General features: G+C 68.9%; 108 protein-coding genes and 2 pseudogenes (2 of these 110 only partly in view). 61 read left to right on the top strand and 49 right to left on the bottom strand.

Going from position 1 to position 110,217, the window contains the following annotated elements; translation table 11 throughout:
- The 4 genes from mrcB to tsaB all read left to right on the top strand — a co-directional run.
- On the top strand, positions 1-1,222 hold the 3' portion of the coding sequence (gene mrcB, locus VGN58_RS03785; protein ID WP_327481773.1) for a penicillin-binding protein 1B. 1,190 nt of this gene lie to the left of the window's left edge; 1,222 of the gene's 2,412 nt are visible here — the last part of the coding sequence; its start codon lies beyond the left edge, outside the window; it ends in the stop codon at positions 1,220-1,222.
- Positions 1,219-1,806 (top strand): hypothetical protein, encoded by a 588-nt coding sequence (locus VGN58_RS03790; RefSeq protein WP_327481775.1) that lies wholly within the window; start codon positions 1,219-1,221, stop codon positions 1,804-1,806. The genes mrcB and VGN58_RS03790 overlap by 4 nt, the downstream gene beginning before the upstream one ends.
- Before the next feature lie 64 nt (positions 1,807-1,870).
- On the top strand, positions 1,871-3,919 hold the full coding sequence (locus VGN58_RS03795; RefSeq protein WP_327481777.1) for an ATP-dependent DNA helicase: 2,049 nt from the start codon (positions 1,871-1,873) through the stop codon (positions 3,917-3,919).
- Positions 3,920-3,961: 42 nt separating this feature from the next.
- Positions 3,962-4,702, top strand: coding sequence for a tRNA (adenosine(37)-N6)-threonylcarbamoyltransferase complex dimerization subunit type 1 TsaB (tsaB, locus tag VGN58_RS03800; protein ID WP_327481779.1), 741 nt, complete (start codon positions 3,962-3,964; stop codon positions 4,700-4,702).
- Between the two features lie 12 nt (positions 4,703-4,714).
- On the opposite strand, the gene VGN58_RS03805 is transcribed toward tsaB, so the two are convergent.
- On the bottom strand, positions 4,715-5,590 hold the full coding sequence (locus VGN58_RS03805; RefSeq protein ID WP_327481781.1) for a TonB family protein: 876 nt from the start codon (positions 5,588-5,590) through the stop codon (positions 4,715-4,717).
- A 1-nt stretch (position 5,591) separates the two neighbouring features.
- Positions 5,592-6,539 carry a glutathione synthase gene (gene gshB / locus VGN58_RS03810; protein WP_327481783.1) on the bottom strand — a complete coding sequence of 316 codons (948 nt, stop codon included), beginning with the start codon at positions 6,537-6,539 and terminating at the stop codon, positions 5,592-5,594.
- Positions 6,540-6,782: 243 nt separating this feature from the next.
- Between gshB and VGN58_RS03815 the strand changes: the two genes are divergently transcribed.
- The 6 genes from VGN58_RS03815 (at position 6,783) to VGN58_RS03840 (ending at position 17,791) form a co-directional block, all read left to right on the top strand.
- The gene (locus VGN58_RS03815; protein WP_055940451.1) at positions 6,783-7,184 is read left to right on the top strand and encodes a response regulator; all 402 of its coding nucleotides are present in this window, start codon (positions 6,783-6,785) and stop codon (positions 7,182-7,184) included.
- A 53-nt stretch (positions 7,185-7,237) separates the two neighbouring features.
- A complete protein-coding gene (locus VGN58_RS03820; RefSeq protein WP_327482072.1) occupies positions 7,238-7,768 on the top strand; it encodes a chemotaxis protein CheW in 531 nt (176 codons plus the stop codon).
- Positions 7,769-7,802: 34 nt separating this feature from the next.
- Positions 7,803-9,839, top strand: a complete 2,037-nt coding sequence (locus VGN58_RS03825; protein ID WP_327481785.1) for a methyl-accepting chemotaxis protein — start codon at positions 7,803-7,805, stop codon at positions 9,837-9,839.
- 90 nt (positions 9,840-9,929) lie between these two features.
- Complete coding sequence (locus VGN58_RS03830) at positions 9,930-16,085, top strand: Hpt domain-containing protein (protein ID WP_327481787.1); 6,156 nt, start codon at positions 9,930-9,932, stop codon at positions 16,083-16,085.
- Positions 16,078-17,310, top strand: coding sequence for a chemotaxis protein CheB (locus VGN58_RS03835; protein WP_327481789.1), 1,233 nt, complete (start codon positions 16,078-16,080; stop codon positions 17,308-17,310). Before VGN58_RS03830 ends, VGN58_RS03835 begins: the two co-directional genes overlap by 8 nt.
- A gap of 10 nt (positions 17,311-17,320) precedes the next feature.
- Complete coding sequence (locus VGN58_RS03840) at positions 17,321-17,791, top strand: chemotaxis protein CheW (protein WP_327481791.1); 471 nt, start codon at positions 17,321-17,323, stop codon at positions 17,789-17,791.
- A 454-nt stretch (positions 17,792-18,245) separates the two neighbouring features.
- On the opposite strand, the gene VGN58_RS03845 is transcribed toward VGN58_RS03840, so the two are convergent.
- Positions 18,246-18,977, bottom strand: a complete 732-nt coding sequence (locus VGN58_RS03845; RefSeq protein ID WP_327481793.1) for a 16S rRNA (uracil(1498)-N(3))-methyltransferase — start codon at positions 18,975-18,977, stop codon at positions 18,246-18,248.
- Positions 18,968-20,341 carry an adenosylmethionine--8-amino-7-oxononanoate transaminase gene (bioA, locus tag VGN58_RS03850; protein ID WP_414710736.1) on the bottom strand — a complete coding sequence of 458 codons (1,374 nt, stop codon included), beginning with the start codon at positions 20,339-20,341 and terminating at the stop codon, positions 18,968-18,970. The genes VGN58_RS03845 and bioA overlap by 10 nt, the downstream gene beginning before the upstream one ends.
- A 101-nt stretch (positions 20,342-20,442) precedes the next feature.
- Here bioA and nudE point away from each other — a divergent pair, with 101 nt between their 5' ends.
- From nudE to VGN58_RS03875, 5 genes are all read left to right on the top strand, one after another.
- Positions 20,443-20,991, top strand: coding sequence for an ADP compounds hydrolase NudE (gene nudE / locus VGN58_RS03855; RefSeq protein ID WP_327481797.1), 549 nt, complete (start codon positions 20,443-20,445; stop codon positions 20,989-20,991).
- Positions 20,988-21,824, top strand: a complete 837-nt coding sequence (cysQ, locus tag VGN58_RS03860) for a 3'(2'),5'-bisphosphate nucleotidase CysQ (RefSeq protein WP_327481799.1) — start codon at positions 20,988-20,990, stop codon at positions 21,822-21,824. The genes nudE and cysQ overlap by 4 nt, the downstream gene beginning before the upstream one ends.
- Entirely contained in the window at positions 21,802-22,644 is an 843-nt protein-coding gene (gene mazG / locus VGN58_RS03865) for a nucleoside triphosphate pyrophosphohydrolase (RefSeq protein WP_327482074.1), read from the top strand. The genes cysQ and mazG overlap by 23 nt, the downstream gene beginning before the upstream one ends.
- Before the next feature lie 273 nt (positions 22,645-22,917).
- Entirely contained in the window at positions 22,918-23,241 is a 324-nt protein-coding gene (locus tag VGN58_RS03870; RefSeq protein ID WP_327481801.1) for a YnfA family protein, read from the top strand.
- 16 nt (positions 23,242-23,257) lie between these two features.
- Positions 23,258-23,560, top strand: a complete 303-nt coding sequence (locus VGN58_RS03875; RefSeq protein ID WP_327481802.1) for a DUF962 domain-containing protein — start codon at positions 23,258-23,260, stop codon at positions 23,558-23,560.
- A gap of 60 nt (positions 23,561-23,620) precedes the next feature.
- Here the strand turns inward: VGN58_RS03875 and VGN58_RS03880 are convergent, their stop codons facing one another.
- On the bottom strand, positions 23,621-23,962 hold the full coding sequence (locus VGN58_RS03880; protein ID WP_327481804.1) for a DMT family protein: 342 nt from the start codon (positions 23,960-23,962) through the stop codon (positions 23,621-23,623).
- Positions 23,963-24,090: 128 nt separating this feature from the next.
- Between VGN58_RS03880 and VGN58_RS03885 the strand changes: the two genes are divergently transcribed.
- From VGN58_RS03885 to VGN58_RS03920, 8 genes are all read left to right on the top strand, one after another.
- On the top strand, positions 24,091-24,792 hold the full coding sequence (locus VGN58_RS03885) for a response regulator transcription factor (RefSeq protein WP_055940490.1): 702 nt from the start codon (positions 24,091-24,093) through the stop codon (positions 24,790-24,792).
- Between the two features lie 49 nt (positions 24,793-24,841).
- The gene (locus tag VGN58_RS03890) at positions 24,842-26,113 is read left to right on the top strand and encodes a HAMP domain-containing sensor histidine kinase (RefSeq protein WP_327481807.1); all 1,272 of its coding nucleotides are present in this window, start codon (positions 24,842-24,844) and stop codon (positions 26,111-26,113) included.
- Between the two features lie 97 nt (positions 26,114-26,210).
- Positions 26,211-27,740, top strand: a complete 1,530-nt coding sequence (locus VGN58_RS03895; protein WP_327481809.1) for an efflux RND transporter periplasmic adaptor subunit — start codon at positions 26,211-26,213, stop codon at positions 27,738-27,740.
- Positions 27,737-28,489 carry an ABC transporter ATP-binding protein gene (locus VGN58_RS03900; protein ID WP_327481811.1) on the top strand — a complete coding sequence of 251 codons (753 nt, stop codon included), beginning with the start codon at positions 27,737-27,739 and terminating at the stop codon, positions 28,487-28,489. The genes VGN58_RS03895 and VGN58_RS03900 overlap by 4 nt, the downstream gene beginning before the upstream one ends.
- Positions 28,490-28,586: 97 nt before the next feature.
- Positions 28,587-29,822, top strand: a complete 1,236-nt coding sequence (locus VGN58_RS03905) for an ABC transporter permease (RefSeq protein WP_327481813.1) — start codon at positions 28,587-28,589, stop codon at positions 29,820-29,822.
- A 75-nt stretch (positions 29,823-29,897) separates the two neighbouring features.
- Entirely contained in the window at positions 29,898-30,854 is a 957-nt protein-coding gene (locus tag VGN58_RS03910; protein ID WP_327481815.1) for an isoaspartyl peptidase/L-asparaginase, read from the top strand.
- On the top strand, positions 30,855-31,571 hold the full coding sequence (locus VGN58_RS03915) for a hypothetical protein (RefSeq protein WP_327481817.1): 717 nt from the start codon (positions 30,855-30,857) through the stop codon (positions 31,569-31,571).
- Positions 31,550-31,927: a VOC family protein gene (locus tag VGN58_RS03920; RefSeq protein WP_327481819.1), complete on the top strand. Its 378-nt coding sequence runs from the start codon at positions 31,550-31,552 to the stop codon at positions 31,925-31,927. The genes VGN58_RS03915 and VGN58_RS03920 overlap by 22 nt, the downstream gene beginning before the upstream one ends.
- A 21-nt stretch (positions 31,928-31,948) precedes the next feature.
- On the opposite strand, the gene VGN58_RS03925 is transcribed toward VGN58_RS03920, so the two are convergent.
- Complete coding sequence (locus tag VGN58_RS03925; protein WP_327481821.1) at positions 31,949-32,683, bottom strand: SGNH/GDSL hydrolase family protein; 735 nt, start codon at positions 32,681-32,683, stop codon at positions 31,949-31,951.
- A 216-nt stretch (positions 32,684-32,899) separates the two neighbouring features.
- Here VGN58_RS03925 and VGN58_RS03930 point away from each other — a divergent pair, with 216 nt between their 5' ends.
- The 9 genes from VGN58_RS03930 to VGN58_RS03970 all read left to right on the top strand — a co-directional run bounded on the left by VGN58_RS03930 (position 32,900) and on the right by VGN58_RS03970 (position 39,115).
- The gene (locus VGN58_RS03930; RefSeq protein WP_327481823.1) at positions 32,900-33,280 is read left to right on the top strand and encodes a diacylglycerol kinase; all 381 of its coding nucleotides are present in this window, start codon (positions 32,900-32,902) and stop codon (positions 33,278-33,280) included.
- A gap of 28 nt (positions 33,281-33,308) precedes the next feature.
- Positions 33,309-34,043 (top strand): TerC family protein, encoded by a 735-nt coding sequence (locus VGN58_RS03935; RefSeq protein WP_327481825.1) that lies wholly within the window; start codon positions 33,309-33,311, stop codon positions 34,041-34,043.
- A 151-nt stretch (positions 34,044-34,194) separates the two neighbouring features.
- Positions 34,195-34,842 carry a LemA family protein gene (locus VGN58_RS03940; RefSeq protein ID WP_327481827.1) on the top strand — a complete coding sequence of 216 codons (648 nt, stop codon included), beginning with the start codon at positions 34,195-34,197 and terminating at the stop codon, positions 34,840-34,842.
- Positions 34,843-34,861: 19 nt separating this feature from the next.
- A complete protein-coding gene (locus VGN58_RS03945; protein ID WP_327481829.1) occupies positions 34,862-35,749 on the top strand; it encodes a TPM domain-containing protein in 888 nt (295 codons plus the stop codon).
- Positions 35,749-36,240 (top strand): TPM domain-containing protein, encoded by a 492-nt coding sequence (locus tag VGN58_RS03950; RefSeq protein ID WP_327481831.1) that lies wholly within the window; start codon positions 35,749-35,751, stop codon positions 36,238-36,240. The genes VGN58_RS03945 and VGN58_RS03950 overlap by 1 nt, the downstream gene beginning before the upstream one ends.
- 150 nt (positions 36,241-36,390) lie before the next feature.
- On the top strand, positions 36,391-37,281 hold the full coding sequence (gene lgt / locus VGN58_RS03955) for a prolipoprotein diacylglyceryl transferase (protein WP_327481833.1): 891 nt from the start codon (positions 36,391-36,393) through the stop codon (positions 37,279-37,281).
- The gene (locus VGN58_RS03960; RefSeq protein WP_327481835.1) at positions 37,278-38,072 is read left to right on the top strand and encodes a thymidylate synthase; all 795 of its coding nucleotides are present in this window, start codon (positions 37,278-37,280) and stop codon (positions 38,070-38,072) included. The genes lgt and VGN58_RS03960 overlap by 4 nt, the downstream gene beginning before the upstream one ends.
- Complete coding sequence (locus VGN58_RS03965; protein ID WP_327481837.1) at positions 38,073-38,621, top strand: hypothetical protein; 549 nt, start codon at positions 38,073-38,075, stop codon at positions 38,619-38,621.
- Positions 38,621-39,115, top strand: coding sequence for a dihydrofolate reductase (locus VGN58_RS03970; protein WP_327481839.1), 495 nt, complete (start codon positions 38,621-38,623; stop codon positions 39,113-39,115). The genes VGN58_RS03965 and VGN58_RS03970 overlap by 1 nt, the downstream gene beginning before the upstream one ends.
- Positions 39,116-39,199: 84 nt before the next feature.
- On the opposite strand, the pseudogene VGN58_RS03975 reads toward VGN58_RS03970, so the two are convergent.
- The 9 genes and pseudogenes from VGN58_RS03975 to VGN58_RS04015 form a co-directional block, all read right to left on the bottom strand.
- Positions 39,200-40,045: pseudogene (locus tag VGN58_RS03975) on the bottom strand (symmetrical bis(5'-nucleosyl)-tetraphosphatase); the annotation flags it as partial.
- A 10-nt stretch (positions 40,046-40,055) separates the two neighbouring features.
- The gene (gene apaG / locus VGN58_RS03980; RefSeq protein WP_327481844.1) at positions 40,056-40,436 is read right to left on the bottom strand and encodes a Co2+/Mg2+ efflux protein ApaG; all 381 of its coding nucleotides are present in this window, start codon (positions 40,434-40,436) and stop codon (positions 40,056-40,058) included.
- A 58-nt stretch (positions 40,437-40,494) separates the two neighbouring features.
- Complete coding sequence (gene rsmA / locus VGN58_RS03985; RefSeq protein ID WP_327481846.1) at positions 40,495-41,280, bottom strand: 16S rRNA (adenine(1518)-N(6)/adenine(1519)-N(6))-dimethyltransferase RsmA; 786 nt, start codon at positions 41,278-41,280, stop codon at positions 40,495-40,497.
- Positions 41,281-41,377: 97 nt separating this feature from the next.
- Positions 41,378-42,364 carry a 4-hydroxythreonine-4-phosphate dehydrogenase PdxA gene (pdxA, locus tag VGN58_RS03990; RefSeq protein ID WP_327481848.1) on the bottom strand — a complete coding sequence of 329 codons (987 nt, stop codon included), beginning with the start codon at positions 42,362-42,364 and terminating at the stop codon, positions 41,378-41,380.
- Positions 42,365-42,383: 19 nt separating this feature from the next.
- Positions 42,384-43,694 (bottom strand): annotated as a pseudogene (locus tag VGN58_RS03995) (peptidylprolyl isomerase); the annotation flags it as partial.
- Positions 43,691-46,171 (bottom strand): LPS assembly protein LptD, encoded by a 2,481-nt coding sequence (gene lptD / locus VGN58_RS04000; protein WP_327481850.1) that lies wholly within the window; start codon positions 46,169-46,171, stop codon positions 43,691-43,693. The pseudogene VGN58_RS03995 and the gene lptD, both read right to left, overlap by 4 nt.
- Positions 46,172-46,297: 126 nt before the next feature.
- Positions 46,298-47,206: a histone deacetylase family protein gene (locus tag VGN58_RS04005; protein ID WP_327481852.1), complete on the bottom strand. Its 909-nt coding sequence runs from the start codon at positions 47,204-47,206 to the stop codon at positions 46,298-46,300.
- A gap of 211 nt (positions 47,207-47,417) precedes the next feature.
- Positions 47,418-47,975, bottom strand: coding sequence for a cob(I)yrinic acid a,c-diamide adenosyltransferase (locus tag VGN58_RS04010; protein ID WP_327481854.1), 558 nt, complete (start codon positions 47,973-47,975; stop codon positions 47,418-47,420).
- 16 nt (positions 47,976-47,991) lie between these two features.
- Positions 47,992-48,594 (bottom strand): hypothetical protein, encoded by a 603-nt coding sequence (locus VGN58_RS04015; RefSeq protein ID WP_327481856.1) that lies wholly within the window; start codon positions 48,592-48,594, stop codon positions 47,992-47,994.
- 97 nt (positions 48,595-48,691) lie between these two features.
- On the opposite strand from VGN58_RS04015, the gene ubiH reads away from it, so the two are divergent.
- The 3 genes from ubiH to VGN58_RS04030 are packed head-to-tail and all read left to right on the top strand — an operon-like array spanning position 48,692 to position 52,265.
- Positions 48,692-49,900 (top strand): 2-octaprenyl-6-methoxyphenyl hydroxylase, encoded by a 1,209-nt coding sequence (gene ubiH, locus VGN58_RS04020; protein WP_327481858.1) that lies wholly within the window; start codon positions 48,692-48,694, stop codon positions 49,898-49,900.
- The gene (locus VGN58_RS04025) at positions 49,897-51,084 is read left to right on the top strand and encodes a UbiH/UbiF family hydroxylase (RefSeq protein WP_327481860.1); all 1,188 of its coding nucleotides are present in this window, start codon (positions 49,897-49,899) and stop codon (positions 51,082-51,084) included. The genes ubiH and VGN58_RS04025 overlap by 4 nt, the downstream gene beginning before the upstream one ends.
- Positions 51,085-51,140: 56 nt before the next feature.
- Positions 51,141-52,265 carry a Gfo/Idh/MocA family oxidoreductase gene (locus tag VGN58_RS04030; protein ID WP_327481862.1) on the top strand — a complete coding sequence of 375 codons (1,125 nt, stop codon included), beginning with the start codon at positions 51,141-51,143 and terminating at the stop codon, positions 52,263-52,265.
- Positions 52,266-52,271: 6 nt separating this feature from the next.
- Here the strand turns inward: VGN58_RS04030 and VGN58_RS04035 are convergent, their stop codons facing one another.
- The 6 genes from VGN58_RS04035 to VGN58_RS04060 all read right to left on the bottom strand — a co-directional run bounded on the left by VGN58_RS04035 (position 52,272) and on the right by VGN58_RS04060 (position 57,987).
- The gene (locus VGN58_RS04035; RefSeq protein WP_327481864.1) at positions 52,272-52,994 is read right to left on the bottom strand and encodes a hypothetical protein; all 723 of its coding nucleotides are present in this window, start codon (positions 52,992-52,994) and stop codon (positions 52,272-52,274) included.
- Positions 52,995-53,066: 72 nt separating this feature from the next.
- Positions 53,067-53,975, bottom strand: a complete 909-nt coding sequence (locus VGN58_RS04040; RefSeq protein WP_414710745.1) for an SMP-30/gluconolactonase/LRE family protein — start codon at positions 53,973-53,975, stop codon at positions 53,067-53,069.
- 61 nt (positions 53,976-54,036) lie between these two features.
- The gene (gene rlmM / locus VGN58_RS04045; RefSeq protein WP_327481868.1) at positions 54,037-55,089 is read right to left on the bottom strand and encodes a 23S rRNA (cytidine(2498)-2'-O)-methyltransferase RlmM; all 1,053 of its coding nucleotides are present in this window, start codon (positions 55,087-55,089) and stop codon (positions 54,037-54,039) included.
- Positions 55,090-55,179: 90 nt separating this feature from the next.
- Positions 55,180-55,740: a nucleoside deaminase gene (locus VGN58_RS04050; protein ID WP_327481870.1), complete on the bottom strand. Its 561-nt coding sequence runs from the start codon at positions 55,738-55,740 to the stop codon at positions 55,180-55,182.
- Entirely contained in the window at positions 55,740-56,153 is a 414-nt protein-coding gene (locus VGN58_RS04055) for a hypothetical protein (protein WP_327481872.1), read from the bottom strand. The genes VGN58_RS04050 and VGN58_RS04055 overlap by 1 nt, the downstream gene beginning before the upstream one ends.
- A gap of 76 nt (positions 56,154-56,229) precedes the next feature.
- Positions 56,230-57,987, bottom strand: a complete 1,758-nt coding sequence (locus VGN58_RS04060; RefSeq protein WP_327481874.1) for a glutamine--tRNA ligase/YqeY domain fusion protein — start codon at positions 57,985-57,987, stop codon at positions 56,230-56,232.
- A gap of 92 nt (positions 57,988-58,079) precedes the next feature.
- On the opposite strand from VGN58_RS04060, the gene VGN58_RS04065 reads away from it, so the two are divergent.
- The 3 genes from VGN58_RS04065 to msrA are packed head-to-tail and all read left to right on the top strand — an operon-like array spanning position 58,080 to position 59,737.
- Entirely contained in the window at positions 58,080-58,763 is a 684-nt protein-coding gene (locus VGN58_RS04065; protein ID WP_327481876.1) for a glutathione S-transferase family protein, read from the top strand.
- A gap of 22 nt (positions 58,764-58,785) precedes the next feature.
- The gene (locus VGN58_RS04070) at positions 58,786-59,055 is read left to right on the top strand and encodes a DUF2007 domain-containing protein (RefSeq protein ID WP_327481878.1); all 270 of its coding nucleotides are present in this window, start codon (positions 58,786-58,788) and stop codon (positions 59,053-59,055) included.
- A 31-nt stretch (positions 59,056-59,086) separates the two neighbouring features.
- A complete protein-coding gene (gene msrA / locus VGN58_RS04075; RefSeq protein WP_327481880.1) occupies positions 59,087-59,737 on the top strand; it encodes a peptide-methionine (S)-S-oxide reductase MsrA in 651 nt (216 codons plus the stop codon).
- A 211-nt stretch (positions 59,738-59,948) separates the two neighbouring features.
- Here msrA and VGN58_RS04080 read toward each other — a convergent pair whose 3' ends face one another.
- The 5 genes from VGN58_RS04080 to ahpC form a co-directional block, all read right to left on the bottom strand.
- Positions 59,949-60,914: a transaldolase gene (locus VGN58_RS04080; protein WP_327481882.1), complete on the bottom strand. Its 966-nt coding sequence runs from the start codon at positions 60,912-60,914 to the stop codon at positions 59,949-59,951.
- Positions 60,915-61,861: 947 nt separating this feature from the next.
- Positions 61,862-62,302: a nucleoside diphosphate kinase regulator gene (gene rnk / locus VGN58_RS04085; RefSeq protein ID WP_327481884.1), complete on the bottom strand. Its 441-nt coding sequence runs from the start codon at positions 62,300-62,302 to the stop codon at positions 61,862-61,864.
- 112 nt (positions 62,303-62,414) lie between these two features.
- Positions 62,415-63,374 carry a DNA-binding transcriptional regulator OxyR gene (gene oxyR / locus VGN58_RS04090; protein WP_327481886.1) on the bottom strand — a complete coding sequence of 320 codons (960 nt, stop codon included), beginning with the start codon at positions 63,372-63,374 and terminating at the stop codon, positions 62,415-62,417.
- Between the two features lie 70 nt (positions 63,375-63,444).
- The gene (gene ahpF / locus VGN58_RS04095; RefSeq protein ID WP_327481888.1) at positions 63,445-65,031 is read right to left on the bottom strand and encodes an alkyl hydroperoxide reductase subunit F; all 1,587 of its coding nucleotides are present in this window, start codon (positions 65,029-65,031) and stop codon (positions 63,445-63,447) included.
- Positions 65,032-65,275: 244 nt separating this feature from the next.
- A complete protein-coding gene (gene ahpC, locus VGN58_RS04100; RefSeq protein WP_327481890.1) occupies positions 65,276-65,839 on the bottom strand; it encodes an alkyl hydroperoxide reductase subunit C in 564 nt (187 codons plus the stop codon).
- A gap of 367 nt (positions 65,840-66,206) precedes the next feature.
- Between ahpC and prmC the strand changes: the two genes are divergently transcribed.
- From prmC to VGN58_RS04120, 4 genes are all read left to right on the top strand, one after another.
- Positions 66,207-67,079 (top strand): peptide chain release factor N(5)-glutamine methyltransferase, encoded by an 873-nt coding sequence (prmC, locus tag VGN58_RS04105; protein ID WP_327481892.1) that lies wholly within the window; start codon positions 66,207-66,209, stop codon positions 67,077-67,079.
- 30 nt (positions 67,080-67,109) lie between these two features.
- Entirely contained in the window at positions 67,110-68,051 is a 942-nt protein-coding gene (gene pip, locus VGN58_RS04110; RefSeq protein WP_327481894.1) for a prolyl aminopeptidase, read from the top strand.
- Positions 68,052-68,084: 33 nt separating this feature from the next.
- The gene (locus VGN58_RS04115; RefSeq protein ID WP_327481896.1) at positions 68,085-68,978 is read left to right on the top strand and encodes a dienelactone hydrolase family protein; all 894 of its coding nucleotides are present in this window, start codon (positions 68,085-68,087) and stop codon (positions 68,976-68,978) included.
- A 106-nt stretch (positions 68,979-69,084) separates the two neighbouring features.
- The gene (locus VGN58_RS04120) at positions 69,085-69,495 is read left to right on the top strand and encodes a DUF4019 domain-containing protein (RefSeq protein ID WP_327481898.1); all 411 of its coding nucleotides are present in this window, start codon (positions 69,085-69,087) and stop codon (positions 69,493-69,495) included.
- A 5-nt stretch (positions 69,496-69,500) separates the two neighbouring features.
- Here VGN58_RS04120 and VGN58_RS04125 read toward each other — a convergent pair whose 3' ends face one another.
- Genes VGN58_RS04125 through VGN58_RS04135 form a run of 3 tightly spaced genes read right to left on the bottom strand, consistent with a single transcriptional unit; the run spans position 69,501 to position 71,602 of the window.
- Complete coding sequence (locus VGN58_RS04125; protein ID WP_327481900.1) at positions 69,501-70,067, bottom strand: NUDIX hydrolase; 567 nt, start codon at positions 70,065-70,067, stop codon at positions 69,501-69,503.
- A gap of 40 nt (positions 70,068-70,107) precedes the next feature.
- Positions 70,108-71,028 (bottom strand): 5'-3' exonuclease, encoded by a 921-nt coding sequence (locus VGN58_RS04130; RefSeq protein WP_327481902.1) that lies wholly within the window; start codon positions 71,026-71,028, stop codon positions 70,108-70,110.
- Positions 71,021-71,602 (bottom strand): nitroreductase, encoded by a 582-nt coding sequence (locus VGN58_RS04135; RefSeq protein ID WP_327481904.1) that lies wholly within the window; start codon positions 71,600-71,602, stop codon positions 71,021-71,023. Before VGN58_RS04135 ends, VGN58_RS04130 begins: the two co-directional genes overlap by 8 nt.
- A 141-nt stretch (positions 71,603-71,743) precedes the next feature.
- On the opposite strand from VGN58_RS04135, the gene VGN58_RS04140 reads away from it, so the two are divergent.
- The 3 genes from VGN58_RS04140 (at position 71,744) to VGN58_RS04150 (ending at position 77,591) form a co-directional block, all read left to right on the top strand.
- On the top strand, positions 71,744-73,921 hold the full coding sequence (locus VGN58_RS04140; protein ID WP_327481906.1) for a DUF1631 family protein: 2,178 nt from the start codon (positions 71,744-71,746) through the stop codon (positions 73,919-73,921).
- Between the two features lie 173 nt (positions 73,922-74,094).
- On the top strand, positions 74,095-76,407 hold the full coding sequence (locus tag VGN58_RS04145) for a DUF1631 domain-containing protein (RefSeq protein WP_327481908.1): 2,313 nt from the start codon (positions 74,095-74,097) through the stop codon (positions 76,405-76,407).
- Between the two features lie 74 nt (positions 76,408-76,481).
- The gene (locus VGN58_RS04150) at positions 76,482-77,591 is read left to right on the top strand and encodes an NAD(P) transhydrogenase subunit alpha (protein ID WP_327481910.1); all 1,110 of its coding nucleotides are present in this window, start codon (positions 76,482-76,484) and stop codon (positions 77,589-77,591) included.
- A gap of 3 nt (positions 77,592-77,594) precedes the next feature.
- Here VGN58_RS04150 and VGN58_RS04155 read toward each other — a convergent pair whose 3' ends face one another.
- From VGN58_RS04155 to VGN58_RS04170, 4 genes are read right to left on the bottom strand one after another with little or no spacing between them, the layout of a single operon-like run.
- Positions 77,595-78,041: a DUF3106 domain-containing protein gene (locus VGN58_RS04155; RefSeq protein WP_327481912.1), complete on the bottom strand. Its 447-nt coding sequence runs from the start codon at positions 78,039-78,041 to the stop codon at positions 77,595-77,597.
- On the bottom strand, positions 78,038-78,430 hold the full coding sequence (locus VGN58_RS04160; protein ID WP_327481914.1) for a hypothetical protein: 393 nt from the start codon (positions 78,428-78,430) through the stop codon (positions 78,038-78,040). Before VGN58_RS04160 ends, VGN58_RS04155 begins: the two co-directional genes overlap by 4 nt.
- On the bottom strand, positions 78,427-78,996 hold the full coding sequence (locus VGN58_RS04165) for an RNA polymerase sigma factor (protein WP_327481916.1): 570 nt from the start codon (positions 78,994-78,996) through the stop codon (positions 78,427-78,429). The genes VGN58_RS04160 and VGN58_RS04165 overlap by 4 nt, the downstream gene beginning before the upstream one ends.
- A 23-nt stretch (positions 78,997-79,019) precedes the next feature.
- The gene (locus VGN58_RS04170) at positions 79,020-79,355 is read right to left on the bottom strand and encodes a hypothetical protein (RefSeq protein WP_327481919.1); all 336 of its coding nucleotides are present in this window, start codon (positions 79,353-79,355) and stop codon (positions 79,020-79,022) included.
- Positions 79,356-79,522: 167 nt separating this feature from the next.
- On the opposite strand from VGN58_RS04170, the gene VGN58_RS04175 reads away from it, so the two are divergent.
- Together VGN58_RS04175 and VGN58_RS04180 are read left to right on the top strand one after the other, a co-directional pair.
- The gene (locus tag VGN58_RS04175) at positions 79,523-79,837 is read left to right on the top strand and encodes an NAD(P) transhydrogenase subunit alpha (protein WP_327481921.1); all 315 of its coding nucleotides are present in this window, start codon (positions 79,523-79,525) and stop codon (positions 79,835-79,837) included.
- Positions 79,834-81,225, top strand: coding sequence for an NAD(P)(+) transhydrogenase (Re/Si-specific) subunit beta (locus VGN58_RS04180; RefSeq protein ID WP_327481923.1), 1,392 nt, complete (start codon positions 79,834-79,836; stop codon positions 81,223-81,225). Before VGN58_RS04175 ends, VGN58_RS04180 begins: the two co-directional genes overlap by 4 nt.
- 15 nt (positions 81,226-81,240) lie before the next feature.
- On the opposite strand, the gene VGN58_RS04185 is transcribed toward VGN58_RS04180, so the two are convergent.
- Entirely contained in the window at positions 81,241-81,654 is a 414-nt protein-coding gene (locus VGN58_RS04185) for a hypothetical protein (protein ID WP_327481925.1), read from the bottom strand.
- Positions 81,655-81,764: 110 nt separating this feature from the next.
- On the opposite strand from VGN58_RS04185, the gene sufT reads away from it, so the two are divergent.
- From sufT to VGN58_RS04205, 4 genes are all read left to right on the top strand, one after another.
- Positions 81,765-82,316 carry a putative Fe-S cluster assembly protein SufT gene (sufT, locus tag VGN58_RS04190; RefSeq protein WP_327482076.1) on the top strand — a complete coding sequence of 184 codons (552 nt, stop codon included), beginning with the start codon at positions 81,765-81,767 and terminating at the stop codon, positions 82,314-82,316.
- A gap of 51 nt (positions 82,317-82,367) precedes the next feature.
- Positions 82,368-83,465: a branched-chain amino acid aminotransferase gene (locus VGN58_RS04195; RefSeq protein WP_327482078.1), complete on the top strand. Its 1,098-nt coding sequence runs from the start codon at positions 82,368-82,370 to the stop codon at positions 83,463-83,465.
- Between the two features lie 378 nt (positions 83,466-83,843).
- Entirely contained in the window at positions 83,844-85,634 is a 1,791-nt protein-coding gene (locus VGN58_RS04200; RefSeq protein WP_327481927.1) for a S8 family peptidase, read from the top strand.
- 145 nt (positions 85,635-85,779) lie between these two features.
- Positions 85,780-86,106, top strand: a complete 327-nt coding sequence (locus tag VGN58_RS04205; RefSeq protein WP_327481929.1) for a YbaY family lipoprotein — start codon at positions 85,780-85,782, stop codon at positions 86,104-86,106.
- Here the strand turns inward: VGN58_RS04205 and VGN58_RS04210 are convergent.
- Both VGN58_RS04210 and legP read right to left on the bottom strand, forming a co-directional pair.
- Positions 86,033-87,052, bottom strand: a complete 1,020-nt coding sequence (locus VGN58_RS04210; RefSeq protein WP_327481931.1) for an MvdC/MvdD family ATP grasp protein — start codon at positions 87,050-87,052, stop codon at positions 86,033-86,035. The two genes, VGN58_RS04205 and VGN58_RS04210, sit on opposite strands and share 74 nt — an antisense overlap.
- Before the next feature lie 11 nt (positions 87,053-87,063).
- Positions 87,064-88,377, bottom strand: a complete 1,314-nt coding sequence (gene legP / locus VGN58_RS04215; protein ID WP_327481933.1) for a Dot/Icm T4SS effector Zinc-dependent metalloprotease LegP — start codon at positions 88,375-88,377, stop codon at positions 87,064-87,066.
- Between the two features lie 601 nt (positions 88,378-88,978).
- Between legP and VGN58_RS04220 the strand changes: the two genes are divergently transcribed.
- The 6 genes from VGN58_RS04220 to VGN58_RS04245 all read left to right on the top strand — a co-directional run bounded on the left by VGN58_RS04220 (position 88,979) and on the right by VGN58_RS04245 (position 94,619).
- Positions 88,979-89,869, top strand: a complete 891-nt coding sequence (locus VGN58_RS04220; RefSeq protein ID WP_327481935.1) for an XAC2610-related protein — start codon at positions 88,979-88,981, stop codon at positions 89,867-89,869.
- Positions 89,866-91,314, top strand: coding sequence for a peptidoglycan-binding protein (locus VGN58_RS04225; protein WP_327481937.1), 1,449 nt, complete (start codon positions 89,866-89,868; stop codon positions 91,312-91,314). Before VGN58_RS04220 ends, VGN58_RS04225 begins: the two co-directional genes overlap by 4 nt.
- A 52-nt stretch (positions 91,315-91,366) precedes the next feature.
- A complete protein-coding gene (locus VGN58_RS04230; RefSeq protein WP_327481939.1) occupies positions 91,367-91,924 on the top strand; it encodes a hypothetical protein in 558 nt (185 codons plus the stop codon).
- A 215-nt stretch (positions 91,925-92,139) separates the two neighbouring features.
- Positions 92,140-93,093: a L,D-transpeptidase family protein gene (locus VGN58_RS04235; protein WP_414710737.1), complete on the top strand. Its 954-nt coding sequence runs from the start codon at positions 92,140-92,142 to the stop codon at positions 93,091-93,093.
- 1 nt (position 93,094) lies between these two features.
- Positions 93,095-93,769 carry a M23 family metallopeptidase gene (locus VGN58_RS04240; protein WP_327481941.1) on the top strand — a complete coding sequence of 225 codons (675 nt, stop codon included), beginning with the start codon at positions 93,095-93,097 and terminating at the stop codon, positions 93,767-93,769.
- A gap of 484 nt (positions 93,770-94,253) precedes the next feature.
- A complete protein-coding gene (locus VGN58_RS04245) occupies positions 94,254-94,619 on the top strand; it encodes a GNAT family N-acetyltransferase (RefSeq protein WP_327481943.1) in 366 nt (121 codons plus the stop codon).
- 141 nt (positions 94,620-94,760) lie between these two features.
- Here VGN58_RS04245 and VGN58_RS04250 read toward each other — a convergent pair whose 3' ends face one another.
- Genes VGN58_RS04250 through wrbA form a run of 4 tightly spaced genes read right to left on the bottom strand, consistent with a single transcriptional unit; the run spans position 94,761 to position 96,908 of the window.
- Entirely contained in the window at positions 94,761-95,246 is a 486-nt protein-coding gene (locus VGN58_RS04250; RefSeq protein ID WP_327481945.1) for an asparaginase domain-containing protein, read from the bottom strand.
- A 20-nt stretch (positions 95,247-95,266) separates the two neighbouring features.
- Positions 95,267-95,980, bottom strand: coding sequence for a hypothetical protein (locus tag VGN58_RS04255; protein ID WP_327481947.1), 714 nt, complete (start codon positions 95,978-95,980; stop codon positions 95,267-95,269).
- Positions 95,980-96,312 (bottom strand): DUF2069 domain-containing protein, encoded by a 333-nt coding sequence (locus tag VGN58_RS04260; RefSeq protein ID WP_327481949.1) that lies wholly within the window; start codon positions 96,310-96,312, stop codon positions 95,980-95,982. The genes VGN58_RS04255 and VGN58_RS04260 overlap by 1 nt, the downstream gene beginning before the upstream one ends.
- Positions 96,312-96,908, bottom strand: coding sequence for an NAD(P)H:quinone oxidoreductase (wrbA, locus tag VGN58_RS04265; RefSeq protein ID WP_327481952.1), 597 nt, complete (start codon positions 96,906-96,908; stop codon positions 96,312-96,314). The genes VGN58_RS04260 and wrbA overlap by 1 nt, the downstream gene beginning before the upstream one ends.
- 78 nt (positions 96,909-96,986) lie before the next feature.
- Between wrbA and VGN58_RS04270 the strand changes: the two genes are divergently transcribed.
- Genes VGN58_RS04270 through VGN58_RS04280 form a run of 3 tightly spaced genes read left to right on the top strand, consistent with a single transcriptional unit; the run spans position 96,987 to position 99,099 of the window.
- The gene (locus tag VGN58_RS04270; RefSeq protein ID WP_327481954.1) at positions 96,987-98,264 is read left to right on the top strand and encodes a YihY family inner membrane protein; all 1,278 of its coding nucleotides are present in this window, start codon (positions 96,987-96,989) and stop codon (positions 98,262-98,264) included.
- Positions 98,261-98,833 (top strand): TlpA disulfide reductase family protein, encoded by a 573-nt coding sequence (locus VGN58_RS04275; RefSeq protein WP_327481956.1) that lies wholly within the window; start codon positions 98,261-98,263, stop codon positions 98,831-98,833. The genes VGN58_RS04270 and VGN58_RS04275 overlap by 4 nt, the downstream gene beginning before the upstream one ends.
- Positions 98,833-99,099, top strand: coding sequence for an acylphosphatase (locus VGN58_RS04280; RefSeq protein ID WP_327481958.1), 267 nt, complete (start codon positions 98,833-98,835; stop codon positions 99,097-99,099). The genes VGN58_RS04275 and VGN58_RS04280 overlap by 1 nt, the downstream gene beginning before the upstream one ends.
- A 66-nt stretch (positions 99,100-99,165) precedes the next feature.
- Here VGN58_RS04280 and VGN58_RS04285 read toward each other — a convergent pair whose 3' ends face one another.
- The 9 genes from VGN58_RS04285 to hemA form a co-directional block, all read right to left on the bottom strand.
- Positions 99,166-101,499 (bottom strand): glycosyl hydrolase family 18 protein, encoded by a 2,334-nt coding sequence (locus VGN58_RS04285; RefSeq protein ID WP_327481960.1) that lies wholly within the window; start codon positions 101,497-101,499, stop codon positions 99,166-99,168.
- A gap of 573 nt (positions 101,500-102,072) precedes the next feature.
- A complete protein-coding gene (locus VGN58_RS04290) occupies positions 102,073-102,477 on the bottom strand; it encodes a hypothetical protein (RefSeq protein ID WP_327481962.1) in 405 nt (134 codons plus the stop codon).
- A gap of 3 nt (positions 102,478-102,480) precedes the next feature.
- Positions 102,481-103,260: a polyphosphate kinase 2 gene (gene ppk2, locus VGN58_RS04295; protein ID WP_327481964.1), complete on the bottom strand. Its 780-nt coding sequence runs from the start codon at positions 103,258-103,260 to the stop codon at positions 102,481-102,483.
- 24 nt (positions 103,261-103,284) lie between these two features.
- On the bottom strand, positions 103,285-103,623 hold the full coding sequence (locus VGN58_RS04300) for a helix-turn-helix domain-containing protein (protein WP_327481966.1): 339 nt from the start codon (positions 103,621-103,623) through the stop codon (positions 103,285-103,287).
- Between the two features lie 17 nt (positions 103,624-103,640).
- Positions 103,641-104,159: a molybdenum cofactor biosynthesis protein B gene (gene moaB, locus VGN58_RS04305; protein ID WP_327481968.1), complete on the bottom strand. Its 519-nt coding sequence runs from the start codon at positions 104,157-104,159 to the stop codon at positions 103,641-103,643.
- A 25-nt stretch (positions 104,160-104,184) separates the two neighbouring features.
- The gene (locus tag VGN58_RS04310) at positions 104,185-105,909 is read right to left on the bottom strand and encodes a tetratricopeptide repeat protein (RefSeq protein WP_327481970.1); all 1,725 of its coding nucleotides are present in this window, start codon (positions 105,907-105,909) and stop codon (positions 104,185-104,187) included.
- Between the two features lie 208 nt (positions 105,910-106,117).
- Positions 106,118-106,564: a GNAT family N-acetyltransferase gene (locus VGN58_RS04315; protein ID WP_327481972.1), complete on the bottom strand. Its 447-nt coding sequence runs from the start codon at positions 106,562-106,564 to the stop codon at positions 106,118-106,120.
- Between the two features lie 153 nt (positions 106,565-106,717).
- The gene (gene prfA / locus VGN58_RS04320; RefSeq protein WP_327481974.1) at positions 106,718-107,803 is read right to left on the bottom strand and encodes a peptide chain release factor 1; all 1,086 of its coding nucleotides are present in this window, start codon (positions 107,801-107,803) and stop codon (positions 106,718-106,720) included.
- Positions 107,781-109,061: a glutamyl-tRNA reductase gene (gene hemA / locus VGN58_RS04325; protein WP_327481976.1), complete on the bottom strand. Its 1,281-nt coding sequence runs from the start codon at positions 109,059-109,061 to the stop codon at positions 107,781-107,783. Before hemA ends, prfA begins: the two co-directional genes overlap by 23 nt.
- A gap of 68 nt (positions 109,062-109,129) precedes the next feature.
- Here hemA and VGN58_RS04330 point away from each other — a divergent pair, with 68 nt between their 5' ends.
- Positions 109,130-110,217: the 5' portion of a tetratricopeptide repeat protein gene (locus tag VGN58_RS04330; RefSeq protein ID WP_327481978.1), read on the top strand. The gene runs 598 nt beyond the window's last position; only the first 1,088 of its 1,686 coding nucleotides appear in the window; it begins with the start codon at positions 109,130-109,132; its stop codon lies beyond the right edge, outside the window.

Here is a 110,217-nt window from a genome sequence, read left to right on the forward strand (position 1 = left end):
AAGCGCGCTGCAGGGCGCCGGCCTGAGCGTGCTCACCGGCATGTCGCCGTCGGCGCAGGCCTACGCGGAAGCGTCGGTGACGCGCACGATCAAGGCGCTGGAGAACAAGCGCCGGCCGCCGCTGCAGGCCGGCATGGTGGTGACCGACGTGCACGACGGCGACGTGCTGGCCGTTGTCGGCAGCCGCAACGTGTCCGAAGTCGGCTTCAACCGCGCGGTCGAGGCGCAGCGGCCGGTCGGTTCGCTGCTCAAGCCGTTCGTCTACCTGCTGGCGCTGGCGCAGCCGGACCAGTACTCGCTGGCGACGTGGGTCGACGATTCGCCGGTGACCGTGCAACTGGGCAAGAACCGGCGCTGGACGCCATTGAACTCGGACCGTCGCAGTCACGGCACCGTGCGGCTGGTCGATGCGCTGGCGCGTTCGTACAACCAGGCCACCGTGCGCGTGGGCATGAAGGTCGAACCGGACCGCCTGGCGCAGCTGATCCGCGTGCTGGCCGGAATCCAGGCCGAACCGAATCCGGCGTTGATCCTCGGGGCGACCGACCAGAGCCCGTACGCGATGGCGCAGCTGTACCAGTTCCTCGCCTCGGGCGGCGAGATCCAGCCGCTGCACGCGGTGCGCGGCGTGCTCGATCCCGACGGCAAGCTGCTCAAGCGTTACGACAAGACCCCGGCGCCGGCGCAGGAGGGCGATTCGATCGCCGCCAACCTCATCACCGTGGCCCTGCAGCAGGTGGTGTCGAACGGCACCGGACGCCAGCTGATCGGCGACGGCCTGGGCCGGCTGCAATCGGCCGGCAAGACCGGCACCAGCAACGACGGCCGCGACAGCTGGTATGCCGGCTATACCGGCGATCACCTGGCCGTGGTGTGGATGGGCAACGACCAGAACGAGCAGACCGGCCTGTACGGCGGCACCGGCGCGATGCGCGTGTGGTCGGGTCTGTTCGCCCGCCTGCCGAGCGCGCCGCTGAAGGTGTCGGGCAAGGGCCTGGACTGGCAGTGGGTGGTCGGCTCCAACACCACCGATGCCGGCTGTCCGGAGGCGCGCCAGCTGCCGTTCGTGGCCGGCTTCGCCCCGCCGTATGCCGCCTGCGTGATCGAGCAGCCACCCATCGAAGGCGAGGAACAGGAAGGCGGCGGCTGGCGCAGCTGGTTCGGCCTGGACCGCAAGGAAGAACCCGCCCCGCCGCCGGAACCCGCCCCGCAACAGCGATGAACACCAAGCACGTTTTCCCCGTTTTCCTGGTCCTGCTCGGCGGCTGCGTGTCCGCGCCGGCGCCCGATGCGCCGGTCGCGCGCGATCCGCTGACACCGGAACAGCGTGTCGCCGCCATCCAGGTCGCCGCCGGCGCCGACGACCGCGAGCTGGCCGTGCAACCGCTGCGCGACCCGCAGGTCGAGGATCTGCGCGAGACCGCGCAGCGGGCGCGCGCGTCACGCAATGTCGCGGTCGCTGCGGAGGCGCTGAACCAGGCGCTGCTGCTGGTGCCGGACGATCCGGCCGTGCTGCAGGAGCGGGCCGAAGTCGCGTTGCTGCAGGGCGACTACGCCCGTGCCGACACGCTGGCGCAGCGCGCGTTCCAGCTGGGTTCGCAGGTGGGGCCGCTGTGCCGCCAGCACTGGGAAACCGTGCGCCAGGTGCGTCAGCACGAACTCGCCGTGCAACCACCGCTGCCCGCGCGTCACTCACCGGAGGACGCCGCGCAGCACGCGGCGCGGGCAGCGACGGCGCAGGCCGCCATCGCCGAGGCCGAACGCCGGCGCGATGCCTGCACCGTGCCGATCATCGAGCGCATGTGAGACGCATGCCGCGTCCGTCGCGACGCGGTACCCTTGCCGCTGCACGCCGCTCTCCGTTTCCCCGATGTCCCAGCTAGCCCAGGCCAGCCGCGACGCCCTCAGCGAGGGCGGTGCGCTGGCGGAACGCCTCGATGCCTTCGCCCCCCGCGACGCCCAGCAACGCCTGACGGCGGCGATCGCCGATGCGTTCGACGGGCGCGACGTGCTGCTCGCCGAGGCCGGCACCGGCACCGGCAAGACCTTCGCCTACCTGGTGCCGGCGCTGCTGTCGGGATTGAAGACCATCGTCTCCACCGGCACGCGCGCGCTGCAGGACCAGTTGTACCACCGCGACCTGCCGCGCGTGCGCGACGCGCTCGGCGTGGCCGGTCTGAAATCCGCGCTGCTGAAGGGGCGCAGCAATTACCTGTGCCGCTACCGCCTGAACCAGGCCAAGGGCGATCCGCAGGCGTTGCGCACCACCTTCACCAGCCGCGAGCAGGTCGACCAGTTCCAGCGCATCGTCGCCTGGGGCGGGCGCACCAAGCTCGGCGACATGGCCGAACTGGCGGCGCTGCCGGACGATTCGCCGCTGCTGCCGCTGGTCACCTCGACGATCGACAACTGCCTGGGCAGCGAATGCCCGTTCTGGGAGGACTGCTTCGTGGTGCAGGCGCGCCAGCGCGCGCAGTCCGCGGACATCGTGGTGGTCAACCACCATCTGCTGCTCGCCGACCTGGCGCTGAAGCAGGAGGGTTTCGGCGAAATCCTGCCGGGCGCGCAGGCGTTCGTCATCGACGAGGCGCACCAGCTGCCCGAACTGGCCGCCAATTTCTTCGGCGAAGGCTTCGGCATGCGCCCGCTGCAGGAACTGGCGCGCGACTGCCTGGCCGAATCCAAGGAAGCGGCCGGCGCGCTCTCTGCGTTGCAGCCGCCCGTGCGTGCGCTGGAACAGGCCCTGCGCGAGCTGCGTGCGGCGATGGAAGGCCTGCCGTCGCGCGGCACGCGTGAGCGGCTGCTGGCCAAGCCGGGGGTATCGGCGGGCTTCGATGGACTGGTGGACGCGCTGGGCGACCTGGCGGCGGCGCTGGCGCCGCTGGCGGAAGCCTCACTGGGACTGGAGGCCTGTTCGGCACGGGCGAAGGAATTCGGCACGCGGCTGTCGCGCTGGTACGAGGCGCCGTCCGGTGTCGATGCATCCGACGCGGACGCGTCGACCGCCGCCGGGTCCCGCGACGTGCTGTGGTACGAACTGACGCCACGTGCGTTCCGCTGCCAGCGCACTCCGCTCGATGTTTCCGGGCCGCTGCGCCAGCATCGGGAGCAGTCGCGCGCGGCGTGGGTGTTCACCTCGGCCACGCTTGCCGTCGGTGGCCGCTTCGACCATCTGGCCGAGCGCCTAGGTCTGGACGATCCGCCGACGCTGCTGCAGCCCAGTCCGTTCGACTGGCCGCAGCAGGCGCTGTGCTACCTGCCCACCGGCCTGCCCGATCCGAATGCACCCGGTTACGGGGCCTCGCTGATCGCCACGTTGCGGCCCGTGCTGGAAGCCTCGCGTGGGCGCGCCTTCCTGCTGTTTGCGTCGCATCGCGCCTTGCGCGAAGCCGCCGATGCCTTGCGTGGCGGGCCGTGGCCGCTGTTCGTGCAGGGCGAGGCGCCGCGCGGCACGCTGCTGGAGCGCTTCCGCGAATCCGGCAACGGCGTGCTGCTGGGCGCGGCGAGTTTCCGCGAAGGCGTCGACGTGGTCGGCGACGCGCTGAGCGTGGTGGTGGTGGACAAGCTGCCGTTCGCCGCACCGGACGATCCGGTGTTCGAAGCACGGTTGGAAGCCGTGCGCCGCGCCGGCGGCAACCCGTTCCGCGACGAGCAGCTGCCGCAGGCGGTGATCGCGCTGAAGCAGGCCGTCGGCCGGCTGATCCGCAGCGAAACCGACCGTGGCGTGCTGGTGTTGTGCGATCCGCGCCTGACCGGCAAGCCGTACGGTCGCGTGTTCCTCGATTCGCTGCCGCCATTCCGCCGCACCCAACGCGTGCAGGACGTGCAGCGTTTCTTCGGTGCCGAGATCGAGGACGCGCCGGCGGTACCCGTGCGTGCCGGCGATGCGGACGACTGGTTCGCGGATGCGCGCTTCTGACGGCCTCGCTAAGCTAGCCGCCTTCCTTCGTAAGCCATCGCCATGAAGCTGCTCGCCTTCGAGACCGCCACCGAAGCCTGTTCCATCGCCGTCTACGTCGATGGCGAGGTGCGCGAGCGCTTCGAGATCGCGCCGCGGCGGCATGCGGAACTTGCGTTGCCGTGGGCGGAACAACTGCTTGCCGAGGCGGGCATCGCGAGGGCGCAGCTCGATGCCGTCGCGCTGAGTCGCGGCCCCGGCGCGTTCACCGGCGTACGCTTGGCCATCGCGCTGGCGCAGGGCATCGCGCTGGCGCTCGACCGCCCGCTGGTGCCCGTGTCCACGCTCGCCGTGCTGGCCGCGCAGGTGCCGCCGCCGCCGGTGACGGCGGGCGAGGGCGGCTGCGACATCGGCCTGCCACGCCCCATTCTTGCGGCCATCGACGCGCGCATGGGCGAGATCTACACCGGTACGTTCGTGCATCGCGGCGACCGCCTCGAGGCGACGTCGGGCGAAGCGGTCGTCGCGCCCGCCGACTATGCGCTCGTCGGCGACGACGGTGGCTGGATCGGCGTGGGGACCGGCTTCGCCGCCGCCGAGGGCGTGCTCGCTGCGCGCCTGCAGTCCCGTTTCACCCGCATCGATGCGCAGGCATTGCCGCATGCGGCGGATCTCGCGCGGCTGGCAGCGGCTGCGTTCGCGCGCGGCGAGACCGTTGCGCCCGAACACGTCGAGCCGGCCTACCTGCGCAACAACGTCGCCCTGACCCTGGAAGAACAGAAAGCGCTGCGCGCTTCGCGCTGAGCCGTTCGACCGCTACTCGTCGCGCACTTCGCCGCCCGGCAGGAAACGCCAGGTGCGGGTGACATGCAGGACGTCGACGTTCTCCGCCGTTTCCGGCAGGGGCGGAAACGGCGAGGACAGCTGCACGATGCGCTGCGCGGTGGAATCCAGCAGCGGGATGCCGCTGGACTGGATGATGCGCGTCTGCTCGACGCTGCCGTCGCGGCGCACGGCCACGCTGATCACCAGCGTGCCGGCCAGGCGCCGGCGGCGCGCTTCGTCGGGGTAGTTGAGGTTGCCCACGCGCTCGGCGCGGTCCACCCAGGCGCGCAGGTAGTTGGCGTAGACGTACTCCTTGGTGCTGGCCGAGACGAACTTGCGCTTAGGCCGCTTGGCGTACAGCTCCGAGCGCAGGTGGTATTCGGCCGCCAGCCGTGCCATTTCCGCATCGCGCTGCACTTTCTGCTGTCCCAGCGGCAGGTCGGGCTGGTCCGGCTGCGGGCGTGCTTCCGGTGTGGGCGTGCGTATCTCGCTTTCGCGCGTGGTCACGACGCGACTTTCCGGCGGCGGTACCGGTGCCGTGGTCTGCGCGCGCAGCGGCTGCGGCGCCAGGCCGGTGTCGGGTTGCGGGATCCAGCCCGCCTGGCTGTCGCGCGGGCGCTTGGCCACGTCGCTTTCGCCGCCGCCTTCCTGGTTGGCCGCGGCCAGGAAGTCGGCTTCCTTCGGAGTCAGTGGGGTGCTGGTCTGGCTGAGGATCACGTCCAGCGTCGGCATCACCGGCGCGGCGTCGTCCAGGGCGAAGCCCACGCCCAGCACCAGCAGCCCATGCACGATCAGCGACAGCGCCAGCGTGGCGCCGAGGCGTTCGTTGGCGCCGATCTTCGGCGGTGGTACCGGGACCGCGGACATCTCAGACCGCCAGCTTCTTCTCGATCACGTCGAACAGCTGGCCGGCGATGTTCAGGCCGAACTGCGCATCCAGTTCGCGCACGCAGGTGGGGCTGGTGACGTTGACCTCGGTCAGGTAGTCGCCGATCACGTCCAGGCCGACGAACAGCATGCCGCGCCGCTTCATCTCCGGGCCGACCTGCGCGGCGATCCAGCGGTCGCGCTCGCTCAGCGGGCGACCCTCGCCGCGACCGCCGGCGGCCAGGTTGCCGCGGAACTCGTCGCCCTGCGGGATGCGGGCCAGCGCGTAGTCGACCGGCTCGCCGTCGACCAGCAGCACGCGCTTGTCGCCGTCCCTGATGCCGGGAATGAAACGCTGCGCGAGGGTGAGGCTGCCGGCGCCGATCAGGGTTTCCAGGATGACGTTGGTATTGGGGTCGCCGGCCTTCACGCGGAAGATCGAGCGCCCGCCCATGCCGTCCAGCGGCTTCAGCACCGCTTCGCCGTGCTCGGCGACGAAGGCCTTCAGTGCCGCCGCATCGCGGCTCACCAGCGTCGGGGGGCAGCATTGCGGGAAGAGCAGGGCGGCCAGCTTCTCGTTGTAGTCGCGCAGGCCCTGCGGGTCGTTGACGATCAGTGCGCCCGCCTGCTGCGCGATGCCCAGCACGTGGGTGTCGTAGAGATACTGGTCGTCGACCGGCGGGTCCTTGCGCATCAGCACGACCTGGCCGGGACCGAACGCGAGTTCGCGAGCCTCGCCCAGCGTGAACCAGTCCGCCTTGTCGTCGCGGACCGTCAGCGGCGCCACCTGGGCGTGCGCCACGCCGTCGCGCAGCGACAGCCGGCCGGGGGTGACGTAGTGCAGGCGGTGGCCGCGCCGCTGGGCTTCCAGCAGCATGGCGAACGTGGTGTCCTTGGCGATCTTGATGGACCCGATGGGGTCCATGACGACGATGACGTCCAGCGGCATGGGAGAGGTTCGGCGGGAGACGCCGCGATGGTAGCAGGGCGCGCGACATCGCCGCCCCGGCCGGCGGTGGAACGCTTCTTGCCTCCCGTCACGACAAACTGCGACGCAGTTCGCATCATCCCGTTCATCGGGTCGGCCGTCGACGCTGTCGCTTGACAGTGCGCGCCGGGATAGGGGATATAGGCAGCAACGCAGCGTGGCCGGTTCGTCAATGAAGCCACGCGCGCATGGGGAAATCAGGTAATGACGCAGAACGAAGGCCAGGCCGGTGGACTCCACGGCCTACGGGTCATGGTGATCGATGACTCGAAAACCATCCGCCGCACCGCGGAAACCCTGCTCAAGCGCGAGGGTTGCGAGGTCGTGACCGCGACGGACGGGTTCGAGGCCTTGGCCAAGATCGCCGACCAGCAGCCGCAGATCATCTTCGTGGACATCATGATGCCGCGCCTGGACGGGTACCAGACCTGTGCGCTGATCAAGAACAACCAGGTGTTCAAGTCCACGCCGGTCATCATGCTGTCGTCCAAGGACAGCCTGTTCGACAAGGCGCGCGGGCGCATCGTCGGCTCGGAGCAGTACCTGACCAAGCCGTTCACGCGCGAGGAACTCCTCGACGCCATCCGCGCCCACGTCAGCACCTGAGGGGCTGGCGCCATGACGATCATTCGCACTGAAGTCACAGGGGGCGGGCGATGATCCGCACACCGTTCGATACGCTGGCCGAATACGAGCGCCGCAGCCTGGCGCACGCCGTGCTGCAGCCGGCCCGCGAGATCGCGCAGGACCAGTACCGCGGCGTCGGCTACCGGGTCGGCAAGCGCCGGCTGATCTCCAACTTCGGGGAAGTCGTGGAAATCGTGCCGATGCCGCCGGTCACGCCGGTGCCGGGCGCGCAGCCGTGGCTGCTGGGCATCGGCAACCTGCGCGGCAACCTGTTTCCGGTCGTGGACCTGAAGCAGTTCCTCGAAGGCGACCGCACCGTGCTGCACGAGGGCCAGCGCGTGCTGGTCATGCGCCAGGCCGGCGGCGACGTCGCGCTGACCATCGACGAACTGTACGGCCAGCGCAGCTTCCACCAGTCGCAGCAGGTCGAGCCGGGGGATCTGGCGGACGGCCGCTACGGGCATTTCATCGATCGCGCCTTCGCCAGCGACGATCAGCGGTGGGGCGTCTTTGCGCTGGGGTTGCTCGCGCGCACGCCCGAATTCCGCCAGACCGCGCTCTGAGCGCGAACGACAAGCACTATCCAGGGGTTGAACGATGAGCACTGCGACGGATTCTCCTAGCGCCGGCAAGGTCGGCAGTTTCGGCAACAACTTCTGGTTGTTGCTGCTCGCACTGTCGGTCATCGTCTTCGGTGCCAACACCGGCGTGGCCACCTACCAGGGCAGCCGCCTGTCCGGCGCCGGCACCGGCGCATCCGACATGCGCGTGCTGTCGCAGCAGCTGGCCAACCAGGGCCGCGAGGCCGTGGCCGGCAACGCCGAGGCGTTCAAGGCCTTCAGGGAGACCAAGCAGTCGGTGGAGTCCACCATCGAGGAACTGCAGAAGGACTTCGGCGACGAGGGCGCCATTTCCGGATCGCTGGCCAAGCTGACCGCCACCTGGGCGCCGCTGGGCAAGAACGCCGACCAGATCGTCGCGTCCGAGGCCGCCGTGCTGGCGCTGGCCGGCAACGCCGACCGCTTCGCCACCCAGGTGCCCAACCTGCAGGCGCAGCTCAACGAAGTGGTGCGCGCCATGTCCGCCAGCGGCGCGCCCTCCTCGCAGATCTACAGCGCGCTGCAGCAGGTCGTGCTGGCCGGCACCATGGCCCGCCGTGTGACCGAAATCCGCGCCGGTGGCGCCGGTGCCGCCACCGCCGGCGACGCGCTGGGCCGCGACGCCGTGCTGTTCGGCCAGGTGCTGGACGGTCTGCGCGACGGCAACCCGGACCTGGGCATCGCCCCGGTCCGCAACGCCGCCGCCCTGGCCGCGCTGCAGAATTCGCAGACCCTGTGGACCGCGATGAAGAAGGACCTGGACGCCATCCTGGCCAGCTCGCGCAACCTGTTCGCGGCGCAGTCGGCCGCCGCCGCGCTGACCAACGGCTCCGGCCAGATGCTCCAGGACAGCACCAACCTGTTCCAGGCGTTCTCGGCCTTCGGTTCGGTGCGCGACACGCGCCTGTTCCCGAACTTCTGGCTCGGCATCGCCTCGGGCATCGCGGCGCTGGTCTCCATCATCGGTCTGTTGTGGTCGCTGTACCGCACCCGCCAGCGCGAGCAGGAAATGCGCTACCAGACGCAGGTGGAATACAACAGCCGCAACCAGCAGGCGATCATGCGGCTGCTGGACGAAATCAGCTCGCTGGGTGAAGGCGACCTGACGGTGAAGGCCTCGGTGACCGAGGACATGACCGGCGCCATCGCGGACGCCATCAACTACGCCGTGGACGAACTGCGCAACCTGGTGACCACGATCAACGACACCTCGGTGCAGGTGGCGGCGTCGACCCAGGAAACCCAGGCCACCGCGCTGCAGCTGGCCGAAGCCGCCGGCCACCAGGCCGACCAGATCACCACCGCGTCCGACCGCATCAGCGAGATCGCGACCAGCATCGACCAGGTGTCGAAGAACTCCACCGAGTCGGCCGAAGTGGCGCAGCGCTCGGTGCAGATCGCCACCGAGGGTGCCGGCGTGGTGCGCGAGACGATCCGCGGCATGGACCAGATCCGCGACCAGATCCAGGAAACCTCCAAGCGCATCAAGCGCCTGGGTGAGTCCTCGCAGGAAATCGGCTCGGTGGTGGAACTGATCAACGACATTTCCGAACAGACCAACATCCTGGCGCTCAACGCGGCCGTGCAGGCGGCCTCGGCCGGCGAAGCGGGCCGCGGTTTCGCGGTCGTGGCCGACGAAGTGCAGCGCCTCGCAGAACGCACCTCCAGCGCGACGCGCCGCATCGAATCGCTGGTGCAGACCATCCAGGCCGATACCAACGAAGCGGTCAGCTCGATGGAGCAGACCACCGCCGAAGTGGTGTCCGGTGCGCGCCTGGCCGAGGATGCGGGTACCGCGCTGGGCGAGATCGAGCGCGTGTCGAACGACCTGAACAACCTCATCAAGGGCATCTCGACCGCCGCCCAGCAGCAGTCGTCGGCCGCGCTGGACATCACCCAGACGATGGGCGTGATCCGCCAGATCACCTCGCAGACCTCGCTGGGCGCCGGACAGACCGCCGAGTCCATCGGCCATCTGGCGCAGCTGGCCGCGGACCTGCGCCGCTCGGTCGCCGACTTCAAGCTGCCGGGCTGAGGACGGGACGCACTGCATGAACTTCCTACGCCATCCCGCCCGCCAGCAGCGCGAGGCTGACGGCTCCGCCGTCGCTGCGGGAGCACGCCCATGAGTGCGCTGCGCGAAGCCATGAGCCACGCCGTGCTCGGCTGGGTGAAGCCCGAACTGGACGAGACGCTGCGCCTGGTCCGCCAGGAGATCGAAGCCTTCGTCGAAGCGCCCGCCGACACCAGCCGCATGCGGTTCTGCGCCGGTTACCTGCACCAGGTGCAGGGCACGCTGCGCATGGTCGAACTGTATGCGCCGGCGATGGTCGCCGAAGAGCTCGAACTGCTCGCCAAGGCGTTGCAGGACGGCGGCGCGGGCGACCGCGACGAAGCCTGCGCCACGCTCATGCGCGGCGCGGTGCTGTTGCCGGACTACCTGGAGCGCCTGCAGGAAGGCCATCGCGACATCCCGATCGTGCTGCTGCCGCTGCTCAACGAGATCCGTGCCGCGCGCGGTGCGCCGGGCCTCAACGAAAGCATGCTGTTCCCGCCGGGCAGTTGCGACGACGCGGCGCCGAGCGAAGCCGAGATCGACCACGCGCGCAGCAGCCTCAGCGGGCGCAACCGTGAACTGCTCGACACCGTCGGCAATGCGGTCAAGGAAGAACTGCTGCGGGTGAAGGATGCGCTGGACCTGCACCTGCGCACGGGCAGCGATTCGGCCGAACTGGAGTCGCAGGTCACCGAACTGGGCAACGTCGCCGATACCCTCGGCATGATGGGCCTGGGCGTGGCGCGCGACGTGGTGATGCAGCAGCGCGACACGCTGCGCGAGGTGGTCGCCGGCACGCGGCCGGCGGACGAGGGCACGCTGCTGGACGTGGCCGGCGCGCTGCTGTACGTCGATGCATCGCTCGACGACCAGGTCGCACGCCTGGGCAGCGGCGGCGACGCCGCGCCGGATCCGAGCGCCGCCGAGTCGCAGCGCACGGTCGAGATCCTTGCGCAGGAAGCCATCATCAACTTCGCCGGCGCGCGCGAGCGCTTCGTCGCCTTCATCGAGACCAACTGGGATCACGCCGAACTGGCGGACGTGCCGCGCCTGCTGGACGAAGTGGCCGGCGCCCTGCGCATGCTCGAGCTCGGCCAGGCCGGCGACTACGTGGTCGGCGTGAAGCGCTACGTCAGCGGCGAACTGATCGGCAAGAAGCGCGTGCCGGGCGGACAGCAGCTCGACACCCTGGCCGACGCGATGGCCAGCCTGGAGTACTACCTGGAAGCGCTGCGCGAGCGGCGCCCCAATCGCGAGGACATCCTCGAGATCACCCGCGGCAGCCTGGAGACGCTGCGCTACTGGCCGCTGCCGGCGGAGGCCGTCGCGCCCGTGGCCGTGCCCGTCGTCGAGGCGCCGGTTGCCGCGCCGACACCGGTCGCCGAAGCGCCGATCGCACAGGCACCTGCCGCCGACGCGCCGGTTGCCGACGCGTCGGGCGCCCCGTCTGTCGAGCCCGTGGCCGAGGCGCCCGCACCCGTGTCGTTCGGCGCGCTGTCGCTGGAGCCGCTCGACGCGGCCCCGGCGCCGCCCAGCGCGGCCGCGAACCCGTTCGATCCGGTCGGCTTCGAAGAAGACGGCCTCGACACGCCGGCGGCCGCCGTGGCCCCGCCGCCCGCGTTCGAGTTCCCGGCCGACGTGGACGATCACGCGATCGATGCGCCGGCCGACGACAACGCCGCGATCGATGTGCCGGAGACGGTCCCGACGCCGGCGCCCGTGGTCGAATCCGACGTGCTGCCCGACCTCCGTCACGAGATCGCCGCCGCAGCAGCGGCCGTGCCGTCCGCCGTCGTCGGCGGCTTCGATGGCGACAGCACCGACATCGACGACGACATCCGCGAGGTGTTCCTCGAGGAGTTCGACGAGGAGATCGTCAACCTGCGCCAGCTGCTGCCGGCCTGGCGCAGCAACACCGAAGACCTGGAGCGCCTGCGGCCGATCCGCCGCGTGTTCCACACGCTGAAGGGCAGTGGCCGCCTGGTCGGCGCCAAGACCCTCGGCGAGTTCAGCTGGAAGGTCGAGAACATGCTCAACCGCGTGCTCGACCGCACGCGCGCGCCCAGCCATGCCGTCGAAGTCCTGCTGGAGCAGGCCTGCGAGACGCTGCCGCAGCTCAACGCCGCGCTGCGCGGGCAGGGCAGCGTCACCGCCGACCTGCCCGGCCTGCAGGACATCGCCGACCGCCTGGCGGCGGGCGAGGACGCGTACTACAGCGCCGAACCGGTCGTGCTGGACGAGGAGGCCGATGTCGTCGCGCCCGTGTCCGCCGCACCGGTGTCGTTCGTCGACGACGCCCCGGCCGTGTTCGAGCCGGAAGCCGAAGGCACGCCGGCGTCCGTCGATGCGGTGCTGCGCGAGATCCTGGAAGCCGAGGTCGACAACCACCTCGACACCGTCGACCACTGGCTGCAGAAGGCCCAGGTCGACGCCACGCCGGTCACCGAAGAACTGCTGCGCGCGATCCACACGATGAACGGCGCGCTGGCGATGGCCGACGTGCCGGAGATCACCCACGTCACCTCGCCGGCCGAGCAGTACGTCAAGCGCCTGCTCGCCGCGGGCGAGACGCCCACGCCGGAAGGCGTCGCCGCCCTGGCCGACACCGCGCAGGCGATCCGTCGCAGCGTGGCGGCCCTGCAGGCCCCGTCGCCGCGCATTCCCGTGTTTGCCGCACTCGCGGGCCAACTGCGCGCGCTGGGCGACAGTCTGCCCGACGTGCGCCATGGCGCGCAGATCGTCGACGACACCCGCCAGGGCACCTATGTCGGCCAGACGCCGATCGCCCCGCCGGTCGGTCCGTCCGACGTCGAGCTGTTGGCGATGGATCTGTCGGCCTACCTCGATGCCGAGGCGGCCAACGGCGCCGGCGGGTTCGACGCCATCACGCCCGTTGCGGAGACCGGCCCGGCCGAGGCCGCGACGTCGCCGGTCGACGAGACCGCCAGCGCCTCGGACGCCACCGTCGGCCCGGCCGACGCGCCCGTCGTACCGGAAACTCCGGCATCGGTGGATCGCAGCGTCACCTTCTACGACATCGATTACCGCATCACGCCGCGCACCTCGGCACCCGAGGCGGGCGTTGCCGCTTCGTCAGGCGAAGAAGCGCGCGATGCCGATTCGCCGGTTCCCGTGGAAGAGGTCGCCGCTGAAGACATCGCCACCGTCCACATCGATGTCGACGCCGGTGCCGATGCCGATGCCGGCATGGCCGATCAGGACGACGCCCTTTCGACGGCCGCCGAAGAGACGGCCGAGCCTGTCGAGGCGGACGTTTCCGTCCAGGCCACCGACGACACGGTCTCCGTCGCCGAAGACGACGCGCTGCTGGTCGATGGCGACCTGCCCGCGTTCCTCGTCGAAGCCGATGCCGCGACGCCGGCCGACACCGACGGGACGGTCGTCGAAGAAGGCGTGTCCGTGGTCGACGACATCGCCGCTGCGGACGAGCCGGTAGCCGTGGACGCAACCGACACCACTGCGGAAGAAGCGCAGGCGGACGCCGCCGACGAGATCGAAGCGATCGCCTTCGAGGGCGATGTCGCCGGCCGCGATGCCGCGGCCACCCTCGAGACGCCGACGGAAACCGTGGAAGACGAAGCGCCTGCCGACGAGGCCACGACGTTCGCCGTCGCGGACGACGCATCGCAGGCCGACGCCGGATCCGACAATACCGTTGACGCCACCGCCGACGTTTCCCCGTCCGATGACGAGATCGTCGTCGAAGCGGCTGCGCCGGACGCGTCCGTCCTCGACGCCGCGGACACTACCGGCGCCGTGGATGCCGCGGATGCGGAAGAAACCGCGTCGCAGGACGTCGAAGCCGTTGCCTCCGTCGAAGTCGAGGAGTCTGCCGTGACCAGTGCACCCGCCGACATGCCGGAGCCGGAAGACGCGCTCGACGTCACCGGGCTGGACCTGGACCTGGTCGAGATCTTCATCGAGGAAGGCAACGACCTGCTCGACCACTCGGACGACCTGATCGCCAAGCTGCGTGAAACGCCGGAAGACCGCGCACTGATCACCAGCCTGCAGCGCGACCTGCACACGCTGAAGGGCGGCGCGCGCATGGCGGGTATCCACGCCGTCGGCGACCTCGGCCACGCGATCGAATCGATGCTGGAGTCGATCGCCGGCCAGCGTACCGAGCTCGACCGTCGCGCGATCCAGCTGCTGGAGCGGGGCTTCGATGCGCTGCACGCGCAGCTGGCCCGCGTCACCGCGCGCCGCGCCGTCGTCATTCCGGATGGCATGATCGCCGAGTTCAACGCGCACGCCCGTGGTATCGAGCTGCCTGCCGCGCCCGCCGCCAGCGACGCGCCCGCCGCACCGGTCGAACTCGCGCCGCTGTCGGCGCCGATCGACACCGACGCGGCGACCGCGCCTGTCGAAGAGGAGTTCTTCCCGGTCGGCCAGCAGGAACAGGTGCGCGTCCGCGCCGACCTGCTCGACCGCCTGGTCAACAACGCCGGCGAAGTCGCGATCTACCGCGCCCGCCTCGAACAGCAGCTGGGCGCGTTCCGCGGCGCGATGGCGGAACTCGACCGCACCAACATCCGTATGCACGACCAGCTGCGTCGTCTCGACCTGGAAACGGAGGCGCAGATCGTCGCCCGTTACCAGCGCGAGCACGACAAGCAGGATCCGACCTTCGATCCGCTGGAACTGGACCGCTTCTCCACGCTGCAGCAGCTCAGCCGCGCACTGGCCGAGTCGGCCGCCGACATCAGCGGCCTGCAGGGTGTGCTGGACGACCTCGCACGCCAGTACGACAGCCTGCTGCAGCAGCAGTCGCGCGTCAGCTCGGAGCTTCAGGACGGCCTGATGCGTGCGCGCATGCTGCCGTTCGAGGGCATCGTGCCGCGCCTGCGCCGCGTGCTGCGCCAGGCCGCCACCGAGACCCACAAGCAGGTGAGCCTGCAGTTCTCCGGTACGCACGGCGAAATGGACCGCAACGTGCTGGACCGCATGACCGCGCCGCTGGAGCACCTGCTGCGCAACTCGGTCGCGCACGGTCTGGAAACGCCGAAGGAACGCCGCAAGGCCGGCAAACCGGAAGAGGGCACCGTGCACGTCGCGTTGCGCCGCGAAGGCTCGGAAATGGTGCTGGAGGTGACCGACGACGGCGCCGGCCTGAACCGGGACGCCATCCGCAGGCGTGCCGAACAGCGCGGCCTGCTGCAGCCCGGCGCCGTGCTGCCGGACAGCGCGCTGGACCGCCTGATCCTGGAGCCCGGCTTCAGCACCGCCGACAAGGTCAGCCAGCTGGCCGGCCGCGGCGTGGGCATGGACGTGGTCTACAACGAAGTGCGCCAGTTGGGTGGTTCCCTGGAGATCAACTCCGTCCCGGGCAAGGGCGCGACCTTCACCCTGCGCCTGCCGCAGACGCTGGCGGTCAGCCAGGCGGTGTTCGTGCAGATCGGCGAGACGCAGTTCGCGGTGCCGGTGGCGGCGGTCAGCGGCATCGGCCGCATCAGCCACGCCCGCTTCAGCGCCGGCGCGGGCAGCTATCACTACGCCGGCGAAGACTATCCGCTGTACAACCTCGGTCACCTGGTCGGCCAGGGTGCCGCCAAGGCCGAAGGCCAGCCGCAGGTGCCGCTGTTGCTGGTGCGCTCGGGCGACCTGCGCGCCGCGGTGGCGGTGGATCAGGTGCTCGGCAACCGCGAGATCGTGGTCAAGCCGGTCGGTCCGCAGATTTCCTCGATCCCCGGCATCTACGGCGCCACCATCACCGGCGACGGCAGCGTCGTGGTGATCCTGGACGCCGCGCCGCTGGTGCGCCGCCACCTGGCGCAGCCGCAGGAACCGACCCAGCAGGCCCCGGCGGTGGAACAGCGCCGCGTGCCGCTGGTGATGGTGGTCGACGACTCGCTGACCATGCGCAAGGTGACCAGCCGCGTGCTGGAACGCCACAACTTCGAGGTCAGCGCCGCGCGCGACGGCGTCGAGGCGCTGGAGAAACTGGAAGAGCGCGTGCCCGACCTGATGCTGCTCGACATCGAGATGCCGCGCATGGACGGTTACGAGCTGGCCACGGCGATGAAGGCCGATCCGCGCTTCAAGGATGTGCCGATCGTGATGATCACCTCGCGTACCGGCGACAAGCACCGCCAGCGCGCCTTCGACATCGGCGTGCAGCGTTACCTGGGCAAGCCGTACCAGGAGCTGGACCTGATGCGCAACGTGTACGACCTGCTGGGAATCGCCCGTGTCCGTGAGTGAAGCCAAACGCGTTGCCCTGCTGGCGCGCCCGGGCCAGGCGCGCGAGCGCCTGCGCGTGGCGCTGCATGAGGCCGGCGCCGAGATCGTGCTGGAAGACGACCCGAACACGCTCGATGCCGACACCCTCGGCCACAGCGCGCCGCAGGTGGTGCTGGTGGCGCTGGAGCCGGCCATCGAGGACAGCCTGGAGCGCTTCGACCGCGTGCTGCACGATCCCGCGGTGGCGGTGATCTTCGACGAGGCCGACCTGGCCGCGCGCCGCGAAGGGTGGGATGCCCAGCGCTGGGCGCGCCACCTGGCCGCCAAGCTGCACGGCCATCGCGACGTGCTGCCGCCGGGCCGCGAAGAGGATGTGGGCCTGCAGCTGGAACCCGGCCTGCCGGTGACGCCGGCGCAGCTGCACGAAGGCGAACAGGTCTCCGACTACCTGCAATCGGTGGCCGGCATGGCGCTGGAACTGCCCAGCGACGACTTCGCCTATACCGGCGGTTTCCAGCCGCGCGCGGCGGAAGACCAGGTGATCGATGCCGATGCGTGGCTGCGCTCGGCGTCGGCGCCGGCCGAATCGATCCCGCCGCCGCTCCCCGCCGCCCCGGCGGTCGCCGAGCCGCCGCCGCTGCCCGCTGCGGCCAAGGCGAGCTTCGATCTTTCCTCGCTGTCGCTGGAGCCGCTGGAAGGCGGTGGCGTGGCGGCGTCGGCGCGCCCGCAGGGTGCCGTGCTGGTGTTCGCGGGCATCGGCGGTCCGGATGCCGTGCGCAAGCTGCTGGCCGATCTGCCGACCGGCTTTCCCAAGCCGGTGATGGTGCACCTGCGCCTGGATGGCGGCCGTTACGATAACCTGGTCCGACAGATGGAGCGCGTGGCGCACATGCCGGTACTGCTGGCCGAAGCCGGCAAGGGTGCCGATCCCGGACACGTCTACGTGCTGCCCGGCGACGTGGTGCCGTTCGTCGATGACGGTACCGTCGGCTTCCGCCCCGGCGCGGTGATCCACACGGTCATTCCGCAGCTGCCACCGGCCGATAGCGCCGTGTTGCTGCTGAGCGGCAGCGACAGCGCACTGGTCGATGCCACGGCTGCGCTCGGCGATGCCGGCGCGCTGGTCATGGGCCAGTCGCAGGAAGGCTGCTACGACCCCGCCGCACCCAAGGCGCTCGCCGCGCGTGGCGCCGAACTCGGCTCGCCCGCGCAGATCGCGCAGCGCCTGACCGACCGCTGGTTCTGAGGAACACACGATGGCCCATTCCAACGACGAAATCCGCGGCGTCCTGATCCAGGCCGGCGAATACCGCCTGCTGCTGCCCAACGCCACCGTCGCCGAAGTGCTGACGCGCGCACCGGTCGAGCCGGTCGCGGACATGCCCGACTGGCTGCCCGGCCGGATCGACTGGCACGGCTGGCCGGTGCCGCTGGTCGCGTTCGGCCGCCTGACCGGCAACGCCAACGACCCGGTCGCGCTGAACAGCAAGATCGTGGTGCTGAAGGCGCTGAGCGGCGACAAGGATCGCCCGTACTTCGCCCTGCTCACACCGTCCTTCCCGCGCCTGGTTTCGGTGCCGCGCGACGGCCTGCTCGCCGACGCGACCGAGGAGGATCTCCCCGTCGGCGTGAAAGTCCGCGTGCTGCTGGGCGACGAAGCTGCCGTGCTCCCCGACCTGGAAGTGGTCGAAACGATGATCGACGAGGCGCTGGCCCGCGCGGCCTGACGCTTCATGAGGTGGGCCTGCGCCCACCTCCGCAGATCATGCAGATGCCTCGGTCCGCGGCGCCGCAGACCCGTGCCGTGCGCTGGCGGGCTTGAGCCCGCCCTACGGTCTGGGACGCGCCGGACGACGATGGGCGACGCGATGATCGACGCGGCATGACCTTTCGTAGGGTGGGCCTTGGCCCACCTTTTCGCGATCTGCGATTGGCGCTGTCGACATGCGAACGGCACGCCTGACGCCTTGAGATGGCGGATTCGAACGGCATCGCGCGTACGGGTGGAAACGCGCCCCTCATCCGCCTTCGGCACCGTCTCTCGTAGCACGCGGAGAAGGGAAGCGCGCCGACAAAATGGTGTCGGGCGGGCGAACGCCTGTCGACCTTCGTAGGGTGGGCCTTGGCCCACCTTCTCGCGATCTGCGTCTGACGCCTTGCGATGGCGGACGTGAGCCTGCCCTACAGGTCGCCGAATCTCGACTGCAGCGCGGCGATGGCCGCGAGTCCGGCGGTTTCGGTACGCAGGATGCGCGGGCCCAGCCGGAGGCCGGTGAACCCGACGGCAGACAACGCTTCGCGGTCGCGCGGCGACCAGCCGCCCTCGGGTCCGATCGCCACCACCACCTTGCCCGCGGCGACGTTCACCGTGGCCAGCGATACCTCGCCGACCGGATCGAGCGTCAGCTTCGTCGCGTCGGCATCCACGATGCGCGCGGCATCGGCCAGCGCAGCGGGCGCCGACAGCACAGGCAGGCGCGCGCGCCCGCTCTGTTCGCAGGCCGACGCGATGACGCTGCACCAGTGCGCCACGCGCTTTGCCGTGCGCTCGGCATCCAGCTTCACTTCGGTGCGCTCGGCCATCACCGGGACGATCGCGGCGACGCCCAGTTCGGTCGCCTTCTGCAGGATCAGGTCCATCTTCTCGCCGCGTGCCACACCCTGCAGCAGGGTGACATGCAGGGGCGATTCGTTGTCGACGCTGCGCGCCGCCATGATCTCGGCCTGCACGCCGCGCTTGCCGACGGCGGTGATGCGCGCGTCGTAGTCGTGGCCATCGCCGTTGAACAACACGCAGGCATCGCCTTCACGCAGCCGCAGCACACGGGCGAGGTGATTGGCGGCGGTCTCGGGCAGGGCGAGCGATGCGCCTACGGTCAGAGAGGTGTCGACATGGCAGCGAGTCAGGCGCATGCGGTGGCCTCGTCGATGGCGTGGCGGGTGACGTCGGCGAGCAACTGCAACGCGTCGTCGTCCACGCAGTAGGGCGGCATCCAGTACAGCACGTCGCCAAGCGGGCGCAGCACCACGCCGCGGGCCAGCGCCGCGCGGTAGGCCTTCAGGCCGATGCGCGCGGTCGCGGGGAAGGGCGTGGCCTTGTCGCCATCGCGGGTCAGTTCGAATGCCAGCATCATGCCGGCCTGGCGAACGTCGGCGACGTGGCGATGCGCGGCCAGCGGTTCCGCCAATGCCGCCATCGTGCGCGCGGTCGCACGGTTGCGCGCCAGCACATCGCCGTCGCGGAAGAGGTCCAGCGATGCCAGCGCGGCCGCGCAGGCCAGCGGATTGCCGGTATAGCTGTGCGAATGCAGGAAGGCGCGTTCGCGCGAATCGTCGAGGAAGCCATCATAGATCGCCTGCGTCGCCAGCACCGCCGCCAGCGGCAGGAAGCCGCCCGTCAGGCCCTTCGACAGGCACAGCAGGTCCGGCATCACGCCGCTCTGCTCACTGGCGAACAGCGTGCCGGTGCGACCGAAGCCGACCGCGATCTCGTCGGCGATCAGGAACGCGCCGCTGGCGTCGCACAGCTCGCGCACGCGGGTGAGGTAGTCGGCGTGGTGCATGCGCATGCCGCCGGCGCATTGCACGCGCGGCTCGACGATCACCGCGCAGATTTCCCCCGCATGCTCGTCCAGCATCGCGGCCAGTGCATCGGCGGCGCGATGCGCGCATTCGGACGGCGATTCGCCGTCCCGGGCCAGATAGGCGTCCGGCGAGGGCGCGAACAGCGCTTCGGTCAGCAGCGGCGCATACACCCGCCGGTACAGCGGGATGTCGCCGACGGCCAGCGCCCCCAGCGTTTCGCCGTGGTAGCCGTTCTCCAGCGCGATGAATTTCGTCCGCGTGTGCTCGCCGCGGTTGTGGAACCAGTGGAACGCCATCTTCAGCGCCACCTCCACGCCCGCCGAGCCGTTGTCCGCGTAGAACACCTTGGCCAGCGGCGCGCGCCCCGCCTGCCGCGGCGCCACCGCCAGCAGCCGCTCGGCCAGTTCCACCGCCGGCGCATGGGTGAAGCCGGCCAGCATCACCTGCTCCAGCGACTGCGCCTGCGCGGCGATGGCCGCGCCGATGCGTGGTTCCGCATGGCCGAACAGGTTGGTCCACCAGCTGCTGACGGCGTCGAGATACCGTGTGCCATCGTGACCGACCAGCCACGCACCCTCGCCACGGGCGATCGGCACCAGCGGCAAGGTGTGCGGGTGCTCACGCATCTGCGTGCAGGGATGCCACAGCACGGACAGATCGCGGGCACGCCAGTCGTCCGCCTCTGCTAGCATTCCCTTCTGATGATCCTGTTGTCGCATCCCTCCATGATATCGGGCGCCGCCCCTTGCCGTCGCCACGCCCCGCGTGGCGCGCGCGGACGCCGCTCCGCCGCATGAGCCGCCTGCCCACCATCCACGGGATCACCCAGCGCGCCGACGGGCCGGACCGCCACGTCGAGGAGCTCGACCTTGAATTCAGCAACGGCGAGCGTCGCCGCTACCATCGCCTGCGCTCTCAGGGCCATGGCGCGGTGGTCGTGGTGCCGATGCAGGACGAGGACACCGTACTGCTGGTGCGCGAGTACGCCGCCGGCATGCACCGCTACGAACTGGGCCTGGTGAAGGGCCGCATCGACGCCGGCGAGACGCCCGAGCAGGCCGCCGACCGCGAACTGAAGGAAGAAGCCGGCTTCGGCGCGCGCCGCCTGGACGTGCTTCGCGCCCTGACCCTGGCGCCCACCTACATGAGCCACCAGTCCTGGCTGGTGGTGGCAAGAGACCTGTACCCCGAGCGCCTGCCGGGGGATGAACCCGAGGAGTTGGAAGTAGTGCCCTGGAAGTTGCAAGACCTCGACCAGCTGATGCTGCGCGAGGATTTTTCGGAAGGCCGTTCGCTGGCGGCGCTGTTCATCGCCCGCGAATGGTTGAACGCGCGGACATGAGTCGAATGACCGCGGACCTGCACGAAGCCGTCATCGTCATCGCCCGCGAAGCGGGCCTCGCCATCATGGCGGTGTACGAGAACGCCTTCGACGTGCAACGCAAGAGCGACGACAGTCCGCTCACCGCCGCCGACATGGCGGCCCACCGGGTCATCGCCGACGGCCTGCGCCGGCTGACCCCGCAGTGGCCTGTGCTGTCGGAGGAAGCCGCCGACATCCCGTGGTCCGAACGCAGCCAGTGGCCGACCTACTGGCTGGTGGACCCGCTGGACGGCACGCGCGAGTTCATCAAGCGCAACGGCGAGTTCACCGTCAACATCGCGCTGATCGAGCAGAACGAGCCCATCTTCGGCGTGGTCCACGCGCCGGTGACCGGCGAGACCTGGCACGCGCGCCAGGGCCGCAACGCCTACCGCCGCGTCGGCGAGGTGGATGCGCAGATCCGTACGCGCGCGCCGGCCACCGGCACGCTGAAGGTCGCGGCCAGCCGCTCGCATCGCGATGTGCGCACGCAGGCCTTCCTCGATGGCATGGGCGATATCGAAGAGGTGTCGCTCGGTTCCTCGCTGAAGTTCTGCCGCATCGCCGAAGGCGCGCTCGATGTCTATCCGCGCTTCGGCCCCACCAGCGAGTGGGATACCGCCGCCGCGCAGTGCGTGCTGGAAGCCGCCGGCGGCGCGCTGCTGGCGCCGGACGGTCGCGCGTTCCGCTACAACCGTCGCGAGACGCTGCTCAACGGCGATTTCGTGGCGCTGGGCGACATGACGCTGCCGTGGCGTACGTGGCTGGCGCGCGCGCATGACGACGACCATGGACGCGCCCGCATCGCCTGACGGCGGCATCGCGCGGCTGCTGGCCATCATGGCCCGCCTGCGCGATCCCGACGGCGGCTGCCCGTGGGACCTGGAGCAGGACTTCTCCACCATCGCACCCTATACGGTGGAGGAAGCCTACGAGGTCGCCGACGCGATCGACCGTGGCGACCTGCCGGCGTTGAAGGATGAGCTGGGCGACCTGCTGCTGCAGGTCGTCTTCCATGCACAGATGGCGCAGGAGCAGGGCGCCTTCGCGTTCGGCGACGTCGTCGAGGCGATCTGCGACAAGATGGTGCGGCGTCACCCGCATGTGTTCGGTCCTTCGACGGGCTCGGGACCGGTTGCCTCGTTCGCCGATGCGCAGGCGCAGACCGCCAACTGGGACGCGATCAAGGCCGCCGAACGCAAGGCCGCGGGCGAAGACGATACGTCCGCACTCGCCGGCATCTCGCGCGGCCTGCCGGAGTGGCAGCGCGCGGTGAAACTGCAGTCGCGCGCGGCGCGGGTCGGCTTCGACTGGCCCGACACCGGACCGGTGATCGACAAGCTGCACGAGGAGATCGACGAGGTGCGCGTGGAACTCGCCGCCGCTCCTTCGCCCGAGCGCGATGCGCGGCTGGAGGACGAGATCGGCGACCTGCTGTTCGTCGCCGCCAACCTGGCGCGGCACGCCAAAGTCGACGTGGGTGGCGCGCTGCGCCGGGCCAACCTGAAGTTCGAGCGTCGCTTCCGCGCGATGGAGGCGCTTGCCACCGCCGACGGCACCACGATGTCCGCGCTGACGCTGGCGCAGCAGGAAGCGCTGTGGATGCGGGTGAAGCAAGGCGAAGGCACGTAGCGACAGCCTTCTCGGCCTCGCCGTCGCGGCGATCCTGGCAGGGAGGGCGCACGCAGCGGAGCAAGCTCCGCTCTACGGGGGTTGGCGGTTGTCCTGCCCGACCACCGTTGGACCGTCATTCCCGCGAAGGCGGGAACCCAGCGACTTGCCACATCGAACCGAACCGTCGCGGTGATTCGCGTGCGAAGACGGCAGCGGTCGCATCGGCGGACGTGTTGCGTTGCCGGAACCCCAGGGCTGGCGGCGGGCCGAGGCCCGCCCTACGCTGTCGGCATGAAGACCCTGCTGCTGTTCCTCGTCACCGCGCTGGCCGAGATCGTCGGCTGCTATCTGCCCTACCTGTGGCTGCGCAAGGGCGGCAGCGTGTGGCTGCTGCTGCCGGCGGCCGCCAGCCTGGCGCTGTTCGCGTGGTTGCTGACGCTGCATCCCACTGCGTCCGGCCGCGTGTACGCCGCGTACGGCGGCGTCTACGTCACCATGGCGATTTTCTGGCTGTGGGCCGTGGACGCGGTGAAGCCGACGCGCTGGGACCTGCTGGGTGCCGGCTTGTGCCTGGCCGGCATGGCGGTGATCATGTTCGCGCCACGCGCCGCCTGACCCGGTGGGAGGGGACATGAGCCGCTTCGCCAGCTTCCGCGAGTTCTACCCGTTCTACCTCGCCGAACACAGCAACCGCATCTCGCGCCGCCTGCATTTCGTCGGCAGCTGCGGCGTGCTCGCGCTGCTGGTGCTGGCCATCGTCGAGCGCAACGCCTGGTGGCTGCTGGCCGCGCTGTTCTGCGGCTACGGCTTCGCCTGGGTGGGCCACTTCTTCTTCGAGAAGAACCGGCCCGCCACCTTCAAGCACCCGTTCTATTCCTTCGCCGGCGACTGGGTGATGTTCAAGGACATCCTGACCGGAAAGATCCGGTTCTAGGTAGCGTGCGCCATGCGCACGACCACGATATGTCGGAACCCGCCGTGCGCACGGCGCAGGCTACGGCTCGTAGAACATCAGGAACGCCGCGCCCACGATCAGCGCGAAGGCCGCATAGTGGTTCCATTTCAGCGGCTGGCCCAGGTACCAGGTACTGAAGCCGGCGAAGACCAGCAGGGTCAGGATTTCCTGGATGGTCTTGAGCTGCACCACCGAGTAGACCGCGCTGCCCATGCGGTTGGCCGGCACCATCAGCATGTACTCGAAAAAGGCGATGCCCCAGCTGGTCAGGATCACCGTGAGCAGCGGCGCCGATTTGTACTTCAGATGGCCGTACCAGGCGAACGTCATGAAGACGTTGGAGGCCAGCAGCAGGAACAGGGGCAGGACGCGGTCGATCATGGCGGGGTCGTCGGGGGAGGAGGGCGAAGCGTAATGCCAACTGCCGGCTGAATGGAAAGGCCATCTTCACGCGGTGTCTACCGGTGCCCCGGTAGTTTCACAAACCTGAAGCCTCTCAAGGAGTTGTCATGCGACACAGTCAGGAAACCGCGGGTCTGGTGCTGGTGGTGGAAGACAACCGCAACATTTCCGAGATGATCGGGGAATATCTGGAAGGCCGCGGCTTCGAAGTCGACTACGCCACCGACGGCCTGGACGGTTACCGGCTGGCGGTGGAGAACAGCTACGACGTGCTGGTGCTCGACCTGATGCTGCCGCGCCTGGACGGCATGGAAGTCTGCAAGCGGCTGCGGACCGAGGCCCGCAAGTCGACGCCCGTGCTGATGCTGACCGCACGCGACACGCTGGACGACAAGCTGACCGGCCTGAGCTCCGGCGCCGACGATTACCTGACCAAGCCTTTCGCGATCCAGGAACTGGAGGCCCGCCTGCGTGCATTGATCCGCCGCGAGCGCCGCCAGGTCGGTGCCGAAGTGCTGAAGGTCGCGGACCTGGTGCTGGACCCGGTCAGCATGCGCGCCACCCGCGGCGGTACCGAACTGATGCTGTCGCCGATCGGCCTTCGGCTGCTGACCATCCTGATGCGCGAGTCGCCGCGCGTGGTGACCCGGCAGGAGATCGAGCGCGAGATCTGGGGCAACGGCCTGCCGGATTCGGACACCCTGCGCAGCCACCTGTACAACCTGCGCAAGGTGATCGACAAGCCGTTCGACAAGCCACTGCTGCACACCGTGCAGAGCGCCGGCTACCGCATCGCCGACATCGGCTGACCCGGCGGTCGGCGCGCGGCAGACCTCCGCCGTCGCCCGACGACTCCGCATGCGCCAGGGCCTCCCCCGAAAACTCAGGATCGCCTTCATCCTGCAGGCCGTGATGGTCAGCCTGGCCATCGTGCTGGGCGTGTACCTGATCTCGGCGGTCATCAAGCACAGCCTGATGAACACCGCGCTGCAGGAAGAAGCCGCGCATTTCTGGGAGCTCTACAGCGCCAGTACCGCGCAGCCGCCGCCGAACACGCACAACCTGCGCGGCTACCTGGTGGTCAAGGGGCATTCCAACCTGGTGCTGCCGGAGAACCTGCGCGCGCTCGGGCCGGGGTTCCACGAACTGAAGGACGACGATCTGCTGGTGCTGGTGGACGAACAGCCCGAAGGCCGTCTTTACCTGGTGTTCCTGCGCTCGCAGGCCGAGCGGCTGGCGTTCTACTTCGGCACGGTGCCGATCATCATGACCCTGGTGGCCATCTACCTGGTGTCCTGGCTGACCTATCGCGCATCGAAGCGGCTGGTGTCGCCGGTCAGCTGGCTGGCGCGGCAGGTGTCCGAATGGGACCCGCGCCACCCCGACGTCAGTGGACTGGCCGCCGACCGGCTGCCGAGCGAGGTGCAGGGCGAGGCGCGCCAGCTGGCCGCGGCACTGCACGGACTGGCCCAGCGCGTCACCGCGCACGTGGCGCGCGAACGCGACTTCACCCGCGACGCCAGCCACGAACTGCGCACGCCGCTGACCGTCATCCGCGTGGCCACCGACATGGGCATGGCCGAAGATTCGCCACCGCGCGTGGCGCGTGCGCTGCAGCGCATCCAGCGCGCCGGGCGCGACATGGAGGCAGTGATCGATGCTTTCCTGATCCTGGCGCGCGAAGCCGAAGTGGAGCCGCAGAGCGAGGACTTCGACGTCGCCGACATCGTCATGGACGAGGCCGAGAACGCGCGCACGCTGCTGCTCAACAAGCCGGTGGACCTGGAGGTCACCCTGCATGCGCGTCCGCGCCTGCATGCGCCGCCGCGGGTGTTCCAGGTGGTCGTCAGCAACCTGCTGCGCAATGCCTGCACCTATACCGACCGCGGCCGCATCGACGTGCTGCTGGAACCGGACCGCGTGGTCGTGCGCGACACCGGCATCGGCATGGCCGCCGAATCGATGCAGCGGGTGTTCGAGCCCTTCTACCGTGCCGATCCGTCGCGCCCGCAGGGCAGCGGCCTGGGCCTGTCCATCGTCAGCCGCCTCTGCGACCGCTTCGGCTGGAAGATCGAGCTGGAGAGCGAACTGGGACGCGGCACCACCGCGACGATCCGCTTCGTTCCGTAATCCATAACGGCACCTGACCCGTACCACGGGCTGTCAACGCGCCGGCCCCCGGCGCGTTCCCGTTCCCGACTCCCCACCCTCCGAGCCGACTCACTGCATGAGCCAGCCAGCACGCTCCGCCCCCCGCAAGAACCCACCTCTGCCCAAGATCCTGCTCGGGGTCGCGATCGTCGCCCTGCTCGGCGCCGGCGCGTGGTACTGGACCGCGCGCAAGAGCGATGGCGCGGAAAGCGCCTACCGCAGCGCCACCATCGAGCGCGGCGACATCCGCGTGGCCATTTCGGCGACCGGCACCCTCAGCGCCATCTCCACGGTCACCGTGGGTAGCCAGATCTCCGGTCAGGTCACCGACGTGCTGGTCGACTACAACAGCGAAGTCAAGAAGGGCCAAGTGCTGGCGCGCATCGATCCGAGCACCTACGAGGCGCAGATCGAGCAGGGCAATGCGCAGATCGCCAGCGCGCAGGCCAACCTGCGGCAGGCGCAGGCCACCCTGGCCAATGCCGAGATCGACTACACCCGCAAGGCCGGCCTGGGCCGTCAGCAACTGGTCGCGCAGAGCGACGTCGACCTGGCCCGCGCGGCACGCGACCAGGCGCGTGCGCAGGTCAACGCCGCGCAGGCGTCGATCCGCCAGCAGACGGCGTCCACCCAGACCACCCGCGTCAACCTGGACCGCACCGTGATCCGCTCGCCGGTGGACGGCGTGGTGCTGACCCGCACGATCGAACCCGGCCAGACCGTGGCGGCCAGCCTGCAGGCACCCGAACTGTTCACCATCGCCGAAGACCTGTCGAAGATGAAGATCGAACTGGCCGTCGACGAGGCCGACATCGGCCAGGTCAAGGTCGGGCAGGCGGTCTCGTTCACGGTCGATGCGTTCGCCGATCGTCAGTTCCGCGGACAGGTGCAGCAGGTGCGCCTGTCGGCCACCACCACCAGCAACGTGGTGACTTACCCGGTGGTGGTCAGCGTGGACAACAGCGACGGCACGCTGCTGCCCGGGCTGACCGTCAACGCCGAGATCGAGGTCAGCAAGCGCGACGACATCCTCAAGGTGTCCAACGCCGCGCTGCGCTACAAGCCGACCGGCGAACAGGCCGGTGCGTCGGCGCCGGCGGCGCCGCAGGCCGGACAGAACCGGGGCGGCGGCGTCAGCGACGACCTGGTGCGGGTGGCCGCCTCCCTGCAACTGAAGCCCGAGCAGCAGGCCGCGTTCGACACGGCCATGTCGGCGCTGCGCGAGCGCCAGGCCGCGCGCATGGCACAGGCGCAGCAGCGTGGCGGCGCCAGCATGTTCGGCGGGCCGGGCGGCGGTCCGCGGTCCGGCGGCAACGCCGGTGGCGGCGGGGCGATGCAGGCGCAGATGCGCCAGCGCATGGCCGATCGCATGCAGCAGGACTTCGCCCCGTTCCGCGCCACGCTGGACGAGGCGCAGAAGCAGCGCTGGGATGGCGAACTGCGCACGCTGCTCGCCGCCAAGCGCGCGCCGATCTATCTGCTCGTCGACGGCAGGCCCGAGATGGTGCAGGTACGCGTGGGCGCCAGCGACGGCACCAGCACCGAGGTGTCCGGCGCCGTGAAGGAAGGCGACGTGGTGGTCGTGGGCGAGCGCGCGAAGGAATGAGCACGCCGTCCGTGAACACCGGCGAGCGCGTGCCGGTCATCCAGACGCACGCGCTGGGCAAGGTCTACTCCGCCGGCACCGAGGCGGAAGTGGTCGCGCTGCGCGGGGTGGACCTGCGCGTGGACCGGGGCGACTTCGTCGCGATCATGGGTCCATCCGGATCGGGCAAGTCCACGCTGATGAACCTGATCGGCTGCCTGGACACGCCCAGCGACGGCACCTATTTCTGCGACGGGATCGACGTGGCCACGCTCGACGCCGAACAGCTGGCCATCCTGCGCCGGGAGAAGATCGGCTTCGTGTTCCAGGGCTTCCATCTGCTCCCGCGCATGACCGCGCTGGAGAACGTGGCGATGCCGCTGGGCTATGCGCAGGTGCCCCCCGGCGAACGCGCCGAACGCGCGCGCCAGGCGCTGGCCGCCGTCGGCCTGGCCGAACGCGCGGGCCACCGTCCCAACGAACTCTCCGGCGGACAGCAGCAGCGCGTGGCCATCGCACGCGCGCTGATCAACCAGCCGCCGATCCTGCTGGCCGACGAACCGACCGGCGCGCTGGACAGCAGGACGGGCGAAGAGATCCTGGCGCTGTTCAAGCGATTGCGCGACGACGGCCACACCGTCATCCTGATCACCCACGACGCCGAAGTCGCTGCGCATGCCGACCGCGTGCTGGTGATGCGCGATGGTGAGTTGCACGAGGAGCCGGGGTTCGGGAATCGGGAGTCGGGAGTCGGAGGAACGCACCCATGATCCGTCCTCTTTTCCTGCCGGCGCTGTTCCCGCTCATGCGGCGCGCCTTTGCGCCTGCGAATCCCGAATCCCGATTCCCCACTCCCGGCCTTCTGCCATGAAATTCTCCGACATCCTCCGCACCGCCCTGCACGCGCTGCGCGGCAACTGGATGCGCAGCGCGCTGACCTCGCTGGGCGTGATCATCGGCATCGCCGCCGTCATCGTGATGGTGTCGGTGGGGCAGGGCACGCAGGCGGAGATCGACAAGCTGGTATCCGGCCTGGGCTCGCAGCGGCTGGACATCAGTCCCGGCGCCGGGCGCGGCGGCGGTGGCGTGCGGATGAGCTCCAGCAGCTTCTACACGCTCAACGAAGGCGACGTGGACGCGATCCGCAACGAAATCCCGGAAGTGCAGTACGTGGCCGGTGCCCTGCGCGGCAATACCCAGATCGTGTTCGCGGAGAACAACGCGTCGACCAGCTGGCAGGGCGTGCAGGCGGACTTCTTCGACATCAACAGCTGGGTGATCGCCAACGGTGAAGGCTTCGATGCGCAGGATTATTCCAGTGCGGCCAAGGTGGTGATCCTGGGCGACACGGTACGGCGCACGCTGTTCGGCGAAGACAGCGGTATCGGCCAGACCGTGCGCCTGGGCCGCGTGCCGTTCACCGTGGTGGGCACGCTGGCGCCGAAGGGGCAGGGCGGCTTCGGTCAGGACCAGGACGACGTGATGATGGTGCCGCTGGAAACCGCGCGACGCCGTCTGCTGGGCTCGATGGGCCTGCCGCCCGGCGCGGTGATGCAGGTGGCGCTGACCGTGGCCGACCCCAAGGCCCTCAGCTACGTGCAGGGCGAAGTCGAGGCGCTGCTGCGCCAGCGGCACAAGATCGCGCCGGGCGAGGAGGACGACTTCAACGTGCGCAACATTTCCGAGATCGTCGCCACCCGCACTGCGACCACCAAGCTCATGTCGCTGTTGCTCGGCGCGGTGGCCACCATTTCGCTGATCGTCGGCGGCATCGGCATCATGAACATCATGCTGGTGTCGGTGACCGAACGCATCCGCGAGATCGGACTGCGCATGGCGGTGGGCGCCGGACCGGGCGACGTGCGACGGCAGTTCCTCGCCGAAGCCATGCTGCTGTCGCTGGGCGGTGGCGTGCTGGGCATCGTCATCGGCGTGGCCGGTGCGCTGCTGGTCGGCCAGTTCAGCGAGCTGCCGGTGGCGTTGAACGGGCAGGTGATCGGGTTGGCCGCAGGCTTCTCGATCGCCACCGGCCTGTTCTTCGGTTACTACCCGGCCCGCAAGGCCTCGCAACTGGATCCGATCGAGGCGCTGCGCTCGCAGTAGGCGGTCGGCGGGGGCTGGTGCGGTGCGGCGGCGGGAGTATGCTGGACGCCCGTCGTGCCTCACCGGACCTGCGCCATGAGCTCGCCTACGTCCCGCCGGCCACTTGCCCTGGCCATCCATGGAGGCGCCGGCGTGATCGAACAGGGCAGTCTGGTGCCCGGGGTCGAGGCCGCGATCCATGCCGACCTCGCACGCGCGCTCGACGTGGGCCACGCCATCCTGGCGACCGGCGGCAGCGCCTTGGACGCGGTGGAAGCGGCGGTGACCGTGCTCGAAGACTCGCCTTTCTTCAACGCCGGGCGCGGCGCCGTGTTCACCGCCGAAGGCCGGCATGAGCTGGATGCCGCCATCATGGACGGGCGCCACCGCCGTGCCGGGGCGGTCGCGGGCCTGATGACGGTGCGCCATCCGGTACGGCTGGCGCGTCGGGTGCTGGAGGATTCGCCGCATGTGTTCCTGATCGGCGATGGCGCGGAGCAGTTCGCCGACACGCAGCCCGGCATCGAGCGGGTGCCGAATGGCTGGTTCTCCACCGAGCCCCGGCGCGCCCAGCTGCGCGAGGCGCAGCAGCGCGAGCAGCAGGCCTGGCACGGCAACGACGATCTGCGTGGCCGGTACTTCGGCACGGTCGGCGCGGTGGCGCTGGACAGCCGCGGGCATGTCGCGGCGGCCACCTCCACCGGCGGCATGACCAACAAGCGCTGGGGGCGCGTCGGCGATTCTCCGGTGATCGGTGCCGGGACCTGGGCCGACGCGCGTTGCGCGGTGTCGTGCAGCGGCTGGGGCGAGTTCTACATCCGCAACGCGGCTGCCCACGACATCGCCGCCCGCGTGGCCTATCGCGGCGATCGCCTGCGCGACGCGGTGGAGGACGTCATCCTAGGCGAAGTGCCGCAGCATGGCGGCGACGGTGGTGCCATCGCGGTCGATACCGAGGGCAATGTGTCGCTGGTGCTCAACACGCGCGGCATGTACCGCGGCTGGGTGCGTCCCGATGGCACGCGCGGCACCGCCATCTACCAGGACACCTGAGTGCCTGCGTCGCCGGAAGCGCACGCCGCCGCATTGACCCTGGCCGATCACCGCGCCCTGCGCGCGCAGGCGCTTCGCCTGTGCCGCCGCGCCGACGAAGCGGACGACCTGGTGCAGGAAACCTTGCTGGCCGGCGTGCTGGCCGTCCGCCACGACATGCCGTGGCTGTCGGGCGTGCTGCGCCGGCAGGCGGCGATGGCGGCACGGTCGGGCGCCCGGCGCCGACGGCGCGAGGCGCTGGCCGTGGTGCCTGCGGAGGACGTCTTCGAGCCGCCCGACTCCTACGAGTCAGCGCGCATGCTGCGACCGCCGGCCTGGCTGGCCGCGCTGCCGCCGTCGGCGCGCCGGCTGGCGGTGCTGGCGTTGCACGGCCTGTCGGCGGACGAAATCCGCTGGATCCTGCGCATCCCCGACACCGCGTTCCGTCAGCGCCTGACCCGCATCCGCAAGGCGCTGGCCGCGCAATCGCCGTCGGTGCGCGCCGAAAGCCTGGCGTTGGCCTATCTCCGCGATCCCGTGCGCAGCGCCGACCTTCCCTTCGGCCTGACGCGACGCGCCCTGAAGGCCGCGATGCAGGCGGGCGAGGGGCTGGGCACGCACGATCCGGACGGTCACCTGATCCTGATCGATGGCCGCGCTCACACATCGCCTTCCGGCGGCAACCCAGGGACGGGAATCACACAGGAGGACATCCCATGCTCACGCACTGCAAGGTAGGCGCCATCGTGTTCTTCGTCTCCGACCTGGCCCGGTCGGTGGACTTCTATCGCGGCACCCTGGGCCTGCCGATCGACGCACTGGACGGCCACGACGGGCCGTGGGCGATGGGCGAGGTCGGCGACCTGACGCTGGTCTTCATCCCGCGGCCCGCACGCGCGGGCGAATCGCCGGTGGTCGTCTTCAGTCTCGACGGCGGCATCGACGACCACGCCGAAGCGCTGGCGGCCAAGGGCGTGGAGATCGTGGTGCCGGTCAGCGAATCGCCCGATGGCGGGTTGTCGCTGGACTTCCTGGATCCGGACGGCAACGTACTGAGCCTGCACCAGAACGAGGGTGCACCGCGCCGGCGCTGAGGCATCGGCGCGGCGGCGGGATCACTGGAGGTAGGGAGCGATCACCCGCTTCCAGATGGCATAGCCGGCGGCATTCATGTGCAGGCGGTCTTCGACGAACAGGCTCTCGTCGGGCTGTCCGCGGGCATCCAGCATGGGCGTGAAGATGTCGATGTAGTCCACGCCCAGGCGCCTGGCTTCCGCCTGCACCAGCGCGTTGGCTTCGCGCTGCGCCGGCAGCAGGTGCGCGCGCGACGGGCTGGGTTTGGTGCTGATGTAGGCGATCTTCGCCTGCGGAAGGTCGCGGCGCACGCGTTCGACGAAGGCGATGAAGTCGGCGCGGACCTGCTGCGGGCTGCGACCCGAATGGATGTCGTTGTCGCCGGCGTAGATCAGGATCTGCCGCGGTGCGTACGGCACGATCGTGCGGTCCGCATACCACGTGCTGTCGCGCAGTTCCGAACCACCGAAGCCGCGGTTGATCACCGGCACGCCGGGGAAGTCCTGCGCCAGGGTCTCCCACAGGCGAATCGACGAACTGCCGGTGAACACCACGCCGCCGCGTGGTGGCGGCGATTGCGCGTCTTCCGCTGCAAACCGTCGCATGTCGGTGTCCCAGGCCGCATTCGAGACCTGCTCCGGGACGCGCGGCGCGGCGCCAGCGGATGCTGGCGCGGGGACGGAGGTCTTGGCGGGCGGATGGCCGGCGCAGGCCGCCAGCAGGGCGAGCAGCGCGCCGCCGAACACGGCTGGGCGAACGAGGGTGCGGAGAGACACGCGCGAGGGCTCCCTGAGGGTCGAAACGACCCCTAGTGGACCAGCCCGAGACAGCCGATGCAAACCGCGACGGGGCGGTCCGGGGGCGCCTTGTGGCAAAATCGCCGCCTTGGCGCACCCTCCGCGCCGGTTCCACCCGATCCCACCTCCCGCCGGCCCCGGCTCCGCCTGGCTGGCCGGGGACGATGCGGGGCCTCCTTCGCATCGACCTGCCCCATGGCTGACGAAACCGGACATCTCCCGCGCGGCCCCGGCCGCATCCTCAAGGCGACCGTGTGGTCGATGCAGGGCCTGCGTGCGGCGTGGATGCACGAGTCCTCGTTCCGGCTGGAGGTGTACCTGCTGGTGGTGCTGGCGCCGCTGGCGCTGTGGCTGGGCGAGAGCGGCCTGGAACGCGCGCTGATGATCGGCAGCTGCCTGCTTGTGCTGGCGGCCGAGCTGCTGAACTCCGCGGTGGAGGCGGTGATCGAGCGCTACGGCCCCGAGCACCACGAACTCGCCGGCCGTGCGAAGGACATGGGGTCCGCCGCCGTCTTCGTGCTGATGATGAACGTCCTGCTGTGCTGGGGCCTGATCCTCGCGCCCCGCTATCTCTGACTCCTGATCTGAACCAAGGTACTCCCCGATGATGGAACTGCTTACCGATCCGCAGGTGTGGATCACGCTGATCACGTTGAGCGCGATCGAGATCGTGCTGGGCATCGACAACCTGGTCTTCATCTCCATCGCGGTCAGCAAGCTGCCGCCGCACCAACGCGAAGTCGCGCGCAAGTTCGGCATCGCGGTGGCGTGCATCACCCGCATCATGCTGCTGCTGACGCTGGCCTGGCTGGCCGGCCTGACCACCGACCTGTTCACCCTGTTCGGCCAGGGCATCTCGGTGCGCGACCTGGTGCTGATCATCGGTGGCCTGTTCCTGCTGGTGAAGGGCACCAAGGAAATCCTGGAACTGGTGAAGGGCGAACCGGATTCGGAGGATGTCCACACGCGGCCGGCGGTGTCGTTCGCCGGCGTGATCGCGCAGATCGCGGTGATCGACATCGTGTTCTCGCTGGACTCGGTGATCGCCGCGGTCGGCATGGCCAACCACACGCCGGTGATGGTGGCGGCCATCCTGCTGGCGGTGATGGTGATGCTGCTGGCGGCCAAGCCGCTGGGCCAGTTCATCGACAACAATCCGACCATCAAGATGCTGGCACTGGCCTTCATCGTGGCGGTCGGCGCGTACCTGCTGCTCGATGGCTTCGAGCTGCACATCCCGAAGGGCTACCTGTACGGCGCGATGGGCTTCTCGGCCCTGGTCGAGTGCCTCAACCTGTGGGCGCGCAAGCGCGCCAGCCAGCGCATGCTGCGCGAGTAGGCGAGCGGGCAGGACCGAACGCGAGGGGCTCCCATCGGGAGCCCTTCGTTTTTTCACTGGCAGGTAACAACTCCGCATGCGGGCCGCGCGGTGCTTGCGCCGTGCCGGACGAGGTGCTGCAATCGGCGCCGGTCAAAGGGAGTGCCGTGCCATGCGCCAGGTGTCGCGTCTGTGGTTGCTCGTCGTGCTGGTCGCGCTGTTGTCCGGCTGCGGCTACAACACCATCCAGAAGAAGGACGAAGCGGTGAAAGCCGGCTGGTCCGAAGTACTGAACCAGTACAAGCGGCGCGCCGACCTGATTCCCAACCTGGTCAAGACCGTGCAGGGCTACGCGCAGCAGGAGCGCCAGGTGCTGACCGACGTGACCAATGCGCGTGCGCGCGTCGGCCAGATCCAGGTCAACGCCGACGATGCGGCCTCGCTGCAACAGTTCCAGCAGGCGCAGGGCGAACTGTCCAGCGCGCTGTCGCGCCTGCTGGTGGTGACCGAGAACTACCCCAATCTGAAATCCGACCAGTCCTTCCGCGACCTGCAGGCGCAGCTGGAAGGCACCGAGAACCGCATCACCGTCGCGCGCGGCCGCTACATCCAGGCCGTGCAGGACTACAACACCTACATCCGCCAGTTCCCGCAGCTGATCACCGCCAAGCTCACCGGCGCGAAGGAAAAGCCCAACTTCACGGTCGAGAACGAGGCTGCGATCTCGGAAGCGCCGGCGGTGGATTTCGGTACGCCTCCGCCGGCACCGGCCACGCCGCAGGCGCCGACCGCGCCGCCTGCGCCGTCGCCGGACAACTGAGCCGCGACGCGGACCGCCGATGCTGCGCGCGCTGGCGCTGTGCCTGCTGCTGACCGTCGCGCCGGCATGGGCGCAGGCGCCGGCAGCGATTCCCACGCTGGATTCGCCGGTGATCGACACCACCGGTACGCTCGATGCTGCGCGGAAGCAGCAACTCGAGCAGCAGGCGCTGGCGCTGCAGCAACGCAAGGGCAGCCAGTTGCAGGTGCTCATCGTGGCCACCACGCAGCCGGAGACCATCGAGCAGTACACGCAGCGCGTGTTCGACCAGTGGAAGCTCGGTCGGCAAGGCGTGGACGATGGCGTGCTGCTGCTGGTGGCCAAGGACGATCGTCGCGTGCGCATCCAGCCGGGGTACGGGTTGGAAGGCGCCATTCCCGACGCCATCGCCAACCGCGTGATCCAGGAGTACTTGGCGCCGAAGTTCCGCGCCGGCGATTTCGGCGGCGGCATCGCCGATGCCACCGCGACGCTGGTCAAGCTGATCGATGGCGAGGCCCTGCCCGAACCGGTGAGCACGCATCGCGAGCCCGGTGGCGGTCGCGGCGGCGACTGGTTGTTCGCGCTGTTCGCCGCGTTCGTCGTGGCGACTGTCGTACGAGGTGTGTTCGGTCGTGCGCCGGCCGGACTGCGTGGCCTGCTCACGGGCGGTGCGGCGGGGGGTGTCGCGCTGCTGCTGTCGTCGTTGATCCCGGCCGGCATCGCGGGCGTGTTCGGCCTGCTCTACGGGCTTGTCTCGGGGTCTTCCCGTGGCGGCTATGCGCGCCACCGCGACTGGGGTGGCTGGGGCGGCGGCGGATGGGGCAGCGGTGGCGGGTTCGGTGGCGGCGGAGGCGGCTTCGGCGGAGGCGGCTGGGGCGGTGGTGGCGGCATGTCCGGAGGCGGTGGCGCCTCGGGGAGCTGGTGATGCGCCTGCTGCGCCATCTGTTCGCGCCGTCGTCGCGCCGGCTGTTCCCCGAGGGCAGCCTGCAGCGCATCACCCACGCCATCGCGGCCGGCGAACGCCTCCATCGCGGCGAGGTGATGTTCGCGGTGGAGTCCAGCCTGCCGCCGGCGGCGGTGCTGGCCGGCACGGATGCGCGGGCGCGCGCGCACGACGTCTTCGTGCGGCTGCGGACCTGGGATACGGAAGCCAACAACGGCGTGCTGATCTACCTGCTGCTGGCCGACCATCGGATCGAGATCGTGGCCGACCGCGGCCTCACGGGGCGCGTGAGCGATGCGGAATGGGCCGCGGTCTGCCGGCTGATCGAACAGGAGATGCGCGCAGGTCATCCCGAACAGGCCATCATCGACGGCATCCGTGCGGTGTCGGACCTGCTGGCGCGGCACTGGCCGCAATCGGACGCGCATCCGGACGAGGATGAACTGCCCAACCGGCCTCATCTGCTGGATTGATACCGAATCCGTAGAGCGCAGCTTGCTCCGCTGCTTCTGGCTCCGGATGCCGGCCCAGCCGAGCAGGCTCGGCTCTACGCGCGCGCCAGTCATCCACGCCTGGACCGGGTGGGGCAGAATAGTCGCTCCCCACCGGCCACGCCGAGGCCCATGATCTACCTCCACCAGATCGATCCGATCATCTTTTCGCTGGGACCGGTCAAGCTGCACTGGTACGGCCTGATGTACCTGCTGGCGTTCGTCACCGCCTGGTGGCTGGGGCGCCTGCGCGCCTCGCAGGGGCGCCTGCCGGGCGTCAACGCCGAGGCGTTCTCCGACCTGCTGTTCTACGCCATGCTCGGCGTGGTGCTGGGGGGGCGCATCGGCTACGTGCTGTTCTACGGCCTGGGCACGTTCCTCGACAATCCCCTGTCGATCTTCAAGGTGTGGGAAGGCGGCATGAGCTTCCATGGCGGCTTGCTGGGCGTGATGGCCGCGGCGCTGTGGTGGTCGCGCAAGCACCGCCTGCATTTCTTCGACACCATGGATTTCGTGGCGCCGCTGGTGCCGCCGGGGCTCGGCTTCGGCCGCCTCGGCAATTTCATCGGTGCTGAGCTGTGGGGCAAGCAGACGCATGCCGGCTGGGGCGTGATCTTTCCGACCGATCCGGACCTGCGCGGCCTGGATGCCGCACAGCTGCAGGCGCAGTACGCCGCCGGTGCGCTCGATCCGTTCGCGCGCCATCCGTCGCAGCTTTACCAGGCGTTCCTCGAGGGCGCGGTGATGTTCACCGTGCTGTGGCTGGTGTCGCGCAAGCCGCGGCCGCGTTACTTCGTCTCCGGCCTGTTCGCGCTGATGTACGGCGTATTCCGCTTCCTCGTCGAGTTCGTGCGCGTGCCCGACGAAGGCCTCTACGTGGCGTTCGGCTGGCTGACCAAGGGTCAGATCCTCAGCGTGCCGCTGGTGCTGCTGGGCCTGTACCTGCTGTGGCTGTCGCGCCGCGCACCGACCCTGCGGCCGGTCGCGCCCGTCCCCGATGCCGGCCGGGAGAAGCGCGCATGAAGCAGTACCTCGACCTGCTGCGCCACGTGCTGGAGCACGGCGCAGAGAAGTCCGACCGTACCGGTACCGGCACGCGCAGCGTGTTCGGCTGGCAGATGCGCTTCGACCTCAGCGAAGGCTTCCCGCTGGTCACCACCAAGAGGCTGCACCTGCGCTCGATCATCCACGAGCTGCTGTGGTTCCTGAAGGGCGAGACCAACATCGCCTACCTCAAGGACAACAAGGTCAGCATCTGGGACGAATGGGCCGACGAAAACGGCGAGCTGGGTCCGGTCTACGGCAAGCAGTGGCGCAGCTGGGCGGGCGCCGACGGCCAGACCATCGACCAGATGCAATGGCTGGTGGACGAGATCAAGCGCAATCCCGACTCGCGGCGGCTGGTCATCAGCGCGTGGAACGTGGCCGAACTGCCGAAGATGGCGCTGATGCCCTGTCATTCGCTGTTCCAGTTCTACGTGGTGGACGGCAAGCTCAGCTGCCAGCTGTACCAGCGCAGCGGCGACATCTTCCTCGGCGTGCCGTTCAACATCGCCAGCTACGCGCTGCTGACGCACATGGTGGCGCAGGCCACGGGCCTGGGCGTGGGCGATTTCGTGCATACGCTCGGCGATGCGCACCTGTATTCCAACCACTACGACCAGGCGCGCGAGCAGCTGTCGCGCACACCGCGCGCATTGCCCACGATACGCCTCAATCCGGAGGTCACCGACCTGTTCGGCTTCACCTTCGACGACATCGAGATCCACGGTTACGACCCGCATCCGGCGATCAAGGCGCCGGTGGCGGTGTGAGTGGAATGGTCCGTCGTCCAGCGAACAAGCATTCGGCTGACGCTGGAAGAAGATCGCCTGTGGGCAACACATGAGTACCATCCCGCCGAGCGGTTCCAGCCATGGGTGGGTGCGCTCTTCCTGAGCGCCGTCCTTGTCTGGTCGCAGCAGGCAGATACGGGTACGGCGCTGAGTATCCTGGTCGGGCTGATGGTGGCATGGGCCCTGTTCCTGCTTCTGCGCTATCCGGCATCGCGCGCCCGCAGGCTATGGGCGTTGCTGAGGCCTAGAATCGGAAAGGACCAGGTCAGCAAGTATCGGTTCCACGAGTACGGTTGCAGTTGGCAATACGACGAATCGATGTGTTTCCACTATCGCTGGACGGAACTTCGTGAGGTCGTGCACAGCGGGTCCGGACTGGGTCTGGTCTTCCAAGAAAGCAGGGATGGCGAGAGGCCTGCGTATCTGTTCGTATCGAAGCGCTCGATGTCCCACCCTTCCGATTACGACGCTTTGCTCGACATGGTGCTGGATCGCATGGTGTCGAAGTCCCACATGGAGCCTGTCTGATGCGTGTATCTCTGATCGCCGCGCTCGACCGCCATCGCGCCATCGGTCGCGACAACGATCTGCCGTGGCGCCTGCCCGACGACCTGAAGCGCTTCAAGACGCTGACGCTCGGCAAGCCCGTACTGATGGGGCGGAAGACGGCCGAGTCGCTCGCGCGTGCGCTGCCGGGGCGGTTGAACCTGGTGCTGACCCGCAGCGGAAGCGTGCCGTTCGAGGGCATGCAGGCGGTCGCCTCGGTGGACGAGGCGGTCCGCATCGCGGTGGAGCAGGGGAGCGAGGAGCTTTGCGTGATCGGCGGTGGCGAGGTCTACGCGGTGACGCTGGACCGTGCCGACGTGCTGCACCTGACCGAGGTGAATACCGTGGTCGAGGATGCGCATGCGTTCTTTCCAGCCTTCGATCGGGCGGCCTGGCGTGAGGTGGCGCGTGAATCCCATCCGGCGGACGCGAAGCATGCCATCGGATTCGACTTCGTCGAGTACCGGCGCATCTGACCGAACGTAGCGTGCGCCATGCGCACGACTGCGCGGTGGCGGGCCATGCGGTCGCGCACGGCGCATGCTACGCGTTCAATCCTTCGGCAGTTCGCCTTTCGGTGGCGGCGGCACGTCGCGGCCGGGCACCTGCACCAGTTCGATATCGTCGGTGTCCAGCCGCAAGGCGGTGAGCTTGCCGCCCCAGACCGCGCCGGTGTCGATGGCGTGCACGCCGTGGCCGATCATCAGCCCCAGCGTGGACCAGTGGCCGCAGACGATCTTCAGGTCGCGCTCGGCGCGCCCGGGGACCTCGTACCACGGATACAGGCCCTGCGCCTGGCGGCCCGGGGCGCCCTTCTCCTCGATCGCCATGCGCCCGCGCGGCGTGCAGTAGCGCATGCGGGTGAGCACGTTGATGATGGCGCGCGAACGGTCGTGGCCGGACAGGTGCGGCGCCCAGTTCGGCTTGTCGCCGTACATGTTGCGGAACAGTTTGCGGTAGGCGTTGCCGTGAAGCTGCTGCTCGACTTCGCGCGCATGCTTCTCGGCGAGCGTGATGGTCCACTTCGGCGCCAGGCCGGCATGCACCATCATCCAGCCCAGCTCGCGGTCCACGTGCACCAGCTTCTGCATGCGCAGCCAGTCCAGCAGCACGCGCGCGTCGTCGGCCAGCACCACGCGCTGCAGGTCGGGATTGACCTTGCGCTGCTCGTCCGGCGAGCGCTCGCCGATGGCCAGCAGCGACAGGTCGTGGTTGCCGAGCACGACGACGCTGTGCTCCCGCAGCGAATGCACCAGCCGCAGGGTTTCCAGCGACTGGCCGCCACGATTGACCAGATCGCCGCAGAACCACAGGCGGTCCTGCGCGGGATCGAAACGGATCTTCTCCAGTAGCCGCTGCGTCGCGTCGTAGCAGCCCTGCAGGTCGCCGATGGCCCAGACGGTCATCGCGGCGGGCTCAGTGCAGCGTCCGGGGAACGGACAGGGTGAAGGGGGCGATGGGGGCGTCGAAGCGGGTGCCGTCGTCGGCCAGCATGTCGTAGCGTCCCTGCATGGTGCCCAGCGCGGTTTCCAGCACGGCACCCGAGGTGTATCGGAAGTCCTCGCCCGGCCTCAGCCACGGCTGTTCGCCGACCACGCCTTCGCCTTCCACTTCCTCCACCTTGCCATTGGCGTCGGTGATCACCCAGTGGCGGCGCAACAGTTGCGCCGCCACGCGGCCACGGTTGTGGATGCGGATGGTGTAGGCGAACACGTAGCGCCCGTCTTCCGGCGCTGACTGGTCGTCCAGGAAGCGCGTGGCGACATCCACGTCGATGGCGTAGTCGGGGGAATCCATGCGGCAAGTGTATGCAAAGGCGCGTAAAAGCGGAAACAACGCGCGCGTTGCGGCGATGTCAGTCTTCCGCCGGCAGGTTGGCGAGGCGGATGAACCCATCGACATCGATCTGCTCGGCGCGCGCGTCCGGCCGAAGGCCGGCCGCTTCGATCCGGTCTGCCGTGCAGGTGCCGCCCAGCGCGTTGCGCAGGGTCTTGCGGCGCTGGCCGAAGGCGGCGCGCACGACCTCCTCGAACCGGCGATGGTCCGCGATGCCGATGGCCGACGGCTCGCGCGGCACCAGTCGCGCCACCGCCGAATCGACTTTCGGCGGAGGACGGAAGGCGCCCGGCGGTACCACGAACAGCGAATCCACGCGGCAGTATGCCTGCAGCATCACGCTGAGACGGCCATAGACCTTGCTGCCGGGCTCGGCGGCCATGCGGTCCACCACTTCCTTCTGCAGCATGAAGACCATGTCGTGGATCGACGCGGCATGCTCGATGGCGTGGAACAGGATCGGCGAGGACAGGTTGTAGGGCAGGTTGCCGACCAGGCGGATCCTGCCGTCGCCGGCGAGCTTGCCGAAGTCCACGTCCAGCACGTTCTTGTGGATGATCGTCAGGCGGCCCACGCCTTCCGATGCTTCCATCAGCGGCGTGATCAGGTCGCGGTCGAACTCGATCGCGGTCAGCTCGCCATGCCTGCGCAGCAGCGGGAAGGTGATCGCGCCCTGGCCCGGTCCGATCTCCACCAGGCGGTCGCCGGGCTGCGGATTCACCGCCATCACGATCTTGTCGATGTAGCTGCGGTCGGTCAGGAAGTGCTGGCCGAGGGACTTCTTGGGGGGAGCCTTGAAGGACATGGGAGGGGCGAGCCTTTGGGAGCAGAAGTGAGTGTGGAGAAGTGAGGAGTGAGCGGAGCAGGCGGGAGCGACGGAGGCGCGACATCTCCCTCACTCCTCACTTCTCCACACTCACTCCTCGCCGTAATGCCATGCGTGCGCAGGTCGCGACGGCGGCGAACAGGCTGGAAGGATCGGCGATGCCCCGGCCCGCGAGGTCGAGCGCGGTGCCGTGGTCGACCGCCACGCGCGGATACGGCAGGCCCAGCGTCAGGTTCACGGCCTGCTCGAAGCCACTGTATTTCAGGACCGGCAGGCCCTGGTCGTGGTACATGGCCACCACGGCGTCGAAGCCCTGCAGCTTCTGCGGCAGGAAGGCGGTGTCGGCGGGCAGCGGCCCTTCCAGGCGCATGCCGGCGGCGCGCAGTTCACGCAGCAGTGGCTCGATGACCTCGATCTCTTCGCGACCCAGATGCCCGGCTTCGCCCGCGTGCGGGTTGAGCCCGAGCACCGCGATCACCGGATCGGCGATGCCGAAGCCGGTGCGCAGCGACGCATGGGTGATGCGCAGGACCTGCGCCAGCGCGTCGTGCGTGATGGCGTCCGGCACGTCGCGCAGGGGCAGATGCGTGGTGGCCAGCGCGACCCGCACGATCTCGTTGGCCAGCATCATCACCACCGGGCAACGCGCCTGTTCGGCCAGCAGTTCGGTCGTGCCGCTGTAGGCGATGCCGCCGGCGTTGATCGCGGCCTTGTGGACCGGGCCGGTCACCAGGCCGTCGAGTTCGCCGCGCAGGCAGGCATCGGCCGCCTGGGTCAGTGCATCGATGACGGCGCCGGCATTGCGGGGATCGGTCTTGCCGAACGTCGTCGGTGCCGCATTCGGTACCGCGCGCAGGCGAAGGTCGCCGGGCACGGTGGCGGCCTCACTCTCGGACAGCAGCCGCAGGGGCAGTCGGAGCGCCTCGGCTGCCGCGGCCAGCGTGGCGGCGTCGCCGAAGGCCAGCAGCGTGCAGTCGTCGCGTGGACGCTGCGCCAGCCGCACGCACAGCTCCGGTCCAATGCCGCCAGGCTCGCCCGGGACCAGCGCCAGCCGGGGCGTCATCTCAGCCGCCCGGCGCGGTCTCGGCGCGATCCCCGCTGCGGAAGCTCACGTAGGCTTCGCCGCGCAGTTCCTGCAGATAGCGGTTGTACTCGTCTTCGGCCTTGCGGCGACCGATGGTGTCGCGCACCTGGGCGCGGCGGTTCTGGTCGGTCACGTCGGTCTGGCGGCTGCCCACGCGCTGGACGATGTGCCAGCCGGCGTCGGTACGGAATGGCGCACTCACCTGGCCGTCCTGCAGACTGGTGACTTCCTTGCCGAACGCCGGGCCGAACGCGTCGGCCGGGAACCAGCCCAGGTCGCCGCCGTCCTCGCGGCTGTTGGCGTCCTCGGTGGATTCCTTCGCCACGGCGACGAAATCGGCGCCACCGGCGATGCGGGCGCGCAGCGTGTCGATCTTGGCCTTCGCGGCGGCCGCGTCCTGCGTGGGCGTGATGCGGACCAGGATATGGCGTGCGTTGTATTCCTCGACGGAACGCTTCTCGGCCTGCGCGGCATCGCGCACTTCCACCAGCTTCAGCAACTGGAAACCGCTGGGGCCACGCAGCGGACCGACCACCTGGCCGGGCTGCATGTCCTTGAGCATCTGCACGAACGCGGTCGGGATCTCGTCGACACTGCGCCAGCCCAGGTCGCCGCCTTCCAGTGCATTGGGACTGTCGGAATAGCGCACGGCCGCGGCGGCGAAATCCAGTTCTCCCTTGTCGACCAGCGCCTTTACACCATCGATCTTGCCTTGGCCGGTACTGATCTGTTCGGCACTGGCGCCGTCGGGCAGGGCGACCAGGATGTGCGCGAGCCGGTACTGCGTGCCGCTGGCGGCCTGCGCGGCGAGGGCGGCGTCGACTTCGCCTTCGCTGACGTTGATGCGGCTCTGCGCGAAGCTCTGCTTCAGGCGCTGGATGGTGATCTCGTCGCGCAGCGAATTGCGGAACTCGGAGAACGACATGCCGTCGGCTTCGAGCCGCTGGCGCAGGCCATCCGGCGTGGTGCCGTTCTGCTGGGCCACGGCATTGATGGCGTTGTTGAGGTCGGCGTCGTTGACGCGCACGCCGGTTTCCGCGGCGCGTGCGACCTGCAGCTTGACCAGCACCAGGCGCTCCAGCACCTGGCGCTCCAGCACCGCGCGCGGCGGCAGCTGGCCCGGCTGGTTGGCGTACTGGGCCAGCACGTTCTGCACCGCGCGGTCCAGTTCGCTCTGCAGCACCACATCCTCGTTGACGACGGCGGCGATCCGGTCGAGCGGCTGCAGCGTCTGCGCCAGGACCGGCGTGGCGGCGGTCGAGACGGCCAGCAGGCCGGCAATCAGGAGGCGGGAAAACGGCTTGGTCATGGCATCGGATCCGGAGCGTAAGTGGAGTCGTCCGGACGCGGCGCGATATTGCTCGGTGGGACGAGATAGAGGTCGTCTCGGTAGTAGCCGAGGATAGCACGGCGCAGGGTACGGTCCGTGTCCTGGCCCGCCGAGCCCAAGCCCTTCAGGACGAACTCGACCTGGAAGCCCGTGTTCATGTCGCCCTCGCGGTTGCGCACGTACCGGCGCACCAGTGCGCGTACCGCCAGGCAGCAGCTGTCCCACTGGACGCCGGCCACGCCTTCCAGCAGGCCGGGCTCCTGGTTGGTGGCGGCGTCGCGATAGAAGGAGTGGTAGTAGCGGCCGACCACGCTCCAGGCCGGCGTGACCGGGTATAGGAACGAGAAGTCGGCCTGTTCCAGCAGATCGCGACGCCGGCGGTAGGTGAGGTTGACCACGCCGTCGTCCGGCAGCAGGTAGCGTGCACGCACGCTGGCCAGGTCTTCGCGGCGGAACTTCGGGTCCCACTGGTACGATGCGCCGATGGTCCAGCGATCGGTCGGTGCGTAGTTGGCGTCTGCTACCCAGGCCGACTTGCCCCTCTCCAGCGGCACCTCACCCGGCAGGACGACACGGCTATCGTCGAAGTAGCGGATCTGGCCCAGGCTGGCCGACAGCCGCTCAAAGCCGTCCTTCTGCCGCAGCAGGCGCGTGGTCACCGCCAGGGTCAACTGGTTGGCGTCGGTCTGGCGGTCGGGTCCGGTGTAGCGGTTGTCGCGGAACAATTGGCCGTAGCTGAAGTTGAACGGACGGGTGTCGAAGATCGGCAGGCCGTCCTGCTCGCGGTACGGGGCGTTGAGGTAGAACAGCCGCGGTTCCAATGTCTGCAGGAAGCGGTCGCCTTTGATCTCGGTCTCGCGATCGAAGTACACACCGGCATCCAGCGAGCCGATGGGGAGGCTGCGGCTGGGCGAGCGGTCGTAGAACTCGGCAACCTGCGCCGCGCTGACGGGCTGATCCGGCAGGATGCCGTACGCCGCTCGCGCGCGGTCCGTGGCGATGGTCTGGGCCAGATCGGCCTCGAGGCGGTACTCGGTATGCCGATAAGCGAGCGTCGGGGTGACGTACCAAGCCGCGCCCTGGATCGGCAACGAAATCGTGGGCTTGATATCGATGCGGCTGCCGCCGGCCTTCTCGTCGTGCTGGAACTTCACCGCTTCCGCATGACCACCCACGGTGACCCACCGACTCAGCGGTTGATTCCAATTGAAGTAGGTCCGCGGCAGCCGGTTGTAGGGGAGCGCGCTTTCGCTGCTCAGGTAGTCGGCCAGTTGCCAGCGGTCGGCCATCAGGCCAGCGGTCCAGTATTCGCCCGCGCCATAGACTCCCGCGGTGCTGGTGACCGATGAATACGCCTGCCCGTACAGCGAGTTGCCGAAGTCCTCCTGGTAACGTGCGTCGCTCAGCCAGACCAGGTTCGCGCGCGCCTGCCAGTGACGGTTGAACCGATGGGAACCTTCGTACGAGAAAAAGCCACGACCCGCATCGGGATCGGGCTCGTCCTCGTCGGGCACGTAGAGCGGATTGCGCGCCAACTCGTCGCGCAGCCGGTCTCCCACCAGGTCATCCTTGTTCATCCAGGTGCCCTGGATCTCACCGCGTCCGTTCTCGTACAGGTAGCGGAACTCCGCACCCAGCTGGAAGCCACGCTCGCTCATGTAGCGCGGCTCCAGGGTGGCGTCGTAATTCGGTGCCAGATTCAGGTAGATCGGCTGCTTCCAGTCGAAGCCATTGCGACCGGACAGGCCGATAGCCGGATAGAGCAGGCCGGTGTGGCGCTGGTCGTCGATCGGGAACTTCAGGTAGGGCACGTACAGCACCGGCACCTTGCCCAGGCGGATCGTCGCGCCACGCGCCACGCCCCAGCCATCGTCGGTATTGATGTCGATCCGCCGCGAACGCAGTTCCCAACGGCGGTCCTGGGGGTCGCAGGTGGAATACGTGGAATGCTGCAGGCTGCCCTGCGGTCCCTTCATGTCGATGCGGTCGGCGCCGCCGTTGCCGCGCCGGTCGACCAACTGGTAGCGGACGTTGTCGATCTGGTGGGTATCGGCGTCCTGGTCGCCGCGCGCGCTGTCCGCGATCAGGCGGATGCCGGTGTCCTGGTAACGGATGTGGCCATCGGCCACGTAGGTATCGTTTTCCTGGTCGTATTTCAGATTGTCGGCGCCCAGGAACTGGTCGCCGCGACTCAGCGCCACGTTGCCCTGGTACTCCAGATTGGTCTCGGTGCCGCCCAGGCTGTCGCCCTCGATCGAGGTGGGCTGGTCGGCGCGCTGCTCGCGGGTGAGCTGGGGGTTGGCGGACGCGGCAGGCGGCGCTGCGCCGTCGAAGGCCGGGATGACGTCCTGGATCGGGCAGAGCGCCCAGCTTTCAGGCTTCTCATCGTCGGCCATGGCGGGCAGGCACAGGGCGATGCTGAAGGGCAACGGGAGCAGGCGGAGGGCGGTGCGCACGCGGTGCTTGACTCGCTGTCGGACGAAAAACGGTCGTTAGCTTGCCGTATCCCATGCATGCGGGCAATGAAGGCCTCCGGCCGGTGTCGGTCGGGGTTCAGCGATCGACCCGTGCGCCTTCCGGCGTCAGCGCAACGCGTCCACGTGGACCCTGGCGCAGTCGCGCAGGGCATCCAGGTCGTAGCCGCCCTCGAGCATCGAGACGACGCGGCCACCGGCATGGCGGTTGGCGATCTGGCGCAACTGGCGGGTGATCCAGCCGAAATCCTCGGTCTCCAGCATCAGGTCGGCCAGCGGGTCGCGCATGTGCGCGTCGAAGCCGGCGGAAATGAAGACCAGTTGCGGCCTGAAATCCTCCAGCGCCGGCAGCAGTTCGTCCGCCCAGGTGTTCTGGAACCGGAACCCGCCGCTGCCCGGCGGCAGCAGGGCGTTGAATACATTGCCCACGCCACGCTCGTAGGGCGCGCCGCTGTGCGGATAGATGCCCGATTCGTGGCTGCTGAAGTAGGCCACGCGCGGGTCGTTGTAGAAAATGTCCTGGGTGCCGTTGCCGTGATGGACATCGAAATCGATCACCGCTACCCGTTCCAGCCCGTGCTTCTCGCAGGCGTAGGCCGCCGCCACGGCGATGTTGTTGAACAGGCAGAAGCCCATCGCCGCCGTGCCGGTCGCGTGATGGCCCGGCGGGCGCACGGCGCAGAAGGCGGTCCGGTCCTCGCCATGCATCACCGCGTCCACCGCCGCCACGCCGGCACCGGCCGCCCGCAGCGCGGCCGCGCGCGAGGCCGGGCACATCACCGTGTCGGGGTCGAGCATGCGGTAGCCGGCGACGTCCGCCTCCAGCACCTCGTGCACCAGCGCCTCGTCGTGGACGCGGCGCAGGTCGCCGAGTTTGGCGATCGGCGCCTCGCGCCAGTCGGCGTCGGCGTGATGCTGGCGCAGGGCGGCGAGTACCACCTCCAGCCGCGCGGGCCGCTCCGGATGTTCGGGGCCGGGGTCGTGCAGCAGGCAGGCGGGGTGGGTATAGATGATCAAGGTGCCGGCGTCGCCCCGTCAGCGCGGGAACCGCCTCTCCGGAGGGATGTCCGCATCCATTCTATGCGCGGGCCGGCGTTGCAGGCATTCGACCTTCGGGGCGACGTGGGAGGGCGTCCCACCGATCATCCGGCCGGTCATGCAAAGAGCCTGGTCCGTCCCGGCAACGCTTCCCGAGCGCCTTGCCGGCGCTCCACCGGCGCGCAGCGGCTCAGGAATGCCGTCGTTCGTGCTTCCACAGCACCTCGCCCTGGCCGTCGGCGCGGGCCAGCACGCGAGCCAGCACGAACAGCAGGTCGGACAGGCGGTTGAGGTAGCGGATCGCTTCCGGCCGCACGGCATCGTGGCGGGCCAGCGTGACCGTCTCGCGCTCGGCGCGGCGCACGATGGTGCGGGCCAAGTGGCAGCGCGAGGCGGCCTCGCCGCCGGCCGGCAGGATGAAATCCTTCAGGGGTGGCAGATCGTCGTTGTAGCGGTCCAGTTGCGTTTCCAGCGCATCGACGTCCGCGGCGGTGATCGCGGCATGGCCCGGGATGCACAGCTCGCCGCCCAGGTCGAACAGCTGGTGCTGCACGGTGGTCAGCAGGGCGCGGATGTCGTCCGCCACGCTGGGGACGGCCAGCAGCACGCCGATGGCGGAATTGGCTTCGTCCACCGTCCCGTAGGCGGTGACGCGCGCAGAGTCCTTGCCGACGCGGGTGCCGTCGCCCAGCCCGGTGCTGCCGTCGTCACCGGTGCGGGTGTAGATCTTCGAGAGGCGGTTGCCCATCGGCTTGCCCGTCCGGTCAGTCGGCGGTGCGACCGTGCGGCCGGGCCAGGCGCACGACCTGTTCGACCAGCACATGCGCGATGACGGCCAGGCCCACGTAGATCGCGGCCACGCGCAGGTACGGCACATACCAGTCGGAGAAGTTCTTCCACCAGCCGGCGAACGTCGGCTCGCTGACCACCGGGCTCAGCCAGTAGAAGCTGCCCTGGCTCAGCAGGTGGCAGACGGTGACCGAGCCCAGCAGGCTGCCGACCAGCAGCGCCAGCGTGCGGCCGTGGTGTGCGGTCTGGTAGCGACGCAGCAGGGCGCCGCCGGCCCACATGGCGCCGTACGCCGGCAGCAGGAACCAGTACGCCGGCGACACGCAGTAATGCGTCCAGAAGTTGATGCCCTGGCCGCTGATGACGAGGTAGTCGACGGCGACGGCGGCGGCCATGAACAGCGGGAACGCCCAGCGCGACCAGCTGCGCAGGTAGTAGCCGCCGATGAAGAACGCGGCCCAGCTGGCATCGGGCAACGGGCCGATGTGGCCGAACGTGGTGGGCAGGTGCAGTCGGGTGAGGACCAGCAGGGCGGCGACCAGCGTCAGCACGAGGGCGCGTTGGGAAGTGGTGTTCATCGGCAGGGTTCCGGAGACTCAGCCCCGCATTCTACCGGAGCTTGCCGGCGCGATGCCCTCCACGGGCCCGTCGGGGACGGGGCGGTATCATGACCGCATGAAAGAACGGCATGACGTGGTGATCGTGGGGGGAGGACTGGTCGGCGCCAGCCTGGCCATCGCCCTGGACCGTCAGGGACTGGACGTGGGGCTGGTGGAGGCCAGCCCGCCGGGGGAGATGCCCGCGGTTTTCGACCAGCGCAACCTCAGCTTCGCCGCTGCGACGGTCAATGCGCTGACTGCACTGGGCGTGATGCAGCACCTGCGCGCGCCTACCGGGCCGATCCGGCGCATCCACATCAGCCGGCAGGGCGACTTCGGCCGCGTGAAGCTCGCGGCGCAGGACTACGGTCGCGACGCCTTCGGCCAGGTCGTGGTAGCGCGCGACTTCGGGGAAGCGCTGGAAGCGCGGCTGGGGCAGATCCCGCAGCTCACCCGTCATCGGCCGGCGCGTTTCGTCGGTTTCGCGGCGGACGAGGCGGGTTGCCGTGTGCTGCGGATCGCCGATGCCGAGGGCGAGCGCACCCTGTATGCCCGGCTGGTGGTCGCCGCCGACGGCACCCGCAGTGCCGTGCGCGAGGCGCTGGGCATCGGCGTGGACGAGCACGACTACGCCCAGACCCTGTTCGTCGCCCGCGTGCGCGCCACGCAGGCGCCGGACGGCACGGCGTACGAACGCCTGTGCGATGACGGCCCCACCGCCGTGCTGCCGCGTGGCGACCGTCACTGGGGCGTGATCCATGGGGTGGCGCGTGAAGACGCCGATGCCGTCGCCGCGCTGGACGAAGCCGCCTGGCTGGCGCGGTTGCAGCACGCCATCGGCTGGCGCATCGGCCGGTTGACCGGCAGCGGCGAGCGCAGCGCATATCCGATCGTCCGCGTGGTCGCGCAGCGCCTGGTCGCCGAGCGCGCAGTGGTGCTGGGCAATGCCGCGCAGACGATCCATCCGATCGGCGCGCAGGGCTTCAACCTCGGCCTGCGCGATGCCCTGACGCTGGCCGAAGAGATCGCCCGCCGCGACGATCCGGGCGATCCCGCCAGCCTCGCCGCCTACGCCGCGCGCCGGCAGGAAGACCGCGAGCGCACGCTGGCGTTCTCCGATGGGCTGGCGCGGCTCACCGCGAACCCGTCGCCCTTGCTGAAGCCGCTGCGCAGCCTGGGCTTGGTGGCCGTGGATGCGCAGCCTGCGCTGCAGTCGTTCCTGGTGGGTGGCGCCATGGGCTTCCGCGGCGATGTGCCGGCACTGTGCCGGGGAGAGGCGGCATGAAGCGTCGGAGCCAGATCGATGTCGCTGTCGTCGGCGGCGGCGTGGTGGGGGCGGCCTGTGCGCTGGTGCTGGCGCGCGAAGGGCTCGAGGTAACGCTGGTCGAGGGGCGCGAGCCGCCGCGCTGGTCGCCGGCATCGCCGGACCTGCGCGTGTATGCGTTCGCGCCCGACAACGTGGCGCTGCTCGACCAGGCCGGCGCATGGAACAGCGTCCGCGACGCGCGCGCGCAGCCGTACCGGCGCATGCGCGTCTGGGATGCCGGCGGTGGCGACGAACTGCGTTTCGATGCCGACACGCTGGGCCGCATGCAACTGGGCTGGATCGTCGAGAACGCATTGCTGGTCGACCGGCTGTGGGCCGCGTTGCCGCCGGCCGGCGTGCAGGTGCGCTGCCCCGCGCGCGTGGAGGCCATGGAACAGGACGAGAGCGGCGTCACCCTGCGGCTGGACGACGGCACGCGCCTCGATGCGCGGCTGGCGGTGGCCGCCGATGGCGCCGATTCCACGCTGCGCCGCCTGGCCGGCCTCGATGTCGCTGCGCACGACTATGCGCAGCGGGGCGTCGTCGCGTTCGTGCGCACGCAGCATCCCCATGAAGACACCGCCTGGCAGCGCTTCCTGCCGAGTGGTCCGCTGGCGTTCCTGCCGTTCGCCGACGGCCTCAGCTCGATCGTCTGGACGTTGCCCGACGACGAAGCGCAGCGCGTGCTGGCGCTGGACGATGCCGCCTTCGGTCGGGAACTCACGCTGGCCATGGGCGGGCGATTGGGTGAAGTGGAAGCCGCCTCGCCGCGCGCGGCCTTCCCGCTGAAGCGCCAACTGGCGAAGGACTACGTCGCCGGTCGCATCATCGTCGCTGGCGATGCCGCGCATGTGGTGCATCCGCTGGCGGGCCAGGGCGTCAATCTCGGCCTGCGCGACGTGGCCGCCCTGCGGGACGGCATCCGCACCGCCCAGGCCAGGCGTGCCGACTGGGCCGCGGCGCATCGCCTGGAACGCTGGGCCCGTGCGCGCCGCAGCGAGAACGCGACCGCCGCCTACGCCTTCGAGGGCATCAATCGCCTGTTCTCCACCGACGAGATGCACCTGACCCTGCTGCGCGGTCCGCTGCTGGGGCTGGCCGGCCGGCTGCCGCCGCTGGTGGATTTCTTCTGGCGGCACGCGGCCGGGCAACGCGCGCGCTGACGGCGGCATCGCGCCGCATGCGGTAGCCTCGTGATTCCCGCCCGAGGCTGCCTGCGATGAGCGACCCGCATTCCTCTGCCGATCCCTCGCGCCGGCGCCTGCTGGGCGCGTTCGGCGCCGCCGGCCTGGCCGGCATGCTGCCTTCCGCCCGCGCCAGCACAGCGCGTCCGCTCGGCGTGGCCCTGATCGGGCTGGGCTACTACAGCCGAGATCTGCTGGCGCCGGCGTTGCAGATGACGAAGCACTGCCGGCTGGCCGGCATCGTCACCGGCTCGCCGGCCAAGGCGGAAGAATGGCAGCGACGCTACGCCATCCCGGACCGCAACGTCTACGACTACGCCGGCTTCGACCGTATCGCCGACAACCCCGATATCGATGTGGTCTACATCGTGCTGCCCAACCACCTGCACAAGCCGTTCACGGTTCGCGCCGCAGCGGCGGGCAAGCACGTGTGGTGCGAGAAGCCGATGGCGATGGATGCGGCGGAAGCCCGCGCGATGATCGATGCCTGCCGGGCGCAGCGCGTGCAGCTGGCGATCGGCTACCGCATGCAGCACGAACCGAATACGCAGGCGGTGATGGCATTGGCGACGTCGCGGCCGTTCGGGCGCCTGCAGCGCATCCGCGCCGAGGCCGGGTTCCGCGGGTTCGACGGCGCCTCCGGCGACAACTGGCGGCTGGATCCGGCGCGCGGCGGCGGCGCGATGTACGACATGGGCGTCTACGCGCTGAATGCGGCGCGCTATACCGCCGGCGCCGAACCCGTCGCGGTGACGGCGACGCAGGCCGTGGAGCGCAGCGACCTCTTCCGCGGCGTCGATGAGACGATGCGCTTCCGCCTCGAGTTTCCCGACGGTGTGGTCGCCGACGGCGAAACCAGCTTCGGCCGCAACATGAATCTTCTGCGCGCCGAGTGCGCGGATGGCTGGTATGAACTGTCGCCGTTCCAGGCCTATGAAGGCGTGCGGGGCGGGGCCAGCGATGGACGCCGCTTCGACGCCGCGATCGGCGCGACGCCCGCGCAGCAGGCGCGACAGATGGATGCCGACGCATTGGCCATCCTCGGGCGTCGTCCACCGCGTGTTCCCGGAGAGGAGGGTTGGCGCGACATGCTGGCCCTGGATGCGATCTTCGCCTCCGCGCGTGCCGGTGGGACGCGCGTGGAGATCGCCGCAGGTTGAATCCGGTCAGCCCGGGATGAAGGGGAACACGATCTTCAGCAGTCCCTTCAATCCGCCCTCGGCCGTGCTGGCCACCGCTTTGGCGCCGAGGCTGTTGAGCGCGTTGCGCGCGTCCTGCCAGCGCAGCTTGGTGACGTCCTTCTTCAGTAGGTCGGCGACTTCTTCGGACGTGGGCGTCAGCTGCTTCAGTGCCTCGGTCACCGCCGCCGGGTCGGGTTGCAGATAACCCCAGCGCTCGGCGATCGCCAGCAGCGTATCGAAACGCACCGCCACCACTTCGCGGTTGCGTTCGTAGACCGGCAGCGCGCCGACGTCGAGGATGGCCTGCTCGAACTGCTGGTGGTCGTCCGGGTGTTCGACGCGGATGGCGAGGAAGCCGTCCTTGCGGCTGCGTTCGCTGACGTGCTTCGCGCCCGACTTCAGGTTCGCCTCGGTCAGCGCGCTCGCGACGATGCGCTGCAGGGCCGCGTCGCGCTCCTCCGGCACCAGCGCACGCCAGCGCGCGTAGCCATCACGACGCAGTGCCTTGACCTTCGCCGGCGTCACCCGCAGCTTGCCGGCGACGGTGAAGTTGGACTCGTCGCGGCCGATGGCGCCATCGCGTTCCAGCAGCACGAAGATCAGCAGTTCCAGGTCGCGCTTGGTCAGCGACTGGAAGCCCTGCAGCAGGGTCAGGCGCAGGAACTCGGTGCCGAAGGCGGCAGGGTCCTTGAGTTCGAGGGGCAGCATGGTCGGTCTCCGTGTCAGGCAGGCATCTTGCCACGCCGGGGTGTCAGCACCTGAGACCCCGGCGGACCCGCGTCACAGGCCGGTTTCGCGGCCGGGAATGGCCACCCGGAAGGCCTCGATCGCGCCGCGGTCCTGCAGGGTGACGAAGACCGTGCGGCCATCGGGACCTCCGAAGGCCACGTTCGTGGGCTTGCGTCCCTTCAGCTTCACTTCGCGCAGCAGTTCGCCCTGCGGCGACACCACCGCCACCGTGCCGGCCCCGTAGCGCGCGATGTACAGATTGCCCACGCTGTCCGTGCGCATGCCGTCCAGACCGTGGTCGTCGAAGGCGATCAGCAGGCGCTTGCCGGAGATCTCGCCGCTGCCGTCCAGATCGTAGGCCCAGACGCGGCGCTGCACGCTCTCGTTGACGTACAGCACGTCGCCCTTCGGGCCGACCTCCACGCCGTTGGTGGTGCCCATGCCGGTTTCCAGCAGGGCCGCCCTGCCGTAGGGCAGGATGCGCCACAGTTGGCCGGTGCCGCTGCGCCAGTCCGGATCGCTGGCGTAGAACATGCCGTTGGGTGCGAACGCGATGTCGTTGGGCTGGTGCGCGCCCGGCAACGTCGCGAACACGCCCACCGAGCGGTCGCGCGGATCGATGCGCAGGATCTGGTGGGCGGTGTAGTCGGCCACGTACATGAAGCCGTCGGCATCGAAGCGGATGCCGTTGCCGGTGCTGCCCTCGGGCAGGGTCATGAACAGCGCCGCGCGGCCGTCGCCGCGTTCGTCGAAGCTCACCCGCCCGATGGTGCCGTCGCGGCCGAAGCTCACCGCATACAGCGCGCCGTCGGGGCCGAACGCGGGCCCCTCGATGCCTGCGCTGAAGACGCCGTCGCCGACGACATCGCGCGCGACATGCAACGTTTCCTCGGCCGCGTCGCCGGACGTGTCGGTGTGCACGCAGGCGGCGAGCAACGCGACGAGCAGCAGGACAGTGATGCGGGCGGAGCCAGGTGACGTCATCCGTTTCCCCTCGGTGGCGTGCAGGTGGTCTGGTGTGTCAGCCGGGCGTGGCGAACACGGTGATCTCTTCGCGGTCGTGGTAGAGCTGGCGCGCGCGTACCTCGAGCGGCCGGCCGGCCTGATCGGCGAACAGGTCCAGGCACAGCCTGGTCTCGTCCCAGCGCTTCTTCATCGGCAGCTTGAGGTTGAATACCGCGTGCCGGCACCAGCCTTCGCGGAACCACTGCGCCATCCGCTCGGCCACGCGACGCGGTTGTTCGACCATGTCGCAGACCATCCAGTCCAGCGGTTGCGTCGGCTTCCAGTGGAAGCCGTCGGCGCGCAGGTGCTCCACCAGTCCGGTGGCCAGCACGTGCTCGCGCAGCGGGCCGTTGTCCACGCTGGTCACGCGCAGGTGGTGGCGGGTCAGCACCCAGGTCCAGCCGCCCGGCGCCGCCCCGAGATCGGCGGCGGTCATGCCGGGCTTCAGCAATGTCTCGCGCTGGCGTTCGTCGAGCAGCGAGAGGAAGGCTTCCTCCAGCTTCAGCGCCGAGCGCGATGGCGCATCGGGCAGCAGCTTCAGGCGCGGGATGCCGAGCGGCCATGGCGCACTGTCGCGCGCATCGGCGACGCAGAGGAACAGGTGGTCGCCCTGCACGAACACCACATGCAGGCGCGGCAGCCGGGTGTCGTCCTTGTCGGTGAGGAAGCCCGCCTTGCGCAGCGCAGGGCGCAGCGCATTGCCGAAACTGCGCGCCAGCCCGGCCAGTGGCTTGGCGCTGTCCGAATCCGGATGCTCCACCCACAGGTCGCCGTACCGCCCGCTGCCGGCCAGCGCGGCGAGCAGCGGCGTGATGCGGTCCTTCGGGTCGATGCCGCGCAGTTCGGCGAGCAAGCGCAGCTTCTGCCGGGCGAAGATCAGGTCGCGCCACGGCAACGCGCGGTCCAGCGCCTCGGCCTGCTCGCAGGCGAACACCACATGGCCGTCGTTGCGCTGCGCGCGCGCATAGCCGGCGAACCCGGCCAGCGCGGCGCGCTCGGTGAGTTCGGCGGCAAGTTCGGGTTCGAATCCCTGGCGGCAATAGGCCAGCAGGCCGGTCGTCGATGACATGGCGCGGTCGCGTGTAGCGGATGGCTGCGGCTCCTGCCGCCACGACAGGGTACAGGAGAAGCCGGGGGCGATGGCTTCCCGACGCCTCGCTCAGTACGTGTCGCCGCCCGACTCGCCGTACTGCTTGAGCACCGCGCGCGCCTCGTCGCGACGGAGATCGCGCACGACCTCGATGCCGCGCTTGCCCAGTTCGCCGATCCAGTCCGCCGGCAGCGGGCCTTCGTCGAACTCGGTCAGTTCCATCACGTCTTCGGCGCGCGCGCCGATCAGCAAGCGGTCGATGCCGGCCCAGATGGTGGCGCCGTAGCACTGGCAGCACGGCTGCGACGAGGTGGCCAGCACCACCGGCGCCGTTACATCGTTGAGGCGCGGCGTCTGCAGGCGCTGCTGCGCCAGCATGTAGGCCATGGTTTCCGCGTGCGCCAGCGAGCAGGTGTGCGGCATCACCCGGTTCACGCCGAGCGCGATCACGCGATGGTCCGGGCCGAACACCACCGCGCCGAAGGGGCCGCCGCTGTTGGCATCCACGTTGCGGCGCGACAGGTCGATGGCCAGCGCGACCTTGTCCTCGTCGCTGGTGTAGGTCGCCGCCGGATCGACCAAGTCATGGGTCCAGGCGGGCAGGGTCAGGTGGATCTGTTGGTAGAGCATTACGGGGTGGGAATCTTCAGGGAAGAGGAATCGGATTCGCAACGGCCGCTGACGCACTTGCAGGCGGTGACGTCGGCGAAGCCGCAGACGCCCATGCGTCCGCTGGCGGCGCATTGCGCCTGCACGCCCTGCGGATCGGTCGGGCTGTCCTTGTTGACGCAGGCGGGCATCGCGCCGCAGCAGTTGCCGACGTTCTTCACCGCGCAATCGGCGCTGGTCGTGCAGGTGTAGTCGACGGTGACCGCACCGGCTTGGCGCGGCGGCAGGTTTCCGCCGGTCGGCTTCGGTGCCGGCGTCGACGGTGGATCGCCGGCCGCACCGTCCGAGGACGCAGGCGCTGCGCATCCCGCCAACGCGAAAACGAGCACACAGGACAGCACGGCGAACGAGAGGCGCAACACGATGCGGGACATGGCGGACTCCTTCCTCGGTGGTGGTGCGCGCCAGCCTGCCCTCCGCCGCCTCAAGAGGCGGTGAAAGGCGCCGGCCTCAGGCCTTCGTCGCCCAGGTGTCGCGCAGGGTGACGCTGCGGTTGAACACGGGACGCTCCGGCGTGTGGTCGTAGCGGTCGGCGACGAAGTAGCCGGTGCGCTCGAACTGGAACGACTGCTCGGGCGCCGCGCTGGCCGCCGCCGGCTCCACGTAGCCGGTCACGGTGCGACGCGAGTCCGGGTTCATGTAATCGCGGTAGGTCTTGCCTTCGGATTCGTCGTCCGGATTCGGCACGGTGAACAGGCGGTCGTACAGGCGGATTTCCGCGGCCACCGCATGCTGCGCACTGACCCAGTGGATGGTGCCCTTGATCTTGCGCTCGGCGCCGGCCATGCCGGGTCGGGATTCCGGATCCAGCCAGCCGCGCAGTTCGACGATTTCGCCGGCGTCGTTCCTGATCACCTCGTCGCAGCGCACGATGCCGGCGCCGCGCAGGCGCACTTCCCCGCCCAGGGTCAGGCGCTTGAAACCCTTCGGCGGAACTTCCTCGAAGTCCTCGCGCTCGATCCACAGCTCGCGCGAGAACGGCACGCTTCGCTGGCCGAACGCCTCGTCCTTCGGGTGGTCGGAGAACGTCAGCGTTTCCTCGTGGCCTTCGGGCAGGTTGGCCAGCACCAGCTTCACCGGATCGATCACGCCCATGCGACGCGGCGCGGCGGCGTCCAGGTCCTCGCGCAACGCGCCTTCCAGGATCGAGATGTCCAGCAGCGAGTTCTGCTTGCTGATGCCCACGCGGTCCACCATCAGGCGCAGCGCCGACGGCGTGTAGCCACGGCGGCGGATGCCCTGCAGGGTCGGCATGCGCGGGTCGTCCCAGCCATCGACGAGCTTGTCGTTGACCATGGCCAGCAGCTTGCGCTTGCTCATCACCAGGTAGTTGAAGTTCAGTCGCGAGAACTCGATCTGGCGCGGCTTGCTGGCTTCCTTCGGCAGGCCCTTGGCCAGCAGCGGCGCCAGCAGCTCCGGCGAATTCGCCAGGTCCACCTTGTCCACGCACCAGTCGTACAGCGGTCGGTGGTCCTCGAACTCCAGCGTGCACAGCGAATGGGTGATGCCTTCCACCGCGTCGCTCAGCGAATGCGCATAGTCGTACATCGGGTAGATCGGCCAGTCGTTGCCGGTGTTCTGGTGCTCCACGTGCTTGATGCGGTACAGCGCCGGGTCGCGCAGGTTGATGTTGCCGCTGGCCATGTCGATCTTCGCACGCAACGTACGCGCGCCGTCCGGGAACTCGCCCGCGCGCATGCGCCGGAACAGGTCCAGATTCTCTTCCACGCTGCGGTCGCGGTACGGCGAGTCGCGGCCGGGCTCGGTCAGCGTGCCGCGGTACTCGCGGACTTCTTCCGCGCTCAGGTCGCAGACGAAGGCATCGCCCTGGCGGATCAGCTTTTCGCCGGCCAGGTACAGCACCTCGAAGTAGTCGGATGCATGGCGCAGGTCGTGCCAGTCGAAGCCCAGCCAGCGCACGTCGTCCTGGATGGCGCGCACGTACTCGGGGTCTTCCTTGGCGGGGTTGGTGTCGTCCAGGCGCAGGTTGCAGACGCCCCCGAACTCGCTGGCGATGCCGAAGTCCAGGCAGATCGCCTTGGCGTGGCCGATGTGCAGGTAGCCGTTGGGCTCGGGCGGGAAGCGCGTCTTCACCGCCGTATGGCGACCGCTGGCCAGGTCCTCGCGCACGATCTGGCGGATGAAGTCCCGTTTTCCCGGGGCGGCATCGTCGGCGAGGGGGGTGGAGGGGGTGGCAGCGTCGGACATCGGGGCGGACAGACAGGGAAAGACGCCAGTTTAGCCGGTCCCGTAGCCGCGCTGGTCTATCCTGAACCGCCCCGAGCCGCAGTGATCCCCGCATGAGCCTTCCTGTCCTGGTGATCGGCAACAAGAACTACTCCTCCTGGTCGCTGCGGCCCTGGCTGCTGCTGCGCCACTTCGGCGTGGCCTTCGACGAGGTGCGGCTGCTGCTGGATACCCCCGCGTTCGCCGACGGGGTGCGCCAGCATTCCCCCACCGGCAAGGTGCCGGCGCTCCATGACGGCGGAGTGCACGTCTGGGATTCGCTGGCGATCTGCGAATACGCCAACGAGCGCTGGCTCGACGGCCGCGGCTGGCCGGCGGACCTCGCGGCGCGCGCGCTGGCCCGCGCGGCGGCGGCCGAAATGCATTCGGGGTTCGTCGCGCTGCGCACGCAGCTGCCGATGAACAGCCGGCGCACGCCGGACGCCTATCGCTGGGATGCCGCCGCCCAGCGCGACATCGATCGCGTGCAGGCCCTCTGGCGCCAGCTTCGCGCCGCGCACGGAGCAGGCGGAGACTTCCTGTTCGGAGGATTCGGCATCGTCGACGCGATGTACGCGCCGGTGGCGATCCGCTTCGACGGCTACGGCGTGGAGGTGGACGCTGCCGCACGCGACTACATGCAGGCGCTGTTCGCGCTGCCGGCCATGCGCGAGTGGCGCGACGCGGCGGCGGCGGAACCCGAATCGGTCGCGGCGACCGAGGCGTTGCGGATGCCGTATCCGGATCGGCCGGTGTAGGCTGGCGGCGGAGGACGTATCCATGCGCGTGGTCTACCTGGCCGACAACCTGTTCGACGCCCATCTGGTGAAACACGCACTGGAGGAGGCGGACATCCCGGCGTTCGTGTTCGGCGAATCGCTGCTGGGCGGGATGGGCGAACTGCCGCTGTTCGGTGTACTGCGGGTCTGCGTGCCGGACGCTGCGTTTCCCGAGGCTGAAGGCGTGGTACAGGCGCTGGGGCTGGAATCGCGCGACGACGGCCCCATCTTGGAAGGCGACGATGAAGGTGCCGGCATCCTGCCCGCCTGATCCGTCCTCCCCCACGACCACGAGGTTCACCATGCTGGGTATCGGAGCCTACAAGCAGCGCATGCCGCGCGCAGAGGACATGCTGCCGGGACGCAGCACCCCGCTGCCGCTGCACAACATGCATTTCGTCAACGGCCGCCCGCTGCGCGACGCGTTTGAAGGATTGGAACAGGTGGAATTCGGCTTGGGCTGCTTCTGGGGTGCGGAGCGCAAGTTCTGGAACGTGCCCGGCGTGTACAGCACGTCGGTGGGATATGCCGGTGGCGGTACCCCGAATGCGACCTACGAGGAAGTCTGCTCCGGCCTGACCGGCCACAACGAAGTCGTGCGCGTGGTCTACGACCCGGCGCAGGTGTCGTTCGGACAGCTGTTGCAGGTGTTCTGGGAAAGCCACGATCCCACCCAGGGCATGCGCCAGGGCAACGATGTCGGCACGCAGTACCGCTCCGGCATCCACTGCCATACGCCGGAGCAGCAGGCGGCTGCGGAAGCCAGCCTGCGGGCGTACCAGCAGCAACTGAAGGCGGCCGGCTACGGCGACATCACGACCGAGATCGTGTATCCGGCGCCGCCGTTCTACTACGCCGAGGATTACCACCAGCAGTATCTGGCGAAGAATCCGAACGGGTACTGCGGATTGGGTGGGACCGGCGTGAGCTGCCCGATCGGGCTGGAGGCCTGACGCAGAGCGGTGGTGGGAGCGACGTCGGTCGCGATGCCGTTTGGCTGATCTTGGACGCGTCGCGACTCGCGTCGCTCCCACGGACGGACCCTGCCGTCGGCGTCCAGGCGGCCCGTGCGGCGACGCCAGCCGCGCCGTCCCCCGCCTTCGCCTTCGTTTTCGCCAGCCAGCCCTCTATGCGTGTGCGCTCCTTCCTGGCACGAAGGCGGCCTCAGGCCGCCAGCTTCTCGCGGATGCTCGCACGCAGGGCCTGCAGGTCCTTGGCAAAGGCGTCGATGCCGGTGGCCAGCTTTTCCTTCGCCATCGGATCGGCCTCAAGGGCGGCGGCGAAGCTTTCCGCCGTCACCGGCGCAGCGGTCACCGGTTCGGCCGCGCCGGGCGACAGCTTGCGCGGCAGGTCGCCGATTTCCTGGTCCAGCTTCTCCAGCAGGTCGGGCGAGATGGTCAGGCGGTCGCAGCCGGCCAGCGCTTCGATCTGCGCGGTCGAACGGAAGGACGCGCCCATCACCACGGTGGGCGAGCCGCGGCGCTTGAACTCGGCATAGACGCCGCGCACGAACACTACGCCCGGATCCTCGTCGATGGTCGCCGGCGTCTGGCCGTTGGCGACATACCAGTCGAGGATGCGGCCCACGAACGGCGAGATCAGGAACGCGCCCGCTTCCGCGCAGGCGATCGCCTGGGTGGGATTGAAGATGAGGGTGAGGTTGCAGTCGATGCCTTCGGCCTGCAGCACGCGCGCGGCTTCCACGCCTTCCCAGGTGGACGCGACCTTGATCAGGATGCGGTCGCGGCCGATGCCCTGGTCGGCGTACATCTGCACGAACTTGCGCGCCTTGGCGATGGTGGCGGCGGTGTCGTGGGCCTGGTCGGCGTCGACTTCGGTGGAGACGCGGCCGGGAATCAGGCCGGCGAGCCGCGCGCCGACGCCCACGGTCAGGCGGTCCACGACCTCGTCGACGAGTCCATCGCCGCCGCCCTGCGCACGCGCCCAGGCGAGGTGCTCCTCGATCAGGTCGGCATATACGGGCAGGTCCAGCGCCTTCTTCACCAGCGTGGGATTGGTGGTGCAGTCGACCGGCTTGAGGCGCTTGATGGCGTCGTAGTCGCCGGTGTCGGCGACGACGACGGAGAGTTCGCGGAGCTGCTGGAGTTTGCTGGGCGTGGCGGCATTCATGCGGTGGCTCGGCAGGGGCACAGGAGGGGGAGGGGAAGTATGCCTTGTCCCTCGGCGCGAGGGTTCGTGGCAGGTGGCGGAAATTGGCTTTGTTTTGGCATGGTGCGCATCTTCGCCGAGAGAGGCTTCAAGCCCCTCTCCCCGCGGGAGAGGGGTTGGGGTGAGGGCCAACGAAGTCCGCCTATTCGTTATCCATTGGTGCCACAACATCCGCCGTGGCTTCTGGCTCCGTGGTCTTGCGGGAGGCGCCTTCCACGTCTTGAACATGGCGCCGCTCGCCGCGGGGGCGTCCCTTGACCAGCCATTCGGCTGTTGAGAAGCGCTTCTTTGCTCGTGCAAAGAAAGGAACCAAAGAAACACGCCCCAGGCGGCACGCCCTCCGCGCTGTGCGCTCCGGGTCCGCGAGCGGGCCGGGAATTTTCGTAAGGCACATCCGTGTGCCATACGAAAACGCCGTCATCCATGACGGCGCCCTCGGGGTTTTACCCGACCCTCTCGCCGTGCCTCATGGGGCCCCGAAAGCAAGCGAAAGCAATCGCGTCGCTCGGACGCTTCTGCCTTTGCTGTTGGGACCCCCTGAGGTCCGGCAGTCACGGCGGGTAAAACCCCGAAAGGGCGGCGCACGAGGATGTGCGTCGTTTTCGTACAGGGCAGGATGCCCTGCACGTAGTTCTCGCCGTGACTGCGCACCCGCCGCTTGCGGCGGGCGGACCGCCGGGGTGTGCTTTCTTTGCCTACTTTCTTTGCACAAGCAAAGAGGCGCTTCTCAACAGCCGAATGGCCGGTCAAGTAGGGCCTCCGCGGCGAGCGGCGCCATCTCTACGGAACATGGAAAGTGCGGCATGTCTGTTTCTTCGAGCGAAAGTTAGCGGTCGCCGCAATCCAGTCATCCAGGCTGCAACAAGACACGATCTCGGAAGCAGGAGTGCATTCGGTCGTCGCGAGAATCAGCGATGCAGATCGCCACTCGCTTCCGGCTGGTACTCGATCGCCGTGACCCGCAGGCGCAACGGCCGGTTGCCCGACGCCTGCCAGTCGATCGTCTGGCCCACGGACAGGCCGAGCAGCGCGCTGCCGACCGGCGCCAGCACGGAGACCAGGCCGGTCTCGACGTTCGCCTCGTGGGGGTACACCAGGGTCAGGCGATGGTGTTCGCCGGTGAGCTCGTCCTCGCATTCCACGCGCGAGTGCATCGTCACCACGTTGTCCGGCATGTCGTCCGGCGCGCGCACGTCGGCGCGGTTCAGTTCGTCCATCAACGCCAGTGCGGCCGGATGCCGGCGCAGTACGGGCGTGTCGAGCAGGGCCTCCAGGCGGGACATGTCGCGGCTGGAGACGACGAGCGGGGGCAGGGAGGGCGGCAGGCCGCTGGTGCGGGTGTTGTTCATGAGGTCCTCGAAGGTGTTTTGGGGGCGCGCAAAAGGAAACGGGCGACGCATTGCGGCGTCGCCCATCGGAGTCCTGTTTGCGCGCCTACCGTAGCCCGGAAGCGCGGCGGCTTCAAGCCGTGCCGGGCGACCGGCGTTCAGGCGCCGCCGTGCTGCGCGGCGGTGGCGAATCCGGTTGCAACAGCTGCGGAGGCAGCTCGCGGAACACCTGCGCGAGTTGCTGCAGGAAATCGCTCATCGCCGAGCTCTTGCGCCAGACCATGGCGATCTGGCGGCTGGGATGCGAATCGCTGAAGCCGAGCAGGTGGATGTTCTCCGAACGCGCCACCGGCGGCTTGACCGCCAACGTGGGCAAGAGGGTGATGCCGACATCGGCGGCCACCATCTGCCGCAGCGTTTCCAGGCTGGTGGCGCGGAACTCGGACTTCTCGTTGGCGCCGGACAGCCGGCACACGTCCAGGGCCTGCTCGCGCAAGCAATGGCCGTCTTCCAGCAGCAGCAACTGCTGCTGCGACAGTTCGGCCAGGCTCAGCGAGTCGCGCTGCGCCAGCGGATGCGACTCCGACACCGCCAGCACGAACGGTTCCTCGAACAGGAACTCGGTGTGCAGCTGGTCGTCGGCGATCGGCAGCGCCAGCAGGCCGGCGTCGAGCTTGCCCTCGCGCAGGCGCGACAGCAGCACGTCGCTCTTCTCCTCGACCAGCAGCAGTTCCAGGTGCGGGAAGCGTGCGCGCAGGCGCGGCACCACGTGCGGCAGCAGGTACGGACCCAGCGTGGGGAACAGGCCGAGCCGCACCGTGCCGGCTTCCGGATCCTGGCTGCGACGGGCGGCCTCCTTCATCTGGTCGACCTCGGCCACGATGCGGCGCGCGCGATCGGCGGCGTCGCGCCCGGCGGGCGTCAGCATCACCTTGCGCGGCGCGCGTTCGACCAGCGGCACGCCCAGTTCGTCTTCCAGCTTCTTGATCTGGGTCGACAACGTGGGCTGGCTGACGTAGCACGCCGCAGCCGCGCGGCCGAAATGCTTGTGGTCGGCCAGCGCCACCAGGTACTTCAGGTCGCGGAGATTCATCGGACTCCTCCCTCGGGGAACCGCGTGCGTGCGACGCGGCGCGGACCGGCATGCGGCCCGCGCCGGCGCATCATGCCGCCACCGCGTCCGGCGTTTCCATCGGCGCCGACGTGCGGATCAGGTGGTCGAAGGCACCCAGTGCGGCCTTGGAGCCCTCGCCCATGGCGATGACGATCTGCTTGTACGGCACCGTGGTGGCGTCGCCGGCGGCGAACACGCCCGGCACGCTGGTCTGTCCGCGGTCGTCGACGACGATCTCGCCGCGCGGGCTCAGCGTCACCACGCCCTTCAGCCACTCGGTGTTCGGCAGCAGGCCGATCTGCACGAAGATGCCCTCCAGTTCCACGCGGTGCGTATCGCCCCCCGCGCGGTCACGGTAGACCAGGCCGTTGACCTTGTGGCCATCGCCCAGCACCTCCGTGGTCTGCGCGCTGGTGACGATGCGCACGTTCGGCAGGCTGCGCAGCTTGCGCTGCAGCACGTCGTCGGCGCGCAGCTGGCTGTCGAACTCGATCAGCGTGACCTGCGCCACGATGCCGGCCAGGTCGATCGCCGCTTCCACGCCGGAATTGCCGCCGCCGATCACCGCCACGCGCTTGCCCTTGAACAGCGGACCGTCGCAATGCGGGCAGTAGGCCACCCCCTTGTTGCGGTACTCGTTCTCGCCGGGCACGTTCATCTGCCGCCAGCGCGCGCCGGTGGAGAGGACCACCGTCTTCGACTTCAGCGAGGCGCCGTTGGCGAGTTGGACCTCGATCAGGCCATCACTGCCGGCGGGCACCAGCTTCTCCGCGCGCTGCAGGTTCATCACGTCGACCTGGTAGTCGCGCACGTGCTGTTCCAGAGCGGCGGCGAGCTTCGGGCCTTCGGTATACGGCACGGAAATGAAGTTCTCGATCGCCATGGTGTCCAGTACCTGGCCGCCGAAGCGTTCGGCCGCCACGCCGGTGCGGATACCCTTGCGCGCGGCGTAAATGGCGGCGGCGGCGCCGGCCGGGCCGCCACCGACGACGAGCACGTCGTACGGCGCCCTGGCCTTGATCTTCTCGGCCTCGCGCTTGCCGGCGTTGGTGTCGAGCTTGGCGACGATCTCGTCCACGCCCATGCGACCGGCGCCGAACACCTCGCCGTTGAGGAAGATGGTCGGCACCGACATCACTTCGCGCCGCTCGACTTCCTGCTGGAACAGCGCGCCGTCGATGGCGACGTGCTGGATCTTCGGGTTCAGCACCGCCATCAGGTTCAGCGCCTGCACCACGTCCGGGCAGTTCTGGCACGACAGCGAGAAATACGTCTCGAAGCGGTATTCGCCATCGAGCGAGCGGATCTGTTCGATCACGTCCTGCGCCAGCTTCGACGGATGACCGCCGACCTGCAGCAGCGCCAGCACCAGCGAGGTGAACTCATGGCCCATCGGCAGGCCGGCGAAGGTCAGGTGGATGTCGTGGCCGGGCGAGGTCAGCGAGAACGACGGCGTGCGTTCGCCGCCCTGCTGTTCGGTGACATGGATGTTCGCGGATGCGTCCTGCAGGTCGCGCAGCAGCGCCTGCAGTTGCGACGAGGCGTCGCTGTCGTCCAGGTGCGCGGTGATGTGGATGGGGCGCACGGCCTTTTCGAGGTAGGCCTTCAGCTGCGTCTTCAGATTGGCGTCCAGCATGGCGAACGTCTCCGTGGAGGGGATGCGGGGTAGAGAACCGGGAGGGGAGGTCAGGCGTTTGCAGGAGCGGCATGCGCCGTGGGGAGGGAGCCGGCTAGGGAGAGAGGAAACCGGCGAACGGCGCATGCCGCTGCTGCAAACGTCCGGGAGGGAGGCCGACCTCCGGGCCGGTGGCCCGGAGGTGGCGTGATGCGGTGTCGCGATGGCGCATCCACGCGGGGATGCGCCGGTGCTGCGGTGACGCTTAGATCTTGCCGACCAGGTCCAGCGACGGGGCGATCGTCTGCGCGCCTTCCTTCCACTTGGCCGGGCAGACCTGGCCGGGATTGGCGGCGGTGAACTGCGCGGCCTTCAGCTTGCGCAGGGTTTCCGACACGTCGCGGGCGATCTCGTTGCTGTGGATCTCGGCGGTCTTGATGACGCCTTCCGGGTTGATGACGAAGGTGCCGCGCAGGGCCAGGCCTTCTTCTTCGATGTGCACGCCGAAGGCGCGGGTCAGCTGGTGGGTCGGGTCGCCGACCAGCGGGAACTGGGCCTTGCCCACCGCCGGGGAGGTTTCGTGCCACACCTTGTGCGAGAAGTGCGTGTCGGTGGTGACGATGTAGACCTCGGCGCCGGCCTTCTGGAACTCGGCGTAGTTGGCGGCGGCGTCTTCCACTTCGGTCGGGCAATTGAAGGTGAAGGCGGCCGGCATGAAGATCAGGACCGACCACTTGCCCTTCAGGGTGCCGTCGGTGACTTCGACGAATTCGCCGTTGTGGAACGCGGTGGCCTTGAACGGCTGGACCGGGGTGTTGATCAGGGACATCGGAGATCCTCGTGGATGGAGTGGGTGTGGTGAAGCGATGGGGCCATGGTAGGCAGCGACTATTGATACCTCAAATCGATTGATGGAATCAGATAGATAGCTTTTGGCTATCGAACAGATCGGATCGCCGTACCGCCATAGCGGTCGCCGATCCCGATCTTGGGCATTAATCCCGGTTTTTCAATGAGTTGGCTGTTCGGCAGCCCCGCCGATACAGGACGGGCTGGCTTCGTCGGCGGGCGCGGAAGCCCCTGTCGCCCTGGCCGTGAGGGAACCGCTGCCTCCATACGCGATTGAGCACCATGATGGTGCGGCGCGGCGATGCGGTGGCGTCCGGCCTCGTGGCGGGCCCGGTACCATGCGCCCCATGTCTGCCGACCTGCCCACCGCCCGCCTCGACCTGGCCCTGCGCGCCGCCGCGACACGCCTGCCCGGCCCCGATGCCCGCCACGAGGCCGAACACCTGCTGCTGCAGGTGCTGGGGCGCGACCGGGCGTGGCTGTTCGCCCACGGCGACGATTCCCTGACCGAGCCGCAGGCGGCGTCGTTCGAGGCGCTGCTGACCCGGCGCGCGGCGGGCGAACCGCTGGCCTACCTGCTGGGCCGGCGCGGGTTCTGGACGCTGGACCTGCAGGTCTCGCCCGCCACGCTGATCCCGCGCCCGGAGACCGAGCGGCTGGTCGAGCTGGCGCTGGAGCGCCTGCCGGACGACCGCACGCTGCGCGTGGCCGACCTCGGCACCGGCAGCGGTGCCATCGCGCTGGCGCTGGCGAGCGAACGGCCGCAGGCGCAGGTGGTCGCCACCGACGTCAGCGAGGACGCGCTGCGGGTCGCCCAGGCGAACGCGAGCGCGAACCGCATCGCCAACGTGGCGTTCCGCTGCGGAAGCTGGCTGGCGCCGCTGGCCGATGAGCGCTTCGACCTGATCGCCAGCAATCCGCCGTACATCGCCGACGGCGATCCCCATCTGGGCCGGGGCGACCTGCGTTTCGAGCCGCCGACGGCGCTGTCGTCCGGCGCCGACGGGCTGGACGCCATCCGCGAGATCGTGGCGACTGCGCCTGCGCACCTGCTGCCGGGCGGCTGGCTGTTGCTCGAGCATGGCTGGGACCAGGGCGCGGCCATCCGTGCGCTGTTGCTTGCGGCGGGCTTCGTCGAGGTCGCCACGTGGACGGACCTCGAGCAGCGCGACCGCGTCACCCTGGGGCGCGTAACGGAAGCGCAGGACCGCAGCAGCTAGACTGTGGCTTTCCTCCAGGACCCGCCGCCCATGCGCACGCTGTATCCCGACATCGAGCCCTTCGACACCGGCACGCTGAAGGTCGACGACCGCCATACGCTGTACTACGAGCAGTGCGGCAATCCGCAGGGCAAGCCGGTCGTGCTGCTGCACGGCGGGCCGGGCGCCGGCTGTAGCCCGAAGATGCGGCGCTTCCACGATCCCGCCAAGTACCGCATCGTGCTGTTCGACCAGCGCGGTTCCGGCCGATCCACGCCGCATGCGGACCTGGTCGACAACACCACTTGGGACCTGGTCGCCGACATCGAGAAACTGCGCGAGAAACTCGGCATCGACCGCTGGCAGGTGTTCGGCGGCAGCTGGGGCTCCACGCTGGCGCTGGCCTATGCCGAAGCGCATCCGCAGCGCGTCACCGAGCTGGTGCTGCGCGGCATCTTCATGCTGCGCCGCTGGGAGCTGGAGTGGTTCTACCAGGAAGGCGCCAGCCGCCTGTTCCCGGATGCATGGGAGCACTACGTCACTGCGATTCCGCCGGTCGAACGCCACGACCTGATCTCCGCCTTCCACCGTCGCCTGACGTCCGACGACAAGGCCACGCGCCTGGCGGCGGCCAAGGCGTGGAGCGTGTGGGAAGGCGCGACCAGCTTCCTGCATGTGGACGCCGATTTCGTCAGCGGCCACGAGGAACCGGAGTTCGCGCTGGCGTTCGCGCGCATCGAGAACCACTACTTCGTCAACGGCGGCTTCTTCGAGGTCGAGGACCAGCTGCTGCGCGATGCCTCGCGCATCGCCGACATCCCGGGCGTCATCGTGCACGGCCGCTACGACGTGGTGTGCCCGGTCGCCAACGCGTGGGAACTGCACCAGGCCTGGCCGAAGGCGAAGCTCGAGATCACGCCGGCGTCCGGCCACTCCGCGTTCGAAGCCGAGAACGTCGATGCGCTGGTACGGGCGACCGACGCCTTCGCCTGACCCGACGCGTCCACGACCACCGAGGGAACCACGATGGACGAACAGCGCACACCGGCTTCCGCCTTCGACCAGCGCGTGCTGGATCTGTACGACGACTACGTCCACGGCCGCATCGACCGGCGCGGCTTTCTCGCCGGCGCGGCCAAATTCGCCGTGGGCGGCACCACGGCCGCGGGTCTGCTGGCGGCGCTGACGCCGCAGTACGCGTTCGCCGCGCAGGTGGCGGCGGACGATCCGCGCATCACCACGGTCTATCGCACGTTTCCCGCGCCGCAGGGCCACGGCGAGGGTCGCGGGCTGCTGGCGATGCCGCGTGCGGAAGGGCGCCATCCCGTCGTGCTGGTCGTGCACGAGAACCGTGGCCTGAACCCGTACATCGAGGATGTGGCGCGCCGCCTCGCGGTCGCCGGCTTCATCGCCTTCGCGCCCGATGCGCTGTATCCGCTGGGCGGCTATCCGGGCAACGACGATGCCGGCCGCGAGATGCAGGCCACGCTCGACCGCGCCCGCGTCCTCGCGGATCTCGAAGCCGCAGCGCGCTTCGCCGACGGATTGCCGCGCGGCAACGGGAAGCTGGGCGTGATCGGCTTCTGCTTCGGCGGTCTGGTGACCAACCTGCTCGCCTCGCGGCTGCCGGAACTGGTCGCTGCGGGCGTGCCTTACTACGGCGGCCAACCCTCAGCGGAAGAGGCGGCGCGCATCAAGGCGCCGCTGCTGCTGCAGTTCGCCGAGCTGGATACGCGCGTCAACGCCGGCTGGCCGGCCTACGAACAGCAACTGAAGGCGGCGGGTGTGGCGTATACCGCGCACGTCTACCCGGGCGTGAACCATGGCTTCCACAACGACACCACGCCGCGCTACGACCAGGCCGCGGCGGACCTGTCCTGGCAGCGCACGCTGGCCTTCCTGCGCCAGCATCTCGACTGACCCACGCCATCCCGCCGTGTCCGGTGGCGCTGCGGCGTGACGAAGAATCCGGGGACGTGCCGCCAGCGCTCCGCAGGCGGCGAAGGAGCCGGACGGGCAGGGCACGATGACGGAAGCGGCATCACGGGTGGCGGCGAGGATCGGGCTGGAGGACGTCGACATCCAGCGACTGGGCATGGCGGCGATGCGCTTCATCAGTGCCATCGAGCAGGGCGAGCACGAGATCCTGTGGTCGGCCGCGTCGTCGACGATGCGCAACGCCATGCCGAAGGAATCGTTCCTCGACCAGCTCATGCGGCGCCACCGCGACCTCGGGCGCGGCACGGCGCGGCGGTGGGCCGCCGTGCGCGTCGATCAGCCCGCGCATCGTACGCGCTGGCAGATCGGGACCTATGCCGTGCTCGAGTTCTCGGTGAAGTTCGGCGCGATGGGGCTGCCGCATCGCGAGACCGTCACCCTGCGGCGGGAAGAAGAAGGGGTGTGGCGCCTGGCCGGCTATGCGGTGAAAGTCGACTGACCGCCTCAACCGCGCGGCGTGCCGTCGAGCGCGTGGTCGATCATCCAGAGGCCCGCCCACAGCTTGGCATCCAGTTCATAGCCTTCCGCCATCTTCTGCGCCAGCCAGGCCGCCGCGCGCGTGCGCGGAACCGCATGCACGGTGATGTCTTCATCGCCATCCCCGCCACCCTCGCCGACCTTGCGCAGGCCGCTAGCGCGGACGAAGGCGATCTTCTCGCTGCTGCTGCCCGATGACGTGGGGCCGATCATCAGCACCTCGGCCTGGTCGGCGGTCCAGCCGGTCTCTTCCTCCAGTTCGCGGATCGCGGAGACCTCGATCGATTCGCCCGCATGGATATCGCCCACCAGCCCCGCCGGCATCTCGATGGTGCGCGCCTGCAGCGGCACGCGGAACTGTTCGACGAACAGCACGTCGTCGTCCGGCGTCACCGCGATGATGATGGCCGCGAGTCCCCCGGCATGCGCGCGCTCCACGTACTCCCACGTGCCCCGCACCATCATCCGCTGGTATTTGCCCTGCCAGACCACCTCGGCGGGCACGTTGTGCTTGTCGTCGTCGTGTTCGTCCATGCCGCGATGCTAGCCGGTGCGGGTGACGTTTTACAGACGATCAGTAGGCAGGATCCTCCAATCCCGCCGCCACCCGCAATCGCCGCCGCGTCATCGGTCCGAAGCGGAGCGCCTCCGACAATGCGCCCAGCATGTCGCCGTCGGCCTGGCCGCGTTGGTGGCCGATGGCGATGTCGCCCAGCGGTGCATCCAGGGCGATGGTGGTGAGCTGGCGCCACAGCAGTGCGTGTTCGCGCTGTTCGCGCAGGCGCACCGCCATCGTGGCGGCACCGCGCAGGCGCAGGAAGGCGACTTCGTCCATGCGGCCGAGCAGGGTATCGAGGTCGCCGAAGTGCGCCAGCAACACCGCGGCCGACTTCGCACCGATGCCGGTCACGCCGGGAATGTTGTCCACCGCATCGCCTGTCAGGGCCAGGTAGTCGGCGATCTGGCGCGCTTCCACGCCGTGACGGGCCTTCACGCCGGACGCGCCCCAGCGCTGTCCGCGCGCGAAGTCCCACTGCTCGTCATGGTCCTGCAGCAGCTGCGACAGGTCCTTGTCGGCCGATACGATGACGCCGCGGAATCCCTCCGGTCGCGCGGCATGCAACGCGCTGCCGATCAGGTCGTCGGCCTCGTATTCCATGTGCGCCAGCACGCTCAGGCCGAGCGCGGCGCACAGCGCCTTGCAGTGGGTGAACTGGCGCCGCAGCGCTTCCGGCGCCGGTTCGCGGTTCGCCTTATAGGCGGGGTAGAGGCGGTTGCGGAAACAACTGTCCAAGGCCTCGTCGAAGGCGATGGCGATGTTCGCCGGACGTTCCTTCTCCAGCAGCTCCAGCAGGAAGCGCGCGAAACCATGCACCGCGTTGGTCGGCCAGCCGTCGGCATCCTGGAACTCGTCCGGCATCGAATGCCAGGCGCGGAACACGTACAGGCTGGCGTCGACCAGGTAGAGCGGGCGCGGGTGGAGCGCTTCAGGCATCGGGCGTCCACTCGGTCAGCAGCGCGGCGGGATCCGGCCGCTCGCGCTCCGGTGCCTGCAGGCGCGGTGTGCCGATGTGGATGAAGCCCACGATCTTCTCGTTCGGTGCGAGCCCTAGCAACCCGGTGACGTGGTCGTCGTACGCCATCCAGCCGGTCAGCCACTGCGCTCCGAATCCGCACGCCTGTGCCGCCTGCAGCAGGGCGAAGCACACGCTGCCGGCGGTCAGCAGCTGTTCCTGCTCCGGCACCTTGTGGCCCGGTGTCAGCCGGGCGACCACGGTGATGATGTCCGGTGCGCTGGAAAAGCGGCCGCGATCCTTCTCCACGGCGGCGTCGGAGGCGCCGGGGTCGAGCGCGCGGGTGCGCTCGGCCAAGCGGTCGCCCAGGACGTGACGTGCGTCGCCATGGACATAGATGAAGCGGAACGGCACCAGCTTGCCGTGATCGGGCACGCGCACGGCCGATGCCAGCATCCGCCGCAGCGTGACATGATCGGGGCCGGGTTCACCCAGCTGCTTAGATGGGACGGAGCGGCGCGCGTCCAACGCCTGCAACAGACTTTCGGTGGGCATCGAGTCGCCTTATAGTGGGATGCAGTGCACAGTATCGATGCACGAGTTTAATCGCAGCGGATGCGTTACGGTCCTCTGCCATGCACGGAACCGTGAGTCGATACGGAGCGCCGTGGACCATCTGGCCGATCGAACGACGCAATGCCCACCACGCCGCCGCCTCTCCCGACCACTGGCAACCAGCTCGTCGCGCTGCTGCATGAAGCCATGCAGTCTCCGCTGGAAGCGGCGTTCGCCGACGTGGTGGATGGGTTGCGCCAGCCCATGCTGGACCGGCTGGAGCGGATGGAACTGGATCGCGGTCCCTATCTGGAAGGGCTGCTGGCACTGAAGGACCGCCGTGAGGCGATCCTCCGGGGATTCCGCGAGGACATGACATCGGCCTGGCGGATCGCGGCGGACGGCGAAGCCGCGGCGGTCCGGTTCGGCGAAGAGCCGACCAGCAGCGTCAGCGGCCTGGGACTGGTCGAGGAGGACGAACTCGACGTCCGGCTGGCGACCGAGCACCTGGCCGAGGCGATCTCGCGCGAGTGGCAGTCCGAGCTGCTGCGCCTGAACGGATACCTGACCTGGCTGGACATGGGCGTGCGGCTCACGCCCGACAGCGCGCCGTATTCGCCATCGCGCATTGCGATGGCGGTGTACCGCGGCTTCGCGGCGGCGTCGCTGCCGGGCAACGTCCGCGCCCTGGCGGTGCAGTGCTGCGCGCGCGAGTTCGTCGAGGTGCTGGGTCCGATCTACGAAAACCTGCATGCTCGGCTGGTGCGTCGGCTGGGGCCGCAGGACAGCACGGGGCCGAGGGTGCGGCGCGCGCAGGCGATTCCCAGCAGTGGCGACGAAGCCTCCAGCGAGCCCGACTGGATGACGCGCTTCTTCGTCGAATGGGACCACGAGGACCACGAGACCGCCGCCGACGCCGCGACGCTGCCGCCGGCCCTGCACCAGTTGCTGGAGGAGTCGCGGCACCAGCGGGCACGGGAGCAGGGCATGGCGCGTGCGGCCGGCGCACGCACGTCGCTGTCGCAGCGGGAACTGATCGTGGCGTTGACGCTGCTGCAGATCGCCTCGCCGGAAGTGCATGCCGAAGTGCTGGCCAATCCACGGCGGTTGCAGGCGGCGTTCAAGCAGCAGATCTTCCTGCAGGCCGCGCAGCTTGGCGTGGCGCCGGAAGCGGTGGCGATTTCGGAAGCGGACGAGAACGTCGTCGACCTGGTGGGCATGCTGTTCGAGGTGATCTTCCGCGAAAGCCACTTGGGCGAGGAACAGGTGCATGTGCTGGGGCGCCTGATGGCGCCGATGACGAAGGTCGCGCTGCAGGACCGCAAGCTGTTCCTGCAGGCCAGCCATTCGGCGCGGCGGTTGCTCAACCTGCTGGTGGAGGCGTGCGACGGCAACCCGGGCGAGAACGATGCCCAGCGCCTGTTGCTGGAAAAGGTGAAGGACACCGTGCAGCGCCTCGTCGCGGACTTCGACGAAAGCCAGTCGGTGTTCCGCGCCGCGCGGAGCGACTTCAACGATTTCTATGTGCATTACCGCGCGGAAGCGGAGAAGGTGGAACAGGCGTTGGCCGCCGAACAGCAGGCGCGCGACGCCGAGGCCGACCTGCTGGCCGGTTTCGCCGCCTCACTGGACGCGCGCCTGCAGGGCGCGGACATGCCGGCGCCGATGCGCGACGTGTTGCTCGCCGGGTGGCCCGCCTATGCGGCGCGCATGCAGGCGCTCAACAAGCCGCAGGCCGCGCCAATGATGCTGGACGGCCTGCTGCGCGCCGTCGACGACGCCCAGGTCCGTCAGGACGTGCGCGCCTGGCATGCCGCCCTGGACTGGTTGCAGCCCATGTGGATGGCGTCGGGCCAGGCGCGACCTGCCATCGCCGCCCTGCGGGAGCAGCTGTTCTCGCGTCTGGTCGCGCCCCACGAGGCGGCGGAACACGCCGCGCCGCCGCAGCCCGTTGCGCCCGCGACACCGGCGCCGACCACCGTGCTGCCCGGCCTGCTGGAAGCGCAGGAGTGGATGGAGGGTCTGCAGCACCTGGATCCGGTGATGACCGCCTACTTCCAGGGCCTGCGCGAAGGCAGTTGGCTGGACTTCGTCGACAAGGACAACCGCGTGCAGGCCGGACGGCTGAGCTGGATCAGTCCGTTCTCGCGGCGCATGATGTTCGTCAACCGCGCGGGCGCGCGCATCTGCGTGGCGTCGGTGCAGGAACTGGTGGTGATGGCGCAGCTCGGGCGCGTGCGCATGCATCGCGACGAGGACGCGTTCTACAGCGCCATGCAGGGCGTGGTGGACCGGTTGGTGACCCCCGACGCGGATTGAGCCCGCATGCAAGCCGCGTGCCGTGCGGGCTTTCCCTGAGGTAACGTGTTGCGCGGCATCAAACTGCCGAGGCCATCACGGTTGCCCGTCGGCATGATTTCCTACGATGTCGGCGCGGATCCCCCGTCCGTATCCCCCACCTTCCTTTCGCCCGTCAGGGCGGGGACCCCTGCATGTCGAATGTCCTCAACATCGCCGACCGCCCCGGGCGCGACACGCGCCTGCTGGAGCAGGCGCGCGACGCCGCGATCCCGCCGCTGGTCGATGCCTTCGCGGTGGCGCTGGGCCGTTTCGACGATGCGCTGTTCGACCGCGCCGAGCGCGCTGGTCCGTCGCAGATGGCCTTCCTGGATGCGATGCGCGAACTGCGCCGCCGGCGCGACGACATCATTGGGCGGTTCCGTGGCCAGCTGCAGCGCTCGTGGAAGGCGCTGGAGGCCGGGCAGCCGCTGCCGATCGAGCAGGTGTTCCTGGAATCGGCCGAGGACACCCTGAGCCTGGTCTCCGAGCAGGAACTGGAATCGCGCCTGGCCGTGCGCAACTTCGCCAGCGTCATCCAGCGCGAGTGCAAGCCGGTCCTGGCGCGGCTGGACCGCCGCCTGGGCTGGATCGCCGGCGACATCGCACTGGACGCGGACCTCAACCCCATCGGCCCCGAGCACATCGGCGTGGCCGTGCACCAGGCATTCGCGGGTTGCGATCTGGCGCCCGACGTGCGGCTGGTGGTGATCAAACTGTGCGAGCGCGACTTCGTGCCCGCCATCGCGCGCATCTACGCCGCGCTCGACCAGCGCCTGATGCAGGTCGGGGTGATGCCCGAGCTGCCGGCGCGCCGTGCGCCGGCATCGCCCGCCGCCGCGGCGACCGAGGAACTGGACGGCCCGGGTGACGGTGAAGAACCGGGCGCCCCGGCCTGGGCGGCGCGCTTCCTCAACCGCATGGCCGGCGTCAGCCGCGGCCTGCAGGCCAGTCAGTCGGCGGCGCCGCCGGCCGGGTTCGGCGAGGTGCCGCCGGGCTACGCGTCCGGACCGGGCGCGCAGGGCGTGCTGCTGGAGGCCCTGCACCATCTGCTGCAGGAATCGCGCCGCGGCCGCGACGCCGGCGAGGCGCCGGAACCGCGTGCCGTCGATCCGCGCCAGCGCGACCTGTCCCAGCGCGAAATGCTGTCCGTCCTGTCGCTGCTGCAGGCCTCGCCCAGCGCCACGCTGCGCGCCGCCATCGGCGACACCGGCGAGTCGCTGTCGCAGCGGCTGAAGAACGAAGTGCTGAGCAGCGCCACCCAGTTGGGCGTGGATCCGTCGCAGGCGCGCCTGGCGCCGGTCGACGAGGACGCCATCGACCTGGTCGGCATGCTGTTCGACGTGATGCTGGACGAGCGCGATCTGGAGGGCCGTCCGCGCGAACTGATCGGCCGGCTGGTGGTGCCGTTCGTCAAGGTGGCGCTGCTGGACCGCCGCATGTTCGTGCAGAAGACCCATCCCGCGCGTCGTCTGCTCAACGTGCTGGCCGAGGCCTGCGAGGGCAACAACGGCGAGAGCGCGGCCGAGCGCACGCTGCTGACCAAGGTGGAGGAAGTGGTCGACCGCCTGGTCGCCGAATTCAACGAGAACCTCGCGATCTTCCTGACCCTGGAAGAGGAATTCCGCGCCTTCCTCGAGCAGCACCGCCGCCGCATCGAGATCGCAGAGCGCCGCGCCGCCGAAATCCAGCGTGGCCAGGAGCGCCTCGAAGCCGCGCGTGCGCGCATGACGGCGGAACTCGACGAGCGCCTGGGCGACCGGCGCGTGCCGCAGGCGATCGAGGACTTCCTGCGCCAGCCGTGGGCGCACCACGTCACCATGACGGTGCTGCGCGAGGGCGACGACGGCCCCGGGCTGCGCGAGTCGCTCGCGCTCGCCGACGGCATCCTCGAGGAACTGACCGAAGCCCAGCGCCATGTGGTGGGCAAGCCGTGGCTGCAGGCCTGGCGCGCGGGCATGCTGAAGGTGTTCGCCAGCGTCGGCATGAACCAGGACGCGGCGGCCGGTGCCGTCGACGCCCTGCACGACACCCTGCAGGCGGTCGCGGCCGCCCGGCCCGACCTGGAAAAGGCGTTGCCGGAACTGCCGCAGGTGGTGTTGCCCAAGCCGGTCGCCGACGAGGACACCACGCCGATCCAGCTGGTGGGCGGTGCCGATACGCTCGACTTCGACCACAGCGATGCCGACCACTTCCGCGGCCTGCCCATCGGCACCTGGCTGGACTTCATCGACAAGGACAACAAGGTGCAGGCGGGCAAGCTGTCGTGGGTCAGCCCGATCTCGTCGCGCCTGCTGTTCGTCAACCGTCGCGGCGTCCGCTTCTGCGTCGCGTCGCCGGAGGAACTGGCGGCGATGGTGCGGCTGGGTCGCCTGCGCACGCACCAGAGCGAGGATGCCTTCGACAGTGCCATGCAGGGCGTGATCGAGCGCCTGGAGCCGGCCTCCCCGGCGGCCACGCCCGCCTGAGTCCATCGCCTCCGCGCGGCTCCGCCGCGCTCTGTTAGCATCGCCGCACGGATGACCTAACGACGAGGGGCGCAATGGCGGTCGAAGTTCGGGTACTGAAGGAAACCGCCGCCGGCGAGCGCCGCGTGGCCGCGACGCCGGAAACCGTCAAGAAGCTGATCGCCGCCGGTGCGCGCGTCCTCGTGGAGCGCGGGGCCGGCGAGGGCGCGGGCTTCGTCGACAGTGCGTATGCCGATGCGGGCGCCGACACGGTCGACAGCCAGGGTCGCGGCAGCGCCGATCTGGTCCTGTGCGTGCAGCCACCGTCGTCCGACGCCATCGCCGCCCTCAAGACGGGTGCCACGCTGGTGGGCATGCTGCAGCCCGCCGCCGATCCGTCCCGCGCCGCCGCGCTTCAGGCGAACGGCATCCAGGCCTTCCCGCTCGAGCGCTTGCCGCGCACCACGCGTGCGCAGGCGATGGACGTGCTCAGCTCGCAGGCCGGCATGGCCGGCTACAAGGCGGTGCTGATCGCCGCGCAGCTGGCGCCGCGCTTCTTTCCGATGCTGACCACAGCCGCCGGCACGATCCGGCCATCGAAGGTCCTGATCGTCGGTGCGGGTGTCGCGGGGCTGCAGGGCGTCGCCACCGCCAAGCGCCTGGGGGCGCAGGTGGAAGGCTTCGACGTGCGGCCGGAAACGCGCGAGCAGATCGAATCGCTGGGCGGCAGGTTCCTCGATCTCGGCGTCAGTGCGGCCGGCGAAGGCGGCTACGCGCGCCAGCTGACCGACGAGGAGCGCGCGCTGCAGCAGCAGCGGCTGGCCGATCATCTGAAAGGCATCGACGTGGTGGTGTGCACCGCGGCCGTGCCCGGACGTCCGGCACCGAAGATCATCACCACGACGATGGTCGAGGGCATGAAGCCGGGCAGCGTCATCGTGGATCTCGCCGCGGAAACCGGCGGCAACTGCGAACTCACGCGGCCCGGCGAGACCTATGCGCACAACGGCGTCACCGTCGCCGGCCCCCTGAATCTCGCCAGCCAGGGCGCCGTGCACGCCAGCGAAATGTACGCGCGCAACGTGCTGAATTTCGTCGCGCTGTTCGTCAAGGATGGCGCGCTGCAGTTCGACTGGGACGACGAACTGCTGGCCAGGACGGTGTGGCCGGAGCGGCCCGCCGTAGTGGCCAACGCCGCCGCCTGATCCTCAGCGATCCGGCCGCCGGTCGCGATCGCGTCTCGGCGGTGCGTGGTCGCGCATCCAGGCTTCGCGCTGTTCCGGCGTCATCTTTTTCCACTGCTCACGCAACGCATCGCGCTGTTCCGGCGTGAGCGTCTTCATGTGGCCATAGAGCGCACGCGCCTGGCGGCGCTGCTCGGGGCTCATGTTCTCGAACCGCTTCATGCCGTGGCGCGCCTGCGCGCGCTGTTCCGGGGTGAGCGCCTGCCAGCGCTGCGCGCGTTCGAGCATCCGGGCACGTTCGTCCGGCTCGCGGTTCCAGCGATCGCGCACCGGCGCGATCAGCGCCTCGCGCTGCTGCGGCGTCAGTCGGTCCCAGTCGGGCAGGGACGCCGTCGAGGACTGGGCCAGAGCCTGGCCACCGGCCAGCGCCAGGCCCAGGACGAGGGTGCGGAGTAGGACAGGGGCGCTCATCGGGTCGACTCCATGGCGAGCGGCTGGGCATCGGCGGATGCCAGCCAGAGATACAGATCGGGATCCTCGTCCAGCGCGCTGGGCACGGCGAGTTCGTCGGCAAGACTGTCCCCCTGCGCGACCGTGGCCGTCACTGCGGGCGTGGTGGCCTGCGGCGCGCGGGGCAGCCATTGCAGGCCCAGGCCGACGGCGAGCACGGCGGAGAAGGCGGTGGCGGTCAGCCAGCGCCAGGTGCGTGTGCGGCCGGCGACCGGTGCCTGCGCGCTGGCGTCGTGGCGCGCGGCACGCAGGCGCATCAGCGTCTGCGGCGAGACCTGCGCCACCGCGGCACGGTGCAGGCGCCGGGCGTGCTGGTCGATGCCGATACCGTCATCGTGGGCGGGGTTCATCGGAATTCCTCCAGTTGCTTTTGCAGGGCCTCGCGCGCGCGGGACAGATGGGTCTTCACCGACCCTTCCGAGCAGCCCATCGCGCGGGCGGTGTCGGCCACGTCCAGTTCTTCCAGCACGCGCAGCGTGAACGCCTCGCGCTGCCGTGCGGGCAGGCCGCGCAAGGCCTGCACCAGACGTGTGTAGGCCTCGCGCTGGTCGTGGGTCTGCGCCGGACCGGCGCCCTGGTCGGGCGCCCAGTCCACCGGGCCCTCGTCGCCGCGGTCGCCGGTCGGCAGCAGCCAGCGCAGCCGGAAGCCGGCGCGGCGCTGCAGGTCGACGATACGCCGGCGCAGGATGCTCCAGAACAGCGGCGACCACTCCGCCGACGGCTTCTCGCGATAGGCCAGCATCTTCATCATGGCGTCCTGCACCGCATCCAGCGCGTCCTCGCGATGGCGCAGGCCGGCCTCGGCGAAGCGGAACGCCCGCGGTCCGATCTCGGCCAGGAACAGCTCGATGGTCGCCGCCAGCGGAGCGGGCGACGACGGTTCCGGCAACGGACTGGGAGAGGTGCTCACCAACATAGAGTAGCGGCCGCTGCCGTGAATCAGCCGCGACGGTCGAGGCGTCGGTCGATGCGGTCGCCGCGCCGGTCCCCGCGCGCTTCGGCACGATCGCCCCGGTGGTCCTGGCGCGCATCGCTGCGGTCGCCCCGGCGCTCCAGCCGGTTTGCAACATGCGGACGGCCATGCCGGTCGGCCCACTGCGCGCGACGGTCGAACTGCCGTTCGATGCGATCGCCGCGCGCATCGAGACGCTGCTCGATGCGGTCGCCCTTGCGGTCCAGCCGGTGATCGATGCGGTCGCCGCGGTCGCCGGCGAATGCGGTGCCGGTAACGGCGAACAGGAGGACGGTCAGGCCCAGCAGTGGCATGCGCTTCATGGCGGGTTCCTCGGTGGAATGGGGTGGGTGTGGCGGGAAGGAGAACGCCCCACGCGGCCGCAGGTTGACGCGGTCACGGGATCCGCGCCCGGGTTCAGGTGCGGTTATGATGCGGACGCACCGGGCCACGCCCGTGCCTCGACAACGTGGACAGGATGGGGGAGCGGATGAGCGACGGGTTCGTGGCGCTGTACATCTTCATGCTGGCGGCCATCGCCGGGCACGTGATCATTTCGCGGGTGCCGGTGATCCTGCACACGCCGCTGATGTCCGGCAGCAACTTCATCCACGGCATCGTGCTGATCGGCGCGATGGTCGTGCTGGGCCACGCCGATACCACGCTGGAGAAGGCCATCGGCTTCGTCGCGGTGTTGCTGGGCGCCGGCAACGCGGCCGGCGGTTACGTGGTGACCGAGCGCATGCTGGAGATGTTCAAGAGCAGCAAGCCATCCCCGCGCACGCAGGCGGAGAGCGGCAAATGACTGCGCTCACGCTGGTGAAGCTCAGTTACTTCGTCGCGGCCACGCTGTTCCTGCTGGGCCTGCAGCGCATGGCCAGCCCGAAGACCGCGCGCAGCGGCATCCAGTGGGCGGGCGCCGGCATGCTGATCGCGACGGTGGCCACGTTCTTCCTGCCCGGGCTGCACAACATCGGCCTGATGATCGCGGCCATCGTGATCGGCGTGGCCCTGAACTGGCTCTGGGGCAAGAAGGTCGCCATCACCGACATGCCGCAGATGGTGGCGCTGTTCAACGGCATGGGCGGCGGGTCCGCGGCGGCCATCGGTGCGGTGGAACTGGTCCGCTATGCCGGCGGCGAGTCGGCCGTGCCGTCGACCTTCACGATGTCGCTGGCGGTGACCGGCGCGCTGATCGGCGCCGTGTCGCTGACCGGCTCGGTGATCGCCTGGGCCAAGCTCGACGGGCGCATGGACAAGCGCTACACGTTCCCGGGCCAGCAGTGGTTCAACGCGCTGGTGGCACTGGCCGCCATCGCCAGCGGCGTGATGGCGCTGACCACGCTGGCGATGCCGTGGATCATCGCCTTCTTCGTGCTGTCGCTGGCGCTGGGCGTGCTGATGACGCTGCCCATCGGCGGCGCCGACATGCCGGTGGTGATCTCGCTGTACAACGCGTTCACCGGTCTGGCCGTCGCGTTCGAAGGCTACGTGCTGGGCAACGAGGCGCTGATCATCGCCGGCACCATGGTCGGTGCGGCCGGCATGCTGCTGACGCGGCTGATGGCCAAGGCCATGAACCGCAAGATCAGCAACGTGCTGTTCTCCAACTTCGGCGGCGGCAGCGCGGCGATGCAGGAGATCGGCGGGTCCATGAAGCCGATCGAAGCGGCCGATGTCGCCGCGATGATGGCCTATGCCGAGCGCGTGGTGATCGTGCCCGGCTACGGCCTGGCGGTGGCGCAGGCGCAGCACAAGATCTGGGAGTTGAGCCAGAAGCTGATGGAACGCGGCGTCAAGGTGAAGTTCGCCATCCACCCGGTCGCCGGCCGCATGCCCGGCCACATGAACGTGCTGCTGGCCGAAGCCGGCGTGCCCTACGACCTGATCGCCGACATGGACGACATCAATCCCGAGTTCGCCAACACCGACGTCTCGCTGGTGATCGGCGCCAACGACGTGGTGAACCCGGTGGCGAAAACCGACCCGGCCAGCCCGATCTACGGCATGCCGATCCTCGACGTGGTGAACTCGAAGAACACCATCGTCATCAAGCGCGGCAAGGGCACCGGTTTCGCCGGCATCGAGAACGCGCTGTTCTACGCCGACAACACCCGCATGCTCTATGGCGACGGTTCCGAGATGGCCAATGCGCTGGTCAGCGAACTGAAGGCGCTGGACGGCGGGCACTGAGCCGGCCGTTCCGTTTCAGCGCGTCCACCACGCCGCCAGCAGCGGCGCCACCAGCAGCGCCACCCCATCCAACGGCGTGGTGGTCAGGGAAATCAGCGTCCACGCGTGGTGCGCGCCCAGTCGCAGCACCGAATCCCACGGGGCAAGCCCGAACGGGAATCCCATCTGGGTGGCGGCGATGGTCCACAACGCCAGCACGGAGACCGCCGCGGTGACCAGGGCGGCCAGCACCGCGCGGCGCATGCCGGCGGCCATGCCGCCCAGACGCACCACCAGCACCACGTCCAGCGCCACCAGCAAGGCCATCCAGCCGGCCTGCCGCTGCAGGTAGACCGCCAGCGCCACCCAGATCACCAGCACGCAGGCGCTGGCCAGCACGAGCATCAGGGGAACAAGCCAACGGGCGGTGCGACGCGGGGCGGGGGACATGGAGACTCCGGCAGGGCCGCCAAGGATACGGCCTGAACGCGACCGCCGGGGCGCGGGCGCTACAATGGGCCGCCTTGCAGCGCCCCGTGCGCGCCCCCATCTGGTCCGGCATGTATTCCCGCAGCAGCGAACCCGTCCAATTCTCCCGCGACTGCGCCGCCGTGCTGGTGCCGCAGGGCGAACTCGTCACCCTGCCGGCCGGCAGCTATGGCTACATCACCCAGGCCCTGGGTGGCAGCTACACCGTCTTCGTCGAAGGTAACCTGATGCGCATCGCCGGCCGCGATGCCGACGCCATCGGCAAGGAACCGACCGAGCCGCTGTCGCTGCCCGACAACGCCAGCGACGAGGAGGTCGAAGCGCTGGTCTGGAACCAGCTGCGCACCTGCTTCGATCCGGAAATCCCGTTCAACATCGTCGACCTGGGCCTGGTGTACGAAGCCAACCTCACCACCCGCGAGGACGGCCAGCGCGGCGTCGACGTCAAGATGACGCTGACCGCGCCCGGCTGCGGCATGGGCGAGATCCTCGTCGACGACGTGCGCAGCAAGCTGGAGATGATCCCCACCGTCGCCGAGGCCGACGTCGAACTGGTGTTCGACCCGCCGTGGGGCCGCCACATGATGTCCGATGCCGCCAAGCTGGAAACCGGCATGCTCTGAGCCTCCGGGCTCGCCACCGCAGACCCCGTCAGGAAGGAAGAGATGAACGTGATGAACGCCGCCCCGTTGACCTACCGCGTGACCCGCAACGAGAAGGCCCGTACACCGGCCGAGCGCGACGCCATCCTCGCCAGCCCCGGGTTCGGCCTGCACTTCACCGACCACATGGTCGAGATCACGTGGGACAAGGCGCAGGGCTGGCACGACGCGCAGGTGCGCGCCTACGGTCCGCTGTCGCTCGACCCGGCCGCGTCGGTGCTGCACTACGGCCAGGAGATCTTCGAAGGCATCAAGGCCTACCGTCATGCCGATGGGTCCATCTGGACCTTCCGTCCCGACGCCAACGGCAAGCGCCTGCAGCGCTCGGCCGCGCGCCTGGCGCTGCCGCAGTTGCCGGTCAGCGAATTCGTCGAATCGCTGCGCCAGCTGGTCGCCATCGACGGCGACTGGGTGCCGTCGGCGCCGGAGACCAGCCTGTACTTCCGTCCCTTCATGATCGCCACCGAGGCCTTCCTCGGCGTGCGCGCCGCGCAGCAGGCCGGCTACTACGTCATCGCCAGCCCGGCGGGCGCGTACTTCGCCAAGGGCGTGGCGCCGGTGGCGATCTGGCTGTCCGAGGACTACGCACGCGCCGCGAAGGGCGGCACCGGTGCCGCCAAGTGCGGCGGCAACTACGCCGCGTCGCTGCTGCCGCAGCAGGAAGCGCAGGCGCAGGGCTGCTCGCAGGTGCTGTTCCTCGATCCGGTGGAAGGCAAGTACCTGGAGGAACTCGGCGGCATGAACGTGTTCCTCGTCTACCAGGACGGCCGCATCGTCACGCCCGAACTCTCCGGCAGCATCCTGGAGGGCATCACCCGCGACAGCATCCTGCAGATCGCGCGCGACCGCGGGCACACCGTGGAAGAGCGCAAGGTCTCCATCGACGAGTGGAAGCAGGGCGTGGCGTCGGGCGACATCGTCGAGGTGTTCGCGTGCGGTACCGCCGCCGTCATCACCCCGATCGGCCAGCTCAAGGGCAAGGGCTTCGAGGTCGGCGACCTCAACGCGCCGGCCGGCGAAGTGACGATGGGCATCCGCAAGGAGCTCACCGACATCCAGTACGGCCGCGTGCCGGACCGCCACGGTTGGCTGTTGAAGCTGTGCGATTGAGCGCATTTCCCGAGACAGAAAAAGCCCGTGGAAACGCGGGCTTTTTTGCGTAAGGACGTCGTGCATCCTTGAATAAAAAAATTCGCCGGCGACGCGGCTCAGATACGTACATGAATCTACGCGCGGATGTCCACCGGTGACTTCAGCTTCATGCGTTTATTCCGGTGATTACGTTTGCAACATGAGCGATGAAGTGTGTCTTTCATCGCTGATTCATCCTCGCGCCTTCCGTTAGTTTCGATCCTGCGTCGTGCGTTGCACGGCGTGCATCCGGTCGAACGCAACAGCCCGTCCACCCCCTCCCGTAGCCAGTCTTGCGCCCCCGACCGGGCTGTTGCCGCATTGGCGGCTTTTCATTTCATCTTGAGGGAGAGTCTGATGTCTGGAATCGCAAAGCGTGGTTCGCGTGTACGCCTGCTGTGCCTGTCCTCCGCCGTGCTGGCATCGCTGTATGCGTTGCCGGCGATGGCCGGTCGCGTGGACATGAGCGGTCTGCAGGTCGAGGAACCGGGCGGCTACGACCGCTTCATCGTGAAGTACCGCGACGGCAGTGCGGAGAGTTCCGACGCAACGCGGCTGCAGCGCTCGCTGAACAGCGCCGCCAGCACCGGCGTCGCCAAGCGCGGCGGTCGCGCGCTGGGCCTGCAGAAGCTGCGCCGGCTGGCTGCCGGTGGCGCGGACGTGGTGCGCGCCGACCGCAAGCTGGACCGGGTGGAAGCCGAGTCGCTGATGCGCCAGCTGGCGGCCGATCCGAACGTGGAGTACGTGGAAGTCGACCAGCGCATGTATCCGGTGCTGACGCCCAACGACCCGCGCCTGTCCGAGCAGTGGGGCTTCGGCACCACGGCGTCGGGTATCAACGTGCGGCCGGCCTGGGACAAGTCCACCGGTGCGGGCGTGGTGGTGGCCGTGCTCGACACCGGCATCACCAACCATGCCGACCTCAACGCCAACATCCTGCCGGGCTACGACTTCATCAGCGACACGTTCGTCTCGCGCGACGGCAACGGCCGCGATCCCAACCCGAACGACGAAGGCGACTGGAACCCCGTGGCGAACGAGTGCTACAGCGGTTCGCCGGTCACCAACTCCAGCTGGCACGGCACCCACGTGGCCGGCACGGTCGCGGCGGTGACCAACAACAGCACCGGCGTGGCCGGTACCGCGTTCGGCGCCAAGGTGGTGCCCGTGCGCGTGCTGGGACGCTGCGGCGGCCTGACCTCGGACATCGCCGACGCCATCACCTGGGCCTCGGGCGGTACCGTCGCGAACGTGCCCGCCAACGCCAATCCGGCCGAAGTCATCAACATGTCGCTCGGCGGCGGCGGTACCTGTTCGACCACCTACCAGAACGCGATCAACGGTGCGGTCAGCCGCGGCACCACGGTGGTGGTGGCGGCCGGCAACAGCAACACCAACGTGTCCAGCGCCGTACCGGCGAACTGCCCGAACGTGGTGGCCGTGGCGGCGACGACGTCGTCCGGTTCGCGCGCCAGCTTCTCCAACTACGGCACCGGCATCGACATTTCCGCGCCGGGCGCCAGCATCCTGTCCACGCTCAACACCGGCACCACCACGCCGGGCAGCGCCAGCTATGCGTCGTACAACGGCACCTCGATGGCGGCTCCGCACGTGGCCGGCGTGGTCGCGCTGATGCAGGCGGCGGCGCCTTCGCCGCTGACACCGGCGCAGGTGGAAAGCATCCTGAAGAGCACCGCGCGTCCGTTGCCGGGCACCTGCTCGGGCGGCTGCGGGGCAGGCATCGCCAATGCCGACGGTGCGGTGGTGGCGGCGCAGGGCGGCACGCCTCCGGGCGGCGGCACGCAGACCTACATCAACGGCACCGATGTCAGCATTCCCGACAACAACGCCACCGGCGTGACCAGTACCATCACCGTGTCGGGCCGCACGGGGAATGCGCCGAGCAACGCGCAGGTGGCGGTGGCCATCGTGCATACCTACATCGGCGACCTGATCGTGGACCTGCTGGCTCCGGACGGCTCGGTCTACGTGCTGCACAACCGCAGCGGCGGCAGTGCCGACAACATCAACCAGACCTACACGGTCAACCTGTCCAGCGAAGCCCTCAACGGCAACTGGCGCCTGCGCGTGCGCGACCGCGCCGGTGCGGATACGGGCTACATCAACAGCTGGAGCATCACCTTCTGAGGGCCCGCTGAGGGGAACGCGCAGGATGCGCATGGCGAATCCCCGGCACCACGCCGGGGATTCGACGTCGGGGCCGCACGTGCGATCCGACGGATGGAGGCCTCAACCGAGGCACGGCGCCGGCAGGTGCTTATACTCGGCACGTATGGATCTCTGGTTGGACATCGTGGCGGCTGACGGGACCGAACTGCCGCCGGGCAGCGCGCTGAGGGTGGAAGTGCGCGACGCTTCCTGGGCCGACGGCCCGGCCCGCGTGCTCCATCGCATCGACACCCGCACACCGAGCCAGGCGCCGGTGTTTCCCGTCGAACTGCGCCTGGATGCCGTGGCATCCGGCGCCATCGTCTGGGCGCATCTGGACGCCGATGGCGACGGCAAGGTCTCCGTGGGCGACTACATCACGACGCAATCGTATCCATTGGCATCGCACGGCGGCGCGCGGATGCGCGTGGAACTGCGTCGGGTAGGCTGAGCGCGCGCTCCGCCAACCAGTCGGCGATGGCCGAGGCGATGGGCAGGCCGGTCCGGTCCTCGATGAATAGGAATTCGCCCGCCGTGTTCACCTCGAAGAAGTAGTACTCGTCGTCCGGCGTGCGTCGCAGGTCGATCGCGCCGTAGACCAGCCCGAGCCGCTCCATCAGCGCCAGCACGCGGTCCTGTACCTCCTTCGGCAGGACCTCCGCCGTGATCGTCGCCTCGCCCACGTTGCGGCGGAAGTCGATCGAGCCGTCGCGCGGCGTCCACGCGATGGCGGCCGGGAAGAGCCTGCCGTCGACCGCGGTGACCCGGAGATCGGCGCGGGCGGGCACGTACTCCTGGAAGATCACTGGCGCGACCTGCACCGTATCCAGCTGGGCGTGGTCCGCTTCCCGCAGCATGCGCGTCTCGCGCCAGATGGCATGGGTGCACGAAAAGGTCTTGTAGATCACATCCCGCGGCGCCAGGTCGCGGATGAAGCCGCGCGCCTCGTCCGGATCGGAGGTGATCAGCGTGCGTGGCGTGCGCAGTCCGACCTCGGCCGCCACGCGCAACTGGCGGGCCTTGCGCGATGCCGCGTCATCGCGGTTCGGCTCGTTCATCCAGCGTGCGTCCTGCAGCAGCTGCCACAGGCCGTTCAGCGCTTCGTTCCATTCGTTGGCGGTGAACAGGTGGGTCTGCGGATCGGTCACCTCCGACAGGTCCGGCGCTTGCGGGCGCCGCCACCAGACGGCACTCGCATCGTGCAGTGCATGGATCGTGCCGTCGGCCTGTCGATAGCGGATCTGCGGACGCGGCCCATGCCGGTAGTCCACCGTCAGCGTGGCGTGTCGGGGTAGCTGGGCCAGGTCCAGCAGCAACACCGGTTCGCCGCGCTCTTCCAGGCAACGGATCACGCGCATGGCGTGCGCGTCCTCCGGATGGGAGATCACCACGATCATCGTCGTCTCCTTCAGCCGGCCGCGCCGTCGTCCTGGCGCAGCATCTGCTCCAGCAACGCGCGGGTCTGGTCGTACTGCGCCTGCAGCGAACCGCGGGCGGCATCCAGCCGCGCCAGTTCCTCCGCCAGCTGATGCAGTTCGTTGTCCAGCTCCGCCGCCGTGCCCGCGGCGCCGCCGGCCGTCGCCTCGTGCGGTGTGGCCACCGCGAACGGCATGCTGCCGGCGAGCGCGGGATTGATCTGCGGCGTGATCTGCGGGTTCACCTGGATGGGCGGCCGCCCCGGCGTGAACACGTTCTCGGCCAGCGTCGGGCCGGGGTCGAACACGCCTTCCTTGACCGTGTCGCGGATCTGTTCCTTCAGCGTGTCGGTGATCAGCTCCTTGCGCGTGTCCAGCCGGATGTCCTTGATCTGCTCCTTGCGCGTATCGAAGATCTGCTCCTTGCGCGTGTCGGCGATGTTGTCCTTGACCGGTTCCTTGATGGTCACGGCGGGGCAGCGCGAATTGACCGCGGCGATATCGCCGGCCGACAGGCCGGCGCGCTGGCCGATCACCGTGCCGGGCGGTACCGTGCCGATCGGCGTGATGGTGTTGCTGCCGTCCACGCTGAACGCGTTCAGCGGGTAATGCATGATCGAGCCGTAGTCGTAGGGCCCGATGTCGTCGCCGTCGGTGATGTGCTGGTTGAAGTTGTGCTCGAAGCCGGACTGGATCTTCTCCCAGTTGATGCGGACGAACGTGTCGCGGTCCTCGCGGCTCTGTTCGTGCCACAGCCCGACCACATGGCCGATCTCGTGGATCGTGTTGCCCAGCGTGCAGCCCGCCGCGAGGTTGACGAACTGTTGGCCGCCACGCCGGCCGACCTGCGCCGAGCATCCCGAACCGGGACGGAAGGTGACGAAGTCGGCTTCGGTCGTCCTGGGCACGAAGCGGATGCGCGTGTTGGCCTCCCAGTGGGCGATGGCGTCGGTCACGCGCTGCTGGTTGGGCAGGCCGGGGTCGATGGTGAAGGGCACGCGGCAGTTGGGCCACTGGAACTGCGCGCCGGAGATCATCACCGCATGCACGACGCCCGATGCGCTTTCCTGGCGCAGCATGTCCGACATGCGCTCGACCTCCTCCACCGTGCCCAGCACGATGTCGCCCTCGAACATCGCCATGCCATCGACTTCGACGTACTGCACCGGCCTGACACCGAAGGTGTCGCCGCGGATCAGCGCGGTGCGCACCGGGCCCGCGCCCCTGAACTCGCCCGACCTGCCGCTGCCGCCATCGTCCGATCCGCTGCCTGCGGTACGCGAGGGGGGATTCTTCTTGGTTGCCATGTCCGGATCTCCTTGGGGATGAACCGCCTCCGTCGCGGGGCGAGCGTGGCGTCGCATGCGCCGCGGCCGGCACGCCGCGACGGGAGCAGGGGAGTGGGGCCGGTGACATGCGGGAAGCGCTTCGCACGCGAAGGGCTTCGGGCATCGCGATCGCGTGGCTCACGTGCGTGCGGTCGTGTTTCGCCCTGCTTCACCCTTCAACAACGCGCAGGTTTCGTGGCATGGGCCAGTGATGGCATACCGCTCGTCTGCACATGGGGCGGAATCGTCTACATTCATTTACATGGCTTGCGGAGGCGGAATATGCCGGCGAATCTCGACGCGGGTGTCACATTCTGAAGATGCGTCGACACGATGCGTGATGCTGCAAGGTGGGTGTAGCCGACTTCGACCTTGTCCTTTTCCGTCAGCATTCCTCGCGCATGGCGACGTGCATATCACATTGCAGTCGTCCTGATCGTTGCGAAAAACCAGGCCTCTCCATGAGGCTACATGCATTTCGTCCGCGCGCGGTGTAGAGAACCTGGCGACAAACGCCCCGATGCTTGCATGACACGGGCAGTCACCACGACGGGCGCGACGTCTGAAAGGAGATCCGGATATGCCGGGCAATACGCTGTCAGCACTGGTGGGTTTGAGGTTTGCTTCTCCCTATGCGCTGTTTCGTTCTACTTCCGTTCCACCCAAGGTCAGTGCATGGGCGACGCAGCATCGACGAAGCGTTGGTCCTCTTGGTCGCTGGCGTCAGCGAATAATCCTCTCCGGCGTGCTCATTCCGGCAGCGCTTTCGGGATGTCAGGCAGGATTTGGTTCACGGGCTGGGCCTAATCCAGTCGTCGCAATTGAACGGCTGTGGACTGAAAAAGCGCCCGATGACAACGGATTCATGGAGATTCGTCTAGGCGAAGCGAGGATCGCTCTGGCCTCGGATGGTTGTTCTCAAAAAATGATCAGCAAGCTTGTATGCCGTAATGCCCGCCTGACGGTTTCAACTGGGCATTTGCCTCAACAAACTCTCCTGCTTCCGGAAGTCTGGCTTCCAGCATCGCCATCCTCGAATGGCGCTGTCAGGACCGGTTTCCGTGGATCTTCCCGCTTCGCGTTTGCCGACGATCTGTACGGCATCATCCTGTCCGACATCAGTGCAGATGGATACGAGGACCTGGTGGCCTGGAGCGGTGCGGATGGCAATTACGGGGATCCGTCATACACCTACTATCTGTATGACGCGAAGACCCAGCGTCTGATCGAGAACGCTCACCTGGCGAAGTTGATGCAGTCGCATTCGATCTCGAGGCTGGTCGACGGTCGACTTGTCGCCTGGTACCGCAGCGGTCCGTGTGATCGCGGCGAGAAGCTGATTGGCATACGAGGGAACGGTGCCGAGATTCTCGCTAGCAGGGACTACACCACGTGCGGAGAGCATGCGTTGGATGGCGACCGGATATCCGATGATTCATGGATGAGGTTGGAGGGAGAGCGACGTCAATGAGTGATGGATATGGATTGAGTGGGGCATCTCCGGTCACTCGCGACCAGGCAGTTCGTCTGATCGTGCAGACATGTCTCGAAGAGCGTGTTACTGACGAGCGTCAGATCGCCTATGTCCTGGCGACGGCGCAGCATGAGAGCCAGAACTTCACCAGTCTGGAAGAGAATCATGGTAGGAAGCAGGCCGCCAAGATCGGCTACCGGGGCGGCGAAAGAGATGGTTACGCTAGCGGTGAGGAGTACTTCGGCCGCGGTTATGCCCACCTTACCCATTGGGGGAACTATCGCGATCTCGGCCAAGCGTTGGGCAGGGGCGACGAGCTGGCGCGTGAGCCTGCTCTTGCTGCGTCCCCGGAGCTGGCTTCGAGGATTCTCGTCGTCGGCATGCGCGATGGCCTTTTTACGGGTCGTGGGCTGGACGATTACATTGAAGGGCAGCGTGTCGACTATCTCAATGCGCGACGGATCGTCAATGGCACCGATCAGGCGGCGAACATTGCTGCACTCGCGCGCGATTGGGAGCCGGCCATAAGCGATCTCGTCGGCTCGGTTCAGCGGGACGGTGTGGATCTAAGGCTGACGCAAGAGGCGCTCAATGCGGAACTGCCGCTCCAGCGTGGTGTCGCGAACGAGCGTACCTTCGAGCTGCAGCAGTACCTTGTTGCGTTGGCCATTACCGACGATGCGGGCAATCCATTGTCGCCGGACGGCGACTTCGGACGATCGACCGAGCAGGCTGTTAGTGCCTACCAGCGTATGACGGGGATCGAGCCACGAACTGGAAGGGTGGATCAAGCACTTTTTGACAGGATTCAGGACGAGGTCATGCAAGGTAATCCGGACTTCAGACTGAAAACCATGATGGACCTGCATGGGCCTTTGAACGATAAAGTCCTCGGTCCCGGTGATCGTGGCGACGCCGTTGCCGAGCTCCAGGAACAGTTGCAAGGACTCGGTTTTCGCGGGCCACAGGGGCAGCCGCTAGGCGGCAGTCGCAGCTACGACACTGCTACGTTGGAGGCCACTCGCCGGTTCCAGCAAGGCGCCGATATAGCCCCGGCCGACGGATTGGCCGACGAACGTACACGCGATGCGATCAATGCCCGCGCGCTCGAGCAAGGGCTGCCGGAAGCGACCGAAGCAGCGCGTCGCAGGGAGCTCAGGGAGGCGCAGCAGCCGCTGCATCAGCCTGTGCCGGGGAGAGATAACGGCGCGCAAGGCTATCAAGAGGGGCATCACGACGTACCTCGTCTGTTCGACGAAGCGTCGGTAGAACGCTACTTCGCCGCCGTCATGTCCGGCGACGCCGCTGCCTCGGACCGCGTGGCGACCGAGTTCGCACGCTCGGCGGAAGGTAGGGAGATGGCGCAACAGGGCGAGCGGTGGCTCGCGCAGCACCAGGCGGCCGAACAGGTCGCGTCGCAGGATCGCCAGATGGTGCGCTAGAAGCGCGCCTGACTGCCCTATTCACAGGGATGTTGAGGAGAAGGAAATCGCCATGGAAGACGTCAATACAGTGCCCGCAAGCGTCACATCAGCCGATGCCGTCAAGGCATTGATGGTGCTGCGGGCGGAAATGGTCCAGCGCGAGGCGCGCATGAGTGCGGCCATCAATGAGCAGGTGCAGGCGCTACGGCGCGAGGTGGGCCAGTTCCGTCGCGATGTCGCCGGCATCGTGGACAGCGCGAACATCGCCCACGGGGCTCGCGGTGCCATGTCGCCAGTGGCGGCTGAGTATGGTCATGCCGCGGCGAGTGCGGTGGCGCACATGAGGCGCGCCGGCCGCTTGGTGTGGATGTGGCTCGCGACGGCTGGCACGATGCTGGTGCTGGCGGTGTTCGTTGCCTGGACCGTTCTGGGCTACTACCGGCGCGAACTGGCCAGCACGCAGGAAGAACTGCAGCGCTATGAAGACGCCGTGCCCGTCGTGCAGGCGTTCTACGCGTCCGACGCGGTGATCTGCGGCGGCGTCATCTGCGCCCATGCCGATCCTGCGGGGGCACGTGCTGGCGACAAGGGGCAGTATCGCGCGGCCAGACCGAGGCCTCGGCCGTAGGTTTGCATCTCGTCGCCGGCTTCCGGGCCGCACATTGCCTACGAGAGTGGGCCGCTTGTAGCCGGTCTGGAGCGGTCAGATTTCCGTGGCGGCTCAGTCGCCGTTGATGGAATGGGCGGCGCTCTACAGGTGTTGTACAGCACGCGCCCATCCGGTTTGACGCGACGACGACACCCGCCTTCCGAAGATGGCCGCTCCCCAACCGGAGCCCATCCATGCCCCTGCGAAGCCTCACCGCCGCCGCGCTCGCCCTGGTCTGCATCTCCTCGCTGGCAGCCGAAGCCCGGACGCTCGCAACGCAGGCCAACGATCCGATGACGAAGACCGGCGTGGCGGGCCTGCTGCGCGCACAGGTGTTGCTCGACCGCGCCCACTTCTCGCCGGGGGAGATCGATGGCCAGGCCGGCTCCAACCAGCGGCGCGCGCTGCGCGGTTACCAGGCCACGAAGGGCCTGCAGGTCACGGGCGAACTGGATGCGGCCACGTGGGATGCCCTGAACGCAGGCGCCGCGCCCGTGCTCGTCGCGTACACACTGACGGCGGAAGATGTCGGTGGCCCGTACGCGCCCATTCCGGACGACATGATGGCGCAGGCCAAACAGACCTCGCTCGGTTTCGAATCGGTGCACGAGGCCCTGGGTGAACGTTTCCACGTGGCGCCCGCGCTACTGGAGACGTTGAATCCCGGCGCGGACTTCAGCAGGGCGGGTACCCGGATTCTGGTGCCGAACGTCGCGGACATCGGCCCACCGCCGAAGGCGGCGAAGGTGCTCGTGGACAAGTCCGACGCCACGTTGACCCTGCTCGACGCCGCAGGCAAGCGCGTGGCGCAGTTCCCGGTGTCGTCCGGCAGCAAGAAGGATCCGCTGCCGCTGGGCGAATGGAAGATCGTGGCGACCGCCGTCGATCCCACCTTCCACTACAACCCGAAGCTGTTCTGGGACGCGGACCCGTCGCACGCCAAGGCGACCCTGCCCGCGGGCCCGAACAATCCGGTGGGCACGCGCTGGATCGATCTGTCCCGGCCGCACTTCGGCCTGCACGGCACGCCGTCGCCGGCGACCGTGGGCAAGGCGCAGTCGTATGGCTGCGTGCGGCTCACCAACTGGGATGTCGAACGCGTGGCCGCCGCCGTGTCGCCCGCGCTCACCGTCGTGACGCAGGAATGACATGAAGTACGTGCTGGCGTTGCTGCTGGTGCTCGGTGCGGGCGTGCTGGTGTGGCGCGGTGTGGAGATCGTGCCCACGCCGCGCGCCATGCCCACTGCGGGCGCAGACCGATCTGCGCCGGCCGCTTCTCCGGCCGTGACCGCGTCGGACACGGCCCCCGCAGGTTCGGCCAGCACAGGCATCGCGGTTGCCGCGCCCGCACCCGTGCCATCGCCCTCCGTGCCGGTGCCCGCAGCGACGCATGCGTCATCCCTGCTCATTCCGGTGCAGGGCGCTCGCGCGGCAGACCTCCGCGACACCTTCAGCGATGCCCGAAGCGAAGGGCGCTCGCACGATGCGATCGACATCATGGCCCCGCGCGGCACGCCTGTCGTCGCCGTGGCCGATGGTCATGTGGAAAAACTGTTCACCAGCGAACGCGGCGGCCTGACGGTCTACCAGTTCGAGCCGAGCGGCCGCTACGCGTACTACTACGCCCACCTCGACCGTTACGCCGACGGCCTGGCGGAGCAGCAGACCATCCGGCGCGGGCAGGTGATCGGCTACTTGGGTTTCACCGGCAACGCCAGCCCGGACGCACCGCACCTGCACTTCGCGATCTTCCAACTCGGTCCCGAGCGCCGCTGGTGGGAAGGTACGGCCATCAACCCGTATCCGCTGCTGACGACGCCCTGACGTCACCGTGTAGGCGCCGCGAGCTCCGTGTCGGAACGTCGCTGATCATCGTCGGGTGACACGCTGGCGATCAGATCGCCGCGAGCCGGTCCGCCGCCACGTTCTTCCGCATCATTGCCGCATGCCGGATCCGTCCGTCGATGGCGACCTACACCTCTGCCGACAGCGATAACGCGTCGTCGATCATCCCGCCGATGTCGACCTCGGCGCCACATGAGCCACAGAAGCCGAACGGGCCAAGGGCGCTGCTCATCACGATAGTCTTGTCAGGGATGGAGGCCAGCGCGTGGCCGTCTCGCACAATACTGTCGCCGCCCCCGCGTCATGGGCGCCTGTTGTTCGATTGCGACGCGCTGCTCGCGCGGATCCGCTCGAAGAGGGTATTCTGGCGCCCGTTTCCGGACCCCTGTTTCCCCGTTGCCCTGGCCGCGAGGCGGTCCGGCTCGACCCCGGTGGTCGGCCATGGCAGACACGTGGACAAGCATTGAAGAAGAACGATCTCCAGATGAAAACCGACTGGCGCTTCGAAGAGAGCGAGCAGCGGCGGCACTATGTCATCGAGCCATGGCTCGATGGCCGCCGCGTAGGTCGTGCGCATGGCTGGTTCGAGCCCGGCGAGACCTTCGTGCTGGAGAAGATCGAGATCGATTCAAGGCAGCGCTCACGTGGCTATGGCAGTACGGTGATCGAGCAGTTGCGACAGAAAGCGCGCGAAAAGGCGTGCCGCGAGCTGGTCATCAACAACGTGCGCTCCAGCAACCACCGGGCCATCGCGCTGTATGAGGCCATGGGCGCGAAGGCTGTCCCGCTGTCGGCAAGCCTCTACGCGTTTGTCATCTCGCCGCCGTAGACCTGATCCTCCGGAACAGGGGTCAGAGTGCGTTTTCCGATGGGGTCGCAAGGGTCGGAGAACAATTCCCTCCCTCGTGGAAGCACAAGGCCCGCATCAGCGGGCCTTGTTGTTGCTGCAGCATCCATCCGTCTGTCGGCCTCAAACCGCCTCGAACCGGTTCGCCGCTACATTCTTCCGCACCTTCGCCGGATCCCAGATCCGCCCGTTCATGGCGATGTACACGCCCGACGGCAGCGACTGCACCGCGCCGATCGCGCAGCCGATGTTGAACTCGGCGTCCGAGCCGCGGAACCGGGCCGGGCTGAGCGCGCCGGTCATCACGATGGTCTTGTCCGGAATCGACGCCAGCACGTGGCCCGTCTGCACCATGCTGTCGGTTCCGTGCGTGACCAGCACATGCTTCGTCGGCTGCGCCGCGATGGTGGCGCGGATCAGCTCGCGATCCTCGCCGGTGATGTGCAGCGAGTCCTTGCGCAGGATCGGGATGACGGTGAAGCGGAACGTCACGCCCAGCTCGCGCAGGATCATGCCGATCTGCGGATCGCCGATCTGGTAGTCGGACTTGTCGTCGAAGTAGATCTTGTCGATCGTGCCACCGGTGGTGACGATCAGCAGCTCGTCCATCTCAAGGCTCCTGCCGGCGCTCACGGCGCGCCTGGCGTTGTATCCGGGGGTGTCAGGCGGTACGCCTCGCCGTAGTGCCGGCAGATCATGTCTTCCAGTCCCGGCGAAGGCGGTGCGACCACCACGCGATTATCGCCGCTTTCCCGCAGGAACGTGCATTGCGCGTCCCCGCGACCGTCCTCCTCGTAGGTGGCGCCGCTGCCGTCCACCTGCGCCCGCAGGTCCTGGTTGCCGTCGCTCAGCGGCAGCGATCGCACCGCGTCCAGCTTCCACATCAGGTAGTTCCAGCTGCAGCAGCTGCTGCGCCCGGCCTGCACCAGCCACCCGTCGATGAACTGCAGCTCGTAGTAGCCACCGCTGAAGAAGTGCTGCAGCGTCCGCGTGGCCGGGTCGATCCGGTAGACATCGCCCTCGCAGTTCGGCCCCGCACCGCACGCGCCGAGGATCTCGATCTCATGCAGGCCGTCCCCGTCCAGATCCACCGGGCCGGCATTGCCCATCCGCGTGTAGGCCGTTTCCTGGTCGATCTCCAGGCGGTCGCAGGTACGCCCGCCATCGCACGCGAGCTCGACGATGTGGCGACGCAGCGCGGGCGAAGGGCATTCCGTCCGCAGGATCAGCACGCTGCCGTCGCGGTTCTCCACGCGCGTCGGTTCCACCGGTTCGCACACGTCGCCCTGCGCCCAGGCGCATGACGCGAACGCATAGAAGAACAGCGCGACGGCGAAGCGCATCAAGGCTTCCGACCGAAGCGCTTGGCGAACGCGGGCCAGCTGGTCGCCAGCACGATGCCGATGGACAGCACGATGCCCACCCAGGCGAACTTCGCCTTCACCGGGTCGGCCCACGCCACCATTACCGCGTGCGAGAACCAGAACAGCGCGAACACGCCGGCCCAGAACGCCGCCGTGCGCCGGCGCGCCATCACCCCGATCATCAGCAGGATCGGCGGCAGCGCGAACACCAGCAGGGCGAGCGTGTACTGGCGGTCGCCCCAGAACCACGCCGCGTACAGGATGGCGAGCAGTTGCAGCAGGGCCGCGAGCAGGAGACGGGAGCGGTCCATCAGCGCACCTCCAACCGACGGGCGATATCCGCCACGCGGCGACCGAGCGCGCGCGCGAGCGCGGCTTCGTCATCGCTGGGCTGCGGGTCGTCGTCGCCGCCGGCGACATGGCTGGCGCCGTACGGCGTGCCGCCGGTGCGGGTGCTGCTGAGTTGCGGCTCGGTGAAGGGGATGCCGACGATCACGCAGCCGTGGTGCAGCAGCGGCACCTGCATCGAGAGCAGGGTGGATTCCTGTCCCCCATGCTGGGTGGCAGTGGACGTGAACACCGCCGCCGGCTTGCCGACCAGCGTGCCGCTGGCCCACTCGGCGCCCAGGCCGTCGATGAAGTGCTTGACCGGGGCGGCCATGTTGCCGAAGCGGGTGGGACTGCCGAGGATCAGGCCGGCGCACTCGGCCAGGTCCTGCCGGTCCACGTACGGCGCCCCGTCCTCGGGTACCGGCGGTGCGGCCTGCTGGGTCACCGCCGCCACCGGCGGCACCGTGCGCAGACGCGCGGACATCCCGTCCACTTCGCCCACGCCGCGCGCGATCTGTCGCGCCAGCTTCGCCACGGAGCCGCCGCGGCTGTAGTAGAGCACCAGGATCTCGGGCATCGGAGCGTCTTCGTCGCGTGGAAGGCGCCTAGTATCGGCGATGTCGCCTCCATGACGCATCGGTTACCCTTCCGACCCATGGAGCCCCTGGACTCGTTGAACCGCTGGACCGACCGCGTGCGCGACCGCGCACGCATGGGCACCTTCTTCCGTTTCCTCGCCAAGCGCTTCCTGGACGACCGCCTGTTCCAGGCCGCCGGTTCGCTGGCCTACACCACGCTGTTCGCGCTGGTGCCGCTGGCGATGGTGGTGTTCGGCGTGCTGTCCGCGTTCCCCGTGTTCCAGGAATGGAGCGCGCAGCTGCGCGACTACATCTTCGCCAACTTCCTGCCGGGCGCGGCGGCCGGCCTGAAGGCGAAGCTGGACGGTTTCCTGGCCAATACGGGCAAGCTGACCGCGGTGGGCGTGATCGCGCTGGTGGTGTCGCTGCTGATCACGCTCAACAGCATCGAGGCCACGTTCAACCGCATCTGGCGCGTGCGCAGCGCGCGGCCGAAGCTGTCGCGCTTCCTGGTCTACTGGACCGTGCTGACGCTGGGCGCGCTGATGGCGGCCGCCTCGCTGGCACTGTCGGCGCGTTTCTATGCGCTGCCGGTGTTCGCCACCAGCGGCGGCAAGTGGCTGCAGACGCTGTCGCTGAGCGTGGCCCCGGTGCTGATCGAGCTGGCGGCCATCGTGGTGATCTACCGCGTGGTGCCGCACCGGACCATCAAGTGGCGCTATGCGGTGGCCGGCGCGCTGCTGGCCACCGTGCTGCTGGAGCTGGCCAAGTGGGGCCTGGGCGTGTACCTGGGCAGTTTCAACACCTACCAGAAGATCTATGGCGCGGTGGCGGCGGCGCCCATCCTGCTGCTGTGGATCTTCCTGTGCTGGGTGGCGGTGCTGCTGGGCGCGTCGCTGGCCTCGGGCATGGCCGCCTTCCGCTACCAGCCGGTGGCGCTGCGGCTGCCGCTGGGCTACGAGCTGTACGGGCTGCTGCGCATGCTGGGCCGCTTCGCGCAGGCGCGCGAGCACGGCAAGGGGCTGCACAGCGACCAGATCCTGGCGATGGAACCGATGCTGACCGATTCGCTGATCCAGCAGATGCTCGGCCAACTCGCCGAGATCAACCTGCTGCGCCGCGACGAGGAAGGCGAATGGCTGCTGGCGCGCGACCTGGACGACCTGACGCTGTGCGACCTGTACGAAGCCTGCCAACTGCGCATCCCGGTCGCCGAAGCGCACCTGCCGTTCCGCGACGATGCGCTGGGCCGTGCGGCGCGCGACGCACTGGACGACCTGCGCGTCCCCTTGCGCGAACTGCTGAAAAAGCGCGTCAGCGACCTGTTCACCGAATCCCCCCAGGAGCCTGCATGAAGCCCGTTACCTCCCTGTCGCTGGCCGTGGCGTTGTCGCTGGCCGCCTGCAATGCGGGTTCCGCCCCGGCCGAGGTGGCGGGGCCGGCCATCGAGGCGCACGTGCAGGATGTCGACCCCGACGCCGAGAAGCCGGCCGAGCGCACGGCGGAGGTCCCGACGCTGCAGGTGAAGACGCTGGAGGGCGCCGACTACACGCTCGCCGCGCACCGTGGCCGCTGGGTGGTGGTGAATTTCTGGGCTACCTGGTGTGCGCCCTGCCTGAAGGAAATGCCCGACCTGTCCGCGCTGGACAAGGACAACGACCATATCGAAGTGATCGGGTTGGCCTACGAAGAGATCGAGGCCGACGACCTCAAGGCCTTCCTGAAGGAACGGCCGGTGGTGTATCCCATCGCCATCCTCGATGTGTACAACCCGCCGGCCGATTTCGCCACGCCGCGCGGCCTGCCGCTCACCTATCTCATCGCGCCGGACGGCAAGGTGGCCAAGCAGTTCCTCGGCCCGGTGACGGGCAAGGAGATCGAGGCCGCCATCGCTGAGGCGGGCGGTCCGAAAGCGAAGGCGTGATGGCGGCGGCGCGCTTCCTGGTCAGCGGCAAGGTGCAGGGCGTGTTCTTCCGCGCGTCCACCCGCGAGCGTGCGCTGGACCTGGGGCTGTCGGGTCGTGCGACCAACCTGCCGGATGGCCGCGTGGAAGTGATCGCCGAGGGCGATGCCGATGCGCTCGATGCACTGGAGGCCTGGCTGCGGCACGGACCGCCCTCGGCCCGCGTGGACGGCGTGGCGCGCAGCGACTGGAACGGGCCCGTCAACGCCGGTTTCGTGACCGGCTGACGCCATCCTCGTGACGGGAGAAGAAAGGAAGCGGCCAACCGACCGCTTCCTCTCCATCCCGCGCGGTTACTCCAGTCCCGCACTCATCGTCTTGGCCAGGGTGCCCTGCGCATCGTCGCCGCTGAGCTCCCAGAAGAACGCACCGCCCAGCCCCTGCACCTTCGTGTAGTTCATTTTCTCGGTGATGATCGCCGGGTTGTCGAACGACCAGAACGTGGTGCCGTTGTAGATCCAGTGCGCGCGCGCGACGGGGTCGATGAAGCTGGGCCAGGCCAGGTTCTTCAGCACGCGGTAGTCCTCGTTGCCCGCTTCGTACGTACCCGCGGCGGCGCTGCCGCTCTGGTACAGGCCGTTGTTGACGTTGGGCACGTTGGTCCAGCCGCGGCCGTAGAAGCCGATACCCAGGTTCAACTTCGACGCCGGCACGCCGCGCTGCAGGAAGGCCTCGACCGCATCATTGCTGTTGTAGAAGCGCACGTCGCCGGTGGAAGGATCGTTGGGCGAATCGAACACCGCCGAATGATGGTTGGTCCGCGGTTCCCAGGTGCCGTGGAAGTCGTAGCTCATGAGGTTGATGAAATCCAGGTAGTGCGCGTACTGGCCCGGATCGGTGGCCGCGATCTTGTCGACACCGGCCCCCACCGCCACGGTGAGCAGCAGGCCGGGACGCACCGCGTCGAGCTGGCGGCGGAACTCGGCGAGCAGGGCGGTGAAGTTGGCGCGGTCCTCCGCCGACCCGCAGCTGAGGCCGCAGGCGTTGGGGTACTCCCAGTCCAGGTCGATGCCGTCGAACACACCCAGTGCCGCACCGGTGCCGCCCGCGCCGTCGGTGACGGGCAGGTTGCCGCGGATGTAGGCGTCGATGCACGAGGCCACGAACGCCTGCCGGTTGGCCGGCCTGGCCGCTTCGGAGAAGCCGCGCGACCAGGTCCAGCCGCCCAGCGAGATCAGCACCTTCAGGCCGGGATGCTTGGCCTTCAGTTCCTTCAGCTGGTTCCAGTTGCCGCGCAGCGGCTGGTCCCAGGTGTCGGCCACGCCATCGACGCTTTCGGCCGCGCTGAAGGCCTTGGTGTAGTCGGCGAACGCGTCGCCTCCCGCGCCGGTGGCCTCGTTGCTGGGCTGGGTCACGCCGACTTCGCAGCGGTTGTTGCGCACGTTGCCGAAGGCGTAGTTGATGTGGGTGAGCTTGGCGGCGGTACCGCTGGTGTCGATGTTCTTGACCCGGTAGTTGCGCGCGTAGATGCCCCACTGCACGAAGTAGCCGAGCAGCCGCTTGCTGCTGCCGCCTCCCGAGGTGGTGCTGCCGCTGATGGCGGCGCTCTGTGCCGAGGCGTTGCCTGCCACGTCGCGTGCGCGCACGGTGAAACTGTAGCTCGTGGCGGCGGCCAGGCCGGTCACGGTGTAGCGGGTGTTGCCGGACGACCCGGCGAGCATGCCGTTGCGGTAGATGTCGTAGCCGGACACGCCGCTGCCACCGCTGTTGTCGGTGGAGGCGTTCCACGCCAGCGAGATGCTGCTGCCGGTCTGGCCTACCACGGCCAGTCCGCTGGGCACCGAGGGGGCGACGGTATCGCTGATTGCCGAGGTCGTCACGCTGATGGCCCCGCTCTGCGCGGAGGCGTTGCCGGCATGGTCGCGCGCGCGGACGGTGAAGCTGTAGGCGGTGCTGGCCGACAGTCCCGTGCTGGTATAGGTGGTGCCGGTGGCCGAGCCCGCGAGCGAGCCGTTGCGGTAGACGTCGTAACCGGCCACGCCACTGCCGCCACTGTTGTCGGTGGACGCGTTCCATGCCAGCGACACGCTGGACGCGGTCTTCGATGGCGAGTTCAATCCGCTCGGCACGCTGGGCGCGACGGTATCCGACGCGGTGCCTACGCTGATCGTGGCCGTGGCCGACTGCGCGGTCGCGCCGCCGTTGTCGGTGGCGACCGCGCGGAAGGCGTGGCTGCCCGCGGCCGCATTGGTCCAGGTCACGCTGTAGGGCGCGGTCGTATCCACACCCAGCGACGTGGTGCCGCGGAAGAACTCCACGCGCGCGATGGTGCCGTCGCTGTCGCTGGCGGTCGCGCTGACGGTCACGGTGCTGCCGGTGGCGACGGACGCGCCGTTGGCGGGCGAGGTCAGGGTGACGCTGGGCGGCTGGTTGCCGCCGGTGCCGCACGCACCCAGGTCCTGGTACCAGCCGCAGCTCGTGCAGTGGGTGGGTGGGGCGTTCCAGATCTGGATCTTCGCTTCGTACAGGCGACTCTGGTACACCAGCCGGTCGCCGGGGTTGTAGATGGTGGACGATGTCCACGCGGGTATGCCGCTGCAGCTGACGGTCTGCGCATACGCGCTGCCGCTGGCGGTCATCGCCAGTGCACCGATCAGCCACCAGGTCCTGCCCAAGCTCCTCAACATGTTCACTCTCCCATGGCCTTGCGTAAGGTGAAGGTCGCGGTCTGCAGCGCAGTCCACGTCGTGCCGGGTAGTGCGTGTGGGGTGGACGGTCCGCATCGGATCCGCCGGATGCCGGTATGCCGGACGCATGCATGAACGGATGTGATGCAGTTGGGCTATCGCAATTGTTGGCGCGGCGATGGCTTGGCTGCTCTGGTAAGCGGACGGAACATGCAGGCGCGCGACACGCGGCGCGCCGATCAACGGGACGCGTGCGTGCGGCAGGCATCGTCGGCCACGCCGTCGGGCGCGCGGCGCTCGGACACACCGTGACCGCGCGATGTCCCGTGGCGACCTGCCGATGGCGTACGGGCTGCTTGCGCCGGTCGTTGTTGTCTGGCGGGGCACTCGACCGGGCCTTGGCGGACATGCCGGTTCGCCTTCGCTACCGGCGTAGCCGACAGTGCGTCCCGCACCGGTGTTCCGGACAGCGGGTCGAGCGGATCGCGACCGGCGTCAGGCGATCGGCGCACTGGCTTCGCAATGCAGCCGCGTCCAGGCTCCGTGCGCGGCACTGCGGCCGGTGATGCAGCCTCAGGGTTCGCCGGACTGCTGCAGGCGCAAGGCCCGCGCGGCCTGTTCCTCGTCCAGCGGCGGTGGGCGTGCGATCACCTCTTGCCGGGGTTCCTTCCAGCCGGGGATCTTGCGTGCGCCGGTTTGTATGCCTTTCGCCGCAAGTCCGGCCAGCACCGGCACGATGCCGCCGTTCTTGCCCAGTTGTTCCAGGCTGGTGGGCTCTTTCCAGCTGCGCTCGAACACCGTCGGTTCGACATCCACCGGATTCTCGAAGCGGTACAGATCCACCACTTCCTCCGGCTCGGGCCGGACGATGAGGGTGTCCAGCGTCGTCGCATCGGCGTCGTCGGATGCCGCAGTGGCGTCCTGGGCCATCGCGCGCGATGCGGCCAGCCACAGCGCGGCCATCAGCGGCAACCGCATGCGTCAGCCGCCGTGGTGCGGCTTGATCGGCTTCAGCACGCCGTAGCGTTCCCGGTGCAGCTTGCCCTTCAGTGGCGGCAGGCCCAGCGGCTCCAGCGGCACCTGCGTATCCGGCAGGCGATCCAGCAGGTCGCGGATCAGAGTGAGGCGACCGATGCGCTGGTCGTTGAAGTCGACCAGCGTCCATGGCGCGTGCTTCGTATGCGTCGCTTCCAGCATGGTTTCGCGCGCGGCGGTGTAGTCGGCGTACTTCTCGCGCGCCTTCAGGTCGATGGGCGACAGCTTCCAGCTCTTCAGCGGTTCTTCGGCGCGTTCTGCGAAGCGCTCTTCCTGCTGCGCCTGGTCCACGCACAGCCAGTACTTGAACAGCAGGATGCCGTCGTCGGTGATGCCGCGCTCGAACACCGGCGCCTGCTGCAGGAAGCGCGCGTGCTGTTCGTCGGTGCAGTAGCCCATGACCTTCTCCACGCCGGCGCGGTTGTACCAGCTGCGGTCGAACAGCACGATCTCGCCCGCCGCGGGCAGGTGCGCGATGTAGCGCTGGAAGTACCACTGCGTGGCTTCGCGCTCGCTGGGCTTGGGCAACGCCACCACCCGGCACTGGCGCGGGTTGAGGTGTTCGGTGATCGCGCCGATCGCGCCGCCCTTGCCCGCGGTGTCGCGGCCTTCCATCACCACCACGATGCGCGCGCCGGAGTGGGACGCCCAGCGCGCCATCGCGGCGAGTTCGAGCTGCAGCGGCTTGAGGCGGGCTTCGTAGTCCTTGCGCTTGAGGGATTTCATCACGACGTCCTGTGTGGCGGGGAATCAGCGTTTGCGGCGTACCTTGTGCCCGGCCATGCCGCGGGCGACTTCGAGCAGTGCGCCCTGCTGCCGTGTATTGAGTGCCCGGTAGGCGGCGAGCAGGTCGTGCTCGCCCTGGGTGCGCGCAGGGTCCAGCGTGGTCGCCAGTTCCGACAGCAGCGCCCCGGCGGGTACGCCGAAGGCGCGCGCGAGGGCGGCGAGCTGGTCGCCGCCGGGCATCTTCTCGCCGGCGAGCCAGGATTTCACCGTGGTCACGCCCGCACGCGGGATGGCGGCGGCGAGATCGGCGGCGGTCAGGCCGCTGGCCTTGGTGAGCAGACGCAGGGTGGCATCGAGTGACATCGCAGGCGCTCCTTGGCTCATTCCTTCAAACGGGGACGCAGCGTCGCCAGGTTGCACGGACGCGTGCGTGCGTCGAGTTGCGCGCGGATGATCTTCTCCCATGCCGTGCGGCAGGCCGAGGTGGAACCGGGCAGGCAGAAGAGGAAGGTCTGGTTGGCCAGGCCGGCGAACGCGCGCGACTGCAATGACGAGGTGCCGATCTCCTCGACGCTGACATGGCGGAACAGTTCGCCGAAGCCGGGCATTTCCTTGTCCAGCAGCGGCAGCAGCGCTTCGGGCGTGGAGTCGCGGCCGGTGAAACCGGTGCCGCCGGTCACCAGGATGCCATCGACAGCAGGGTCCGCGATCCACTGCGAGACGGTCGCGCGCAGGCGATAGCGGTCGTCGGGGAGCAGGGCGCGGTCGTGCAGGTGGTGGCCCGCCTGCGCGAGTGCCTCGACAAGGTAGTCGCCGGAGCGGTCCTCGGCGAGGGTACGGCTGTCGGACACGGTCAGCACGCAAAGGTGCAGGGGGATCAGGGCGTCGGCATGGCTCATGGCCGCAGGGTAGCGCACTCGCGGGTCAGTCGAGCGGCGCGGGTGGCAGGCCGTTGCGATGGCGTTCCGCCATGCGTCGGGCAACGCCGACGAACCCTTGCGCGAACTGCGTCATGTCGAACAGCGGCGCCTGCACGATAGCCGCCTGCAGGCGCGCGCGCAGGTCGGCACGCGCCGCCGCGTCGTGCCCCAGTCGGATCGCGGTGGCGACGAACGCGCCCTCGTCGGCCACGTTCATGTCGTCCAGCCCGAGATGGTGGTTGAGGCTGCCGGCCACGCGCGCGGCGAACGTCGTGCTGGGACAGGTCAGCACCGGGCACCCGGCCCACAACGCATCGGAGGCCGTCGTGTGCGCGTTGTAGGGATGCGTGTCGAGGAACAGGTCGACATGCCGGTAGCGCGCCAGATACGCCGCATGCGGCTGCTTGCGCATGAACACCAGCCGCGCCGGATCCAGGCCGCGGGCCTGCGCCACCGCACGCAGCCTGTCGTCGGCGCGGCCGGGCCCGGACAGCAGCCACAGCACGCTGCCGTCGACGTTCGCCAGCACGTCCAGCATCCTGCCCATGCTACGCGGGTTGAGCTTGTAGCTGTTGTTGAAGCAGGCGTAGACCATGCCGACGGCCGGCAGGCCGCAGGCTTCGCGCGATGGCGCTCGCTCGACCACGCGGCGCGTATCGGAAGGCTGGAAGGCATCGGGCAGCCAGGCGACGGCTTCGCTGTAGGCCGGCACGAGTGCTTCGGGCAGTGCAAAACGGTCCGCCAGCACGTAGTCGATCCAGGGCGCGCCGGAGGTGCCGGGATAGGCCAGCCAGTTCACCTGCACCGCTGCCGGTCGCATCGCCAGCACTTCCGGCGTGCCACCGCCGCCCCAGCCGCGCAGGTCGTACAGCACATCGATGCGCTGGTCGCGGATGGTCTGCGCGATGCGCGCGTGCGGCTGTCCGGCCACGTCATGCAACTGCGTCGCGGCTGCCAGCCTTTGCCGGATGGGACTGCCATCGTCGGGCGTCAGCGCGAACAGGTGGGCAGATGCGGTGTCCTGTGCCTGCAGGGCCTCGAAGAAGGCGACCGTCAGCAGGCCGGTAGGATGTGCACCGAAGCCGTTTGACAGGAAGCCGAGGCGCAGCGGCGCGTCCGCCGCTGCGCGCGGGGCCGGCGGCAGTGGCCGGATGACCGATGCCAGGGGCCGCGCACGCTGACGCGCGCACGCCAGCTGTTCGTCCGCGCTGGCGTCTTCGCTGAGGAAAGCGAACGGTTCCACGACGCCGTTGCCTTCGCGCACGGCACGACGCACCTGCGCCGACAGCGTATCGAGTTCGCGCCAGTCGCAGAGCTTGCGGCGCCAGTTGAGCAGATGGGCGGCGAACATCGGCTCGTTCGGCACCAGGCGATAGGCGTGTTCGTAGGCCTGCGCGGCGGCTTCCGCCTCGCCGGCGTCTTCCAGTGCGTGGCCCAGCCACAGCGCGATGCCGGGATGGTGCGGCGCCTGCGTGGCCGCTTCGCTCAACGCCTGCGCGGCCTGCATGTGCCGGCCCGCCAGCCAGTGACTACGGCCGAGCCGAGCGAGCGCTTCGGGATGGCGCGGGCGCAGAACCAGTGCGCGCTCGGCGGCGCGGCGTCCGGCGTCGGCATCACCGTGGTCGAGTTCGGCATCGGACAGCATTACCCAGGCGATGAAGTCCTGGGGGTTCTGCTGTACCTGCAGCCGCAGTTGTGCGCGCTCCTCGCGCGGGTTGTCAGCGGCCATCGCCCTTTCCGGGGCCAATGCCGCACGTGCTGTGTGCAGTGGAAGGGGGCGCGGTGATCATGCGTGCAGCCTAGCGATAGGCGAACCTGTGCGACAAGCCGCGGATGCGCGGATCTCCGACTGTGGGAGCGACGTCATTTGCGATCTCGATGCCTGTTCGCGACTGACGTCGCTCCCACGCCAGGGAAATCAGCGTTCACCGCCACGCTCAGAGCGGCAGCCGGAAGCGCAGGGTGCCGTCGTATGGTGTCCAGCCCATGGCGCGGTAAAGCGCCTGTGCGTTGGCGTTGTCGTGGTCGGTTTCCAGTTCCAGCCGCAGTGCGCCATCGGCGCGGGCGAAGTCAGCGGCGGCCGACAGCAGCGCGCGGGCGACGCCGTGGCGGCGCGCCTCCGGCAGCACCAGCAGATCGTTGAGGATCCAGACGTGTCCTGCGCTGACGGAAGAGAACGCGGGATAAAGCTGGACGAAACCGACCGCATCGCCTTCGAGTGACGCCGACAGGATGACCGATTCGCCGCGCGTCACGCGCGCCCGGATGAAGTCCCGCGCCAGTCCCGGGTCCGATGGCTTGCCGTAGAAGATGCGGTAGCGGTCGAACAGCGGCGCGATGGTGTCGACATCATCGACGGTGGCACGGGTGATCAGGAGGCTCATCGTGGATTCCTTGGGGTGCGTCGCCCGGGTTCGTGCTTGTGCGAGCTACGTGGCCCCGGCCTAGCTCGATATCGTCATCCCGGCCTGACCAGCCATTCGGCTGTTGAAAGCCGCCGGATGACGACACGGGAAGTGTCCGGGGACGGCGTTCGATCAGGCCGCTTCCGTCAGGCGCGCCAGTTCATCGGCCAGATGCTCGCGGCTCAGCCGGTCGATCAGCTCGTCCAGGTTGCCCTGGATGATATTGGGCAGGTCGTACAGCGTCAGGCCGTCGACCCGGTGGTCGGTGATGCGGCCCTGCGGGAAGTTGTAGGTGCGGATGCGCTGGCTGCGATCGCCACTGCCGACCTGCAGCTTGCGTGTCTCCGCCTGCGCGGCCTGCTGTTTGCTGCGCTCGGCATCGAGCAGCTGCGCCTTCAACCGCTTCATCGCCTTGTCGCGGTTGGCGTGCTGGCTGCGCTCGGTCTGGCATTCCACCACCACGCCGCTGGGCACGTGGGTGATGCGGATGGCGGACTCGGTCTTGTTGACGTGCTGGCCACCGGCGCCGGACGAACGGAACGTGTCCACCTTCAGGTCGGCCGGGTTGATGACGATGTCGTCCACTTCGTCCACGTCCGGGATGATCGCCACCGTCGCCGCCGAGGTGTGGATGCGGCCCTGCGATTCGGTTTCCGGCACGCGCTGCACGCGGTGGGTGCCGGACTCGAACTTGAGCTTGGAATAGGCACCGCGGCCGACCACGCGCGCCACGATCTCCTTGTAGCCGCCATGCTCGCCGGGACTGTCCGATTCGATCTCGACCTTCCAGCCCTGCCGTTCGGCATAACGCGCATACATGCGGAACAGGTCGCCGGCGAAGATCGCGGCCTCGTCGCCACCGGTGCCGGCGCGGACTTCGAGGAACAGGTTGCCGTCGTCGCGATGGTCCTTCGGCAGGAGCAGCAGCATCAGTTCTTCGTCGAGCTGCGCCAGCCGCTGTTCGGCGGCGGCGATCTCCTCGTCGGCCAGTTCTGCCAGCTCCGGATCGCCGCGCATCGCGCGCGCGGCGGCCAGGTCGGCCTGTGCACGCTTTTCCTCCGCCATGGCGGTGGCGACCGGCTCCAGTTGGGAGAACTCGCGCGAGAAGCTGCGGAAGCGATCGCTGTCGCCGATCACGTCGGGGTCGGCGAGCAGGCGTTCCAGTTCTTCCCGGCGTTCGGCCAGCGCTTCGAGCTTACGGCGCAGCGTCGGCGTCATCGTCTTTCTTCAGGTGGGAGTAGGGCGGCTGCGCCGGAAACAGGCGATCCGCCGCGCGGGTCAGTTCCGCATCGCCGCTCATCGCCGCCTCGCGCAGGGCGGCGGTCGGCGGATGCAGCAGGCGGTTGGTCAGCGTGTGCGCCAGGAATTCCAGCACCTGCTCCGGCTCGCGGCCGTTGGCGAGTTGCTGGCGTGCCTTCGCCAGCACGTCCTCGCGCGTGGACTCGCCCAGCGCGCGCAGGCGCTTGAGCGGCTCCTGGCGGGAACCGGCGAGCAGGCTTTCCATGAAGCGGCCGACCTGCACGTCGATGATCGCCTCGGCGGCGTCGGCGGCTTCGCGCCGGCTGCGGCGGTTGTCCTCGACGGCGCGTTCCAGGTCGTCGACGGTGTAGAGGTAGGCATCGCGCAGTTCGGCCACCGAGGCTTCGATGTCGCGCGGCACGGCCAGGTCGAACAGCAGCATGGGCTTGTGCTTGCGCTTGGCCAGTGCGGCGGCGACCTGCGCCTGCAGGACGACCGGTTCGCGCGCGGCGGTGGCCGAAAACACCACATCGGCTTCGGCCAGGTGGCGTTCCAGTTCGGTCAACGGCAGCGCGTAACCACCGTGGCGGGTGGCCAGTTCCTGCGCATGCGCCAGCGTGCGGTTGGCGACCAGCAGCCGGCGCACCTTGCCTTCGCTCAGGTGCTTGGCGGCCAGTTCGATGGTCTCGCCGGCGCCGACCAGCAGCACGGTCGACTCGCTGAGGCGGGCGAACGAGTTCTGCGCCAGCCGCACGGCAGTGGAGGCGACCGAGACCGGATTCGCGCCGACGCGGGTGTCGGTGCGTGCGCGCTTGGCCACGGCAAAGGTCTGCTGGAACAGGCGGTCCAGGCGGTTGCCCAGCGCGCCGTGTTCGCGCGCCGTGGCCCAGGCGTCCTTCACCTGGCCGAGGATCTGCGGCTCGCCGAGGACCATGGAATCCAGTCCTGTCGCGACCCGGAACAGGTGGCGCACGGCGTCGGCATCGCGGTGGCGGTAGAGGTAGCCCTCCAGGCCTTCCGCATGGGTCGCCAGCCAGCTTGCGAGCACGTCGCCATCCTCGGCCACCGCATACAGCTCGGTACGGTTGCAGGTGGAGAGCAGGGCGGCCTCCATCACGTCGGGCAGCGCCCGCAGCGACGACAACGCATGCGGCACCGTGCCGGCGTCGAATGCCACCCGTTCGCGCAGGTCGACCGGCGCGGTCTGGTGGTTCAGTCCGAGGACCCACAACGTCATCGTTCAGGCGCTTGCAGTAAGCTGCTGGCTCATATCAGGGCCGCCATTTTACGGCCGACGTGACGTTCATGCCCGAAATGATTCGCCGCTGGGTCGCCGTACTCGTTTTCGCGCTCGCCGCACCGTCCGCCATCGCCGCGACCGCCGCCCCGCCTGCGGACACGCGCGACGATGCGCTGGCCACCGTGATGGCGGGCGAATTCGCCCTGCAGGCCGGTCAGCTGCCGGAGGCCGCCCGCTGGTATCTGGATGCGGCGAAGCGGGGCGACGATGCGGGTCTGGCCGAGCGCGCCACCCGCATCGCCCTGCTGGCCAAGGACGATGCGCGCGCTGCCGAGGCGATCAAACTGTGGCGGGCCCGTTCGCCGCGTACGCTGGCCCTGCGTGGCGCCGAGGCGACGCTGGCATTGCGCCAGGGGCAGGGGCAGATCGCGCGCCGGGAACTGGCGGCGCTGATGAAGGAGTCCGATGACCTGGGCTGGCGCTATGCGCTGACAGCGCTGGGCAGCGGCGGCAAGGACCCGACGCTGGCCCCGAGGCTGCTGCGGGAGCTGGTGGACGAGGGCGCCATCCCCGACAAACTGCCGCCGTGGCTCGCCTTCACCGGGCTGGCCCAGCAACTGGACCAGCCTGCCCTGGTCGAGCGGATGGTCGGCGACGTGGTCAAGCGCTTTTCCGGAGAGCCGCTGGTCGACCTCCTGCAGGCCAGCCAGCTGCTGCAGGCCGACCGCAAGCAGGAGGCGCGCGCCGTGCTGGACAGCTTGCTGCCCAGGGCGGCGACCGATCCCGCCCTGCGCCTCAAGCTTGCCGAGGAGTACGACCGGCTGGGCGATCCCGTGGCCGCATCGCGCGCCATGGGGCAGGGGCCCCAGGACACCCTGACCTACGGGCTGCGTGCGCAGCTGCTGGCCAAGGCCGACGACAAGACGGCACTCGGCGCCCTCTACGAAGAACTGAAGCAGGCCGGCAAGGACCAGCCCACGCAGTACAGCCCCGACCGGCGCCTGCTGCTCGGCCAGATGGCCGAATTCCTGGATCGCCATGAAGAAGCCCTCGGCTGGTACCGCAGCGTGCCGGCAGGCGAACAGCGGGCCGAAGCCCGGCTGCGGGCGATCAAGACGCTGTTCGACCTGAAGCGAAAGGACGAGGCCTTCGC

It is taken from the genome of Pseudoxanthomonas sp. (assembly GCF_035999195.1).
In the GTDB taxonomy this organism is placed as follows: Bacteria; Pseudomonadota; Gammaproteobacteria; order Xanthomonadales; family Xanthomonadaceae; genus Pseudoxanthomonas_A.

Excerpts from the sequence above, each read along its gene's own strand:
- VGN58_RS03790 (WP_327481775.1), top strand. The coding sequence starts at position 1,219 with ATGAACACCAAGCACGTTTTCCCCGTTTTCCTGGTCCTGCTCGGCGGC.
- VGN58_RS03795 (WP_327481777.1), top strand. The coding sequence starts at position 1,871 with ATGTCCCAGCTAGCCCAGGCCAGCCGCGACGCCCTCAGCGAGGGCGGT.
- tsaB (WP_327481779.1), top strand. The coding sequence starts at position 3,962 with ATGAAGCTGCTCGCCTTCGAGACCGCCACCGAAGCCTGTTCCATCGCC.
- VGN58_RS03805 (WP_327481781.1), bottom strand. The coding sequence starts at position 5,590 with ATGTCCGCGGTCCCGGTACCACCGCCGAAGATCGGCGCCAACGAACGC.
- gshB (WP_327481783.1), bottom strand. The coding sequence starts at position 6,539 with ATGCCGCTGGACGTCATCGTCGTCATGGACCCCATCGGGTCCATCAAG.
- VGN58_RS03815 (WP_055940451.1), top strand. The coding sequence starts at position 6,783 with ATGACGCAGAACGAAGGCCAGGCCGGTGGACTCCACGGCCTACGGGTC.
- VGN58_RS03825 (WP_327481785.1), top strand. The coding sequence starts at position 7,803 with ATGAGCACTGCGACGGATTCTCCTAGCGCCGGCAAGGTCGGCAGTTTC.
- VGN58_RS03830 (WP_327481787.1), top strand. The coding sequence starts at position 9,930 with ATGAGTGCGCTGCGCGAAGCCATGAGCCACGCCGTGCTCGGCTGGGTG.
- VGN58_RS03840 (WP_327481791.1), top strand. The coding sequence starts at position 17,321 with ATGGCCCATTCCAACGACGAAATCCGCGGCGTCCTGATCCAGGCCGGC.
- VGN58_RS03845 (WP_327481793.1), bottom strand. The coding sequence starts at position 18,977 with ATGCGCCTGACTCGCTGCCATGTCGACACCTCTCTGACCGTAGGCGCA.
- bioA (WP_414710736.1), bottom strand. The coding sequence starts at position 20,341 with ATGCTAGCAGAGGCGGACGACTGGCGTGCCCGCGATCTGTCCGTGCTG.
- nudE (WP_327481797.1), top strand. The coding sequence starts at position 20,443 with ATGAGCCGCCTGCCCACCATCCACGGGATCACCCAGCGCGCCGACGGG.
- cysQ (WP_327481799.1), top strand. The coding sequence starts at position 20,988 with ATGAGTCGAATGACCGCGGACCTGCACGAAGCCGTCATCGTCATCGCC.
- mazG (WP_327482074.1), top strand. The coding sequence starts at position 21,802 with ATGGACGCGCCCGCATCGCCTGACGGCGGCATCGCGCGGCTGCTGGCC.
- VGN58_RS03870 (WP_327481801.1), top strand. The coding sequence starts at position 22,918 with ATGAAGACCCTGCTGCTGTTCCTCGTCACCGCGCTGGCCGAGATCGTC.
- VGN58_RS03875 (WP_327481802.1), top strand. The coding sequence starts at position 23,258 with ATGAGCCGCTTCGCCAGCTTCCGCGAGTTCTACCCGTTCTACCTCGCC.
- VGN58_RS03880 (WP_327481804.1), bottom strand. The coding sequence starts at position 23,962 with ATGATCGACCGCGTCCTGCCCCTGTTCCTGCTGCTGGCCTCCAACGTC.
- VGN58_RS03885 (WP_055940490.1), top strand. The coding sequence starts at position 24,091 with ATGCGACACAGTCAGGAAACCGCGGGTCTGGTGCTGGTGGTGGAAGAC.
- VGN58_RS03890 (WP_327481807.1), top strand. The coding sequence starts at position 24,842 with ATGCGCCAGGGCCTCCCCCGAAAACTCAGGATCGCCTTCATCCTGCAG.
- VGN58_RS03895 (WP_327481809.1), top strand. The coding sequence starts at position 26,211 with ATGAGCCAGCCAGCACGCTCCGCCCCCCGCAAGAACCCACCTCTGCCC.
- VGN58_RS03900 (WP_327481811.1), top strand. The coding sequence starts at position 27,737 with ATGAGCACGCCGTCCGTGAACACCGGCGAGCGCGTGCCGGTCATCCAG.
- VGN58_RS03905 (WP_327481813.1), top strand. The coding sequence starts at position 28,587 with ATGAAATTCTCCGACATCCTCCGCACCGCCCTGCACGCGCTGCGCGGC.
- VGN58_RS03910 (WP_327481815.1), top strand. The coding sequence starts at position 29,898 with ATGAGCTCGCCTACGTCCCGCCGGCCACTTGCCCTGGCCATCCATGGA.
- VGN58_RS03920 (WP_327481819.1), top strand. The coding sequence starts at position 31,550 with ATGCTCACGCACTGCAAGGTAGGCGCCATCGTGTTCTTCGTCTCCGAC.
- VGN58_RS03930 (WP_327481823.1), top strand. The coding sequence starts at position 32,900 with ATGGCTGACGAAACCGGACATCTCCCGCGCGGCCCCGGCCGCATCCTC.
- VGN58_RS03935 (WP_327481825.1), top strand. The coding sequence starts at position 33,309 with ATGATGGAACTGCTTACCGATCCGCAGGTGTGGATCACGCTGATCACG.
- VGN58_RS03940 (WP_327481827.1), top strand. The coding sequence starts at position 34,195 with ATGCGCCAGGTGTCGCGTCTGTGGTTGCTCGTCGTGCTGGTCGCGCTG.
- VGN58_RS03945 (WP_327481829.1), top strand. The coding sequence starts at position 34,862 with ATGCTGCGCGCGCTGGCGCTGTGCCTGCTGCTGACCGTCGCGCCGGCA.
- VGN58_RS03950 (WP_327481831.1), top strand. The coding sequence starts at position 35,749 with ATGCGCCTGCTGCGCCATCTGTTCGCGCCGTCGTCGCGCCGGCTGTTC.
- lgt (WP_327481833.1), top strand. The coding sequence starts at position 36,391 with ATGATCTACCTCCACCAGATCGATCCGATCATCTTTTCGCTGGGACCG.
- VGN58_RS03960 (WP_327481835.1), top strand. The coding sequence starts at position 37,278 with ATGAAGCAGTACCTCGACCTGCTGCGCCACGTGCTGGAGCACGGCGCA.
- VGN58_RS03970 (WP_327481839.1), top strand. The coding sequence starts at position 38,621 with ATGCGTGTATCTCTGATCGCCGCGCTCGACCGCCATCGCGCCATCGGT.
- apaG (WP_327481844.1), bottom strand. The coding sequence starts at position 40,436 with ATGGATTCCCCCGACTACGCCATCGACGTGGATGTCGCCACGCGCTTC.
- rsmA (WP_327481846.1), bottom strand. The coding sequence starts at position 41,280 with ATGTCCTTCAAGGCTCCCCCCAAGAAGTCCCTCGGCCAGCACTTCCTG.
- pdxA (WP_327481848.1), bottom strand. The coding sequence starts at position 42,364 with ATGACGCCCCGGCTGGCGCTGGTCCCGGGCGAGCCTGGCGGCATTGGA.
- VGN58_RS04010 (WP_327481854.1), bottom strand. The coding sequence starts at position 47,975 with ATGGGCAACCGCCTCTCGAAGATCTACACCCGCACCGGTGACGACGGC.
- VGN58_RS04015 (WP_327481856.1), bottom strand. The coding sequence starts at position 48,594 with ATGAACACCACTTCCCAACGCGCCCTCGTGCTGACGCTGGTCGCCGCC.
- ubiH (WP_327481858.1), top strand. The coding sequence starts at position 48,692 with ATGAAAGAACGGCATGACGTGGTGATCGTGGGGGGAGGACTGGTCGGC.
- VGN58_RS04025 (WP_327481860.1), top strand. The coding sequence starts at position 49,897 with ATGAAGCGTCGGAGCCAGATCGATGTCGCTGTCGTCGGCGGCGGCGTG.
- VGN58_RS04030 (WP_327481862.1), top strand. The coding sequence starts at position 51,141 with ATGAGCGACCCGCATTCCTCTGCCGATCCCTCGCGCCGGCGCCTGCTG.
- VGN58_RS04035 (WP_327481864.1), bottom strand. The coding sequence starts at position 52,994 with ATGCTGCCCCTCGAACTCAAGGACCCTGCCGCCTTCGGCACCGAGTTC.
- rlmM (WP_327481868.1), bottom strand. The coding sequence starts at position 55,089 with ATGTCATCGACGACCGGCCTGCTGGCCTATTGCCGCCAGGGATTCGAA.
- VGN58_RS04050 (WP_327481870.1), bottom strand. The coding sequence starts at position 55,740 with ATGCTCTACCAACAGATCCACCTGACCCTGCCCGCCTGGACCCATGAC.
- VGN58_RS04055 (WP_327481872.1), bottom strand. The coding sequence starts at position 56,153 with ATGTCCCGCATCGTGTTGCGCCTCTCGTTCGCCGTGCTGTCCTGTGTG.
- VGN58_RS04060 (WP_327481874.1), bottom strand. The coding sequence starts at position 57,987 with ATGTCCGACGCTGCCACCCCCTCCACCCCCCTCGCCGACGATGCCGCC.
- VGN58_RS04065 (WP_327481876.1), top strand. The coding sequence starts at position 58,080 with ATGAGCCTTCCTGTCCTGGTGATCGGCAACAAGAACTACTCCTCCTGG.
- VGN58_RS04070 (WP_327481878.1), top strand. The coding sequence starts at position 58,786 with ATGCGCGTGGTCTACCTGGCCGACAACCTGTTCGACGCCCATCTGGTG.
- msrA (WP_327481880.1), top strand. The coding sequence starts at position 59,087 with ATGCTGGGTATCGGAGCCTACAAGCAGCGCATGCCGCGCGCAGAGGAC.
- VGN58_RS04080 (WP_327481882.1), bottom strand. The coding sequence starts at position 60,914 with ATGAATGCCGCCACGCCCAGCAAACTCCAGCAGCTCCGCGAACTCTCC.
- rnk (WP_327481884.1), bottom strand. The coding sequence starts at position 62,302 with ATGAACAACACCCGCACCAGCGGCCTGCCGCCCTCCCTGCCCCCGCTC.
- oxyR (WP_327481886.1), bottom strand. The coding sequence starts at position 63,374 with ATGAATCTCCGCGACCTGAAGTACCTGGTGGCGCTGGCCGACCACAAG.
- ahpF (WP_327481888.1), bottom strand. The coding sequence starts at position 65,031 with ATGCTGGACGCCAATCTGAAGACGCAGCTGAAGGCCTACCTCGAAAAG.
- ahpC (WP_327481890.1), bottom strand. The coding sequence starts at position 65,839 with ATGTCCCTGATCAACACCCCGGTCCAGCCGTTCAAGGCCACCGCGTTC.
- prmC (WP_327481892.1), top strand. The coding sequence starts at position 66,207 with ATGTCTGCCGACCTGCCCACCGCCCGCCTCGACCTGGCCCTGCGCGCC.
- pip (WP_327481894.1), top strand. The coding sequence starts at position 67,110 with ATGCGCACGCTGTATCCCGACATCGAGCCCTTCGACACCGGCACGCTG.
- VGN58_RS04115 (WP_327481896.1), top strand. The coding sequence starts at position 68,085 with ATGGACGAACAGCGCACACCGGCTTCCGCCTTCGACCAGCGCGTGCTG.
- VGN58_RS04120 (WP_327481898.1), top strand. The coding sequence starts at position 69,085 with ATGACGGAAGCGGCATCACGGGTGGCGGCGAGGATCGGGCTGGAGGAC.
- VGN58_RS04125 (WP_327481900.1), bottom strand. The coding sequence starts at position 70,067 with ATGGACGAACACGACGACGACAAGCACAACGTGCCCGCCGAGGTGGTC.
- VGN58_RS04130 (WP_327481902.1), bottom strand. The coding sequence starts at position 71,028 with ATGCCTGAAGCGCTCCACCCGCGCCCGCTCTACCTGGTCGACGCCAGC.
- VGN58_RS04135 (WP_327481904.1), bottom strand. The coding sequence starts at position 71,602 with ATGCCCACCGAAAGTCTGTTGCAGGCGTTGGACGCGCGCCGCTCCGTC.
- VGN58_RS04140 (WP_327481906.1), top strand. The coding sequence starts at position 71,744 with ATGCCCACCACGCCGCCGCCTCTCCCGACCACTGGCAACCAGCTCGTC.
- VGN58_RS04145 (WP_327481908.1), top strand. The coding sequence starts at position 74,095 with ATGTCGAATGTCCTCAACATCGCCGACCGCCCCGGGCGCGACACGCGC.
- VGN58_RS04150 (WP_327481910.1), top strand. The coding sequence starts at position 76,482 with ATGGCGGTCGAAGTTCGGGTACTGAAGGAAACCGCCGCCGGCGAGCGC.
- VGN58_RS04155 (WP_327481912.1), bottom strand. The coding sequence starts at position 78,041 with ATGAGCGCCCCTGTCCTACTCCGCACCCTCGTCCTGGGCCTGGCGCTG.
- VGN58_RS04160 (WP_327481914.1), bottom strand. The coding sequence starts at position 78,430 with ATGAACCCCGCCCACGATGACGGTATCGGCATCGACCAGCACGCCCGG.
- VGN58_RS04165 (WP_327481916.1), bottom strand. The coding sequence starts at position 78,996 with ATGTTGGTGAGCACCTCTCCCAGTCCGTTGCCGGAACCGTCGTCGCCC.
- VGN58_RS04170 (WP_327481919.1), bottom strand. The coding sequence starts at position 79,355 with ATGAAGCGCATGCCACTGCTGGGCCTGACCGTCCTCCTGTTCGCCGTT.
- VGN58_RS04175 (WP_327481921.1), top strand. The coding sequence starts at position 79,523 with ATGAGCGACGGGTTCGTGGCGCTGTACATCTTCATGCTGGCGGCCATC.
- VGN58_RS04180 (WP_327481923.1), top strand. The coding sequence starts at position 79,834 with ATGACTGCGCTCACGCTGGTGAAGCTCAGTTACTTCGTCGCGGCCACG.
- VGN58_RS04185 (WP_327481925.1), bottom strand. The coding sequence starts at position 81,654 with ATGTCCCCCGCCCCGCGTCGCACCGCCCGTTGGCTTGTTCCCCTGATG.
- sufT (WP_327482076.1), top strand. The coding sequence starts at position 81,765 with ATGTATTCCCGCAGCAGCGAACCCGTCCAATTCTCCCGCGACTGCGCC.
- VGN58_RS04195 (WP_327482078.1), top strand. The coding sequence starts at position 82,368 with ATGAACGCCGCCCCGTTGACCTACCGCGTGACCCGCAACGAGAAGGCC.
- VGN58_RS04200 (WP_327481927.1), top strand. The coding sequence starts at position 83,844 with ATGTCTGGAATCGCAAAGCGTGGTTCGCGTGTACGCCTGCTGTGCCTG.
- VGN58_RS04205 (WP_327481929.1), top strand. The coding sequence starts at position 85,780 with ATGGATCTCTGGTTGGACATCGTGGCGGCTGACGGGACCGAACTGCCG.
- VGN58_RS04210 (WP_327481931.1), bottom strand. The coding sequence starts at position 87,052 with ATGATCGTGGTGATCTCCCATCCGGAGGACGCGCACGCCATGCGCGTG.
- legP (WP_327481933.1), bottom strand. The coding sequence starts at position 88,377 with ATGGCAACCAAGAAGAATCCCCCCTCGCGTACCGCAGGCAGCGGATCG.
- VGN58_RS04220 (WP_327481935.1), top strand. The coding sequence starts at position 88,979 with ATGCCGGGCAATACGCTGTCAGCACTGGTGGGTTTGAGGTTTGCTTCT.
- VGN58_RS04225 (WP_327481937.1), top strand. The coding sequence starts at position 89,866 with ATGAGTGATGGATATGGATTGAGTGGGGCATCTCCGGTCACTCGCGAC.
- VGN58_RS04230 (WP_327481939.1), top strand. The coding sequence starts at position 91,367 with ATGGAAGACGTCAATACAGTGCCCGCAAGCGTCACATCAGCCGATGCC.
- VGN58_RS04235 (WP_414710737.1), top strand. The coding sequence starts at position 92,140 with ATGCCCCTGCGAAGCCTCACCGCCGCCGCGCTCGCCCTGGTCTGCATC.
- VGN58_RS04240 (WP_327481941.1), top strand. The coding sequence starts at position 93,095 with ATGAAGTACGTGCTGGCGTTGCTGCTGGTGCTCGGTGCGGGCGTGCTG.
- VGN58_RS04250 (WP_327481945.1), bottom strand. The coding sequence starts at position 95,246 with ATGGACGAGCTGCTGATCGTCACCACCGGTGGCACGATCGACAAGATC.
- VGN58_RS04255 (WP_327481947.1), bottom strand. The coding sequence starts at position 95,980 with ATGCGCTTCGCCGTCGCGCTGTTCTTCTATGCGTTCGCGTCATGCGCC.
- VGN58_RS04260 (WP_327481949.1), bottom strand. The coding sequence starts at position 96,312 with ATGGACCGCTCCCGTCTCCTGCTCGCGGCCCTGCTGCAACTGCTCGCC.
- wrbA (WP_327481952.1), bottom strand. The coding sequence starts at position 96,908 with ATGCCCGAGATCCTGGTGCTCTACTACAGCCGCGGCGGCTCCGTGGCG.
- VGN58_RS04270 (WP_327481954.1), top strand. The coding sequence starts at position 96,987 with ATGGAGCCCCTGGACTCGTTGAACCGCTGGACCGACCGCGTGCGCGAC.
- VGN58_RS04275 (WP_327481956.1), top strand. The coding sequence starts at position 98,261 with ATGAAGCCCGTTACCTCCCTGTCGCTGGCCGTGGCGTTGTCGCTGGCC.
- VGN58_RS04280 (WP_327481958.1), top strand. The coding sequence starts at position 98,833 with ATGGCGGCGGCGCGCTTCCTGGTCAGCGGCAAGGTGCAGGGCGTGTTC.
- VGN58_RS04285 (WP_327481960.1), bottom strand. The coding sequence starts at position 101,499 with ATGTTGAGGAGCTTGGGCAGGACCTGGTGGCTGATCGGTGCACTGGCG.
- VGN58_RS04290 (WP_327481962.1), bottom strand. The coding sequence starts at position 102,477 with ATGCGGTTGCCGCTGATGGCCGCGCTGTGGCTGGCCGCATCGCGCGCG.
- ppk2 (WP_327481964.1), bottom strand. The coding sequence starts at position 103,260 with ATGAAATCCCTCAAGCGCAAGGACTACGAAGCCCGCCTCAAGCCGCTG.
- VGN58_RS04300 (WP_327481966.1), bottom strand. The coding sequence starts at position 103,623 with ATGTCACTCGATGCCACCCTGCGTCTGCTCACCAAGGCCAGCGGCCTG.
- moaB (WP_327481968.1), bottom strand. The coding sequence starts at position 104,159 with ATGAGCCATGCCGACGCCCTGATCCCCCTGCACCTTTGCGTGCTGACC.
- VGN58_RS04310 (WP_327481970.1), bottom strand. The coding sequence starts at position 105,909 with ATGGCCGCTGACAACCCGCGCGAGGAGCGCGCACAACTGCGGCTGCAG.
- VGN58_RS04315 (WP_327481972.1), bottom strand. The coding sequence starts at position 106,564 with ATGAGCCTCCTGATCACCCGTGCCACCGTCGATGATGTCGACACCATC.
- prfA (WP_327481974.1), bottom strand. The coding sequence starts at position 107,803 with ATGACGCCGACGCTGCGCCGTAAGCTCGAAGCGCTGGCCGAACGCCGG.
- hemA (WP_327481976.1), bottom strand. The coding sequence starts at position 109,061 with ATGACGTTGTGGGTCCTCGGACTGAACCACCAGACCGCGCCGGTCGAC.